The organism is Sandaracinomonas limnophila (assembly GCF_004005965.1).
GTDB lineage: Bacteria > Bacteroidota > Bacteroidia > Cytophagales > Spirosomataceae > Sandaracinomonas > Sandaracinomonas limnophila.
Genome location: NZ_SACY01000003.1, coordinates 461,370 through 576,712 on the forward strand (window position 1 = coordinate 461,370; position 115,343 = coordinate 576,712).

Below are 115,343 nucleotides of genomic sequence, written 5' to 3' on the forward strand. Positions count from 1 at the left end.
TCGCTCTTGTATCTGTGATCTTCGCATTAGTTTGCATTGCAGACATGTTAAACTTTAAGTTCAACTTACCATTTAAAGCTTTAGCATCTAAGTTTAAACGACCAGACATACGATCTTTACCAGAACCTAACAACGTACCAGTTTGATCTAAATAACCAACTGATGCACGGTATGCTAAATTCTCTGATCCACCAGAAACAGCTAAGTTATGGTTTTGAGAAACTGCAGTACGAGTGATAGCGCTTAACCAATCTGTATTCGCACCTAAGTCATCAAATTTTTGATTGTACTTAGCAGCAGCTGCGCGGAATTCAGCACCATTCAACAATTCTGGACGCTGAGAAATTTGCTCAGAACCAACATAAGCTGAATAATCTACTGAAGGAATTCCAGACTTACCACGTTTTGTATTAATGATAATAACACCGTTAGCACCACGAGAACCGTAAATAGCAGCAGATGAAGCATCTCTTAAAACATCCATAGATAAGATATCTTCTGGAGCAACGTTTTGGATTGGAGCACCAATTACACCGTCAATAACATACAATGGCTCAGAACCTGCGTTCAATGAACCTGTACCTCTTAAACGTACAGTTGGAGCAGCATTAGGGTCTCCAGATGCTTGCGTAATTACTAAACCAGCTACTTTACCTTGAGCAGCAGCCAATGGGTTAGTTACAACACCCGCATTGAATTCTCTTGAACCTAAGCTTGTTACCGTTCCAGAAATTTCTTTTCTCTTTTGAGTACCGTAACCTACAACAACTACTTCCTCTAAAGATTTAGTGTCTGGAGCTAAAGATACATTGATAACAGAAGCACCTACAGTAACTTCTTGTTTAACGTAACCTACAAATGTGAAAACTAAAGTACTTCCTTTAGCAGCGCTTAATTTGTAGTTTCCGCTTACATCTGTTTGAGTACCTTTAGTAGTACCTTTCACAGCGATAGAAACACCAGGTAGTCCTGAGCCATCAGCTGCATCAGTAACTTTACCTGAAACCACATCTTGGGCAAATGCACCCAAAGAAAACAATAGAGCAACAGCTAAACTGAAAACTTTCGTCATACTCAGCTTGCCTGCACCTGATCGCACTAGGCGACCCACTCTTTTGTAAGAATGAATCATAAGTAAAAATTTAAGGGTTAATAATGAATAATGATTCCAACGGTTTTTCCAAACCTGCGCAAAAAAAGAAAGAAATAAGCATATAAAAAAATACCTCACGCGTGTTACCTCTAAATTAAATTTAAAAAAATTGAACAATATTAAGATTTAACAAACAACTAGCACAGTATAGTATTGATTATTGGAATTATTAAAAAATTCATTTTTGAATAAATTAAACAACTTTTCAAACCACAAAACAATTAAAAGGCCATTTAAAGCTCTCACAGTCGTTGTATTTTTTCAATAAAAAAAAAATTTGAAAAAAAATGAAAAAAAATCAAGTTTTTATCCACAAAACAAAATTTTAGTAATTATTAGAATAATCCAATTTTTATTTCAACTAGCACTGTGCTATTCTGTATCAGATAACTGTGCTAAACTGTCTGACAACTTAAAAATAAATTGAACTTCTCTAAGTTAAGGTAATGGATCTTCCCCAAATCCACCCCAAGGATGACACCGCGAAATGCGCTTTAAAGTCAATTTCAAGGCCTTGAAAAATGGGTATTTTTGAAAGGCTTGAACGCCATACTCCGAACAGGTTGGATTAAACCTACAGGAATTGGGTAAAAAGGGGGATAAAAACAATTGATAGAGGCGAATTAGCCCCAATGCAAGGAATTTCATCTGCGTTTTGCTATTGTTTTTACTTTTTGTAATGATTATATTTGTTACAAAGTAAACTATTTTAATGCCATTTTTAATATGAGGTTGAAAAAATCGCTTCTTCTTTTACCTTTCGCAATTCTTATTACAATCGTTTCTTGCTCCCATCAATCAGGACATTTCTGGGAAGGCAGCTCTGAGGCAGAAAAAAGAAACGATTCTATAGCCTCGCTTTTTGATCCACAATTGGCTCAACAAAAAGCAATAAAACTAGATACTTTTTTCCAAAAATTACATAAAAATTATGGTTTCAACGGCGCTGTGCTGGTTTCCCAATACGGAAAAATAATTTATAAGAAAGCATTTGGATACTCCAATTACTTTACCAAAACTGCCTTGCAAGCACAAACCCACTTTCAATTAGCCTCTGTTTCTAAACAGTTTACTGCCGTTGCTGTCATGCAATTAAAAGAAAAAGGTCTTTTAAATTACGATGACCCAGTTAAAAAATATATCCCTAATTTCCCATACGATTCAGTTATTACTGTTCGTTCCCTATTAACACATCGCTCAGGTTTACCTAATTATGCCTATGCATTAGATAAATATTACAACAAAAAATTACCTCTGAACAATCAAATGGTAGTTGATTTGTTTGCCAAATTTAAACCTGGAATTGATTATCGCCCCAATGCAAAATTTGCCTACAACAATACCAATTACCTATACCTTGCAGCTATTGTAGAAAAACTAACGGGTCAAAATTTTCGACAATACGTTAAAGAAAACATTTTTGAACCTGCTGAAATGGCCCATTCTTTTATATATGATCCTGCACATCCTGAACAATTAAAAACAGCAGCCATTGGGTATCTTCCAAGGAGAGGTGCACCTGCCGTTGCCGGATTCGATCACTTGGATGGTGTTACTGGAGATAAAGGCATCTATTCTACCGTTGAAGATATGCATCATTGGGATATGGCATTGAACCAGGAAAAGTTAGTAAAAAGATCTACATTAGAAGAAGCTTTTACACCTCAACATCGTGAACCAAAAGTTTTACCAAAAAACTATGGCTTCGGGTGGAGACTAACCCAATTGGAAAATGGAGAATGGCTAACCTATCACACAGGATGGTGGCATGGATTTAAAAATTATTATTTACATAATCCGAAGGATAATTCGGCTATAATAATTTTGGGAAATATGGCTGGACATAGCTTGGCAAAAGTTAACATTGTACAATCTATTTTATACCCAGAAAAGGCTTCTATTTTTATGAAAGGCGAACCTCTGCCTCAAGAATTTACTCAAGGAGGAAATTAAATCAACAAAAATGAAAAACATTCAATACATTTTGGGAATGATTTTGATGCTTGGAATAAGCATCTCATCTGTTGCACAATCGGAAGACAATGCAATAAAAACTACCTTAAATAACTATCTAGAAGGAATTACTACGGGAGATACAGCTAAATTAAATAAAGCATTTCATTCAACTGCCGTTTTAAAAACTTTCAATACCAATACGGGTAAAATTCAGGATTTCCCAGTAAAAACGTTTATTGCAAAAACTCCAAATGGCGGTGTAGAAGCAACGGGTAAAATAAATTCCTATTCCTATGCAGGGATTTCTGCTTCAGCAAGTATTGAATTAGCCTTTTCGGATTTTAAATACATAGACCAATTGAGTTTATTGAAAATCAATGACCAATGGAAAATTGTGGCACGCGTTTTTTCTCGTGTTGATTTAGCCACAGAAACAAAGGGAAGCGCAATCGCCTCCCCTGCTATAAAATCTACTCCAAAACCAGCTGCTAAAAAACCTAGCACAGCCAATGTGAAACCTAAAAAAGATGATGGTTGGTAGCCTACCAGTTGATAGGCCCTTTTCCTAAATATTTTTCTACGATGGGTTCGTAATATGGTCGCAATTCCTCATAATTCGGAACTACAGGTGATTTCGTGTATAAATCATATTGATTAAAATCTTTGATCAACTCCAAGTATTTTTCATCACCAGCATTCATAAACTGACGATAAGACCCTCCTGTGTGCCAAGGATAGAATGAATGGTAACGAATCATCACCATTCCTTCTTCAGGAATCGTATTTTGTTTATGATTTTTCAATACCTGATATAAATACTCGTCATGTCCCCAGGCCAATTCCAAATTATCTAAACCACAACCTGCTTCATAAACTCCTAATTCGGTATTGTAACGAGGATCCTGCATATCTGGATTCAAGGCATTAAATTCTGGATACACACATGAATCTGGCAATTTGGCCCCTACTACAAAGATATCACCAACTAGGCCCCACTGTTCTGCTTGGCTTGTACCGTCTTCATCAGATCCGAACAAATACATTGCTTTTCCCAAATCATGAATCAATCCACATAATTGCATCCAATCTGGACGACCCTCGCGGCGCATACCTTCTGAAGTTTGCAATAAATGAATGATATTTGGCAAATTTAAATCTGGATCACTCACATCCACCAAAGAATTCAACTTTTCCATCATATCCCACAAATCCATCGGTCGTTCGAAAGTCAAATACTTCTTTTTCATTCGTTGAACATACTCATACGTCTGTCGAGAACGCATTTTGCGGTAATGCTCCTTTACAGCAGCAGTAATATCACCTTGCTCGTAATTACGAAATTCAGATTTTTCTTTGGCTAAAGTTTCCATTTCAATAGATTAAATTTTCAAACAAATTTAAATTTAATTTATTAAAAAAGAATGTTTTTGTACTTATTTACTTATTCATAAAAAATAAAGAAACAGAAGCTAAAAACATTAAAATCCCTAAAATGAGAAATACGCTCACAGAAGATGTTTGTTTATTGTCCATCACCAAATTTGACTGAGCCGGATTTTCTTCAAAATATCTCACCATCACTCCCGAACCAATTTCGAGTTCATCTGGTTTCCCCTTTTCTGATTCAATTGTATAATTTATTCCATTTACCTCATAAGAAACTATGGGAAAATACGTTGGAAACCTACCTTGATTATCATCTCTTGAATATCTTTTATTACAATCTATAATGGTTCCTGTGGTAATTTTTGAATGAGTGATAAAATATTTTTGCTGGTAAAATAAGATAATTCCAATGGCCAATAGGATTAATGACACCCCAATGAAAAAGGAACTAAAAACCAACACGGTATCGTAAGTATTACCGGAGGACCTCCCCGATAATAAAAAAATAGTATATAAATTCATGATGCTTGATTAACAATTGAATTTACTTATTTTTTTCGATAAAAAGGAAAGATTTAACCACTTTTAGGGTTTCTATAATTTTATTATTTTTCATATATTGCTTGGAAATCTATAGAACGAATGAAAACTACTACCAAAATCCAATTAATGTTTATGATGTTTCTTATGTTCTTTACCTGGGGCTCCTGGTATGGACAAATGAGTAAATATTTATTGGAAACTTTACATGCAACTGGTGATCAGGTTGGGATGGCCTATACAACTTTTTCAATTGCCTCTATAGCAGCTCCTTTTTTTATTGGATTAATTGCAGATCGATTCTTTGCCGCTCAAAAAGTGATGGGAGTATTGAATATTTTAGGAGCTATCATTTTATATTTTTTAGCCCAAAATACAAGCGCTGAGAATTTCTTTTGGTATATATTGGCTTATACACTGACCTTTGCCCCCAATCTTTCACTTTCCAATTCCATTGCCATGAATCAAATGGCGAATCCTGAAAAGGAATTTCCTAGCATAAGAGTTACAGGTACTATTGCATGGATTGTTGTTACGAATATTATAGGATTTTATGGCATTGGTGGAGAGGTGAGCATCTTTAAAATCTCCATGTTTACCTCCTTATTTTTAGGTGTTTTTGCCTTCTTTTTGCCAAACACACCACCCAAAGCAGATTCAAATGCAAGCGTAAGTCAAATATTGGGACTTGAAGCTTTAAGTTTATTTAAAAGTAGATCATTCGTCATTTTCTTCATATCCTCTATTTTAATTTGCATACCTCTTTCCTTTTATTATGCATTGGCGAACCCATCATTAACGGAGTCGCACATGAGCAATGTAGAAAACAAAATGTCACTTGGGCAAGTGTCTGAGGTAGTTTTTATGTTATTAATTCCACTTGCCTTTAGCAAACTAGGAGTTAAGAAAATGTTAATTGTTGGCCTAATCGCTTGGATTGTACGCTTTTTATGCTTTGGCTACGGAGATGGTATTAGTTCTGAATGGATTTTATTTTTAGGTATAATCCTTCATGGAGTCTGCTATGATTTCTTTTTTGTAACAGGACAAATCTATACCGACAAACAGGCTGGTGAAAAAATCAAAAATTCTGCCCAAGGACTTATAACTTTTGCAACTTACGGCATTGGTATGGGAATTGGTTCTAAAATTTCTGGTGTAATATTAGACAAGTACACCGTAAACGGCGTTCACGATTGGCAAGCAGTATGGATGGTACCGGCGGCTATTGCCGGAGTGGTATTAGTACTTTTTATAAGTTTTTTTAGTGAGCCAGTGAGCAAGTGAGCAAGTGAGCCAGATAAACATTAACAATTAACAATTAACAATTAACAATTGACAATTAAAAAAAACACAGTTTGGATCACCGGCGCGTCATCAGGAATTGGAGAAGCATTGGCCTATGCCTATGCCAGAGAAAATGCCAATTTGATTTTGTCGGCCCGTAGAGAGGAAGAATTGAACCGTGTGGCAGAACTTTGCAGAACTTCTCAAAACAAGGTATTGGTCTTACCCTTCGATATGGTAGATTTGGAATATCATTCCACTGCCCTAGAAATTATCGGAAAAGAATTTGATCAAATAGATTTGGTTTATTTGAATGCTGGAGTAAGTCAGCGCTCAAGTATTTTAGACACCGATTTTTCTGTTTATCGAAAACTTTTTGAGATTAACTTCTTCTCCATCGTTCATTTGGTTCAAAAATTAATCCCCGTTTTTCAGAAACAAGGTTTTGGTACTTTTGTGCCCATAGCCTCCGTGGCTGGACGAATTTCAACTCCTAGAAGAGGTGCTTATGCGGCAAGCAAACACGCAATAATTGGATTTTTCGATGCATTAAGAGCAGAAATGTACCCCTTGGGCATCAGAGTTTGCACAATTTTGCCAGGTTATATCAAAACAAATATTTCCATCGCCGCAATGGATGCCACTGGTGGTAAATATGGTAAAATGGATCCAAATCAAGCCAAAGGCTTGGATGTAAATTGGACGGCTGAAGAAATAAAAAAAGCTGTTTCGGCGGGTTTAAATGAAAAAATAATTGCTGGTAAGAAAGAAAAGTTGGGTCTATTTATCCATCGATTTTTCCCAAAATTACTTCCCTTTGTTTTAAGAAAAGTACATAATTCATAGGAAAAAAAATATTGTTGACGTACCTTTGCAGCGAGTCAATGAACGCTTGCATTGATTTATAAAGAAGAAGGGAGAGACTAGGCTCGGCGAACTTCTGGCAACCAAATGACGAAGCTATCATTAAGGTGCTACATCCTACCCCAACAAAATGTTGAGGGAAATATAAACCTTTCTTGTATGCAGGTTAATTTTCAAACATTTCATTATACACATTCATTTCCTCTAGAATTAGGTGGAAGTCTTCCTGAATTACAAATTGCCTATCAAACAATTGGTAAATTGAATGAGAAAAAAGACAATGTCGTTTGGATTTGTCATGCATTTACGGGTAGTCAAGATGTAGCAGATTGGTGGCAGGGCTTGGTTGGAACAGGAAAATTATTCAATCCGGAAAATCATTTCATCGTTTGCGCAAATATTTTGGGCTCTCATTATGGCACAACAGGTCCATTATCGAATAATCCAAAAACAAACAAACCCTATTTTCACGATTTTCCAGAGGTAACTATTCGAGATGTGGTTAGTTCGCTGGATTTATTAAGAAAGCATTTAGGGATTCAAAAAATTAAAATTTGCATTGGCGGTTCTTTGGGTGGACAACAGGCAGTTGAATGGAGCATTTCTCATCCAAATATTTTTGAACAATTGATATTAGTAGCCACAGATGCTGTTTTTTCTCCATGGGGTATTGCTTTTAATGAGTCCCAACGAATGGCTATTGAAATCGATCCTACTTGGAAGGAATCCAATCCAAAAGCAGGATTAGAAGGAATGAAGGTAGCAAGAGCTACCGCATTAATATCTTATAGAAATTACGAAACCTATCATATCACACAAAATAGAGGGGAAAATGCCCTAGGCAATCAATTAAGAGCCATTTCCTATCAAAGATATCAAGGTGAAAAATTAGCACAACGATTCAATGCCTATTCCTACTATAGATTATCTCAAATGATGGATAGTCAAGACGTAGGCAGAAACCGAGGTGGGGTGATTGCAGCATTAAAACAAATTAAGGCAAAAACTCTAGTTATTGGCATCAAATCGGATGCACTTTTCCCTATCAATGAACAAGAATTTTTAGCGAAACATATTCCAGGAGCATCATTTCAGATCATAGATTCACTATATGGACATGATGGATTTTTGATTGAAAACAGTTTGATGACCAAGGCGATAAGATTATGGCAAAAATTGATTCGATTGGAGATTAATCCGATGGAAGCATTCTTCAAAAAACTAGAAATGGTATAAAATGGCACGACTAATCCTATCCTATGGTGGTTTATTGCTATTGGTTTTTGCAATTAAAAACCTTAGACCTGAATGGATACATGGAGAAATTCTGATCATTTGGGCATTTTTTACCTTTTTAGGCTATCTCTCACATTTACTTCATGGCTTTGGCATGGAAAAGGACAGAGAAAAACTTGTCCCCTTTCACATGGCGACACAAGGAATTCGATTTTTATGTAGTTTAATTTTTGTAGGATTTTATGCCTATTTAAAAATTGAAAATATCTACTTATTTATAATCGACTTTTTTGTACTCTATTTATTTAGTACTTATTTTGAAATAAGTGGATTGCTTCGTAAATTGCGACGATTTTAATTGTCAAGGAAGACTTTTTTCAAAATTGACAATTTAACCATCAGCTAATCAACGTGTTAGCAAAATCAAATTAAATAAGTAAAAAAAAGTACGAATGAGCAATTTGGCTAAGGTTTTCAACCCAAAAATGTATTTTTCAAATATTCTGCTTGGAGTATTAATTTCTTTCTTGAGCTTTCATGGATATGCGCAAGAAGATCATGCTTCTGCCACAGCTACTACAGAAGGCCATGAGGTTGTTGCCGACTCTACCCAACATGGAGAGGCAAAAGCAGAGGCTGGCGCAGAGGAAAAATTTGATGCAGGTAAATTGATTTTACATCATATTGCGGATGAGCACGATTGGCATTTGTTTACATTAGGCCATTTTCACGCCACCATTCCACTTCCAGTAATTGTTTACACGGAATCTAAAGGATTGAATGTTTTCATGTCTTCAAACTTCCAGAATGAGCATCACGAGGAAGTGCCTTACAACGGCTTCGTATTAGAACATGGAAAAATTCATGCTGAAAACGGTGAAAAAGTTTGGGACATTTCCATCACTAAAAACGTTGCCTCCATGTTAATTTCAGCAATTTTATTGTTGACAATTTTCATTGGTATTGGAAGAAGATATGCTGAAAACCCACACCGTGCACCTAAAGGAATTCAGTCTTTATTTGAGCCAATTATTTTATTCGTAAGGGATGAGATTGCTATTAATAACATTGGCAAAAAACATTATAAGCGTTTTATGCCGTATTTGTTGACCATATTTTTCTTTATCTGGTTCAATAATATGTTAGGTTTGATTCCAGGTGGGGCAAACGTAACAGGTAACATTGCTATCACTATGGTTTTAGCTGTGATTGCATTTTTTGTTACAAACTTTAATGGAAAATCAACCTATTGGACGCACATTTTTGCAATGCCAGGTGTACCAAAATGGATGTTAGTTATTTTGACTCCCGTTGAAATTATTGGTATTTTCATGAAGCCATTCTCATTGATGGTTCGTTTGTTTGCCAATTTAACTTCTGGACACATTATTTTATTGAGCTTAGTTTCTTTAATTTTTATATTTAAGAGCGCATTTTTAGGATTTGCCGTAGTGCCATTCTCCTTATTTATGAACGTAATTGAGCTTATTGTTGCCTTCATTCAAGCATTTATTTTCACCATGTTAGTGTCAACATACATTGGTGCAGCTATTGAGGAGCATCATCATTAATTTGTATTTATTTTTTATTCATAACTTAATTTAATTATTATGTCTTTATTATCAGTTTTATTGGAAGTTTCTATTGGAACAGGTTTGGCAGGTATCGGTGCTGGTTTAGCAGCTATCGCAGCAGGTTTAGGTATCGGTAACATCGGTGCTTCTGCTATGGAAGGTATCGCTCGTCAACCAGAAGCTGCTGGAAAAATCCAAGGTGCGATGTTGATCGTAGCTGCTTTCGTTGAAGCGGTTGCTCTTTTCGCAGCAGTAATTTGTTTGTTGGTAACTTTAAAGTAATCCAACAACAGACTTCCCAAAGGCTAGCTTTGGATTAAAGTCAAAAAAAATAAAATTGTGATTATGAAACAATAGGTAACATAATCACAATTTTTACAAGTAAGAATAAAATAAAAAAATAATATTATGGGTTTAATTACTCCTGAATTTGGTCTGATTTTTTGGCAACTTATTATCTTCGGACTTTTGTTTTTCCTTTTGAGCAAATTTGCTTGGAAACCAATTGTAAACTCTTTAAATGAGCGTGAAGCATCTATTGATGAAGCAATCAAATTAGCAGAAACTACTCGAAAAGAGATGGCTGATTTAAAAGCTGGAAACGATCAATTAATAGCAGAGGCTCGCCAAGAAAGAGATGCATTAATCAAACAAGCAAAAGAAGCAGCTGATGCAATGATTGCACAAGCAAAAAACGATGCACAAAACGCAGCTAATGCTGAAATTGAAAAAGCACGTACTGCTTTTGAACAAGAGAAAAATGCAGCTGTAGCATCTATTCGCAAAGAAGCGGCAGTTCTTTCTTTAGATTTGGCTGAAAAAGTATTGAAAAGCCAATTAAAAGATAAAGACGCTCAAGAAAAATTAGTTTCTGAGTGGATGAAAGAAGTTTCTTTATAATTTGAATTAGTAAATTTTTGACAAATGTCTGAATTAATAGTAGCAAACAGATACGCAAAATCTTTATTAGACTTAGCTGTAGAAAAAAAGGCAGTTAAAGACGTTTATAAAGACATGTTAGATTTTGTAGAATCTTGTGATGCAAGCCAAGAATTAGTTTTAGCAATGAAGAGTCCAATTATCAAACATACAGATAAATTGGCCATCTTGACTAAACTTTTCAAAAAAGCATTTAATCCAATTTCATTTAGCATTTTTGAAATTATCACGAAAAAAAATCGTGAATCTTTTCTTCCTGCTATTGCAAAGCAATTTGTTAACCTTTATTCAGAACACAAAGGAATTCAAAAGGCTGAAGTTATTTCTTCTACAGCATTAACGGCTGACCAAAAGAAAAACTTTACTGAAATTGTAAAAAAACATACCGGTAAGGAGGTTGAATTAATTGAAAAAGTTGATTCAAGCCTAATTGGTGGTTATATTCTTCGCGTTGGGGATAAGCAAATTGATGACTCCATCAGAAGAAAACTGAACGACTTAAAAGTTTCATTAGCATCCTAACAAAAAGCCTTGCAATGCAAGGCTTTTTTATTCTATGAAAAACACAAATCTAATCGTTGGTTTTATTCAAGCAGCCTTATCAGTTGCTTTAGGGGCATTTGGTGCACACAGTTTTCACGATTTCCTATTAGCAGCAAACCGAATAGATACTTTTGAAACTGCTGCTAAATATCAAATGTATGGAGCATTTGCTCTTATTTTGGTAGGCATTTGGCAAAATCAAATGAGCAATAAAATTATCAGAAGAGGAAGTAGATTATTGATTGCAGGAAGTATAATTTTCCCAGCATCATTGTATTTAATTTGTTTAACTGGCCAAACCTTTTGGGGAGCAATTGCTCCAATTGGTGGTTTATCCTATATTTTAGGCTTTTCTTTCATGGCCTACGCAGCTTGGTTAGCATCAAAAAATTAGTGTTTACGTACTAATTCCAAACTATGCCAAACAATTTGTCCCATTGTCTCGCATTGTAAAAATCGATTGTCTTTGTAATGATTTGACAACTCCTTTCGCAACTGTTTTACATTTTCAAAAGGTGCAATTTCATCTTTTGCCATCACTTCCATTAGGTCATATACCCGCTGACTTTCAGATTTCAATCGACTTGCTATCATTGACCGCTCTTCAATTTGGTATTGATGCATAGACTCTGAAGTCATGTATTTCATTCCCAAATCAATTAAGGGATTATTCTGTTTGAAATATTGAGGTAAATAAACGGATTTTTTGCCCTCATAACATTGCTGATCAAAATCGATAGGTCGAATTCTGTAATAGATTTCTTCAAAATCTGGCGTTGTAATAATTACATAATTGGCGCTGTGCATATCGCCCAATAACTGGACCAAACAACGCTCATTAAACTTCACAAACTCTTTTGCCAATCGGATGGGGGCCTCTATACTTTCTAGATCCTCTTGGTTTAAAAATACATCACCGGGTACCCCCGCAATGTGTTCTTCAACAAGTGTATTCCCGTAAGTCACATAATTGATACGATTGGGTGACAAAATATGTTCCAATTCCAAGCCATATACCCTGCTTGCGTCTGCTTGTTTAATATAAAAATAATCGAAATTGTCGTTTACCTCATTAACTATTCGAACACGAAATGGGAAGGTGTTGCCATAAGTACAAAAATCGACGCGATCAATGACAAGGTGTTTGATTACATCTTCGTTTCCATCCGTCTTCAAATCTGCATAAATTCTTTTCAAGGCCTCATAAACCTCTTGCTGATCATTTGGAGAATAATAGACTGTTTGCCAAAGTGTATCCTTTCCGTTTTTGTCGTACAAATTAATAGCATTTTCATACCGATGTAAATCCTCATAAGAAATAGTCATCGGGTATTCACGGTTATATTTAATTAAATATTTCCGCAATTGATTATTGATCCGATAGAGCTCTTTTTTCTTTGAGATTAAAGCCATTATTCAACAAAATCGAGGTTTTTATGAAACGTATCCTTCAATTGAGAAAGTGCAAAAAGCGCAAATGTAAAACAAATAACACCCACAATGGCTGCACTATTTAAAAGTCCAACAGACGGAATTAAAAATTTAAAAAATAAACTTATGGGTATCAATGCCCCACGAACAAAATTAGGAACAGTTGTGGTAACGGTTGACCGCAAATTTGTTCCAAATTGCTCAGAAGCGGAGGTAACAAAAACTGCCCAATATCCTCCAAAAAATCCCAAAGCAGTAATAATCACTTTTGCCGTAACAGTATCAATGTCTTTTAATAAAAACAAATAACTAACCATTATTAGGATAGAAACAAAAATGAAATAATTCATCACTTTGATTCTACTTTTCAATAATTGACTGAAATAACCCGAGGCAAAATCGCCAATGGATAATCCCAAATAACAATACATCACAGCATCACCTCCAGTTATTTTGCCATCAATCCCAATCAATTGAGTGATTTCGGGTGAAGAAAAAGCTAAAATTCCAATGATGTACCAAATGGGAACACCCATTAAAATACAATACAAATACCTTAAAAAGATTTCCTTGTTACTGAATAATTGAAAGAAATTGCCCTTTGATATTCCTTTATCCATTTCATTATACAAATTGGATTCAAAAGTACCTAAACGTAATAAAAGCAGGGCTAATCCCATTCCACCACCGATAAAATAGCAGGTTCTCCACCATTCGGGATCCATACTTAAATTCGCAACAATAGGAGCAAAAATAGCACCAGCAGCTCCTACTCCAGCAATAAACAATGTTCCAATTCCACGTTTTGAGGTAGGCAAACTTTCATTAACCAGGGTAACTCCTGCACCTAATTCTCCTGCGAGACCAATTCCTGCAATAAATCTTAAAATACTGTATTGATTGATATCTGTAACAAAACCATTGAGAACATTTGCTAGGGAATACATCAAGATTGATCCAAACAAAACAGATTTTCTTCCTTTTTTATCACCAAATATTCCCCACAAAATACCTCCTAGCAACATGCCCCCCATTTGAATGTTCATTAAATTCAAACCGGCATTTAGGGTTTGGTTTTCGTCAAATCCTAAACTTTTTAAACTGGGATTTCTAACAACTGTAAATAAAATTAAGTCATACACATCTACGAAATAGCCGAGGGAGGCTACAGCAATGAGCAATTTTGCTTTGGAAGAAATTTTATCTGTATTCATAGGTTTAATTTATCTTGACAACATATCGGAACGATGTGCATCTAATTTCAGAAAGATAAACAATAAAATAGTAAAAGACCAAAGCGATGAGCCTCCGTAACTAAAAAAGGGAAGTGGAATACCCATTATGGGCATTAATCCGATGGTCATACCTATATTGACTAAAAAATGAAAAAAGATAATTCCCACCACTCCATATCCATAAGCCCTGGCAAATCTGGATCGTTGTTGATCCGCTAAATACATTAAGCGCCACAGAAACAGCACAAAAAGTCCAATGACTACCAATACTCCGAAAAAGCCTTGCTCCTCACCAATGGTACAAAAAATAAAATCTGTACTTTGTTCAGGTACAAAATCAAATTTAGTTTGAGTTCCTTGCAGATACCCCTTTCCAAAAAATCCACCTGACCCAATGGCGATTTTAGATTGAGTTAATTGATATCCCAGTCCACGAGGATCAAATTCAGGATCCAATAAGACCTTTATTCTATTCCTTTGATGCTCCTTTAACACATTATTTACTAAAAAATCTACTGTTGAAGTAATGGCCATGATACATGCAATCCCCATCGCCAATTTCAAATAGGTTTGATACATCCTTTGCAAATAAATTGGCAAGGAAAGAGCAATAATAATAGCTACAACTAGTAAAACAATGAATATATTCAATGGTTTAACCATCAGAGCCAAAACCAAAATGGTGATCACTGAAAGCAATAATCCTGGATACCTACCGGGTAATCCTTCACGGTACAACAAAATCAAAAAGGAAGCAAATACCAAGGCAGAACCTGTTTCATTGGAAGCAATTATCAATAACATGGGAAGGGCAATAATCCCTGCTGAGGTATATTGAAATTTGAATTTGGTTAAATTAACCTGTGGATCATTGAGGTACTTCGCTAATAAAAGTGCAGTGGCTGTTTTTGCAAACTCAGCAGGTTGAATCGTAATTCCACCAATTTTAAACCAAGAATGTGAGCCATTGATGGTCACTCCTAAAAAGGGTACGGCTATCAACAAGAGGATAAATGCGCCATAAATGAGTGGGGCAAAACTCTCGAAAAATCGAAAATCAATAGCTAAAATAAAAATAATCAACACCATACTTGTCCCCAACCAAATCAATTGTTTTCCAGCATTGGTTTCGTAAAATAATGGATCAAAAATCCAAAGAGGAGCTTCCGGATTATAGACTGCTGAATAAATATTCATCCAGCCCATTACAACAAACAGGAAATACAAAGAAACCGCCAACCAGTCGAGTTTACCGTTTTTCATTTTTTGCTGTATCTTTTTTAACTTTATAATTGGCAGAAATTACATTTGACATATAACTCATGTTCAAAAATTTGGTCTCAATTGCCTTACGATCTACTTTTCCTTTTAAATATTTCTCAACTACCAAGGAGGCAATTGGCGCTGCTGCAAATCCACCAAATCCGGCATTTTCAACAAATACAGCAATAGCAATTTTGGGATTATCCATAGGGGCAAATGCAATAAAAATGGAATGGTCTTTCCCTTTTTGATTTTGCGATGTACCTGTTTTTCCGCACATCACAATGTCAGGAATTCGACCCTCTGATCCAACAGTTCCATGTAAAACTGCATCACGCATTCCAGCTATAACTACACCAAAATATTTTGAATCAACCCCTACAGGAATAGATGTTTTATAATAAGGGTCAATTGTATGTTTCTCACCAACTCCTTTTACCAAATGCGGAGGAATGTACCATCCACGATTGGCAATAATTGCAGCCAAATTTGCCATTTTCAAAGGACTTACTACCAACTCCCCTTCTCCAATACTTAAGGAATAAATGTTAGAAAACTTCCATGTATTTTCTCCTTTATAAATCCGGTTGTAATAATCAACATTAGGCAAATTGCCTTTCTTTTCATTACCTAAATCGACACCCAACTTTCTACCAAAACCAAAATTTGCCGCCAATTCTTCCCATCTTTTCAAACCTTGCGCTGAACGCTCAAAGGTATTTCCACTAGTCCCATCATATAAAATTTTTCGAAATGCGTGATAAAAATAAGGATTACAAGACCACTGAATAGCATTGTGCAAATCATTGTGAGAGGTATTGTGGCTGTGACATTTGACAGGGGCACCTGCATGCGTAAATACGGACCCAGCATTGATGATTCCCAATTGTTGACCAACCAATGCCTGCACCAATTTAAAAGTGGAACCAGGTCTATAATATGCTGAAGGAGGCCGATTGATCAACGGTTTCATTGGATCCATGGCCAATTTGCCATAATATTTAGAAAAATTTCTACCAGCTAGCAAACTTGGATCATAAGATGGCGCTGAAACCATTGCTAAAACCTCCCCAGTTGAAGGTTCAATGGCTACCACTGAACCTACTTTGTGCTGCATCAAACTATCAGCATATTCTTGCAATTTGATATCAATTGTAGTGTATAAATTTTGTCCGGCAATGGGATTAACGTCCAATTCACCATTTTTAAAAACCCCTTTTTCCACCCCATTACTATTAACCATCCGATATTTAATTCCGCGTTGTCCACGCAAAGCCTCTTCGTAAAAAGATTCTAAACCACTAACTCCAACCAAATCCCCCTGGCGATAATAGTCATCCTTTTGCTCCAAAAGTCGATTGGGAGAAATTTCAGCTACATATCCGAGAGCATTTGAGAAGGCTTTTGATTGATAGGTTCTATAAGAATTTGTTACGAAAGAAAATCCTTCAAAATCAATCATTGCATCTTGGGCACGAGCAAAATCTTCTTTTGATAAATTGCGCAGAAAAAGAAAGGGCTTTAATTTACTATATGCCTTAGCTCTTTTCATTTGCTTTAAGAAATAGGTTTTATCTATCCCAAATAAACTGCAAAACTTTAAAGTATCACGAACAAATGCCTTTTTGGGCGTCACATATAAATCATAGATTGGTGTATTGTAAACTACCAACTTATGCTTCCGGTCATAAATTTCTCCTCGGAAAGGGATTTGAATTATTTTTCGAATAGCGTTATTATCTGCCGCCTTCATGTAGGAGTCGTCAAATACCTGCAAAAACAATAACTTCCCAAGGAAAGCTAAGGCTATGCAAAGAAAAAAGAAAAAAATGATTCGGTTTCTACCGCTAAACATCAAGAATTAATGAAAATTATAGCAATTTAAACATATTTTAGCGGAATTTGGGGAATTATTTTGGCAAACTTTTAATCAATGCTATCATAGCAACACAAATGAATCCCAAAGAAAATCCTAAGGTAAACCAAGGTTTACTCGTTAGAAAATAAGCATCTAAATATCTACCCAACCAAACTCCCACCAAAATGGTCATCAACATTTGAAAGGCAGCACCAACATATTTTTGATAGGGATTCATTGTCAGAAAATTTACACGAAATATGCTAAAATTATCTGAATTTCGTTATAAAATCTTGTAAATTTGAAAAATTATCGAAAACCGCATGAGGAGGTTCCTAACCTATATTTTTTTATTGGCCACTTTAGCTTCCTGTTCACAGTTTAGTAAAAAACCCGCTTCTGTTGCATTTCATAATATCAATGCCAAATACAATGCTTTATGGCAAGCTGAACGTGTTGAGAAAGAATTAATCAAAAAAATTCAAGAGGACCAGAAAGAAAATTACCGTAACCTATTACCCATTTTCTATTTTCCACCCACTCAATTAGCCGCGAATTATAAATCAGATGTAGATAAAATTATTAAAAAAGCCTCATTGGTGATAGACCGGCATCAAAATTCGCATTTTATAGACGATGCCTATTTAATGATTGGAAAGGGTCGGGTTTACCAAGCAGATTGGAAAAATGCGATTGAAACCTTCAAATATGTAAATTCAATTGACCCAGATGAAACGCGACAAATAACATCCTTATTAGATTTGTTTAAGGTTTATATACAAACGAATGAATTTCAGGAAGCCGATCGAGTAAATGAATTTCTTTTAAGTTTTGATTTAAATAAAGCCCAAAAAAAAGATTTTTACCTGTTAAAAGCCTGGTATTCTCAAAAAAAACAAGAGCCTTTGCAAATGATTGCCCTTCTGGAGGAAGCCTTACCTTTAATCAATAATACCTCAGAAAAGGCAAGAATACTGTACATTTTGGGTCAAGTAAATTTTCTTCAAAATAGAGAAGCGCAAGCAATTACCTATTTCCAACGTGTTAGTGAAAATAAATCAAATTACGACTTAGCTTTTCAAGCCAAACTAGCTATCTACCAAATTAAAGACAATGAAGCTGAAATCTTAAAAATGCTCAAAGAGGGCAAAAATGAGGAGTATAAGCCATTTTTATATGTTGCCTTAGGTCAAATTTATTACCAAAAAAATGATTTTAACCAAGCCAAATACTACTGGGAATTAGGTGCTAAAAATGCCGACCAAAAAGGAGAACTTTTTCTTCAATTAGGACATTTATTCGCCAAACAATTTAGAAAACCCAAAGAAGCAACCATTTTTTATGATTCGGCAATGGTTTATTTGAATAACTCACATCCAGAATACCAAGAAATAAAAACAAGTTCCGACAAATGGAAAAAATTTGGTGGCCTGCTTGATGAAGTCCATTTAAACGATTCCTTATTAACACTTTCTACCAAAAGTGATGCAGAATTGATGCAAATTTACACCAAAGCGATTGCTTCAAAAATCCAAAAAAATGATTCAAGCCGAGTAAATAGCATTAAAAAAATTGAAATCCCTCAAATAAATTTTGTTCGAAGACAAAGCACTCCAGAGCAGCAATCATTTTACTTCTACAATGACCTAGTAAGACTTAGAGGAGAACAAGAATTTATTGGAAAATACGGTTCAAGAATTTTGGAAGATTTCTGGAATCGAAAAACTAAAAATAATATTATAAATACTTCTGAAACCAGTTCTACCATAGGCCCCAATACTGCCTTACCAAATAATGCTTTAGCCATTACAAATAAAAATCAAAGTAAGGAGTCGGTAAAAGATTCTTCTACAATTTGGTTAGAAAGTATACCTCGGACTCCAAAAGAAATAGCCTTAACTCAAAAGAAAATTGAAAAGTCAATCTTTGAATCGGGCAAATTTGCCAAATTTGATTTAGAAGATAATACCTTGGCAAAAGAACAACTGCAGGTATTACTTAAAAGATTCCCACAAACAGAATTTGAAGCTGAGGCACTTTATTTATTGTATTTAAGTGAAGTCAATGAGCCAAAGGAAAGGGAAGTTTTCAAAAAAGCTTTGATTGAAAAATACCCTGAATCGCATTTCAAAACCTTACTCATTAAGAATGAAACCGGAACTTTAAGCGACAACAAAGAATTGGAAGCCCAGAAATTATATGAGAAAGCATTTAATTTATTCAAAGAAGGGCAGTTTGAAGAGTCATTTAGAATATGTATAAATTTAGATAATCAATATCCAGGAAGCCATTTAGAGGACAAAATCGTATTTTTAAAGGCCTTAAACAAAGGAGCTTTAAAAGATTTTTCAGCTTATGAAAATTTCTTAAATTTGATTGTCCAAAGTTTCCCAAAAAGTAAGTTAAAAGCAGAGGCTGAAGCCCGATTAAAAACAATCAAAAACAGATAAAATGATCACTTTTGAAGCCGGGAAGTATCAAAAATTGATAAAGTTTTTTTACAAATCATTTATCGCCCTTTTTTTGGGTGCTGTTTTGTTTATAACGGCCGTAAATTATAATTTTTTCTGGCTCTTTGGTGGAATGCCAAGCTTGCAAGAACTGGAAAATCCAAAAAGTCAGGAAGCTTCCCTAATCATCTCAGAAGACGGACAAGAAATTGGTAAATATTTTAGAGAAAATAGAAATCCAGTAGAATTTGAAGAATTATCTCCTGCCATCATTAATACCTTAATGGCCACAGAGGATGCTCGATTCACAACCCACTCAGGCATTGATTTTAGGTCTATGTTACGAGTTGTTTTCACATTAGGAAGTTCTGGAGGAGGTAGTACCATTTCTCAACAATTAGCCAAAAATCTTTTCAATACGCGAACTTTAGAATATGGGGAAGAAGATCCTATTTACATGGGGCTTCTCATGAAGGTGGGTGGATTAAAAACAGCAATTGCTAAAATAAAGGAATGGATTTTGGCCATCAAATTGGAGCGCAGGTACACCAAACAAGAGATTATGGCCATGTACCTAAACGAAGTAAGCTTTGGAAACAATGCATACGGCATTCAGGTAGCATGCAAAACTTATTTTCAAAAAGATGTAAAAACAGTTAGTCTTTCAGAGGCAGCAACCCTAATTGGTTTATTACAAAATCCATCGTTATATGATCCTCGACTTCGTCCGGAAAAAACTTTAGCGCGTCGAAATACCGTTATTGGTCAGCTAGCAAAGTACGATTATATAACTGAAGATGATGCAAGCAAAATGCAGGAATCACCTTTGAACCTCCATTTTAAAGTAGAAAATCAAAATACAGGCACTGCACCTTATTTCAGAGAAGCTATCCGGAAAGAGGTATTAGCTGCTTTAAAAGAAATCAATGAATCTAGACCTGAGGAGGAACAACTAAACCTTTATACATCAGGACTGAGAATTCATACGACCATCGATTCTCGCATGCAAAAATATGCCCAAGATGCAGTTTGGGAACACATGCAGGCAGAGCAAAAGCTCTTTTATGACCATTGGAGAGGTAGAAATCCTTGGGTAAATGAAGAAATGAAGGAGATGAAGGGATTTCTTCGAGATGCCATGAAACGCACCCCTCGTTACCGCGAATTGATGGAAACCTATTCGAATGATGAATTCAAAGTTTGGGAGGAATTGAACCGCAAAATTAAAATGTCGGTATTTTCCTATAATGGAGATATAGATACCTTGATGAGTCCCATGGATTCCTTAAACTACTACAAACGTATCCTGAATTGTGGAATGATGGCGATGGATCCAACAAATGGACACATCAAAGCCTATATCGGTGGAATCAATTACAAATACTTCAAATTTGACCATATCACTCAAAGTAAGCGCCAACCTGGTTCAACCTTTAAACCCTTTGTTTACGGTGCGGCTATTGAAAACGAAGTAGCTACTCCTTGTGATAAAATCATAGACGAACCCGTAACCTTTGGTGAGGAAGACGGCTTAACTGGTGGCACTTGGACACCACAAAATTCCGATGGGAAATATTCTTATGAGAATCTCCCTTTGAGACGTGCAATGGCACTTTCTATCAATACTGTTTCCGCTAAATTAATGAAAGCCCTAGGGCCCAGCAAAATTGCAGACTTTGCTCATAAATGTGGGATTGAGAGCCCTTTATATGAAGGCCCAGCCCTTTGCCTTGGTGCCTCTGAAGTAAGTGTGTATGAACAAGTTTCAGCCTACAGTACTTTAGCTAATTTGGGAGAACGAAATGAACCGATTATGATTTTAAAAATTACAGATAAAGTAGGTAATGTTTTAAAAGAATATTCATCATCGGCCAAAGCCGCAATAAAACCCGAAACTGCCTATTTAATGACCTATATGTTACGTGGTGCAGTGGATGAACCTCTTGGTACTGCGGAAGGTCTTAAACGAACTTCAATTGTTGCAGGGAATGAAATAGGTGCCAAAACAGGTACTACTTCCAACTTTTCAGATGGTTGGTTTATGGGAGTAACCCAAAAATTGGTTGCAGGAGTATGGGTAGGTGGAGATGATCGAAGCATCCACTTCAGATCCTTGGCCTTAGGTCAAGGAGCAAAAATGGCTATGCCGGCCTACGCAAAATTTATGGAAAAGGTTTATGCAGATCCAAGCTTATCCATTGAGGGTTATCGAAAGATGCCATTCCTAAAGCCTGAAAATCTTCAATTCGATTTCTCCTGCGGAACAGCACCCCCCGATTCAACAGCAAGCAATTAAAGTAATTTAAACACTTTTAGAGGACCTCTATTTTGTCCAGCAATAAATTGATTTTGAATTCTAATCAAAGACTTAGCATCTGCTGGAACTTCGAAGCCTGAATCGCGGTAGAACTTAAATCCACCCTTTCCATTCCCAAGTAAAACACCACCATTTGAAGCATCATAACGGCCAATAAATACTTCATTGCCATAATTGTTACCCACAAAAATGATGTCTAAATTCTTATCCTTGTTCACATCTGCTATTTGAATTGCATTGATACATGAGAATTGTGCTTCTACCGGAAGTTCGTGTATTTTAAATTTACCCCCACCTACATTTTCAATCCAAACTGATGAGTTTAAATTGAAAGATGACTTAGTTGATTTTTTCTTTTCCTCCTCAGTAAAAAAGGTTTCTTGCGTCGACTTTCCATATTCTTTAAAATACACCCAACGTTTTTTAGTGGTAATCAACATCTTATTTACATCATCTTTCCCATGAAGTGGATAAGAATCAAATGCACCTTTTTCATTTACAAAATGAACAAATGGAAATACATCATAGATTCCGTTACCATCTAGATCACCATGAACTACATCCACTGGATGATCTGATGAGGCTTGCAAAAGGGTATTTTCTCCCATATTCCCTGCAACAAAATCTACATCACCATCCTTATCCAAATCTGCAGCTTGAACTGAAGTCCAAAGCCCTAATATTTTTTCAATTCCCGTTTCTTTTTGTTGAGCAAATTTTCCCTTTGAGTTTTTATAAACTTGCACGGGAGTATATTCTCCAGCAATTATCAAATCTTCCCACTTATCTCCATCTACATCTGCAACAACAGCATCACAAATTAAACCTAGATTTAATAATTCAGGAGCTTTTGAAGAAGTTACATCCTTAAACTGAATTTGTCCCGATTTAGAAACATTTTCAAAAAGTCGAGAATTTGTGGCCTTAGGATATTGGAAAGGAATATTTCGACCACCTACAAACAGATCCAAATCCCCATCATGGTCAAAATCAATAGACTTAACAACTGAATTACTTTCAAAGAAATTTGGTAAGGCTGTTGGTATCAATATAAAATTCCCCTTCCCATCATTCTGATATATCACATCTTGTAAGGCTGGATCATTCGCTTTATTTTCATTGCCACCACGACAAATATATAAGTCCAAATCATTGTCTTTATCAAAATCAACTAACAAAACCCCCAAATCTTCCCCCATTTTTTTCATCATAGTAAATTCTTTTTCCAAGGGTCTAGCTTTGTAAGTACCATCTGCTTGTTGGATGTAAAATGCACCAGATGTAAATTTAGCACCTCCCATAAAAAAGTCGATTCGACCATCACCATTCACATCACCTTGTGTAAGACATGGCCCCAATTCAGATAATTTATGAGGCATTAAATTCTGGAAATTGAAATCTACAAAATCAAATTCTTGATGCTGCGCATGGTCCAAAATAACGGAAGAAGCATCTGCAAAATAAGGCTTTTCAGGATGTAAAATTGACTCATATGCTAAACTTGCATCAGCTTGTTTTATTTCTACTACCTTATCTATTCCCGGATTAGTAATGACTTGCATTTTATCATTTGGCCATAAAATCCGTAATTCTTTTATTTTCCTGCTTTTGCCCAAACCGATATGACAAATTGGATCAACACTCGACAAATAACCTCTATAAGGCGAATATTCGTAATAAAAGTATTCACCATTATCATATTTACCTTCAATTTTACACATTAGGGCAGCTTCAGCTGGTGTTCCTTTAGCAGATTTTACTTTTAACCGTAAATAATGACTTTCATTGGGGCTATTTTCGATACTGTTATTTTTATACACAAAAGCTTGGTCATTGATGTTATTTACCACATAATCTAAATCGCCATCATTGTCTAAATCGCCATAAGCAGCACCGTTTGAAAAAGAAGGAATATCAAATCCCCATTCTTTCGAAACATCCTCAAACTTTAAATTCCCCTTATTTTTAAAGGCATAATTTACCACCTTAATCACTGGAATTTGATCTAACAACATATCTTGGGTTGCCAATAAACCTGACTCAGCATGATACATCATAAAATCACGATCTGTTACATCTTTGGGGAATCCATTGGTTATTAGTAAATCCCGATAACCATCATTGTCAAAATCGGTCACAGACGGACACCAACTCCACTCGGTTTCTGCCATCCCTGCTAACAATCCAACTTCACTAAATTGCTTCACATGGTCTTTATCATACACACCAGGATTCAATTGCATGGTATTACGCATGAATTGGTAAGTATAATTCATGTTATTCGAGTTTACATAATTTTGATAATTATTTGCTGGTAAAAACTGCTTTTTACGCTCATTGTTTTTAGGCAACATATCTAAAATCACAAAATCTGCTAAGCCATCGTTGTTAATGTCATTGACTTCATTTCCCATCGCAGCTTGGCTCGTATGCTTGAAATATTTTTTTGCTTGATCGGTAAAGGTCCCATCTTGATTATTGATGTACAATAAATCATCGGATACATAATCATTCGTCACATAAATATCTGGCCAATTATCACGATTGATATCACAAATTGCTATCCCTAAGCCAAAGCCTTCAATTGTAATGCCTGCTTCTTTAGAAACATTCTTAAAAACAGGATGTTTCAAGGTTTCAGAATATTCATTTTTGTAAAGTCTATCTGTATTTGGATAAGAACCATCGGTTACTTTTGGTCGATAAATGGCAGGAGAATCATCAATTTTATCTGTCAATACATATAAATCCAAATCGCCATCTTTGTCATAGTCAAAGAAAACAGCATGTTGAGAAAAACCATTGTCATTTACCCCATATTCTTTGGCCATTTCTTTAAAAGTTGGGACACCATTGGTTATACCTTGATTAACGAACAACAAATTTTCACGGTCCGTATCTGCAGTTTTCATGGTAACAGACACATAGATATCCAACAAACCATCGGCATTAATATCCACCACACTTACTCCAGAACACCAACGTTTTTTAGTATCTAATCCAGCCTTGGGAGTTACATCCTCAAACTTTAGTTCACCTTTATTTATATACAATTTGGATTCAACAATATTTCCAGCAAAAAATAAATCCTGTAAACCATCTTGATTAAAATCCCCCATACCAACACCTCCACCATTGTACAAGTACTCTTGCGTAAGTATATTCAAGGTATCATTATCCTTTACATCATTTGAAAAGCTTATTCCTGTGTGCGAAGCATCTAATAATTCAAAGGTTTTTTTATCCCCACAAGAGGACAAATAAAACATTGCAAGAATTGCAAAAAACCAGGTGTACTTTTTCATAAATAGTATGTATATAATTCTGCTGAAAAACGCATTAAATATACAAATAAAAGGCTAAATACGCAATTTAAAGAATGCATACAAACAAAAAAAGGGCGGCATAAAGCCACCCTTTTTTTTGTATTAAGAAAACTTTCTTAGTACCCAGGATTCTGAGTAAGGATAGTTTCTTTTTTGTTCACTAAGTCAATCTCAGATTGAGGAAGAGGCAATAACGCATGCTTAGCTTGGTAAGCGCCTTTCTTAGGTAACGTGTTTGGTAAGTGACCAGCAGAAGACTCATAATCTAAGTAATTATTGATTTCTGTTACGTCAGTACCCCAACGAACTAAGTCGAAGAAACGGTGGCCTTCCATAGCTAATTCTAACTTACGCTCAAAACGTACAGCAGATCTTGCAGCAGCTTTATCTGTCCAAGCAGCATCGTATGTAGCAATTTTGTAGTTAGCAGCATTAGCACCTGAAGAACTCTTCACGAAACCTGCAGAATTTGCAGCACGTGTACGAATTTTGTTCACATATTCTTGAGCTTTAGCCAAAGAACCAACTTCGATTTCGCACTCAGCTGCCATTAATAATAAGTCAGCATAACGAATAACTGTGTAGTTCAATGCAGTATAACCAGGAGTCCAAGAAGAGTTATCTTGTAACGAGCCTTTGTCAGACTTGTAGTAAGAATATTTCTTTGGAGAATATGGTCCACCATTTGGTTGGTTACGGATCCAAGCAGCTCCTGGGTGATCTTGCCAATCTAAGAACATGATACCACGACGACCAACTGTCCAGTCTAAACGTGGATCTAACTCTCCTGCATCTGGTGTAAATGACGCCTCAGAAGTAATACCCATGTCAGTTTTAACTTGGTTAGCTCCTGTGTTGTAAGAACCATCTAATAATGGTAAACCATTTGCAGTACGGTATGAGTTAACTAATTCGAAAGATGGTTGGAAGAAACCACAACAGTTACCAGGACCATTAGGACCTGTATTGTATGGCCAGTTCAAGTCACCATCAGAGTTTGCATTGTTTACAGAACCTGTGTTAGATGCAGCTTGTACAGCAAAAATAGACTCAGAGTTGTTATCATTTGATGCTTTGTATAAGTCACCAAATTTATCCAATAAAGCATATTTCTTACCGTTAGCCGTTACACCTGAAGCGATACAAGCATCGAACAAAGTCTTAGCTCCTGCATAATCTTTTTGGTATAACTTGATCTTTCCTAAGTATGCAGCAGCAGCCCACTTGTTAGCACGACCAGCAGCACCTTGAGTTTCAGGCAAGTTTGTGTATGCAAAGTTCATATCCGCTACGATCAAAGGCCAAAGATCTTTATCGTTTTTAACGACAGTCAAATCTTGAGTCTCATCAACGTAAGGAGTTTTGTTGTAGTTACGCGCTAAAGAGAAATAAGCGTGTGCACGTAAGAATTTAGCTTCAGCTTCAATTCTTGTTTTATCAGCAGCTGTTACATCAGATGCAGCAACTTTTAATAAACGTAACACGTTATTCGCACGAGCGATGATTTCATACAAACCTCTGTAGTTATCGTTGATAACACCTTGAGTTGATTGGTATGTATACGTTTGGATAGGGTTAATATCCGAGAAGTCACCTGGGTCAGTTCCTTTGTTAGCGTCACCACCACGTACAGAACCCCAAACCCAGTTCCATGGATGCACCATACGTGTACCCGAACCAGAAAGCATAGAATATGCTGCAATTAATGAACCCTCAATACCTTTCTTAGAAGATAATTGAGCTTCAGAGATTGAACCTGCAGGAGAAACTTCTAAGAAGGTATCCTTACAAGCGAAGCCAAGTAGAGCTACGGCTAAAAAACCTGCAGCAACTTTGCCTCTTTTTACTAAATATGATTTATTCTTCATTTCTTATTTCTGATTTTAAATTAAAAACCAATGTTCAAACCTACAGTGTAACTCTTAGTGATTGGGTAGTTACCTACGTCAATACCAAATTGAGTATCCGCGTTACCACCTACACCTGGATCTAATCCTTGGTATTTAGTAATTGTGAATAAGTTGTTAGCTGAAGCAAATAATCTCAACTTGTTCATTTTCAATTTAGATAATACACTTTGAGGCATTGTGTAACCTAAAGTTACAGTTTGCAATCTGATGTAATCACCATTTTCTACGTAGAACGAGTTAGCTTGAGTATTTGTAGAGAAGTTTGAAGCAGTTTCGAAAATTGGAATAGTAGCGTTTGGATTGCTAGTAGACCAAGAATCTTTCACACGCTCACTGATTGCAGCACCTTGGAATGAAGGGAAGAAGTCAGTAAACCACTTAGATGCATTGAAAATTTTGTTTCCAAAAAATCCGTTCGCTTGTGAAACTAAGTCAAAGTTCTTATAAGATAAACGTAATGTTAAACCTGCAGTGAATGTAGGAACTGGAGAACCTAAATAAGTTCTATCAGATGAGTTGATTTGTCCATCACCGTTGATATCAACATAACGGAAACGACCAACACCAGCACCATCTTGCTTAGGAGCAGAAGCTACCTCAGCAGCAGATTGGAATAAACCAGCTACCTTGTAACCATAGAATGAAGAGATAGAGTATCCCAATTGGTTACGGATAGGAGTTAATCCACGATATCCTGGGTTGATTGTTGAGATGTAAGTTAAACCATCAGCAATACCAGTAATTTCGTTTTTCAAGAAACCTGCAGTAACACCTAAATCATAGTTCAAATCAGAAGTGATTTTACCTTTAGTGTTTACAGCGATATCTAAACCTTTGTTAACCATTGAACCAATGTTAACTGAAGGAGCAGCAGCATCAAAACCGTTTGTAGCAGGGATAGGTAAAGCTAATAATAAGTCTTTAGTATCTTTTTGCCAGAAATCAACGATTACATCTAAACGACCGTTTAAGAATGTACCATCAAAACCAACGTTTTGAGTAACAGCAGTTTCCCACTTAGCATCTGGGTTACCTACACGAGTTCTGTAATAACCTTCAGCAACTGAAGAGTTAGATCCGTTGATATCATATACTGAACGACCAATGTTCGTAGAGAATAATGAATACTGGTTGTTTGGATCTACTGGGTTAGAGTTACCCATTGTACCATAACCACCACGGATTTTCAAGTCATTGATCCAAGTCAATTCTTTCATGAAGTCTTCAGAAGAAATTCTCCAAGCTGCAGAGAATGCAGGGAAGATACCATAACGGCTGTTAGCACCGAAACGAGAAGAACCGTCACGACGAACAACTGCAGTTAAGATATACTTGTTATCGAACATATAGTTCAAACGACCAAAGATCGAAGTAAAATTAACACCTGAGAACTGAGAAGAGTTTACTGTCTTACCAGAACCAGCAACTGTACTCATGGTGATATAGTTAGGATCGATTGAGAATGGGTTGAAACCACCTGCTGACATGTTACGACCAGTACCTGTGTTCAATGCCTCTTGACCTACTAAAACATCTACGTTATGCTTTCCAAATTTTTTCTTGTAGTTCAACGTGTTTGTTAAAGTCCAAGCAAAAGAATAACCAGCACCTTCGTTGTAACCAAACGCTGAGTTGTTCTCAGAGTTTTCGTACTGTAAACGAGAGTATGACCAGTTGTATTGGTTGTTATATTGAGCACCAACTGAAGAACGAGCTGTTAAACCTTCAATGATATCCCACTCAGCATATACGTTACCAACACCAGATGCGTTAAAGCTTCTGTTGTTTAATAAACCTGTTTGGTTAGCAACTGGGTTACGAGGGTTGTTGAAACCTTTCGCTGCAGTACCAGCCCATCCACCGTTTTCATCATAAACTGGGATGATAGATGGCATACGGAACGCTTGTAAGATATCGTTCTCATCTTGTGCAATACCTTGTCCACCAGCACCACCTGTCTGACCTAATGTCTGACGGTAAGTAACCTGCATGTTCTCTCCGATACGTAAGTTTTTCAACACGTTGAATTCAGAGTTAGCACGGAAGCTATAACGCTTAAAGCTGTTAGACATCAAGATACCTTGTTGATCTTGGATACCTAAACCTACATAGAAACGGCTACCTTCACCACCACCAGAGAAACCTAATGAATGACGGTGTACTGGAGCAGAACGAGTAATCGCTTTGTACCAATCAGTACCTGTTTTGTTTGCACGAACAACTTGATAGATAGAACCAGCAGTAGGATCTACGTTGTATTTTGATTTCCAATCAGCTGGAGCAGATGATTGACCAGCAGCACCACCTACGTTGATATATTCTGGCAATACTGGAGTAGCACCTGAACCAAATTGTGGGTGATTTGGAGTAATTCCTGAATTTTGGTATCCTTTCCAAGTCCAGTTAGCGAAATCAGTTGGATTCATCATCGCTTGACCAGTTCCTGGATCAGTTACACCATACATTGCATCATAAGAAACATTTAATTTCTTAGCTTGCTTAGTACCTCTTTTAGTAGTATATACGATTACACCGTTAGCAGCACGAGCTCCATAGATAGAAGCAGCAGCCGCATCCTTTAAAACTGTTACGTTTTCGATATCATCTGGATTGATAAAATCAGTAGAAGGAACTGGCAATCCGTCAACTATATATAAAGGATCGTTAGAACCCGCTGGACCGAATGAACCAAATCCACGGATACGAACCTGAGAAGTAGTTCCCGGCTGACCGTTGGTAATTACAGTTACACCGGCAACACGACCTTGTAATTGTTGTTCAACGTTACCTGAAGGACGAATTGTTAATTCAGTTGCTTTAACGATAGATACCGCACCAGTAGTCTCACGTCTGTTGTCAATGGTATAACCAGTTACAACAACCTCGCTCAACTGAGATACGTCTTCGTCTAATACTACTGAAACGCTAGATTGAGATCCAACGCTTACGTCTTTAGCTTTGTAGCCTACTGCAGTAACTTGTAATACGCTACTTCCAGACTTAACATTTACAGAGAAAGATCCATTTACATCGGTAGTTGTACCTGTAGATGTACCCTTAACTAAAATACTAACCCCTGGAATTCCTTGACCATCAGGTCCAGAAACCTTACCCGAAACCTTACGGTCCTGAGCAAAAGAAGAGAAACTTCCTAGCATTACCATCACTAGTAGAAGAAAGCCCCCAATTTTTTGGTAAAATTTGTTTTTCATAATTAGTTAAAATAATTGTTAAAAATGTTTACAGTTTTAAATGGTTTTGGATTTTTTTGAATTTACCTCCTTTCATTTGTTTGGTTAAAAATAGTACTCTTTAAAAATTACAATTAAATAGGTTTATAGGTTAAACAGTTTCAAACAGTTCGTAGCTGTTCTAATCTGTTCTAATCTATCAAATATCACTTATCCAACTATCTTTTGCAAATTATCTTGAAACAAAAACTGATTTTTTTAAAGATTTTTTAACATTTATTTAAAAAATACAACATATAAGGAGTTTTTGTATCAAAATAATACAATAATATTACTCTAAAATCTCAAATTTTTAGGATTTCGTCTCAAACTTGCCCTCCAAACATGCTTTTGCAAACGTTTAAAATCCATGTTTTTTACAATTGTACATTTCTTTGAAAAGTAATATTTTTACAAGAAATGGCGTACCTTTAAAAAATGAATGCAAAACACCCCAAGGAACTATTACCTACCTTACCCACTGAACCTGGGGTGTACCGCTATTTCGATGAAGATGGTCAACTACTATATATTGGTAAAGCTAAAAACCTAAAAAACCGCATTAGCTCCTATTTTACAAACAAACACACTGACAATAAAACACGTAGACTCGTTCAATTAATCAAACGGGTTGAATTTACCATTGTACATTCTGAATTTGATGCCTTATTACTTGAAAACACTTTAATCAAACAATATCAACCACGATTCAACATCCTTTTACGTGACGATAAAACTTATCCTTTTATTTGTATCACAAAGGAGCGGTTTCCAAGAATCATTACTACTCGAAAAATTGATCATTCCCAAGGTCAATTTTTTGGTCCCTTTGCCAATCCAAAGGCCATGCATACTTTAGTAGAAATGACTCGGCAACTCTACCCTATCAGAACATGTACCTTTTCTTTAAAAGAAGATCAAATTTTGGCAGGTAAATTTAAAGTATGTTTAGAATATCATATTGGAAATTGCAAAGGTCCTTGTGAAAACCTACAAGAGGAAGATGAGTACAATTCGCACATCGAACAAATCAAACATATATTAAAAGGTAATTTTCAGGAAGCAAAAAATTATTTTTTTGAGGAAATGATGAAGGCATCTGAAAAACTGGCATTTGAAAAAGCACAAGAGATTAAAGAGAAATGGGAATTGCTAGAAAACTTCCAAGCGAAATCAACTGTTGTCAATCCCGCCATTCAAGATGCAGATGTATTTACCATTATCTCAGATGAGAGTCACTACTTTTTTAATTTTATGCATGTAAATAATGGAACCATCACCCAATCGCAAACCTGGGAGTCAAAAAAGAAATTAGAAGAGGATGAATCGGAGGTTTTGACGATGGTGGCCAACGACAAACGAGAGCAATTCCAAAGTTCTGCAAAAGAAATTATTTCAAACATTCCATTAAGCATAGAATTTAAAGGTATAAAAAATACGATTCCGCAATTGGGCGACAAAAAGAAGCTTTTGGAAATGTCGCTCAAAAATGTTTTGTATTTTAGAAAAGAAAAAGCCGACCGTAAAGCCTCAGAAGAAAGTGGCGGGGATCGTAAAAAGAGAATTTTACTTACCCTCAAAAATGATTTACAATTAAAATCATTACCTATTCATATCGAATGTTTCGATAATTCCAACTTGCAAGGCACCAATCCTGTTTCGGCAATGGTATGTTTTAAAAATGCAGTGCCTTCTAAAAAAGATTACAGAACATTTACTCCAAAAACAGTTGAAGGCCCCAACGACTTCGCTACAATGAAGGAAGTTATTGGTAGAAGATACAAGCGATTACTAGATGAGGAAGAAGATTTACCACAACTTATTATTGTAGATGGGGGAAAAGGACAATTGAGTTCTGCCTGTGAGGCATTAAAAGAGTTAAACCTATATGGACAAATCCCAATCATTGGAATTGCCAAACGCTTGGAAGAAATTTATTTCCCAGAGGACAGCTTACCTATATATATAGATAAAAAATCAGAATCTTTAAAACTCATTCAACAACTTCGCGATGAAGCGCACCGATTCGGTATCACAGCCCATAGAAACAAAAGAAGCAAAAACTTTCTAATAAGCGAATTAGAAGAAATGGAGGGAATAGGTAAAATCACCGCTCAGAAACTTTTAAAACATTTCAAAAGCATGAAAGGAATTAAAGACGCGAGTTTGGAAGAATTGCAGGAGGTACTAGGTAAAGTTAAGGCAACAAACTTATTCTCTAAGCTTCGCTGAGCGAAAAGTTTGTATTATAATTGCAAGTGCAATTGCCATTTCACAAACTCCAACTACCAAAACGAAAAGTCCGTAAATAATACCTTGTTGTTCGGTATCACCTCTATTAAATGCTGCGAAATTCAAGTTGGCAGCACCCAACATTAATTCAATACCCATTAAAATAAATAAGGTATTTTTTTTGATTAAAATAATTGCAAAACCAATCGTAAAAAGAAAGGCAGAAATCAACCAAAAAGCTTCTAGGGGTATCTCATTCATCTTTTTTGGCAATAAAAGTGGAACCGACCAAGGCAATCAATAAAAATACTCCTACCCATTCAAACACAAAACTATATTGAGTGGTTAATAAAAACCCAACTTGTTTTAATTTGCTTTGATCATCTGGAATTAATTCAAATCCGATTTTTGATAGATTAATCAATTGAAACCAGCCAAAACAAATTGCGACACAAATTAATAAAGGAAATAATTTTGAATTTTCTTCAACCTTTAGAAGGTTTTTTCCTAAAATATCCCGTTTTGAGGTCAACATAATTCCGAACAAAATCAAAATCATAGCACCTCCTACATAAATCATTAAATGAGAAACAGCCAACACATCGGCTTTTGCCATTACGAAGAGACCTGCAAGTCCAAACATGACCAAAAACATCATGAGCACTGCATGCAGTAAATTTTTCGTAATCAGCATTCCCAAGGCTGATCCACAGGTTAAAATTGCCAAGAAAATAAAAACTATATTATTCATCTTTTGGCTTATCTGTTGAAGGTTTTTTAAAACTTGGTTTGAATACTGGTTTGAAAGGCTTTTTAATTTCACTCGTCCCTCCAGTTTCACTGGAGGCTACTTGAATTTCAAGTCCTTCGGACTTACCTAAAGTTATCACATGCTCACTCAGCTCACTCTGCTCACTCTGCTCACTCTGCTCACTCTTTACTGACTCACTTTTCTTAAAACTCGGTTTAAACCCTATTTTAGGTTTTTGTTCACTTGTTGGAATGACCTCCCCCGGCTTCGCAGGCTCAGCCACCCCCTCCTTCACGAAGGAGGGGGAAGGGGGTGGTACAGACAATTTCGCTTCCTCCTTCTCCTTCACAAACTGCTCATACAATCTCCTTTTTTCTTCTGCCTCCTCTGGACTCAGGTTTGAATAGTGAAACAAATGATCTTTCACGTCAAAAGTAGAGAAATCGTATTCAGAGGTCATAGTCAAACATTCTGTTGGACAAACCGTAGTACAAAGTCCGCAGAAGCAACATTTTGACATATCGATATCAAACTTAGCTGCATACAATCTAATAGGAGAACCATCTGAAGCATAACCTACCAAGCCAGTTGCCTTGATCGGGTCAATTTCAATACAATCTACGGGACAAATTTTCACACATTTATCACATACAATGCAATCTTCCATCACATTGTCTAATTGATACCTGCTTCTTTCCGGTATTTCGACTTGTTCTGCTGGATATTGAAGGGTGAATACACCCTCATTACTTTGAAAATAATTATCTGAACGAATATCTTGAACTTTGCGTTGGTTTTTAGCAGCCCACAAATGTTTCCAAGTTAGGGACATACCCTTTTTAGTGGATGAAATTCCTTGCCAAATTTGTTCAATATAATTTCGGAACTGATTCATCAAAAATAAATGGCTGGAAAAGTTGTCGGATCCGTTTCACGCATTATTTCATATACCTTATCTACCACATTTTCCACATTAGGCTTAGAGAAATAATCGCCATCCGAGCTGTAAGCTGGGCGATGAGGTGCTGCGGCCAAACAAGCAGCTGGGCTATCTAACCAATCAAATGCTCCCTGCTTATCCAATACTTCTTGCATCATATAAGCACTTGCCCCTCCCGGCATATCTTCATCTACAAATAATACTCTATGCGTTTTTTGGATGGAAGTTAAAATATTTTTGGGACTATCAAATGGCAATAAGGTTTGAACATCAATTACTTCAGTTGATATCCCCATTCCATGCAATTGTTCCGCAGCCTCCATCACAATTCTACACATAGAACCATAAGTCACAACAGTTAAATCAGTTCCTTCACGTAATACTTCAGGTATACCAAGAGGAACTTTAATATCGTTCAAATTTTCAGGCAAAGGTTCTTTTAATCGATAGCCATTCAAACATTCAATTACCAAGCCTGGGTCATCCCCTTCTAATAAGGTGCGGTACATACCTGCAGCTTGGGTCATATTTCTAGGTACACAAAAGTGCACTCCTCTTAAACAATGGATTAAAGTAGCCATAGGACTTCCCGAATGCCAAATACCTTCCAATCGATGTCCACGTGTACGAACGATCATAGGCGCTTTTTGTCCACCAGCGGTCCTGTAATGCATACATGCCCAATCGTCAGATAGAATTTGTAAAGGATAAAATATGTAGTCTAAGTATTGAATCTCAACAATAGGCTTCAAACCGCGCATAGATGCACCAATTCCTTGGCCGACAATCGTCATTTCACGAATTCCAGTATCAGTTACTTGGAGCTCGCCATACTTTTCTTGCAAACCAGCTAAAGTTTGGTTAACATCTCCAATTTGACCAACATCCTCTCCTATGATAAATACTCTTGGATCCTCTAAAAACTTACTAAAACTTTTATTTAAAATCTCACGACCATCTACCATCGAGACCTCTTTAGGATACTCTGGCGCTACACTTTTCACAAAAAGTGGCGAATTAGACGACTGTGAAATTTGATGCGAGCTGAAACGATTTCTGTTTTTTTCCTCTAGTTCATTTAACCACTTTCTCAACAATTTAACCGCTGGACCTTGGTAAAAACGAAAGGCTCTCAATGTCTTTCTTCCTGCTTTTACCAAATCCGAAAAAATTGGATATTGAAGTTGGGAAAGTTCCTCAATGATAGGTTGAATTAATTGAGGTTCATTTGTTGACTCCAAGAGTGTTTTTGCTATGCGTAAAAACCCTTTTTTATCCACATCTATAGATGCCATATAGGCAGCAAAAGCATCTTTCTGATACTTTCGAGCCATTAAAACAGCATCTTTATCAATTTGATTAAGTTCATCTGAACTTGCAAATCCTTGTGAAATAATCCAAAGTTTAAATCGTTCATTGCAATCAAAATCATGTTCAAAAGCTAATCTTTCTTCAGATTTATAACGCTCATGAGAACCGGAGGCCGAATGACCTTGTAATTGGGTACATTCTTCAACGTGAACCAAACATGGCACATATTCTTCTCTTGCTAATTTTGAAGCCTTTTGGTAAGCTGCAATCAATCCTGGGTAATCCCAGGCCTTTACTGTTATAATTTCTAAGCCTTCCCCATCGTCATTTCGCTGATAACCTGCTAAGGCTTTAGAAATAGATTTTTTTGTTGTTTGGTATTCAATTGGTACTGAAATTCCATATCCATCATCATATACAGAAAATACAACTGGAATTTGTAATACTCCTGCTGCATTGATGGCTTCGAGAAACATTCCTTCAGAAGTAGAGGCATCACCAATTGTAGTGAAGCAAACCTCTTTCCCATCTTTAGAAAACCCTTCCTTAAAATTCTCTAATTTCGGATTTTCTTTGAACAATTTACTAGCATAGGCAATCCCAAGTGAGCGCGGAATTTGCCCTGCTGTAGAAGAAATACCTGCAATTGAATTATATCGATTTGTTTGGTCCGTCCAATTCCCCTCAGCATCTAACAAACGAGTGGCATGGTGATTTATCATTTGACGACCACCTGAATGAGGGTCAAATTGAATATCAGGATGACCATAAAGCTGTGCAAAATATTGTGGCCAAGTCATGTCACCTAAGGCTGCTGCAACAGTTTGGTCGCGGTAATACCCAGAGAAATAATCTCCTAAACGCATGGAACGTGCTAAAGCAATTTGGCACAACTCCTTACCATCTCCGTAAATACCAAACTTTGCCCTACCAGAAAAAACCTCTTTACGAATCAATAAAGAACATTGTCGACTGATAGCCGCCAAACGGTAATCGTTTAGGACACTGATTGAATCGAAAGAAATATCTGTTTCAGAAAACACTAAATTGTCAAAAGATTGTAAATGCGGGGTATAATATCTGTAAAAATACTTAGATTTGTTTTTATTATCAATCACAAATATTTAAAATTCATTAATTATGAAAAAATTAATTGCTTTAATCGCCTTAGTATTAGGATTTGCATTTAACTCAAATGCGCAAGGAGTAATCAAATTCAAAGCTTCAAATCATGATTTTGGAAAAATTGCACAAGGAGTACCTGCTACCTATACATTTGAATTCACAAATACTGGAAAATCACCAGTAGTAATTTCAAATGTACAACCTTCTTGTGGTTGTACAACACCAGATTGGACTCGTGAGCCAATTATGCCTGGTAAAACTGGAAAAGTAACTGCTTCTTACAATGCAGCCGCAATTGGCGCATTCAATAAAACCATCACTGTTGTAAACAATGGTGAGGTTGGAAATATTGTTCTTTCTATACAAGGAACGGTAGAAAAGAAATAAGTAAAAAAGGCCCCTTCCGGGGCCTTTTTTAATCTCGATTCTCAAGCTCTTTTCTATTCCCTAAGGAGTTTATCCATTTAGCAATCTTCAATACATCACCCGCAGGAACATGACTCATTGGAGCCATTTCAGTTGCGTAATCAGGCCAATTAGCAGGATTAGGCTTATAGACCAATTTCAAAATCTGCTGGTCTGTATATTTCCTCTTTGCTATTTCTTCAAAAGCAGGACCTACTATTCGCTTATCTTTTGCATGACAAGCCACACAAGTATGCTTTTTCAGTAATTCTTGGGCTACAGATTCTGAAATCAAACCAGTTGTTTTTTTATCTTGTTTTGGCTTTTCCAGAACTACATCATTTTTTTTTGCTTTTTCTTCTTCCATCGCAATCGATTTCCATGTATTTACTGCAATATCATTACTTGGAAACTCATTGACCGTATAATAAGCCGTTTCATGCAATAAATTATCACCCGATGCACTTTGAAGGCCAGGGAATTTCAATTCATGGATAAAATACCTTCTCATTCCATCTAATTCCATACTGATTTGCTTTTTATCATCTGAAATTCGAATAGATTTTATTGGTAAATTTTTCAACTCAATAATTGGACTTCCATACTGATGTTGGTATTTGTAAATGTAACTTCTAAGGGCATAAGATTTCAACTTATTAACAGAAGCCTCATTCAAAGGTTGTGTAAAACTTAAGACAAATCCACCTTTTTGAACTTTAATATCCTTAATTTCAAAGGGATTTTTTCCATTCCAAACCAATCGTTGCAAACCATATTCATCTTTTCCCGTTGACCCCCAACCTCTGGAAGTCATACCCACAAACATGCTTCCATCTAAACCAAATCTTTCACGTAAAATACCTGATTGAAATCCTTCACGGTAATTGATACAAAATCCTTGGTAAACACCATTCACTTTCTCTAATCCCATTCGCATTACTTTAGATTGTCCTTGGTCAGCTACAAAATATTGGCCAGGGAAAGGACTAAACTTGCCACCAGTTGTATCTTGCAAGATATCTGAAGTTGAGATACCCATGATAGCATGTGGAAACCAAACAGCTGGCAATTTTAGATTCTTCACTTTTTCAGCAGCCATGTACATGGGATTTCCATTGTCAGGAATTTCTTCTAATGTTAATTTAAATGGACTATTAGGCTCTTTTGCCCATTTCAATCCACCTGGATTCCCCGCAAAATCTCCTTTTGACAATTGTGTAACGCGACCAGAACCTACCCAATCTCCTTGATTTTCCCCATAAAACAAATCCCCATCAGCGTTAAAACTATAACCAGCAGGAGAACGAAGTCCGCCAGCAAAGGGCTCTAATTTTCCATCTTTTGTGATTTTTACGAACCATCCTCTCCACTTCGAAAACTTCCCTTCTCCAAAACCAACCCAGGCTAAATTCAATGAAACCCACATGTCGCCATTTTTATCAAATACAGGTCCATAGGTATATTCATGATAATTCCCCGACAATTCAAATTGGTAAACAGGCTCGTATAAATCTGCAACCCCATCTCTATTCACATCACTTACCTTTGTCAATTCACCTCGTTGGGAACAATAAAATACGCCATCTTGATAGGCCAAACCCAATATCTCGTGCATACCAGAGGCAAATTTATGATAGCTCACCTGGTGATTTTCCAATTGATATGGATTCTCTAAAATCCATATTTCTCCTCTACGAGTACTAACCGCCAATTTACCATCTGGCAAGGTGGCTATACCTCCTATTTCTAGGTAAATTTCTTTTGGTATTGGCAAGGTTTTGATTTCATAGAAATCAGATTCTTGTGGAACATTTTTCTTCTGAGCAAGCAGTGAAAAGCTCAATAAACAGGCTAAAATATATAAACTCTTTTTCATAATTATTTCTACCAGATAATTTGATAATTAAACTCCTCCCCTAACAAAGGCAACCTTAATTGAAATTGGTGATTACCTAATTTCAATATTTCAGCTGTCCCTTTTTCCCATTTCACATTGTATTCATTGCTATTAGCAGATTGCATGTTGGAATTCAATTCTGCAAAATCAGTTGCATTGGAAACAATCAATTGCACATTGGATTTAGTTGGGCTTGCCCCTACAATTTTAATTTTTCTCAACAAACCTGTTCCCTCTGCATTGGGTAAAATATAATCTTCGATTTGCAAACCGGTAGATTTCCAATCATACTTAAATATTGGACGACCATGCTGGATGCGATAACCTTTATACACCAAATCCTTTGCCTCTAATGAGTCCAACTGATTTTGATGGTCAACTACTAAAGGAAATTTACCATCCATATCCAAAACAACACCCATCGGTTCAGAGGTCTGAGGCTCGCCTCTATTTTCCCACATTTGTGTAACATTCAAAAACTTCCCTTTCCACACCTGCAAAAGTGCTCCTTGTTTTAAATTGTAAGAATAATGGATTCCTGAAGGGTCACCCACAGAAATTACATGTGTCTTTTTTATCCCTTTATGAAATGTAAAAGAACGTTGAAATACGGGTTCAGATTCCGCCTTTAATTCAATCATTCCCACTGCCTCCGGATCAGGCAATGAGGTTCTCTCGTGAACATCCACCCAATGTGCCCCAACTCTTTTGATACTTAAACCAAGCGATTTAGGCCCCCATGGAAAATCTTTTGCATAAACTAATTGTAAATGATGGGTTCCTTTCTCCAATTTTATGGATTCGTAAATGCTTTGTGTGTACCAAGAAGCCCCTTTATTTAATAATTGACCATCTACAAACAATTGACCAGATCCTGTCCAATTTGTTTTAAATTGATATGTATCCGTGGCAGGCACTTCAATATCTTCATCAAATTTGGTTAAAAAATCACTTCGTAAATCAATTGCTTTCTGAGTTATTTTATCCAAATCACCCGACTGAACAACTTTTGCATTTCCCACTTGATAGTCTGGAAATTTACCTTCATAAACTTGAAACCGAACCTTTCCTAATTGAACACTTGGTAAGTCGTATGTCTCATACCAAATATTTTTGAAGGCAATTTGTCCATGATCACCTTGAATCATCAAAGGACCAAAAGCGGCTTCCTTGTCAAAAAGTGACCCACGGGTCAATCCAGAAACGATTACATTTTCCTGAACAACAACTCCGTTTAAAATTACTTTTTTGAAAATTGCAGATTGAGTTTTCACTCCATTGGCATTGAACCGTGGTGCTTGAAATTCCACTTCTAAATGTTGCCATAAACCGGGAGCTTTACTAGCATTTACCCTTGGAGCTGAGCCCTCATATCCCTCATTTCCTTTGCCTCTTTTTTCATCCCAGCGCTCATAAATACCCCCGCAATCATTGTATTTTACCGATTTTTTGCCATAGGAATCGAACAATTGCAATTCGTAACGGCCCTGCAAATAAAGCCCAGAATTTGCTCCCTTGGGTAACATGAAGTCAATTTTAAAATGAATATCTCCATGATTCAACTTAAATTTTAAGTCATCTTCTCGGTGATACTTTCCTTGGCGCAGAGTATTGACCAAAATTCCATTCCCCATACTTATTTGCAATAGGGAATCTGAAATATTTCCTTTTGCTCGTCCTTCGATGGTCCAATTTTTGGTTGGTGAATCAAAAGCAGAAAGGTCATTCAGAGCAATCTGATTTTGGGCAAGACTTGAAAAGGAAACAAATAAAAGTAAAAAGTACAATCGTTTCATTTCGGAATAAAATAGGTTTAAAGTGTAAAGCTATTAAAAAAATAATAGTATTTTCATCGGCACAATCAGGATAATGGTATATATTTTTAAATTAATTGAAATTAAATTAATTGTTTTGTAAACTATCCAATAAGTTTCGTGATGATAAAAAATAATTCTCGAATAAATTCCTGGCTAATACACCTAGTTTTCTGGGCGGTTTACTTGGCTCTTCCATTTATGGTGCGCCCGAATCCAACAGTTAAAGATGTTCATGAAATTGAAAAATTTCAACGATGGACTTTTTATTTTTCATTAATCTGCGTTTCTCATATTCCTGTTTTTTATTTACATACAGAGTTATTGATTAAAAATATCCTAAAAAAAAGAGGTCTCATTTTGTATTTAATTGGAATCACATTTTTGATAGTTTTCAGTTTATATTTCAATGATTTGTTACGTTTCATCATTTTTGACCATCATGGTGAAAACCGCTTAAGAGGAAATATTTTTAGAAGAGCACCCTTTTTATCTGGTTTATTTCAAATTCTCTTCATTTTTGCTATCGGTTATATCTATCAAAATGTTGTAGATAATTTAAAAGAAAAAGAGCTCCAAAAGGAGTCTGAAAATGAAACGTTAAAATCGGAATTATCCTTTTTACGCTCTCAGATTTCTCCACATTTCATGTTCAATGTATTAAATTCTGTAGTTTCACTTTCGCGCAGAAAACCAGAAATGGTGGAGCCTGTAGTGATCAAATTGTCTGAATTGATGAGATATATGTTATATGAGACAAATGATTCCAGTGTACCCTTGGAAAAAGAAGCCTTGTATCTTGAAAGTTATATAGATCTACAAAAAATCCGTTTCGGAAATGATATTTCGATCAATTTTGAACAAAATATAACAAACAAAAGCAATCAAATTGAACCTATGCTATTGATTCCTTTCGTAGAAAATGCTTTTAAACATGGGGTTGGCTTAATAGAGAATCCTACGATTGACATTCACTTGAAAAGTGATGACTCAGGAATATTTTTTACGGTTAGCAATAAGGTTAATTCTGCTTCCAAATTGGAGAAAAAAGATGACAGTTCCGGTATTGGCTTAAGTAATGTCAAAAGAAGACTTGAATTATTGCACCCCAATCACCACCTTAAAATCAATGAAACCAATGAGGTGTTTACTGTTGAACTTCACATAATTTCGTAAAAATGGAAGAGTTAGAAAATTTAGAAACAAGCAATGGAAATACATTTTTAAAATGTTTAGCCATTGATGATGAATCTTTAGCTCTCGATTTATTGGAAGACAATATTTCGAAAATACCCTTTTTAAAACTTGAAAAGCGTTGCAAAAATGCAATGGAGGCCTTGCAAGTGTTGCAAAATGAAAAAATTGATTTAATCTTTTTAGACATCCAAATGCCCGGATTAACAGGGATACAATTTTTGGAAAGTCTAACTCATAAACCGATGGTTATTTTTGTGTCGGCCTACCAACAATATGCTATCGAAGGTTTCAATTTAGACGTCATTGACTATGTCTTAAAACCTATCAATTTTGAGCGTTTTTTCAAGGCTTGCAATAAGGCATTCGATTATTTCAAAAGCATACATTCTTACAAGGAGAACGAAAACAAAACCAATAAAGATTATTTTTTCATACATGCCGACTATTCCCTAATGAAGGTGATGTTTGATGATATTTTATACGTGGAAGGCCTAAAAGATTACATCAAAATCCATTTGACGAGTCAAAAACACCCCATTGTGTGCCGAATGACCATGAAATCCATCGAGGAAAAACTTCCTTCAGATCAATTTTTCAGGGTTCATAAATCATACATCGTTTCCATCAAAAAAATGGAGTCGATCAGAAATCAAAAAATAAAGATTGGCGAAAACCACATCCCGCTTAGTGAAAACTTTGCTGATCAATTTATGCAGGCGATTGGTTATTCAAAAAATTAATTATTTGAACTTATAAGAAACTCCTAACCAGGCACGTAACAGTCCAGTTGTTACTTGAGAATCTGTATAAGGGGTAATTTCAAAGTTCAATCCTAATTTCGGCAATTTATCAAATGGGTACGCACGAACACCAAATGATCCATAAAAGCCCTTCAAATTAGATGATTGCTTTAAATATACATCATTTAAAAGCCCTAAACTTACACCACCACCTAAATAATAGATTACATTGTCTTTTTTCTTAACAGGAATTTGAGGACCCACCTCAGTGGTAATTAGGGAGGTAGCTGAATTCATTTGAACCCTTGCCTCAAAAAAAACAGGTGCTGAAGTTTTAGTTGAAAAGGCCAATTGCGAATTGAATGGATAATAACTTACCGTTTGCGCTTTAGAAATTAAAGAAACGAAAAAGATTAAAGTGGTAAAAAGTAATTTGTTGTTCATGTATGCTAAAATTGTGGGCGCAAGTTAGCAATTTCATTTTAAAATTTAGGGAACACTAAAAAATATGTAAATTTGAAAGCAAATATTCCCCGATGTCGGTTTTAAAAAAATTAGCAGGCGAAACGCTATCTTATGGATTCAGTACAATCATTGGAAGATCTCTCAATTTTCTTTTGGTATTAGTCCATACAAAAGCCTTTAGCCCTTCTGAATTAGGCATTAACGTAAAACTCTATTCTTACATAGCCATTGCTACCATTTTATATACTTATGGTATGGAAACTGCCTATTTTAGGTATGCAAAAGAAAATCCGCAGAAATATTATCGAATCATATTAACGGCAATAATTACTACAACCACTATTTTTACAGGCTTACTTTTCATAGGCGCAGGCCCAATTATGTCAGCACTCGGGTACCCTCATCAAGAAACTTTTCTTTGGTGGATTGCCCTTATTTTGGCCATCGATTCCATTACTGCCATTCCCTTCGCAAGATTACGTTTAGAACAAAAAACCAAAAAGTTTGTAGGGGCAAAATTATTTTCAATATTTGTCAACATTGGACTTAATTTACTGTTTTTATTAGTTTTTAAGCCTATACATGATGGACACTGGGGAGCTCAATTGCAAGCTGACTTCCAACATTTATACGAACCATCAATAGGTGCAGGATATATATTTTTGGCAAATCTTGTGGCCAATTTCACGTTCTTCATTTGGTTAAAAAAAGAATTTCAGGATTTCCGGTTCGAATGGGATTGGACAGAATTAAAGCGTCTAATTATTTATGCTTTTCCAATCATGTTCATGAGTTTGGCAGCTATGTCAAATTTAATGTTTGATCGTTTATTATTAGAAGAATTACTTCCAGCCGGATTTTATCCTGGTAGAACTTCACAAGATGCATTAGGAATTTATGGAAATTGTTACAAACTTTCCATATTTATGAGCTTGGCAATTCAAGCTTTCAAATATTCAGCAGAGCCATTCTTTTTAGGACGAGTTTCAAAGGAAAATACCAAAGAAAACCTTGCCTTAGTCACTCACTGGTTCATCATTGTATGTATCTTTTTATGGATGGGAGTTTCCTGTAACCTGTTCTGGCTGAAAAGCATTTTTTTGAAGAGAGAAATTTATTGGGAAGGAATTGGAATTATACCTGTTTTATTACTAGCTAATTTATTCTTAGGTGTTTATTACAATATTTCTGTTTGGTTTAAATTGAAAGATAAAACCTATTTGGGGACTTTAATTACTTTGATAGGATTTGCTGTTACCATTTCCGGCAACATTTTATTTATCCCCAAATATGGATATATGGCAAGTGCATATTCTTTTTTAGCTTCGGCAATTTTGATGACTATTTTATGCTTAATTGGCGGACAAAAATACGATCCCGCACCCTACAAGATTACAAGTGCCATCCTATACATCTTAGCAGGTTTACTTGCCATTGAATTACCTAATTATTTACCACAGTTTATTCCACAATTAGTTAGTCAAAATTTAGGAATTATTTTCTTCTTAATTTTCTTAATTTTAAAAGAATTTTCCATCCAAGATGGGAAATTTTCCCTAAAAAAATGAGATCAAAAATCAAAACCCAATTTCTGGAATTGCAATTGAAAATCACTCAAATGGGTAGATTATTGCAAGAAACGATGGGTAAGCTCGCTGATCAAAACAAGCAAAATCAAAAGCTTTTGGTTGATTTGGAAACAAAGGAAAATCAGATAAAAGACCTTAGTGAGAAAATAAAAGATTTAGAAAAAAATAATAAAATATCAGAAAAAATTGCTAAAATTGTAGTTAATACTGAAAATACGGTAGTCCCAACTACTGACTTGAAGAAAAAATTAGAACAATATATTTCAATTATAGAACATAGTATTGAAGCCCTAAAAAACAAATGAGCCAAAAACTTCCTTGTAATATTATTTTAGGAATACAGGCTTTAGCCCTAAAGGTTCAACCAGAGGAGGAATTTTGTGTAAGAAAGGCTGCGAAATTAGTAAACGAACTAGTTAAATATTATGAAAAAAAGACCAACCAAACAGATCCAGGAACGGTAATGGCGATGGTTGCCTTAGATTTGGCCATGTGTGGTATCAAATTCGACAACGAATTAGACGAACACTTACACCAAACTCAAACGAAAAATTCGGAATTGTTGGAACTCATCAATTCCTTTTCTAATTAATTTTCAGGTACATTGGGGCTAATGTTTTAAACACATTTGCTATATGATTCTTACCATTTTAGTTCCCATTTTAGCCTTGGTTGCAGGGGTATTCGGAGGGAAATTATTAAATTCAAAAAACACAAAAGATTTCGAAGCGGAAGCTCAAAAAAAGGCTGACGACATTCTAAAAAACGCAGAATTCTCTGCTGAAAATCTAAAAAAAGACAAAATGTTGGAAGCGAAAGAAAATTTCATTCGCTTAAAAGCTGAGTTTGAAGAGGAGACACAATCGAAAAAAGCTATTCTTATTGAAAATGAGCAAAAATTAAGAGAGAAAGAACGTACTCTTCAACAACAGGCAGAACAACAACGCACTACTGAGCAAGAAATTCATTCAGCTCGCCAAAGCATTCAATCCAAGGAAGAAAACCTTCGTAAAAAGAATGAAGAAGCTGACAAAAAACGTGCGGAAGCTGAAGAAATGCTTGCCAATCAAATTAGCCAATTAGAAAGAATTTCAAACCTTTCAGCAGCTGAAGCTCGTGAACAATTGATGGATGCATTAAAAGCTGAGGCAGAAAGTAAAGCAAGTTCTTTAGTAAAACAAGCCATTGAAGAAGCTAAATTGACAGCTACAAAAGAAGCTAAAAAAGTAGTTATCGAAACCATTCAACGTACCGCTGCTGAAAATGCCATTGAAAACTGCGTTTCCGTTTTCAACATTGAATCAGATGATGTGAAAGGAAAAATCATTGGTCGTGAAGGTAGAAACATCCGTGCACTAGAAGCAGCGACTGGTGTAGAATTCATTGTTGATGATACCCCTGAAGCTATTATCATTTCAGGCTTTGATCCAGTGAGAAGAGAAATTGCTCGTTTATCTTTACACCGTTTGGTGCAAGATGGTCGTATTCACCCAGCTCGTATTGAGGAGGTTGTGAACAAAACCCGCAAAAACATCGAAGACGAAATTGTTGAAATTGGGGAGAAAACTGTGATTGATTTAGGAATACACGGCCTGCATCCTGAACTAATCAAAATGGTTGGTAGAATGCGTTTCCGTTCATCTTATGGTCAAAACTTGTTACAGCACTCTCGCGAAGTAGCAAAGCTTTGTTCTACCATGGCAGCTGAATTAGGATTAAACGTTAAACTTGCAAAAAGAGCAGGATTATTACACGATATCGGAAAAGTTTGGCCAGATGAGCCAGAATTGCCACACGCAATTTTGGGCATGGAATTGGCTCAAAAATACAAGGAACATCCTGAGGTTTGTAATGCCATTGGAGCTCACCACGATGAAGTTGAAATGACAAGTATGATTTCACCAATCATTCAAGTATGTGACGCCATTTCTGGTTCAAGACCAGGTGCACGTCGTGAAATGATGGAGTCTTACATGAAGCGACTTAAAGAATTAGAGGAATTAGCTACTTCTTTCGACGGAGTTCAAAAATGTTACGCGATCCAAGCCGGAAGGGAGCTTCGTATTTTAGTTGATTCAGAAAATGTTTCTGACGAAAAAGCAAGTAATCTATCTTTTGATATTTCACAAAAAATTGAGAAAGAAATGCAATACCCAGGACAAATCAAAGTAACGGTAATCCGTGAAATGCGCGCAGTGAATTTTGCAAAATAGTTATAGAATTTACTAACTTAAAGGCTGTTTCAAAGAAGCAGCCTTTTTTTATGAAAATCATTCAACCCACCTCCCCATCTGATTGGGAAAAATATTTAGCGCTTCGTTATGAAGTATTAAGAGAGCCTTGGAATCAACCTTTGGGCTCAGAAATATTAGCAGATGATTCTACATCACTTAACGCAATGATAATTGATGCTCAAGGAGATGCCTTAGGTGTGGCACGATTACATGAAACAAGTCCTGGTGTTGGTCAAGTTCGTTGCGTAGCCATAAAAACAATGCAGCAGGGAAAAGGCCTAGGAAAGATATTGATGAACTATTTGGAGAATGAAGCCATTAAACTTGGGCTCAGAGAAATCATTTTAGAGGCCCGAGAAAATGCAGTACCCTTTTATGAAAGCCTCGGATACAAAATCACCAAAAAGTCATATTTGCTTTTTGATGAAATTCAGCATTATACAATGGAAAAAGAGTTATGAGTTATGAGTTATGTGTTATGTGTTATGAGTTGTCGATTTTGCAAACTTCATAATTCATAACCCATAACTCATAACTTTAAATTTGTGCACTCGGAATTTGATTGAATGACACCTTTGCTTTTTTAGCGTCTTTAAAGGCTTCCTTTGGCTTGATATTTAAAATTTGGAATAATTCCTTGTCCGATTTGGCATCTGGATTAGGAGTTGTCAATAATACATCTCCAGAGAAGATAGAATTGGCTCCTGCCATAAAACAGAATGCTTGACCTTCATAGTTTAACTCCAATCGACCAGCAGACAAACGAACTGCCGATTGTGGCATCATGATTCTTGCGGTTGCAATCATGCGTACCAAATCCCAAACAGATGCTGTTGGTTGATCCGCAAATGGAGTTCCTTCCACTGGAACTAAATTATTAATTGGAACAGATTCTGGATGTTCAGGTAAATTTGCAAGAGTCAACAACATACCAATACGGTCATTGGCCGATTCTCCCATTCCTATAATACCACCAGAACAAACTGATAATTTTGCCTTTCTGACATTTTCTAAGGTTTGCAAACGGTCGTCAAATGTTCTTGTAGAAATAACATCATCATAATATTCTTCAGAAGTGTCGATGTTATGATTGTATGCATATAAGCCTGCATCTTTTAGTTTTTCAGCCTGCTCTTCGCTCAACATTCCAAGTGTACAACAAACCTCCATTCCAAGAGTATTAACACCCTTAACCATTTCCAATACGCGATCGAAATCCTTATTATCTCTAACCTCTCTCCATGCTGCCCCCATGCAAAAACGAGAACTACCATTTTCTTTGGCACGCACAGCTGCAGAAATCACCTCTTCATAAGGTAACAATTTTTGAACTTTTACGTTTGTATGGTAACGAGCAGCTTGAGAACAATAGGAACAATCTTCTGGACAACCGCCTGTCTTAATAGACAACAAGGTACTTACTTGAACTTCATTTGGATCAAAATTCTGACGGTGCACCGTAGCAGCCTGATAAACTAAATCCAAAAATGGTTGATTAAAAATTTGTTCAACCTCTTCCCTTGTCCAATCGTGTCTAATCATTTGTTTAAATTTTCACAAAGATAATGTCGGAACCCGACATTTATCAATTTTATTTCAATTCTATTAAATAAGGCATCAAAGCTTGTAAGCCTTCTCTGTTTTTAATTCGATTGATTTCTAACATAGCATCTGCCCAAGGAATATTCTTTTGAATCAAACGTTCTGTAATTTTTGATTCCGAAATTGATGATTCCAATAATTTCTCCAAAAACATTTTTTTCTTTGGATATATGGACACTTTATATGCACCTTTTTTCAGTTTAACCTTATCAGCTGCCAATTGAATAGCTGTTTTCAATCCACCCAACTCATCTACCAAGCCGATCTGTTTGGCTTGGGCTCCTGTCCAAACTCGACCTTCGGCTATAGATTTTAATTTTTCTACAGGCATTTTTCTACCTTGCGCAGCTTTTGAGGTAAATGATTCGTACCCTTCATTAACAATTTGCTGAATTACATTTTTTTCAAAATCGGATAAAGCACCGGTCGTTTGCATAAAACTTGAATGGGCATTTGTTTTCACTTGGTCTTTGGTAATTCCCAATTTCTCTTTCATCAAATTATCCAAATTAAACCATTGACCAAAAATTCCAATAGAGCCAGTGATTGTTGCAGGATGGGCCACAATAGCGTCTGTCCCCATTGCCATGTAATAACCACCTGAAGCTGCATAAGTAGACATGGAAGCAATTACTGGCTTAACTTTTTTGGCCAATTGAATTTCTCTCCACATGTTATCAGAAGCCAATGCAGATCCTCCAGGACTATTGATTCGCAATACAATTGCTTTAACCGATTTGTTGTCACGCAATTTTCTCAACTCTTTATTGAAATTTTCTGATCCGATGGCATCATCATCTGCTTTGGTTCCAACTATTTCTCCTTCAGCCACCAATACTGCAATTTTATCGGAGCTTTCAACTTCTTTAATAGGGCTATCTGCTTTTAGGATGGAATTTAAACCAATGAATTCTAAATCTTCCTTTTCCTTCACTTTTACCAATTTCATCAATTCGTCTGTCACTTGATCTTCATAAGCCAAATTAAGTAAGCCTTTTTGCTCAGCTAATTTTGGGCGAAATGACCATAAACTATCTGCAATGGTATTTAAGGTCGGAACTGATAAGTTGCGAGAGCGGGCAATTTTATCAAATACAAAAGAGTTGATCGAGTTCAAATAAGACAAAGTTTGTTCCTTATTTTCTGGACTCATATCCTCACGGATAAAAGGTTCAACTGCTGATTTGTATTTACCCACTTTAAAAACAAGCGGTTCTACTCCTAGTTTATCAAAAGCTTTTTTGAAAAAAATCGGATTCGATGAAATTCCGCTAAACTCTACTAAACCATTAGGATTCAAGTAAACCTTATCAGAAACTGAGGCTAAATAATACCCTTTTTGAGAATAAGAATCCGCAAAAGAAATTACAAATTTTCCTGATTTCTTGAAGTCTTCAATGGCATCGCGAATTTCTGAAATCTGAGCATAACTAGCCATAGGCATCGTAGATTCCAAATATATCCCTTTTATTTTCGTATCTATTTTGGCACGTTCAATTGCATCTAATAATTGAATCAAGCCAATTTTTTCTGCGTTTTCCACAAAAGGCCCCAATAAGTCTGCGAATGGATTTTCTTCAGAATTTGCATTTTCAACAATTGGATGTGATAAATCTAAGCGTAAAATAGAATTTTCTTTTATTTCTACTTTAGCATCAGATTCGGACATAACTGTACCTATTCCTGCAATAATGAGAATACTCAATAAGCTAAACAGGAATAGGCCAAGTATATTAGATAAGGTATTTTTTACAAATTGCCACATAATTTTATTGTTTAGTGTTTTATTTTATTCTCAAATTTGAATAAAAAAGTTAAACTAGGCATAAAGAATATGTTCAACGGAAAATACATTCAAACAACGGCTTAACCGAAGTTTTTTCTATAATCTTCCCTTGATTGAATAATTACTTCGTGTGCAACTTCTCTGCCATACACATCATCAATATCAACTGCCAAGGAACTTGTTTCACCTGGCAACATTTTGTAGGTCCAGAAGTAATGGCGCAAACGTTGAACGATATCTTTTGGAGCATCAGAAATATCTCTCCATTTGCCATAAATTGGATCATCCTTTAAAACAGCAATGATTTTATCATCAGCTTCCCCTTTATCAATCATACGAATTCCTCCAATAGGAATGGCCTCACAAATAATGTCACCATGCGTAATAGCCCTTTCAGATAAGACCAAAATATCCAATGGGTCACCATCTCCCTTTTCAATATCTTTACCAGAATATTTACGTGCTAATTCGGCAATTCCATCTGCACAATACGTTTGAGGTAAAAATCCATAAAGAGCAGGAACTATATTTGAGAACTTTTGTGGACGATCAATCTTCAAAAATCCAGTTTGTTTGTCAATTTCGTATTTTACGGTATCAGTTGGTACAATCTCAATAAAAGCGGTTACAACTTCTGGCATATTTTCCCCGATATTGATTCCATGCCAAGGATGTGCCTTAAAAAAATTTCTATTCATAATGTGTTTATTAAATCTACTCAGACATTTAGCTTACAAAAATACAAAAATTCGTTAAATTTGTGGTTTGATTGACATTTATTATGATTTACCCTATCATTCCTTACGGCGATCCGGTTTTAAGAAAGGTTGCAGAAGATATTGAATTTGGAAGTTTAGACCTCCACAAATTGGCTGACGATATGTTTGAAACCATGTATGCCGCCAATGGAGTTGGATTAGCTGCCCCACAAATTGGAATGGCTATTCGTGTTTTTGTTGTGGATGGTAGACCCATGAACGACGAAGATGACGAGGACGAGGATAATGATCCTTCATTAGTGGACTTCAAAAAAGTTTTTGTAAATCCGACTATTATTGAAGAAACTGGTGAGGAATGGGGATTTGAGGAAGGATGCCTATCTATTCCTGGTGTAAGAGGGGAAGTATTCAGACCAGAATTTGTTAAAATTCATTACTGGAATGAACTAGGAGAAGAAAAAGAAGAAGTTTTTGAGGGTTTAGCCGCAAGAATTATCCAACACGAATACGATCATATTGAAGGAATTTTATTTACAGATCACCTGAATATGGTTAAAAAAAGAATGATTAAAAACAAATTGACAGATATTACAAAAGGGAAAGTTTCTGTGGATTATAAAATGAAATTCTCCCGATAAGATTATGAAAATATCACTTAATTGGCTTAACGATTTTATAAATACATCTGAATTACCTTCAAAAGGTTCAGCAGAGGAATTGGATGTTTTATTGACTAATACAGGTTTAGAGGTTGAAGGTATAGAATCGCAAGAAACAATTCCTGGAGGTTTGAAGGGTTTTGTGGTTGGCGAGGTTATTACCTGCGAAAAATTTCAAGTAAAAGACAAAACGCTTTCGGCAACAACTGTAAATGTTGGACAAGAAGAATTGCTTCAAATTGTTTGTGGGGCGGCTAATGTGGCAGCAGGGCAAAAAGTTATAGTTGCAACTCCTGGCACACAATTATATGATAAAGAAGGTAAGCCTTTATTTACAATTGAAAAAAGAAAGGTTTATGGACAGCCCTCAGAGGGAATGATTTGTGCAGAAGATGAAATTGGCATTGGAGAGTCACATGATGGTATCTTAGTTTTAGATACCCAATTACCCAATGGAACTCCAGCTGCAGAATATTTTCAATTAAATTCGGACCAAGTAATTGAAATAGGTCTGACTCCCAATAGAGCAGATGCTGCATCCCATTGGGGAGTAGCAAGAGACATCAAAGCTGTTTCTGGACTAGAAATCAAATTGCCAGATGTAGCTGAAATCACATCTGGTGAAAACATCCACCCTATTCAAGTAATTGTAGAGGATGAGGGTTGTACCCGTTTTTGTGGATTAACCATCGATGGTGTGGAGGTCAAAGATTCACCAGAATGGTTAAAAGAGCGATTAATTGCCATTGGGTTACGTCCGATAAATAACATTGTTGATATCACGAATTTCATTTGTCATGGCCTGGGACAACCCATGCATGCATATGATTGGAGTGAAATTAAAGGGGGCAAATTATTAGTAAAAACCTTGCCGAAGGGAACTGAATTTGTGACCCTTGATGAAGTTAAAAGAAAACTTCATGGAGAAGAATTAATGATTTGTGATGCGGAAACTGCCATTGGAATTGCAGGAGTGATGGGTGGTGCAGATTCTGGTATTAAGTCGAAAACCACTCGAGTATTCTTAGAAGTGGCACATTTTAGACCGGAAAGGATCCGTAAAGCTTCCCAATTACATAGTTTAAAATCAGATGCTTCTTTCCGATTTGAAAGAGGCACTGATGTTGAGGCAAAAATGTTTGCTTTAAAATATGCAGCGAAATTGATTTTAGAAATTGCTGGGGGAAAAATCACTTCAGAGATCACAGATTTTTATCCAGAAAAAGCTGTACGAGTTCAAATATCAAGCAGCTTCCAACGTATTAACGATTACATTGGAATCGAAATCCCTTCGAAAGAAATTGTTCGAATTTTAGAAGCATTAGATTTTGAATTTGTCAAAAATGATGAAGCGAATTTTGAGGTTTTGGCACCACTTTATCGTGTTGATGTAACCAGAGAGGCCGATTTGGTAGAGGAAATCCTTCGCATACATGGATTAGACAATGTTCCTCTTTCTGAACATTTAAGTGCTAATTTTTTATCGGAATTTCCAACCATAGATAAGGAGAAGAATCAACTAAAAATTAGTCAATCACTATTGGCGAAAGGATTTAATGAAATTATCACCAATTCATTGACCAAAGAAGAATTTCATCAATGGATTGCGAAAGATTTAGAATTTGAAACGGTTCAGATATTAAACAGACTTTCAGAAGATTTGGGTGTTATGCGTCAACATGTTGTTTTCCAAGGATTAGAAACTTTGGCACATAATATTAATCGCCGCCAAAAGGATTTAAAGTTGTTTGAATTTGGAAAAACCTACCATAAAAAAGGGGAAAAATATTTAGAAAAAAGACATTTAAGCTTGTTGGTTTCTGGATTATGGATGGGTGAAACTTGGGAGGTTAATCCCGGTAAATCTCAATTTTATCATTTGTTTCAATTAGTTCAATCCTTGATGTGGCAAATGGGATCACCGGCCTTTGACACAGAGACAATTGAAAATTCTGATATTTATGCTTTTGGCTTAAAGGTTTTAGTTAACAAAAAGGCTGTAATAAGTCTGGGATTAATTCAACCAGATTTGGCTGCTAAATTTGATGTAAAGCAAGAAGCATTTTTAGCAGATTTTGATTGGGATTTTTGGGTGAAGCAAAGTAAAGACAAATTTGTTTATCAAGAAATTTCAAAATTCCCGGAAGTAAGGAGAGATTTATCTTTAGTGATTGATAAGACTGTAACTTTCCAGTCCATCAAAAAAACTGCCTCTCAATTCGAAAAGAATTTATTGAAGTCGGTTTCTATTTTTGATGTGTACGAGGGCAAGAATTTAGGAGAAGGCAAAAAGTCCTATTCTGTTTCATTTACCCTACAAGATGAACAACAAACCTTGACCGACAAGGTAATTGATTCCACAATGGAGCGATTAATGAAAGGTTTTGAAAAGGATTTAGGTGCTGTAATTCGCAAATAATATATATTAATACGTAATTCACATAATAAAATTAGAATTGTTTCATTTTAAGATGAAAATTAATTTTGAAAAAATTATAAAAATGAAAAAAAACCTACATTCATTAACTTTTATCCTTGCACTATGTTTAGTTTTAGTCATTAATTTTAAGTTATTTTCTCAAAATGCGGTAATTAGAATTCCTAAAAAAGAGACTAAAAACTCTAACATTTCTCAAACGAATAAAATTTCAGAGGCTACCTCAATCAGCCCAACAAAAAGTCTTACACTGCCTAATTTAAAGGTTGGTGCATCAATTTATTTACCGGGAAGTATTTTGTCTGCCTTTGGTAGTTCTATTGGATATGGTGTAAATTTAGATGGTGATTTTGCTGAAGTTTATGACAATTTAACCGTTTATGGTGACGCTTCCTTTATCCATGGATCAAATACTCTATCGAATAGTTCTAATTTTTCAGGCTCCAACTATTCAACATCTACAACAAGAAATTCGAACCTAATTCCAATTATGTTAGGTGCAAGATATCATTTAACAGATAAAATTCCCTTGTATTTTGGATTTGGTTTAGGGTATGGATTATACAATGTTACTACCAAGTATTCATCTTCTTCAAATATAGGATATTCAAGTTCGGAATCTTCTAGTTTATCAGGTTTTGGCTATAACTTTCATATAGGGTTTAATTTGACAAAAATATCCTTTCAAATCAAACAACAGAACATTTCAATTGGAGAAAATGGAATTACATTACCAATCAATAATTTAGCAATTTCAGCTCATTACAGAATTAATTAATAAAAAAAGCCCCGAGGGGCTTTTTTGTTATCTTTTAAACATATTTCCAAGATTTGGCATTTTCATTTTGCCGTCTTGTACTTTGTTCATCATTCGCATCATTTTACGCATATCTTCAAATTGTTTCAACAAATTATTTACTTGTTGAATTGAAGTTCCTGAACCTGTTGCAATTCTATTTTTACGAGATGAATTTAGGATATCTGGATTTTCTTTTTCCTTTTTCGTCATAGATTGAATGATTGCCTCAATTGGCTTAAAGGAATCATTGGAAATATCTACATCTTTAACGGCTTGACCCATTCCAGGCACCATACCCATTAAGTCTTTGATATTACCCATCTTTTTAATTTGCTGCAATTGGGTATAAAAATCTTCAAATGTAAAATTATTTTGACGAATCTTTTTGTTCAAACGAGCTGCCTCTTCCTCATCAAAGGCTTGTTGAGCTCTTTCAACCAAGGAAAGTACGTCACCCATTCCGAGGATACGATTTGCCATACGATCAGGATAAAACTGATCCAAGGCCTCCATTTTCTCTCCCGTGGAAATGAATTTTATTGGTTTTTCTACTACCTGGCGTATAGATAAAGCCGCACCACCGCGAGAATCACCATCTAATTTGGTTAAAACAACTCCATCAAAATTTAATCTATCATTGAAGGTTTTTGCTGTATTTACCGCATCTTGTCCGGTCATCGAATCGACCACAAACAAGGTTTCGGTAGGTCGAATAGCCTTTTTAACCTCTTCAATCTCGGCCATCATTGCCTCATCAACTGCCAAACGACCAGCAGTATCGACAATTACAACCTTTTTACCCATTTTTTTAGCGTATTCTAAAGCATTAGATGCAATAGAAACGGCATTTTTATTCTCAGGCTCTGCATAAACCTCCACACCTACTTGCTCACCTAAAACCTTTAATTGGTCAATAGCAGCAGGGCGGTAAATATCACAAGCCACCAATAAAACCTGACGGCCTGATTTCTTGATATGTTGGGCTAATTTCCCAGAAAATGTTGTTTTACCAGAACCTTGCAAACCAGCAATTAATACAATTGCCGGATCTCCTTTTAAATTAATTTCCTGCTTTTCGCCACCCATCAATTTGGTCAATTCTTCGTGAACAATTTTCACTAACAATTGTCCCGGTTCAACAGCAATCAAGATTTTTTGACCCAATGCTTGGTCCTTGATATTATCTGTAATTTCTTTGGCAACCTTATAGTTAACGTCGGCATCCATTAGAGCGCGACGAATTTCTTTAATTGTTGAGGCAACATTAACATCAGTGATACTACCCTTTCCCTTCAGGGTACGCATTGCGGAGGTTAACTTGGTACTTAAACTTTCAAACATAATTTATAAATCTTAAAAGGAAGGCAAATTTAGCCAATTTTGAGCAAATTTTACTCAAATAAAATCGTCTTATTTTGATGAATGAACACTCTGTCTTCCAAAACTAATTTCAGAGCCTTTGAAAGGACAATTTTTTCTACTTCTTTTCCTGCTTTCGACATATCCTTTGCTGTAAGCGTATGGTTTACAGGTACAATTTCTTGACAAATGATTGGGCCTTCATCTAAATCATCCGTCACAAAATGGGCCGTTGCCCCAATGATCTTTACACCACGCTCAAATGCCTGTTTATAAGGATTAGCTCCAATGAATGCCGGCAAAAATGAGTGATGAATATTCACCATTTTACCTAAATATTTTGAGGCAAATGCTGGACTTAAAATACGCATATATTTTGCCAATACAACCAAATCTGGCGAAAAGGCATCAATTTTTTCAGACACCAATTTTTCATGTGCCTCACGTTCCATTCCATCTGCTGAAATAAAATAAAATGGAATATTAAATTGCTCACACAATGGTTGAAGAACTTGGTGATTGCCCACAACTGCCTGAATCTGGAAGGGCATGTCTTGAAATTGATTTTTGATCAACAAATCACCTAAACAATGATGTTCTTTGGTAACTAAGACTACAACTTTCTTTTGGATTGGAGGGATGATTTCAATTTTTGCATCTAAAGGCAAAAATTTTTGCAAACTCGATTGAATAAAAGGGATGTCACAATCACCTGTAAACGATATTCGCATGAAAAAGCGTTCTGATTCTTCGACAACAAATTCATTTGTCTGCGTCACGTTTACCTTTTGTTCAAATAAAACCCCCGTGATTTGATGCACCAAACCCTTTTGGTCTGAACAGGTAATTTTAATAATTGTCTCCATCCAAAAATAATCTAAAAAATTCATCAAATTTAGCCCAAAATAATGTAGTAAACAAAGTTTTAGTACTACCTTTGTAGGATTAAGTAGATTGTAAAAATCTAATTTTTTGTACAAACAAAAGTAAATATTCAAAATGGAAAAAATTAAAGTTGCCAATCCAGTAGTTGAGCTTGATGGCGATGAAATGACTCGAATTATTTGGAAGTTTATCAAGGACAAATTGATTTTGCCGTATGTAGATGTGGATATCAAATACTACGATTTAGGTGTTGAGTATCGCGATGAAACGAACGATCAAGTTACAGTTGAAGCTGCTGAGGCTATCAAGAAATATGGCGTAGGTATCAAATGCGCTACTATTACTCCTGATGAGGCACGTGTGGCTGAATTTGGATTGAAGCAAATGTGGAAATCTCCAAATGGAACAATTCGTAACATTTTGGATGGCACAGTTTTCAGAGAGCCAATCGTTTGTGCCAACGTTCCTCGTTTAGTACCAAACTGGACAGCACCAATCGTTATTGGTCGTCACGCATTTGGAGATCAATACCGTGCAACTGATTTTGTAACAAAAGGAAAAGGAAAATTGACTGTAACTTTCACTCCAGAAGAAGGTGGTGATGTTCAATCATTTGAAGTTTACAATTTCAAAAGTGATGGAGTTGCCTTAACAATGTACAACACAGATGAGTCGATCCGTGGATTTGCTCATTCATGTTTTAATATGGCATTAGGAAAAGGATGGCCATTGTATTTGTCAACTAAGAACACCATTTTAAAGAAATACGATGGTCGTTTCAAAGATATTTTTGAAGAAATTTATGTAGCAGATTACAAGGCTAAATTTGAAGCTGCAGGAATCGTATATGAGCACCGATTAATTGATGACATGGTTGCATCTGCTTTAAAATGGAATGGAAATTTCGTTTGGGCATGTAAAAACTATGATGGTGACGTACAATCTGATACAGTAGCACAAGGCTTTGGCTCATTAGGATTAATGACCTCTGTATTGGTTACTCCAGATGGAAAAGTTATGGAAGCTGAGGCTGCTCACGGTACGGTTACTCGTCACTACAGAGATCATCAAGCTGGAAAACCAACTTCTACTAACCCAATTGCCTCAATTTTTGCTTGGACAAGAGGTTTGGAATTCCGCGGAAAATTAGATGGCAACCAACCATTGATTCACTTCTGCCAGACTTTAGAAAAAGTTTGTGTTGAAACAGTTGAATCAGGTAAAATGACTAAGGATTTAGCGGTTTGTATCCACGGAAATAAAGTAAACCATGGAGAGCACTATTTGTATACTGAAGAGTTCTTAGCTGCTTTAGACGAGAATTTACAGAAAGCATTAGCTTAATATAATTGTTAATTGTTAATTGTTAATTGTTAATTGTTAATGGTTAATTGTAGAGAATTAATTTACAATTAACCATTAACAATTAACAATTTTTTATTGAACCACTATTTGCTTAGAATAAGTCTTATGATCTGCTGTTGAAACAGAGATTATATATTTCCCTGAAGCCAAATTAGTAAGGGCCAAGTTATAAGTTTGGTCACTTGTTATTTTCCCTTCCTTCACAATTCTACCTGAATAATCCACCAACTGATAATTTGCATTAGTCAAATCAGAAATGGATTCAATTTTCACTAAATCATCCGAAAAAACTGGATTAGGAAAAGCTGATAGGCCAGCGTCGTTTGGAAGCGTATAATTAAATATTGCGGGAGCTGAATTACAAGTCAAGGTAGAATTGTACGTTTTGCTTGCATACAATTTATAGGTCCCTGTTTGGTTCACTCGAAGATACGTATCTGATTTTTGCAAATCTCCGGATGAATTCTGCCAGTGGTAATCGATATCAAACAATTTCAATCCACCATAGAGGACATAAGGTGAATTTAAAGTAATTTGGGGTGTAGCTGGGTTCTCAAAAACAGTTACTTTTAATAAATTTGAAGGAGCTGATTGACAGGCAAATTGATTTTTAGAAACCGCGGAATACTCACCCGTTTTTGTAACAAAAATAGAACTACCAACAGCTCCATTATTCCAATAAACTAAACTAGAGCCCGAATTTTTCAATTCGACCTGATTACCATTACAAAAATTCAGATTCCCATTGGCGGTAATTGAAACTTGAGCAGGAATTGGAAAATTATTACTATTAATTATGGGCGATTGGAATTCGATAAAATTATTTTTCTTGTATTTAATTGTAAATGTTTTACCAGACAAATTATCATAAAGAGAATTTTGAGCTGCTAAAATTTCGTTATTTGAATTTAAAATATCAAACGAATCAGCACCTAAGCGATATACATTTACATTTGAATTTGAACAAAATTTATCCAATATTGGAAATGATAAAGGTGAAACTGGCAGACCAGCACCCGAAAATAAAACCTGTAATTTTGCATACCAACCATTGGCCAAATCATTAAAAGCATTTGGAGAAAAGTGTGTACATCCCAAATATGGAACTGCCAAACGCGGTACCTCAATCAAATCAGAATTAACACCCGGTAAAAACAAATTGCTATTATAATTAAACAATTCATTATAAGCGGCAACTATTTTAGAATTATCTGCTAATGGTCCACATGATGAACCCCCATCATAATTTCTAATATATGTACTTTGAGCTAATAAAAAAGGAATAGAAAGTCCAGAAACAGATGAAACTGCACTTGATACTTCTTTAAAATAACTGACAAAATCGTTGGTAGACATTTGTTGCACATTATCTGTTTCTCCAATTTGCCAAAGCACAGCACGAACACCATTTACTCCGCTATATTTTTTTAGGACTTGCTGAAGGTTATCAAAGGGGAAACCTGCAGGATAATACGAATCAATCCATGGGTTTTTTGATGCGATTCCCCTGGAAGATTCTGCCCAGTTTCGAATGGAGGTTCCACTCCAGGCCACATTAAAAAAACAAACAGGAACTTTTAAATTAGCAACAATAGTTTCTCCTAATTTGGGCCAAAAAAAGTTGTTAAATCCTAAGGGTCCAATGATTGAGCTAGATTTGATTACTTCGAATTTATCCAATGGGAAATTTTTTCCGTTCGGTCCAATATAGGAAAAATTATCAGTTGCGGTGGGAGTAGCACTATTGCTAAAATTAGCAGAAATTACCATTTCATTGGTAGTTCCAGAATTAAATGCTTCCCTTTCAACACCTTGTGCATTTGATTGTCCAGCGATGATAAACACTTCTCCAACTCCAAACCGGTTAAGTGTAGCAGAATCAGAGGGAATTCCGTTGGAGAATGTACGAACTTTAAATTTATACCAGCCTCCTTTAAGTGTTAATTTCCCTTGGTAAAATCCACCGATTGCAAGAGAATCTAATACTATCCATTTGCCTTCTTGTTCTTTACTATCGACTACTTGAATTAATTTATATTCTACCTTGGAAGAATTGGCAGGTAATTTTCCTAAGAATGAAACTTCTGCAAAATTCGTTTTGTCACGTTGCAAAACCTGATTATTATAGGGATAATCAACCGTGATTTGTGGAAAGGCCTTGGTCCAAATAAACAATAATAGAAAAACTATTTTACGCATGTATTTACTTGAAAATTACTTTATTAAAATTCTTATATTTTCAAAAATAGGCAAAAAAAAGTCGCAAGTGAAAACCTGCGACTTTTTTTATTTAATTTTAATTACTCAGCTACTACAGAGAAAGTAATTTTGTGCTTTACATCTTTGTGAAGATCCAAAGTAGCGGCGTAATCGCCAACCATTTTCACCTCAGAGTCAAAAGAAATTTTCTTACGATCTACATCGAACCCTTTTTCTTTCAATAAATCTGAAATCTGTAGGCTTGTTACACGGCCAAAGATTTTACCACTTTCTCCTGTTTTAGCAGGAATTGTTAATGCTAATTCTCCAATTGAAGCAGCTAAATCCAAAGCATCCTGACGGATTTTTTCTACTTTGTGAGCAGCTTGCTTAATATTTTCTGCCAAAACCTTTAGGTTCGAAGAAGTTGCCATCATAGCAAATCCTTGGGGAATCAAGTAATTACGACCATATCCTGCTTTCACAGTTACTACATCGTTCTTATATCCCAATCCGGCAATATCAGTTTTTAATATGATTTCCATTTGAATAAATCTCTAATGTTAATAATTGTTTCCGGTTTATTTCAAGCCATCAGCTACGTATGGCATTAAAGCCAAATGACGAGCTCTTTTAACTGCTTGTGATACTTTTCCTTGAAATTTCAAAGAAGTTCCTGTAATACGACGAGGTAAAATTTTACCTTGCTCATTTACTAACTTTAATAAGTAATCCGGATTCTTATAATCGATATACTTAATGCCTGACTTCTTGAAGCGGCAGTATTTTTTACGATTGTTGTTCTTATCTACTGGTTCGTTTACAAGTGTCATGATTATTCTTCTGTTTTTTCTACTTTTTTACCAACTAAACCTTTTCTTTTCTTCTCATTGTAAGCAACTGCATGCTTATCTAAAGCGATTGTTAAGAAACGAATAACACGCTCATCACGCTTATACTCTAATTCTAGCTTTGCAATCAATTGAGGATCTGCAGCAAATTCAAAAATTTGGTAGTAACCTGTATGCTTATTTTGAATTGGATACGCTAATTTACGTAATCCCCAAGCATCCTCATGAACTAACTGTGCGCTATTGTCTGTCAATAGCTTCTTGAATTTTTCAACGGCATCCTTTGTCTGCTGCTCAGACAAAACGGGAGTTAGGATGAACACCGTTTCATAGTTCTTTAATTCCATAAAAAAATGTTAAATATTAAATTAATTAAAATTGGACTGCAAAGGTAGTAAAAATAGGTTCAATATCAAACGATTATGCAAAAATTTATCGCACATCAAATGTACCTAGTCCAATTAGAAATCCCTCAGAATAGATTTCTATTTCATGTCGACCTTCCTTATATGCACCATTTCTTGCATAAATAAATTCAACCGATTGGTGATTATTTTCGTAAAATATACGTTGCTTAGCTGTAAAGGGCAATTCGCGACCTTTAAAAACGAAGGTACCAGAACCAGACGCATAATCTGAAATAACTAGACCCGTAGGCTCAATAATACGTAAATAAATAGTTTTAAGCTCTTTGGCCGTCAGTGAATTTTCCTGCAAATGGAAAATTACCCGAATTTTTTCGATTTTTTTTGCCTTTTGATTATTTAAACCTGCCTCTCGCCCTCTGGTGGAAATAGCATAAATATTTACCCCTTCAGCATGCATGGCAGCTGCAACACTAACCTTCTCACTTAATTCTTGGTTTTTTGCTTCTAAAAATCTAGATCTTTCAGAAAGGGCCTTTTCTTTCACTCCAAACAAACTGCTAGAATCTTTCATCGCCTTTTGAATATTTGTAAGGCCTTCTTGAATCAATTTCACCTCTCTACTCAAAGAGTCATTTCTAGCAATTAAAACTACGTTTTCCTTTTTTAATTTTTTGATTTCTTGGTCCTTCAAACCTAACAACTTCACATAATAGGCCAACTTCTTCTTGATTTCTTCAATATCGACCTCAGCATCACCCTCATGTAATTTTTTGCGATCATTTTCAATTTGCAATCGCGCATCCTCCAATTCATTCACCTTTCCACCCAACTTCTTTATTTCCACCATCCGAATTCGCAATTGCTGAGAAATTGAATCTAATTGATCCTCGGCGCTACTCACAAATTTCTTTTCAGCTGAAGTCAAAAATCCCAATTGAATATCCATTCGCTCTGCTAGGTATAAAGCAAAAAAAACAATTGCCAAAAGGGCAATTATCCAAGAAAATTTAGAATGACTTGACTGATTTGATTCCATAAATGCTATATCTAAAATTCATTAGATGCATGAATCAAAAATAATAAATTTATTTGAATATGGTTACTTTTGTAAAAAAAAATCCAAATGAATTCTCAGATTTCAGAACATATTCAATTTATTTTAAATCAATTAGCTCCGTTCAAATGCAAATTAATTGCTGTAACTAAGACAAGAAGTATAGCTGAATTACAAGCAACTTATACTGCTGGCATCCTCGACTTTGGCGAAAACAGGGTGCAAGAAATGGTAGATAAACAACCTCAATTACCAGCGGATATTCGCTGGCATCAAATTGGACATCTTCAAACTAACAAAGTAAAGTACATTGCCCCTTTTGTTCATTTAATTCATTCGGTTGATTCCTTCAAATTATTGAAAGAAATTAACAAAGAAGCTCTTAAAAACAATCGGACCATTCCATGTTTATTGCAAATGTACATTGCACAAGAAGAAACGAAGTTCGGCTTAGACAAACAGGAGCTTGAAGAATTATTGAACAATCCTGAACTGTCTAGCTTGAAAAATATTCAAATCGTGGGTTTGATGGGAATGGCGAGTTTCACAGAAAACACAGCTCAAATTAAAACAGAATTTCAGAGCTTAAAAAATATATTTGAAGAGGTGAAAACTCAAAAAAAGGGCGAAAAAGCAGGGAATGTAGATTGGCAAGAAATTTCCATGGGGATGTCTGGCGACTACTTATTGGCCGCCCAGGAAGGTTCAACCATGGTTCGAGTGGGGTCAAAAATATATGGGGCTCGATAAAATAGAGCCCAAAAATTTATCGAGTAATTGATAATATTTCAAACTCCATTTTACCTGCTGGAGCTTGAATTTCAGCCATTTCACCCTCTTTTTTACCCAATAAACCTTTACCAAATGGGGAAGAAACTGAAATTTTTCCAGTTTTTAAATCGGCCTCTTCTTCCGACACTATTGTGTAAGAAAAAGTTGCACCATTTTTGATGTTTTTAATTTTCACAATAGAATAAATGGAAACTTTAGACGTGTCAATTGTTGACTCATCAAGAATTCGAGCATTGGCAACAACCTCTTCTAATTTTGAAATCTTTAATTCAAGTAAACCTTGAGCATCTTTCGCAGCATCGTATTCCGCATTTTCACTCAAATCACCTTTATCTCTCGCCTCTGCAATTTGCTTAGCCATATCAGATCTTCCTTGAATTTTAAGGTGATGTAATTCTGCTTTCAATTTTTCGAGTGCCTCTGCTGTGTAATACTGTAACTTTGCCATTTGTTTATAAATATATTAGCTTCAATTAAAATAAAATAGAACGGCCACCGACCGTTCTACCTAATTTATTTGTAGTTTTGTTTCGGTTTCTTGTTTAATCGAAATGAGATTTTACCAACAAGTTGTTGTAATTCATAACACAAAGGTAAAGAAAATTCCCATTAGATTACCAAAACATTTCCTTTGTATCAAGTAAAAATTACGCATGAGAATTATATTCTTTGGAACTCCAGATTTTGCAGTTGCTAGCCTAGAAGCGCTAATTCAAGCAGGAAAAGAGGTAGTTGCTGTTGTTACTGCACCTGATAAACCTGCCGGCAGGGGTCAACAACTACAAGCAAGTGCTGTTAAAATTTGTGCGGAAAAACATCAATTACCTGTACTGCAACCCAGCAATTTGAAAGCTGAAGATTTTCTACAAACCTTAAAAAATTATCAAGCAGACCTTCAAATAATTGTTGCATTTCGAATGCTTCCTGAAGTAGTTTGGAACATGCCACACTTGGGAACCTTTAATTTGCATGGATCCTTATTACCGAATTACAGAGGGGCCGCTCCTATTCACTGGGCAATTATCAATGGAGAAAAAGAAACAGGTGTAACTACCTTTTTCTTAAAACATGAAATTGACACGGGGGATCTTCTTTTTCAAGAAAAAACCCAGATTTCACCTACAGATACTACAGGTGAAGTTTACGAGCGACTGATGCACATTGGTGCACAATTAGTGGTTAAAACTGTGAATGCAATTGAGCAAAATAATTTCCAGCAAATGCCACAAATTGACAATGGAAATTTGAAAGCTGCGCCAAAATTAAACAAAGAAACAGGTAAAATAGATTGGTCTAAACCAGGATTGGAAATTTATAATTTAATCCGTGGACTCAATCCATTCCCAAGTGCCTATACCGAATTGGATGGTAAAAATTGTAAAATTCATTCCGCAAAATTCATTTCAGAAAGTATTAAAAATCAACCAATAGGTTCATATGAGAGTGATGGAAAGACTTTTTTAAACTTTTTAGTTTCAGATGGAAAAATATCAATCCTTGAACTTCAATTAGAAGGCAAGAAAAAAATGAAAATAGATGAATTCTTAAGAGGATATATTTTTAATCCGGCAATAAAAGGGTAAATTTGCGGGTAAATAAACTAAGTATATTAAAATGTCATCATTATTAGCACAAAGGATTCAAGCATTAGAGGAATCTTCTACTCTCGGAATGACCAAAAAAGCACGTGAATTAGCTGCTCAAGGTCACCAAGTAATCAGTCTTTCTGTTGGAGAGCCTGATTTCAAAACCCCTGCTCATATTTGTGAAGCTGCAAAGAAAGCCATTGATGATGGTTTTCACGGATACTCTCCAGTTGCGGGTTATCCGGATTTGCGTTTGGCTATTGCTAATAAGTTAAAAAGAGACAATAACTTAGAGTGGGCATCAGAAAACATTGTAGTTTCTACAGGAGCTAAACATTCCTTAGCAAACGCAATCGCTGCCTTAATTGATCCAGGGGATGAAGTAATTATATTTTCTCCTTATTGGGTTTCTTACTCAGAAATGGTGAAATTGGCAGAAGGCACTTCAGTCATTGTTGAAGGCGCTTTTGAAAATAATTTCAAAGTAACTCCTGAACAATTTGAAGCTGCAATAACTCCAAAAACCAAAATGGTAATGTTTGCATCTCCTAATAATCCAACGGGTTCCGTTTATACAGAATCTGAATTAAGAGATATCGCCAAAGTGGTTGCTAAACATGAAAAAATATTCGTTTTAGCTGACGAAATTTATGAGTATATTAATTTCACTCCAGGAGGACATTTTTCAATTGGTTCCATTCCAGAAATCAAAGACCGTGTCATCACGGTAAATGGTGTTGCAAAGGGTCACGCTATGACTGGTTGGAGAATTGGTTTTGTAGCCTGTGCCAAATGGATTGCTGATGGTATTGAGAAATTACAGGGGCAAGTTACTTCTGGAACAAACTCTATAGCTCAAAAAGCTGCTGTGGCTGCTTTCAATGGTTCTTTAGACCATGCTTACGAAATGAAAGAGGCGTATGATCGTCGTCGTAAATTAGTAGTTGCTAAATTAAGAGAAATCCCAGGTTTTAAAGTAAACATGCCAGATGGTGCATTTTATGCTTTCCCTGACATTTCTTCTTATTTTGGAAAAACTGATGGAAAAACCACAATCAAGGATTCTGACGATTTTTGCAACTGGCTATTACAAGAGGCTCATGTGGCAACAGTAGCTGGTTCAGGATTCGGTGCACCTAATTGTATGCGTATTTCTACCGCCGCTGCTGATGCCCAATTGGAAGAAGCTTGTAATAGAATTGCAAATGCTGTTGCGAAGTTGAAATAGAGACTAGAGAGAAGAGAAACGAGAAACGAGAAACTAGATTCTTGTAACTTTAAATGATTTTAAATAAATAGTGAGGGTTAGTCCTTCACTATTTTTTTTATCCCTTACTAAAAGCCTTATATTTGAATATGGAAATATTAGCAGTTATAATTTTTATTTTAGGCTACCTCGCAATTGCCTTAGAACATCCATTAAAATTAAATAAAACAGCCACTGCACTAGTAACAGGTGTTTTGGTTTGGGTAGTAATTGCTTTGTTAAAAGGGCAATCGGCAGTTGATGGTTTATCCCACCATTTAGCCTCCTCAGCAGAAATTTTATTTTTTCTTTTAGGGGCAATGACCATCGTAGAATTAGTTGATGCTCACCAAGGCTTCCGAGTAATTAGCAAATTAATTAAAACAGAAAATCCAGTTAAATTACTTTGGATAAGTGCAATTGCAACCTTTTTTCTATCAGCACTTTTAGACAATCTTACTACCTCAATTGTTATGATTACTCTGCTGAGAAAACTAATTTCGGAAAAGGAAACAAGGATGTATTATGCAGGTTTAGTCATCATTGCTGCAAATGCCGGCGGAGCTTGGTCTCCCATTGGAGATGTTACTACTACAATGTTATGGATAGGTGGGCAAATTTCTGCTATTGGCATAATGAAAGCTCTTATCCTTCCCTCAATTGTGTCACTAGTATTACCGCTACTTTTTTTAAGTTCTAAGGTCAAAAAAATGAAATTAGGAATATCTGCTACTGAGCAAACCTTAAGTTTAAGTGAAGAAAAAGATGGAAATATAATGCTTTGGGCAGGTTCTTTGAGCCTAATTGCAGTTCCTATTTTTAAAACAATTACACACTTACCTCCTTACATGGGCATTTTATTGGCATTGGGAATTGTTTGGATCATTTCTGAAATCCTTCATGCTGAAAAAGATGAGGAAGAAAAAAAACCTTTATCAGTTGCACATGCGCTTTCAAAAATTGACACCTCAAGCATTTTGTTTTTCTTGGGAATTTTATTGGCCATCGGAGCCTTAGAAAGTCAAGGATATTTAGAACAATTAGCTGTTTTCTTACAAAATACTGTGGGAAACCAAAATATTATTGTTATCCTGATTGGAATTGCATCTTCTATTGTTGACAATGTTCCTTTGGTTGCAGCTACCATGGGAATGTACTCAATAACAGATTTTCCAATAGACCATCAACTCTGGGAATTTATCGCGTTTTGTGCAGGCACTGGAGGTAGTTTGTTAATCATAGGCTCTGCAGCTGGAGTTGCAGTTATGGGAATGGAAAACATCTCCTTTGGATGGTATCTTAAAAAAATAACTCTAATTGGATTTTTAGGATATCTTGCAGGTGCTCTAACCTATTTAGCCTTAATTTAGATCCCAGGTTAATTGTACAGCATATAACTGGTTTCCAACAATTGGGTTCAATTGAAAAGCATGTTTGTTGTGAAATTTTGATTTATATTTATCCCAAATCATTGTGCCCAATTCTGCAGAAGCTATGCCGATGCCGGCACCTACCAAAACATCTGAAACCCAATGTGCATTGTTGGCAACTCTAAGGGCACCAGTAGTTGTTGCCAATCCATATCCAAGCACTGCCAACCAGGGTTGAGAATCTTTCACCTCCTTTGCAAGCAGGTGTGCACCAAAAAAGGCAGTAGTGGTATGCCCAGAAGGAAATGAATGTTCTCCGCCATCTGGTCGCTTGATCTCCAAAGTTCTTTTTAGACCTTGTGTTATTCCCACATATAAAACAGTTCCAATGGCAAATCGGGCTAATTTATCCTGCCTATTTTTTTTATCACTTGAAGCCAAACTCAATCCTACATTTATCAAGATAGGTGTATATTGCAAAAAATCATCTGCATTTGTGTGGAAGTTTTGTAAATTATTGTCATGAAAACTTACTTGATTTTGTTTAAATTGGTCTGAACTTGCAACAATTCCTAAACCGACCAAAGTACTTGGAATCACCCACCAATTTTTGTTTTTCAAACTGGATTGGGCAGAATTTTGAAATTGAATCCCCAACAAAATCAATAAAATAAGTACTTTTTTCATCTTTTTATTCATTCAATAATTTTTGAATCGTTTTTTCGAATTCATGTATCCAATCCTGATAATATTGGCCCGTTCCTGGACCAGAGAAACCTGTATGTATTTCACGAACTATCCCTTTTTTATCGATAATAAAAGTAGTAGGATAGCCATTTAATTTATCAATTTCGGGCAGGACCTTCGCGATGGTTTCTTCATTAGGAAGACCGGCAAATAAAATTGGGTAATTGATCCCAACTTTTTTCCTAAAGTTATCAATTTTTGGCCCAGAAACTGCCATATCCGCTGAATATTCAAATGCTAAACCAATCATTTCTAATCCTTTGGATTTATTTTTATTATAAAAAGGAGATAAGTACCTTGACTCATCTAGGCAATTAGGACACCAAGAGCCCATTAGTTCAAGGACTACCACTTTATTTTTAAATTTTTCGTCCGACAATTTTACGATTTCTCCTGTAGTACTTGGCAAGGCGAAATTTAAGGTATTGAAACCTGATTTCAATTGTGTTAAGGTTTTTAAATCAGGCAAAGAAGCCTTGGGGTCTAAGAAACCTTTAATTTCCCGTTTGCCGGCAAGTCCGGAATAGAACATCCCCGAGAAGGTGTTTTTTTGAATTTTAGCCTTCATGAGCATCACAGCAGATCCATCGAAATAACTCATCAGCAAACTGTCTCCAATGATATTTCCTTGTAAAAATCTGTAATCTCCTGAGGTACGCAAAAATGTGCCTGTAACCTTATTACCCGATTGCTCAAAAACACCAACACCCAGACTTGGTTTGTTGGGGTCGTCGTAAAAATTAGTTTTCCATTTGCCTTGAGCGGAAATTGTTGAAACGTTATTTGCAAAAAACCTTTCTTCAGACCCAAATTTTGCTTCAACAGCTAATTTTCCCAAAACGTTTCCATTTCGTTTTTTTATCCAAAAGCCATTTAAAAGTTCTGAGGATTTTATTGAGAAGACTAATTCTGAATCATATAAATCAAAAGGAATCACTAAGGAATCATTTCTGAAAAATGCATCCCCTAAAGAAAACTTTTCAGCTCCATTCTGAATTTGTAGCGGAATTTTTCCGTTTACTTCGTTTTTTAAAATAAAATTAAAAGGTAATTGACCTCCAATACTGCGAATTTCACCTCTCCAAGGACCTGCTTTCAGAATTGCTTTTTGTCCAAAATTTGCAAAACTTATGCAACAAATAAGCCAAATTAAATTAATTTTCTTCACTGAATTTTCATTTAAAAGTGTAAAGATAATTTAAAAGAAAAGTCATTTAAAAAAATGTGACAAAAATGAAAAAAAATAAAGTAAAGCATCGGCAAATTTTGTAAATTTGATAGTAAATCATCCATTTTTTTTCTGTGAGTAATTACCATATTTCCATCATGCTGGACGAATGCCTAGAAGGGCTAAATATTCAACCGAATGGAGTCTATGTGGATGTCACGTTTGGAGGAGGTGGACATTCAAAAGCCATCTTATCTAAATTAGGTCCTGAAGGAAGATTAATAGCATTTGACCAAGACCCTGATGCTTGGCAAGAAGCAGAAAAAATAGATGATGAGCGTTTTTTATTAATCACTGCAAATTTCCGGTATTTAGAAAAATACCTGAGGGTGCATGGGATTAAAGAAGTTAATGGCATTTTGGCCGATTTCGGAGTCTCTTCCCATCAATTGGACGCAGCAGAAAGAGGTTTTTCTACTAGATTTTCAGGGCCATTAGACATGCGGATGGGTCCATCAGCATCTATGGATGCAGCAGAGGTTTTAAATAATTACACTGCAAAGGATTTACAAAAAATCTTTGGCATGTATGGAGAGATAAAAAATGCTAAAACTCTGGCTGAAGCGGTTGTTTTTCAAAGAAATGTTAAACCCTTAAAAACAACGGAAGATTTTAAACAAATCTTAAATAAATTAGCCCCTCGACATAGAGAATTTAAATATTTCGCACAAGCATTTCAAGCTGTACGAATAGAGGTTAATAAAGAGCTACAGGTTATTGAAGAATTCTTAGAGCAATGCCCTAGAGTATTAGCAAAAGATGGCAGACTGGTTATTTTATCCTTTCATTCTTTGGAAGATCGTTTGGTTAAAAACTTTATCAAAGCGGGCAATGTTGAAGGTAAGGAGGATAAAAATATATTTGGAGTTGTAAATAAGCCTTTGGAGTCGGTCACTCGAAAACCAATTGTTGCCTCTGACGAAGAAAACAAAGTGAATTCGCGCGCTAGAAGTGCTAAATTAAGAATTGCATATAAGAATTGATATGGCAAAAAATTTAAACAATTCAACAGGAGCAAAGGGGAATTCAAGACCTTCCTCTGGAGATATTTGGGACCTAATGTTCAATATTGACCATTTGACAAATGGTCAATTACCCAAACGTCTATTGGCAAAATTAGCATTCCTTACAGGTTTGATTACTATCTACATATATTATTCAACCCTTGCCGATGGAAATATACACCAAATTGCCAAAGTGACAGCAGAAGTGGAAGAGGTGCGAGCAGACTACACCACTCAAAAGGCTGAATACATGAAATCCAGCAAACAAAGTTTTTTGGCAGAAGAGGTAAAAAAATATGGCATGAACACCTCCTTAATTCCGCCTACAAAATTAGTAATTAACAAAGAAATCAAAGAACAATAAAATGGCCAATTTAGGATCAAAAGGGATAAAGGCTGAAATAAATAATCGATTTAGAGTATTTATTCTCTTAATAACTTTGTTTTTTTTCTTGCTAATGTTCTTCCTATTTAAAATTATTTTTATTCAAGGAGAAGAATATAGAAAAGAGGCTGCAAATACCTACATAAAGGAAAGAAGTATTGTGGCCACCCGTGGAAACATTTACTCATCTGATGGAAGCTTATTGGTTACCTCTTTACCCAAATACAAATTAGGCATTGACCCAACGGTTTACAATAGAGAACCAGGAAGTACTATTTATAACAAAAATATTGATGCATTAGCTGCAGCTTTGTCAGATTTCTACAAAGATAAAAGTCCGGAAGAATATAAAAACAAAATTGATCTGGCTAGAAAAAACAAGAAAAAGTATCTATTGATTAATAATCGATTATTGGATTTTCAAGAAAGAAAAAGAATTTTAAAATTTCCACTTTTTAGGGAAAGAAAAGGTGATGCGACGAAAACTGGGGTCGTTTTTGACAAGGTTAATGTGCGATACGCTCCTTTTGGACAAATGGCGTACCGAACCATTGGCTATTTAAAAGACAAAAAAGCTGTAGGTTTAGAAGCTGCATTCGATAAAGAATTACGTGGAATTGCAGGAGTAGGTTTATTTGAAAAGATGGACAAAAACACTTGGAGACCCATTGAAAACAATGAAGAAACGGTCCCTACTCCAGGCTATGATTTACATACTACAATAGATATCAACATTCAGGATATCGTTGAAACAGCATTGAAAAATGGTTTGACCAACTTTAAAGGCAACTATGCCGTTGGAATTGTCATGGAAACAGCCACAGGTGAAATTAAGGCCTTGTCGAATATGTCAAAAAGCACTTTATCAGCAAGTGGTTACATGGAAACACAAAATCATGCCATCGATACCAGAAACGACCCTGGTTCAGTTTTTAAATTACCCTCCATGATGGCAATGATGGAAGAAGATGGTTTGGAATTGAATGAAATGATTAATGTTGGAGGGGACAGATGTATGTTTTTTGGCAGGTGGATGTCTGACTCCCATGCCATGGGAACAGCTTCCGTGGAAAAAATCATTGAGAGTTCTTCGAATATCGGAACCATGAAATTGATGCAAAGGACTTTTGGAGGCAAAGGTGCTAAATATTATGATTACCTAAAAAAATTCCATTTAATTGATCCGATTGGATTTCAAATAAAATCTGCGAATGAAAAACCTGTATTTATTCACCCAAGTAAATGGCATGGAGGTTATATGCTTTGGGCAGCAGTAGGATATTCAACAAGTTATACTCCTCTATCCATCATTAGTTTCTACAATGCAATTGCAAATAAAGGATATTGGGTACAACCTTTAATTGTTAAATATGCTAAAAGAGGTGGAGAAATCATGATTGACTACACTAAAAGTCAACAAAGAGATTCTAGCCCACTCTGTTCAAGTAAAACTTTAGGTAAACTCCAAACCATGCTTGAGGGTGTGGTTACTCAAGGTACTGCCACCAATATAAAAGGCTCTGTGTATGGAATTGCTGGAAAATCTGGTACTGCTCAAAAAGTAGCTGCAGGTGGGGGTTATACGAATAAATATTATGTAACTTTTGTAGGTTATTTCCCAGCAAAAAATCCAAAATATACAGTTTTAGTAACCATGGATAGCCCAGAAGGTGGCACTAAAGAAACCAATTCTCGACAAGTAACGGCTCCTGTTTTCAAGGAAATTTCTGACAATATTTATGCACAAGACATGAAATTGCAGAAAAAATTAAGCGGCATTTTACCTGATTCTGTAAATAATAACAAACTAAGTCATACACTACATCCTGTTGATCAGGATATTTTATATTCAAGTTTAGGCTTACCTAAATTTGACTCGGATGGCAAGTGGGTAAAGTTTTCATTGGATAAAAAAATGGCAATCAATCAGGCTATTTCGAATCCTGCTAAAACAGTACCAGCAGTTATTGGAATGAATTTAAGAGATGCCATTTTTGCCTTAGAAAATAGAGGACTAAAAGTAAGAGCACATGGAAAAGGTGTTGTAATTTCTCAAACACTTGTGGCTGGTAGCCCTTACCAAAAAGGTGCACAAATTGATCTTCAACTGAACTAATATGAACTTTTTTTCATTATTTTCAAACAATTATCCGATTCAAACTTTAGGTGAAAATCAAGAAATTTCAACATTATGTTTTGATTCAAGACAAGCAAAGGAAGGCAGTGTTTTTTTTGCAATTCCGGGCACGCAGGTTGATGGGCACCAATTTATTCCACAAGTAATTGAATCAGGTTGTAAGGCCTTTGTCGTTGAAAGAATGCCTGATAACATCCCCGCCAATATTTCTATAATCCAGGTTAAAGATGCCAATGAGGCATTGGCTGAGGCAGCCAAATCCTTTTATGGAAATCCTTCCCAAAAAGTTAATTTGGTGGGAATAACTGGCACAAATGGGAAAACAACCACAGTAACTTTATTATATGATTTATTCACACAGCTGGGAAACCGTTGCGGCCTAATTTCAACCGTTCAAAATAAAATAAATGGGCAAATAATTCCTTCAACTCACACCACCCCTGATGCATTGCAATTAAATAAATTGTTAGCAGAGATGGTCCAAGCTGGCTGTACGCATATTTTCATGGAGGTAAGTTCTCATGCGGTGGTTCAGAAGAGAATACATGGACTAACCTTTAAAGTGGGGATTTTTTCCAATATTACTCGAGATCATTTAGACTTTCATCAAACATTTGACGAATACATTAAGGCAAAAAAAGGATTTTTTGACGCATTGGGCAAAGATTCATTTGCCTTAACGAATGTGGATGACAAGCGAGGAGAGGTAATGCTACAAAATACGAAGGCACAAAAAAAGACCTTCGGGATTTTAAATATTGCCGACTTCAAAGGGAAAGTTTTGGCAAATGAGATCACTGGACTTCAGTTGGATTTCGACAAAAAAACTTTTCATGCCCAATTGATTGGCAATTTTAATGCCTATAATTTATTATGCATTTATGCAACGGCGATTTTATTAGGTGAAAAACAAGAGGAAGTAATCTTACAATTATCTACCCTTCGAACTGCCCCAGGCCGATTTGAACAATTTGTTGGTAGGGATGGTAAAATGGCCATTGTAGATTATGCACACACACCAGATGCTTTAGAAAATGTTCTTAAAACCATTCAGGCAATTCGGAATAAAACGCAGAAAATAATAACAGTTGTAGGTTGTGGTGGTAATCGAGATAGCGGAAAAAGACCCATTATGGCAGAAATATCTGCTCAATTGAGTGATTATGTTGTTTTAACATCTGATAATCCTCGATTAGAGAATCCGGAGGTTATTTTGTCTCAAATGGAAGCTGGCATCCCTAAAGAAAAGAAATTGGCTTATAAAATCATTTCGGACAGACATTTAGCAATTGAAAAGGCAATAAGTGAAATTGCACAAGCCAATGACATTGTTTTAGTGGCGGGGAAAGGTCATGAGACTTACCAAGATATTCAAGGAGTAAAGCATCATTTTGATGACAAAGAAGAGGTAAACAAATGGCTTTAGGCTTAAATAAGGAATTTTAGGATTTTTTTTGCATTTTTGTTCTTTCAATTCAAAAACCCAAGGCTATGCTTTATTACCTATTTGAATATTTAGACAAACAATTAAATGTTCCGGGAGCGGGGGTTTTTCAATACATTACCTTTAGAGCATTTGCAGCAATTATCACATCATTGGGAATTGCGGCTATTTGGGGAAAAGCTGTCATATATCGCCTACAAAGATTACAGATTGGTGAAGAAATTCGTGATTTGGGCTTAGAAGGTCAAATGGCAAAAAAAGGAACGCCAACCATGGGGGGCTTTATTATTTTGCTTTCTTTGATAATCCCAACTATTTTATTTGCCAAAATAACCAATGTTTATATCGTTTTATTGCTTATTTCTGCAATTTGGCTCGGCGCAGTAGGATTTGCTGACGATTATATCAAGGTTTTCAAAAAGAACAAAGATGGACTTTCCGGAAAATTCAAAATAGTTGGACAAATTGGATTGGGTATCATTGTTGGCGGAACAATGTATTTTAATGATTATGTAAAAGTGCGCTTCTTCAATGCTGATCAAACTTTTCATGACTCGAAATCTTTGTTAACAACAGTCCCATTTTTAAAAGATAATCAATTCGATTATAACATGTTGCTTCCTGATTTCATTCCGGATCAATATGTTTGGATTGTATATATTTTAGTAGTAATATTTATAATTACGGCCGTTTCAAATGGTGCAAATATTACCGATGGCCTAGATGGATTAGCCGCTGGGACCTCAGTAATTATCGGTATTGCCTTGGCCATTTTGGCTTATGTTTCAGGAAACAAGGTTATTTCACAATACTTAAATGTAATGTTTATCCCCTACTCTGGCGAACTGGCCATATTTTGTGCGGCATTTGTAGGAGCTTGTATTGGATTTTTATGGTATAATACGTATCCGGCACAGGTTTTTATGGGAGATACAGGAAGTTTGATGTTGGGCGGAGTAATTGCCACCTTAGCAATTGTAATTAGAAAAGAAATGTTAATTCCTGTATTGTGTGGCATCTTTTTAGTAGAAAATTTATCCGTAATAATTCAGGTTGCTTATTTTAAATACACCAAGAAGAAATACGGAGAAGGTCGAAGAATATTTTTAATGTCCCCTCTCCATCACCATTTTCAAAAGAAAAATTACCACGAGGCAAAAATCGTAACTCGCTTTTTCATCGTTGGCATCATATTAGCAGTATTATCTTTAGTAACCCTTAAATTGCGTTAAGCAACCCTTATTTTGAGTACAATTCGTTTATTTCCAAGATCTAATTCATTTCAAGAAAATATACCCTTACCGGCTTCTAAATCAGAAAGTAATCGTGCATTAATTATCAATGCGTTAGCAGGCGGAGAGTTATCAGCTGTGAGTAATTTGGCAGAAGCCAGAGATACACAAACCATGATACGATTGCTAGCAGAAAATGGTTCAGAGGCGAATGTGTTAGATGCTGGAACAACCATGCGATTCTTAACTGCCTATTATGCAATTACTGGTCAGCAAAAATTAATGAATGGTACCCCAAGAATGTGTGAAAGGCCTATAGGGATTTTGGTGGAAGCATTGAAAGAATTAGGAGCACAAATAGATTATGTAAATAAAGAGGGGTATCCACCCTTGCAACTAAAGGGATTTACCTATTCTGGAAAGAATATTATTCGAATAAGAGGAGATGTAAGTTCTCAATTTATTTCAGCCATCTTGATGGTGGCTCCGCTATTACCAGAAGGTTTAACTTTACAAATAACTGGAAGTTTAGGTTCCAAGCCTTATATTGAGATGACTCTTGCCCAAATGAACCATTTTGGAATTTCCGCAGAAACTCGATGGGAAAAAGGTGAAATTTATATTCCAGCTCAAGCCTACCAAGCTACTTCTTTTGCAGTTGAATCTGATTGGTCAGGGGCTAGTTATTGGTATTCCTTGGTGGCATTATCGCCTGACCCAAGTAGTAGTCTGGAATTATTAGGTTTGAAAGAAAATTCACTCCAAGGAGATGCAGCCATAAAGGATATTATGTTGCCTTTAGGGGTTAAAAGTACCTTCACTGGCAAAGGTTATTTATTGACGAAGGTTGAACCGAAGAATGAATTAGCTTGGGATTTTACAGATTGTCCAGATCTTGCCCAAACTATATGTGTGGTGGCTGCTATTAAAAAAATTCCTTTGACTTTAACAGGTTTAGAGTCCTTGAAAGTAAAAGAAACTGATCGAGTTTTAGCCCTTCAAAACGAACTTTTGAAATTGAATGCAACTTTGGTAGAAGTAGAAAAAAACCACAAATACCAAGTAAACAGTACATTTGAAATTAGTCAACAAACCCCTGTAATTGACACCTACGACGACCACCGGATGGCTATGGCATTTGCGCCTGTTGGGGTTGTTCAAGAAATCATCATTAATGAGCCTGAGGTTGTCAATAAATCGTACCCAAGCTTTTGGAAACACATTCAGCTCATCTTAAAAACCGAATAAAACGATGAAAAAATCCCTTTTACTTTTGTCATTTTGCCTAATTGGCCTTTTCACATTTGCGCAAAAAACAATTATCCATTGTGGCAAATTGATAGATACTAAAAACTTAAAGGTTTTAGAAAAAATGACCATCGTGGTAGAAGGAAAAAAAATCGTAGGACTTGAAAACGGTTATAGAAAAGGAAATTCTTCTGATCAAATTATTGATTTAAAATCAAAAACTGTCATGCCGGGATTGATTGATATGCATGTCCACTTAGAAAGTGAATCAAATCCCAATGCATATTTAGATAGGTTTACTAAAAATCCGGGTGATGTGGCATATCAGGCTTTGGTGTTTGCCAAGAGAAACTTAATGGCTGGATTTACTACAGTGCGCGACTTGGGTGGTTCTCATGTGGTTATTTCCTTACGAAATGCCATAAATAGAGGATTGATAGATGGACCGAGAGTGTTTACAGCTGGAGTGGCATTAGGTTCTACGGGTGGCCATGCAGATGATTCAAATGGATTAAATGAAACCTTCAAAAAGGATTTAGGACCAGAAGACGGCGTAGTAAATGGAACAAGGGATGCGGCAAAAGCAGTTCGTCAGCGTTACAAAGAAGGGTCAGATTTAATTAAAATTACCTCAACTGGTGGTGTATTAAGTTATGCTAAAGATGGAATGGGTGCTCAATTCACAGAAGAAGAAATCAAGGCTATTGTTTCAACTGCCAAAGATTATGGATTCAAAGTTGCTGCACATGCTCATGGGGTTGAAGGAATGCAAAGAGCTATTCGAGGTGGAGTAAGTTCCATTGAACACGGGACATTCATGGATGAGCAAACCATGGACTTAATGAAAAAATACGGTACCTATTATGTACCTACAGTTATAGCAGGTCGTTCAACTGCTGATTCAGCTCAAAAACCTGGCTATTACCCAGAGATGGTCCGTAAAAAAGCCTTAGAAATTGGGCCTAAAATTCAGTCGACCTTTGGTAAAGCTTACAAAGCTGGTGTAAAAATTGCCTTTGGAACAGATGCTGGTGTTTTTGGTCATGGAAAAAATGCCTTAGAGTTTCAGTTGATGCAAGAGGCAGGAATGCCAGCATTAGAAACTATTCAAGCTGCTACTGTAAATGCTGCAGAACTTTTGGGCCAAAGCGAGGTTTTAGGCACAATTGAAACAGGAAAATTTGCAGATATTATTGCAGTTGATGAAAACCCGCAGGACAATATCAAAACAATGACTCAAGTCAAATTTGTAATGAAAGAAGGAAAAGTTTATAAAAACTAAGCCAATTCCTTTACACGTCTTTTCAACCATTCATAGGCCCCAAAAAATACAATGCCAAAAAACAATTGGCTAAAAAGGGTATTAGGGAAAAACGGTATAGCATTTACAAAACAAGAAATAAGTCCTTGGAAATTCTTGGTATAAACTACTTCTGAACTAAATGCCCAGACCCACAAGTTAGAAATTATAAAAAAGCCAATTGCCGTGAAGGAATTCAGGGAAAGGACATTTACAAAATTTGCTTTTTTTGAAGAAAACCATGCACCTATAACAGTTATTCCGTAGAAAATCAAGAATTGAGAAGAACTAAATCCCCATGAAAATTCTTTGTAATAATTTTGGTATAATAAATTATTCAACAAAAGATTGGAAATCCAAAGGGCCAAAAGACTATAAATTACAGACCATTTTTTATCCTTAAAATAATAACCTGCAAACAAAGCCATCGCTCCCATTGGGGAAAAATTTGCCCATTGCGGTCCTGCCATAATTGCAAAACGACTTAAAACTGCAATTAGTAAAAATGCCAGAAGTATAAGGGTTCTCATTGTCATAGAATTTCAATTTAAATTTCTGATTTTATTCGCTAAGACCTGAAATAATTTCCAAAGGTAAAACAAAAGACGTAATTTTGCCCATTCATTGGTAAGATATTATATGGCATTACCCAAAATCGGAATATTAGGAGGTGGACAATTAGGTCGAATGTTGCTACAAGCAGCCATCGATTTAGATTTTGAAATCGATTGTTTAGATCCAGATCCGACGGCTTCCTGTCATACACTGGCCAATAAATTCGTTGTTGGTTCTTTTAAAGATTTCGAAACCGTTTATCAGTTTGGCAAAGATAAAGATTTGGTTACCATCGAAATTGAGCATGTAAATATTGATGCACTTGAACAATTAGAAAAGGAAGGAGTAAACGTATTTCCCCAACCTCATTTACTCCGAATGATTCAAGACAAAAGGCTACAAAAGACCTTTTTCAAAGAAAATGGATTTCCAACGGCAGATTTTAGATTAACTGAAAATCAAGCTGAATTAATGAATCATACTGATTTTTTCCCAGCCTTTCACAAATTAGGCAAAGGGGGGTATGATGGTAAAGGAGTGCAACTAATTGCTCATACAGATGATATATCTAAAGGATTTGATGCACCAGGACTTTTAGAAAAGGCCATAGACTTTGAAAAAGAATTGGCAGTTATTGTTGCTCGAAATCCTAAAGGAGAAATAAAATCATTTCCAACCGTTGAAATGGTTTTTCATCCGATTCAAAACTTGGTAGAGTTTTTGGTTTCACCGGCCGAAATCAGCAGCAAAATTGAAGAAAAAGCGCAAAAAATTGCGATTGATTTAATTGCTAAAATGGAATTGGTGGGTGTTTTGGCGGTTGAGATGTTTCTAACGAAAGAAGGCGAGGTTTTAATAAATGAAATAGCACCAAGACCGCACAATTCGGGACATCAGACCATCCGAGGAAATGCAACCTCACAATATGAACAACATTTGAGAGCCATTGCCAATTTACCGTTGGGAGATACCAGCGCCGAATTGTTTTCAGGTATGGTTAACATTTTAGGTTCTGAGGGATTTGAAGGACCTGCAAAATATATAGGATTGGAAGAATGTTTAGCCATTGAGGGTGTTTATCCCTTTTTATATGGCAAAAAAATAACAAAACCTTTCCGTAAAATGGGACATGTAACTATTTTAGGACACAGCAGAGAAGACATTGTGAATAAAGCGAATGTGGTAAAAGAGAAATTGAAAGTGGAAAGTGGAAAGTGGAAAGTTGAAAATTAAATAAAAAAACATACAACAACACCCCAGAGGGGTGCCACATCTATAGCCCAGGGTTACAAACCCTGGGAATAGAAAAAAAACAAAACAATGATAGGAATAATAATGGGCAGTAGCTCAGATTTGCCAGTAATGCAAGACGCCATAGAGGTTTGCAAAGAATTTGGGGTAAGCTACGAAGTAGATATTGTTTCGGCACATCGTACACCTGTAAAAATGTTAAAATACGCGCAGGATGCCAAATCAAGAGGTATTCAAGTAATCATTGCAGGGGCTGGTGGAGCTGCACATTTACCGGGAATGGTGGCATCTGCAACAATATTACCTGTCATAGGAGTGCCAGTAAAAAGCTCAAATTCCATAGACGGCTGGGATTCTGTCCTATCCATTTTACAAATGCCCAATGGTGTTCCAGTGGCAACTGTTGCATTAAATGCATCCAAAAATGCTGGACTTTTAGCGATACAAATGTTAGCCATTGGCAATGAAGATTTGGCAAAAAAATACGAAAGCTACAAGGAATCATTGATTGAAAAAGTAGCAGAAATGAGTGAAAAAACTAAAAAAAGCATCTAATCAATGAAAAATCCATTTTCATTTATCAAAGATTCTGAAAATCAAAAATTACCATTCATAACCCTTTTGGTATTGATTGGGACAATCATTGCTTTACTTTTTATAGGTTATGAAAATTTCCTAGGTCCCAACAAACAGGCATTAGCAAAAGCAGAAAAAAATGTAGATGCAGACGAAACCCTTTTGGAAGATGCCACTACATTAAACACGACAACTGTTGAAAATACTACTGATGAAGATGCAGAAAATCAGGCAAAAAAAGATTCAACGGACTTAGCAGCACAGAAAAAAGAAGCAGAGCAGGAAGAAGTTCCAGAAGAGACAACTAATTTACCAGAAGGAAAAGATTATTCGTACACAGTTCAAAAAGGAGAAACCTTCCTAGGTATTGCCAACCGATTTGGCATCAGTTCTGACCAATTAAAAGCATTGAATCCAGACCTAAAACCAGAGGGAATTAAAATTGGTGTTACAAAAGTAAAAGTCAAGGTGAAAGCTATACACATAGTAGGCAAAGGAGATATTTTACGTGTAGTTGCTGAAAAATACAAGGTTTCCAAACAATCACTGATGTCGGTTAACCATAAAACAGAAGACATTACGGTTAGAGGGGAGGAATTAATTATCCCCCTTAAATAATGAGGTTTCGATTAATTCTATTTTTCCTCTTTTTAGTTTTTTATAGTAAGGCACAAGAAATCCCGAATCAAACTTGGCAAAATATACTCATTTGGGGACATTCAAAATCAAACCTTCCTTCCATTAATCCAAAAGAAATCCATTTAGGCTATATCGATAGCTTAGAAAATTGGCATTGGAATCATTTAGATAGTTCAACAACTATTAAAATAAATACTGACAATTATGCTATTTTTGTTAATAGGTTGATTAATTTATGCATTCCCATTCATCAATATTGGGATTTTTATTTAGACAGTACCCACACCCATTTTAAAGTCCTAAGTGATTCACTTTTGAAAATCTTTCCTAAAAAGCCCTACAAAATAAAGTACACATCTGAATATAGAACTCTACAAACCCAAGCAGCGCTGTTGAAAAAAGGAAAATCTAAACTCCCCCTCTCCTTACACAACTTTGGCTTTGCCCTAGATTTGGGGATTTACAGAGGGAAAAGATATTTAAGAAAAGGAGCCATTTATTCTCAATTGGGGCAACAAGCCAAATCAATTGGCCTATTTTGGGGTGGCGATTTCATTGGCTTTCCTGATGCTGGGCACATTCAATATTTTGAAAACACTTCGGATTTTTTAATAAAATTCCCTTTGACTGCCTTTGAGTATTTACCTTATCTAAATCATTTCAAAGAGACCTATCAATCGGGGGTAGAAAAAGGAACAGAAGCAAAATTACAAGACACCTATCAGTTGATTCAAACCCTTGAAAAAATTAACCCAGAACTAAAGAAAATCAGTGGTTTTGCAATTCCGATTCCACAAAATGAAAAACTGCTAGAATGGTTACAGGCAAAAAAGGAAACAAATCCTGTATTTCTTTACCATTCCAAAGAAAAATGGTTTTTGATTCGAAAAGGTGATTTAAACTATTTTTGGGAGATTCGATAATTTATCCTTGACTAAGTCTACGGTAAACCCCATCCTTGATTTCCATGAGCTCCAAATGCGTTCCTTTTTCAACAATTTCTCCCTGTTGCACTACCAAAATTTGATCTGCATTTTGAATAGTAGTTAAACGATGAGCAATCACCAAAACTGTTCTGTCTTGAATTAAATTAGTTAAGGCAGCCTGAACTAATTGCTCTGATTCATTATCTAGGGCACTAGTGGCTTCGTCCAAAATCAGAACTGAAGGATTATGTAAAATGGCACGAGCAATGGAAATTCGCTGTCTTTGACCACCCGACAATTTTCCCCCTCTATCTCCGATGACAGACTGGTATCCTTCTGGATTGGCCATAATGAAGTCATGCGCATTGGCAATTCGTGCAGCCTCCACTACTTGCTCAAGGCTTGCATTTAATCCAAAGGCAATATTATTAAAAATAGTATCATTAAATAATACAGATTCTTGTGTAACGATTCCCATAAAACCCCTCAATTGATCCAAAGGAAGATTTTTAATCGATTTGCCATCCAATAAAATTTCACCTGAACTAGGGTCATAGAAACGAGGCAAAAGATCAGCAATAGTAGATTTCCCGCCACCAGAAGGCCCTACTAAAGCGATGGTTTTACCTTTAGGAATTTCAAAAGAAACGTTATTCAATACCTTCCGTCCTGAAATATATTCAAAAGAAACATTTTTAAACTCAAAACCCTTTTGGATCTCTTTAACCTCCAGAACTGGTTCTTGAACCTTAATTTCAATTTCAGTATCCAAGATATGTAAAATTCGCTCCGCCGAAGCAACACCACGCTGAACCCCTGAAAATGCATCGGCAATAACTTTTGCAGGTCGCATCACTTGAGAGAATGTTGCAATAAAAGCAATAAAGGTCGATGCTTGAAGTCCCCCATCACCTTTGATCACCAAGGAACCTCCAAATAGCAATATACCTGTAATGACCGTTACACCAAGGGCCTCCGAAACCGGAGAAGTCAACTCTTGTCGATTTCTCATGGAGATAAAAGATGCCTTATATTTATCATTTCCACTCAAAAACTTTTCATCCATTTTGGGCTCTGCTCGAAAACCTTTTATGACGCGCATTGAACCAAATATTTCATCCAAAAGGCTAATTAATTCTCCCAAATATTTCTGCACATTTCCTGAACTTTTACGCAAATTTCTGGCAATTAAAGCGATAAAAGCCCCAGACAAGGGCAGAATTAGCATTGAGAATAAGGTCAATTGCCAAGACATGCTTGCCAGAAATATGAAAAACATGATTAACGAAAAAATCTCCTTAAACATGGCAGTAAAAGCACGACCTATTGAATTTTCCACCTCCTGCACATCGGTAGTGAGACGAGCCATCAAATCACCCTTTCTTTGCTCGCTAAAATAACCTAAATCCAAACGAACTGCTTTTTCAAATACTGCTTGTCGCAATGAGGCAATCGTATCAGCACCAACTGCAACCAAGGTCCTTTGAGAAAAATACTTGAAGAAATTTGCCAAAAAAACAGAAACCATAATTGCCATACAAGCATATTTCAAAGCTCCCATACGGCCATATTCCTCCAAACTTGAATAGAAATAATGATTGAACAGAAACGTGAAATAACTAGGACTAAAGTCGAAGGCAGGTAATGTTAAATATTTTTGATAATTGAGATTTGATGTTTGATTGAATAAAACATTCAACAAGGGGATCAACAAAGTGAAATTCAAGATTCCAAATAAACTACCTAAAAGAGAAAATCCAAAATAAGGCAAAATATATTTGCGGATAGATTGGGTGTACGTAATAAGTCGTAGGTATGTTTTCAAAAAATTATCAATTTACTTTTATAAATATATACTAAATTGCAGGGGGTAAGGGGTGATATCTCCCCTAAAAATAAAATTGAAAAAAATCAAATCAAAATATTGATAAAAATTAGTTCTTTCTAAAAAATTTCATTTCAAAATCTCATAATTTTTATATTCCCCCAATCTCCAACCCGTTTTATCTTCAATGAATTGTAGGACTTTTCTTCTAAAATTCATTTTTTCACTCACTTTTTTGGTATCAACAAACAAAGGCCAATTTTGCTCTTCAATTCGCTTCTGCATAACTTTTGGATGTTTCCCTTCAAACCGCAAAAGTCGATCCGCATTACTAAAATCAAATTCAAAAGATTCCGGCATATTTTCCTTCATCCACTGCTCATCTTTATAAAATTGATTGAAATTCCGAACCTTATTATGAATGCCCGAAGGAGGTTTTACCCATCCGTAGTGGTAAATAAATGCGGGAATAAGTTTAACATTTAACTTCCTATTATTTAATCTAAACCCTTGGGCGTCCCGATAAGAATGGACGCCAATGTGCGGTCGGACAATTCTTATTTCCCTTCGATACCACCTTCTAGAATGAGCTAAATAATCATAAGAGCCATAAAAATGTTTATAATGAAAAAGTAAACCTTCTACCTTAGAATCTGACAAATATTTTGCCATTTCCGACTGAATTACGGGCAAATCTTCCTCATGTACACATTCATCTCCCTGGATATAAAAGGCCCAATCCACATCTTTTGAAACTTGCATCAAAGCCTTATCGGTTTCCAATGCAAATGCCTCACCCCCAGCCCGTTTGGAATCATCCCAAACTGTTTGAATAATTTTTATTTTTGGAGAATTGATAGATTGTATAAGTCCCAAGGTATCATCTTCAGAATTTCCTACGGCCACTACAAATTCTTCACAAATGGGTAAAATAGATTGAATTGCCTCAACAATTGAATAATCATTCTTGATGGCATTTCTGATAAAAGTGAATCCTGCTACCTTCATTAATATTTCACCTTAATTCCGTGATAGTTCTCCTGCACTTCATAATCTTTTCTAAGTGGATGGCCTTTCCAATCTTCTGGCATCAAAATTCTTCTTAGATCAGGGTGTCCTTTGAAATGTATTCCCATCAGATCAAATGCTTCTCTTTCGTGCCAATCTGCTGTTTTATAAATAGCAGTTAAACTATCTATTTCTGGATTACCTTCACGAGAAAGAATTACTTTCAAATGCAATGTTTCATTGAAAGGAATAGAATATAAGGTATAAATTATATCAAATGTGTTTTTTTCTAGACCATTATCAACGGCAGTTATGCACGACAATTGATCAAAATAAGTTTCGGGCGATTTCCACAAAAAATCAACAATTTTGACTAAATCATCCGGATTACATTCCAATTGTCTATGATCCAACAAGACCGTTTCACAGCCCAAATGGTTTTGAATCAGGTTTTGGAAAAAGGAAAGTTCTTTCATGATTGATCGGCTAAGGCAGCTAATATTTTTTTAGGTGCTTGAATGGTCTCTTGCTGAATTTTTTCTTGTAATTTCAAAATCCCTCCAATCAATGCCTCTGGCCTTGGCGGACAACCGGGCACATATACATCCACAGGAATAATTCGATCCACACCTTTTACCACATGGTATCCATGTTCCCAATAAGGTCCACCACAATTAGAACAAGATCCCATTGAAATCACATACCTCGGTTCGGCCATTTGTTCGTACAAACGACGAATTCTATCTGCCATTTTAAAGGTAACCGTTCCTGCCACAATCATAACATCTGATTGTCGAGGTGAAGGCCTTGGAAAAACTCCCAATCGGTCTAAATCATAGCCTGAAGCAAAGGTTTGCATCATTTCAATGGCACAACATGCCAATCCAAATCCCATGGGCCATAAAGAGCTAGCCCGTGCCCAATTTAGCAAATCCTCCACCGTTGTTACAACGGGACCCTCAGAAGCAAATGATTGATCTAAAAAGCCCTTCATTAGCGTATTAAAGTTAATTCCCCAATTAATTCAGGATAATCCGGTTCAGGAATTATCGAATAAATATAAGTACCTGTTGGTAAATACATCGAACCAGATGAATTTATCCCTATAAATTTTTTGTTCACATATCCATCAGTAGATTCAAATACAATTTTTCCCCACCGATCAAATACTTTTACAATTGGTAAGGTTCTTGTGTATTTTTCCAAATTAATGATATCCCAAAAGGCATTTATATCATCTGCATTTCCCGTTATCGCATTTCTCGGATGCACCGCTGGTAACAATTTTATACTTATCTCCACCTGATCCACACTTGTTGCCCCACAACTTCCTTTCAAAATATGCTCTTCTATGGAATTTAATGATCCTAAAGACAAAACTAATTTATTTTGTGCCAGTGATGTAGCATCTAAATGATTCAACAATTCATACCCTATCGTCCACTTAATATTCGATTTAGCAGCTTCACTTTCAAATGAAATAGGTAAAGGAATACTTATTGGAGCAGGATTTTTGGTACCAAGGTTATCATCCACATTATCCTTTCCAATATAAACTAGCTTTGTTGGCAAGTTTTTAATTCCACATTGTGAAAAACCTTGTATTGCATTGAAAAATACTCCAATCAGGATTAAGAATAACCAAGAAACTTTTAATTTTTTACCTAAAATCATTTTTACTGCTCGCAGATTTTCATCCAATTGGTAAATATACCTAAATTCACAAAATTTTTCGATTTCAAATGTCTCATTTTTTTGAACAAGAGCTTTCCAAATTAAAAGGAGTTACTCCTCAACGATTGCCCTTGCTCCAAAATGAGCTTCGATTATTCACCTTTGCCGACTTAATCCAGTATTACCCTTTCCGTTACGAGGACAGAACCCATTTTCACAAAATTCGAGAAATACACGAAGGAATGGAACATGCACAGTTCATCGGTCGCATTCGGTCCTATGAAAAAATTGGAGTTGGGCACAAACAACGACTAGTTGCGGAGGTTTCTGATGAATCGGGCCGAATAGAATTGGTTTGGTTTAAGGGCATACAATGGATAGAAAAAACCATAAAACCCGGACTGGAGTTTATATTCTATGGAAAACCAACATTTTTCAATGGGAATTTGCAAATGACTCATCCGGAAATGGAATTATTTAAAAGTCAGGAACAAACCGAAAAATCTTTTCAACCCATTTATTCCCTAACCGAAAAACTTCGAAAAAAATACATTGATAGCAAGGTTATTGCAGGATTACAAAAAAACCTTCTTGCCATCTCCTTCCCCTACATCAGAGAAACACTTTCCGAGGAAATAATTCAACGATTTAAGTTAATAAGTAAACAGGAGGCCTTGTACCAAATACATCTGCCTGCTTCAGAAGCATGGCTGCACCAAGCCAAACGTCGACTAAAATTTGAAGAACTTTTTTACAATCAATTACGCTTAGTAAAGCATAATTTGATCCGAAAAAACTCCTACCCTGGCCAAATATTTTCTTCTGCAGCTCTCTTAAAAAACTTTTACCACGAACATTTACCGTTTGAATTAACAGATGCACAGAAAAAAGTTATTCGGGAGATTTTTAACGACATGAAATCGGGCCAACAAATGAATCGACTGCTACAAGGTGATGTGGGCTCCGGAAAAACAATAGTGGCCTTTATTTGTATGCTCTTGGCAATCGACAACAAAGCGCAAGCCTGTATTATTGCCCCAACAGAAATTTTGGCCGACCAACACTTCAAAGGACTTTCAGTCTTTGCGGAGGCAATGGGAATTACGATTGCCAAATTAACCGGATCCACAAAGAAAAAAGATCGCATTGAACTTTTTGAAAACTTGGCAAATGGAAAACTTCAAATTTTGGTTGGAACACATGCCATTTTAGAGGATCCTGTTGTTTTCAAAAACCTTGGACTTTGTATCATAGACGAGCAACACCGCTTTGGTGTAGCCCAAAGAGCAAAACTTTGGGAGAAAAACCAAAATATACATCCTCATATTTTAGTCATGACTGCTACTCCAATTCCTAGAACTTTGGCGATGACTTTATATGGGGATTTAGATATTTCTGTTATCGACCAATTACCAGCAGGAAGAAAACCCATTCAAACCATTCATCGATTTGATGCGCACCGCCTACAAGTTTTTGGGTTTATGCAAAGAGAAATCGAAAAAGGTCGACAAATATATGTGGTGTATCCATTGATAGAAGAATCCGAAAAAATGGACCTAAAAGATTTGATGGATGGCTACGAAAGTATTTCAAGAGCTTTCCCAAATCAACATTTAAGTATTTTGCATGGAAAAATGAAACCTGCAGATAAAGACTTTGAAATGGCTCGCTTTTTGAAACAAGAAACCCAAATCATGGTTGCAACTACGGTAATTGAAGTAGGAGTAAATGTACCTAACGCCTCAGTGATGGTCATAGAAAATGCAGAGCGATTTGGACTTTCTCAATTGCATCAATTAAGAGGTCGTGTGGGAAGAGGTGCTGATCAAAGTTATTGCATTCTCATGACTAAATACGAATTAGGTGTTGATACCAAGAAAAGGATTGAAACCATGGTGAAAACTAATAATGGATTCGAAATTGCTGAAGTAGATTTAGAATTAAGAGGACCCGGAGACATGAGCGGTACCCGACAATCTGGTGCCGTAGACATGATGATTGCCGATTTAGCAAAAGATTCGGAAATTCTTAAATTTGCTAGAGAAACGGCTATTGAAATTCTAACTGCTGACCCAGAATTAAAAGAAGAAAAAAACCAGGTTATACGTCAACAAATAGCTCTCCAAAGAAAAGACCAAACCAATTGGGCGCAAATTTCTTAATTTAAACTTGGGTCATCAGGGTAAGTCGCCAAAACCCGGTAATCTCCCCCTAAATCTTGCAAAACTTGCCTCCACAAATCGGCAAAAGGTGTATCAAAAACATATTTAGGTTGAACCTTTGCCAAATGCCAAGAATTAGAATCTATTTCTCGTTCCAACTGGCCACCATCCCATCCTGAATAGCCAATAAAGAATTTTATTTCATCGAAATTTATTTTCTCATTTACAATGGCATCAATTGCCTCGTTAAAATCACCCGCCCAATACAAATCATCCACTATTCTTACCCCGCCTGAAATTAAATCAGGTCTTTTATGCAAAAATTGCAAAATACTTGGATCGACAGGACCACCCGAAAATAATGGGATATCCTCTAAACTTTGACCCTCCAAAAAGGGCTCTAAAATCGTATCATGCTTTTGATTTAGGATTAAGCCAAAGGTATGGGAAGCCGAATGCTCACAAATCAAAACCACTTTTCTGTGAAAAGAAAGATCTCCCAAATATGGTTCTGCAACCAAAAGTGTTCCAGCTTGTAGAGGTACATTTCTCTTAAACGCCATATTTTTTTGTAAGTTTGAAACGAATTTAATGAATATGTCACATCTAGCCTATATCTCTTTGGGGGGAAATATTGGAAATACTTTAGAAATTTTCCAAAATGCACTTCTAGCAATTGAAAAAAAATTGGGCAAAATCATTCAAAAATCATCCATTTACCAAACCGCTGCCTGGGGAAAAGAAGACCAAAATGACTTTCTTAATCAAGTCATTTTAATAGAAACTTCATTTGATGCAAAAAAATTATTAGATAGTTTGTTAACTATCGAATTATTATTTGAAAGAAAACGAATTGAGCGTTGGGGGCCACGTACCTTAGATCTAGATTTACTAAGTTTTGATAATCAAATTGAAAATTCGGAATCACTAGTCCTACCCCATCCAAGGATTCAAGAGAGAAAATTTATATTAGTTCCCCTTGCTGAACTTAATCCAAATTGGGTACATCCAATGCTACGCAAGTCTGTAAGTGAATTGTTAGACAATTGCGCTGACCAGCTAAAAGTTAAAAGGATTAGTTGAAAAGTAATTTTTCAATCACTTCTGGAAAGTGTTTATGTTCCAGAACTTGTCCTTTAGAGGCAACATCGTCAGCAGTATCACTTGGTAAAACAGGATATGAGCCTTGGAAAATAATATTTCCTTCATCATAATGTTCATTCACAAAATGAATAGTGATACCAGACTCCTTTTCTTTTTGGGCAACAACTGCGTCATGTACATGATGTCCGTACATCCCTTTTCCACCAAATTTGGGCAACAACGCCGGATGTAGATTAATCATTTTATTTGGAAATGCCTGTACAAATGAGGCAGGAATTAGCCATAAAAATCCTGCTAAAACAATTAGATCAGGCGAATCTGCCTGCAATTCATGTAAAATTTGTCCAGATTTATATTCTTCTCGATTAAAAACTCGACAAGGAATTCCTAGGCGCTCTGCACGAGCAATGACACCTGCCTGCGGGTTATTGCAATAAATTCTTTCAATCAGTAAGCATTTATCTTTGAAATACTCAGCAATTTTTTCTGCGTTTGATCCAGAACCCGAAGCGAAAATGACAATCTTTTTCAAATTTGTTAATTTTTCAACAAATTTAAGTCGAAATATTGAACCTTTCTGATTTTCCCATAGTTTTGTTTGTTCAAACGATTTTGAAATGAAAATAGGTATCATTTGTTACCCAACCTATGGAGGCAGTGGAGTGGTTGCTACAGAATTAGGCAAGGCCTTGGCAGCTGTTGGACATGAGGTGCATTTTATTACCTATACCCAACCCCCTCGATTGGATTTTTTCTCTGAAAACATCTTTTATCATGAGGTGAGCGTTGCTTCTTATCCTCTATTTGAATATTTACCCTACGAATCTGCCCTTGCCAGCAAAATGGTGGATGTGACTTTAAATGAAAAATTAGATTTAATTCACGTTCACTATGCCATTCCACACGCATCGGCGGCCTATTTGGCCAAACAGATCTTAAAATACAAAGGTGTACATATCCCAGTCATAACGACTCTACACGGAACCGACATTACCTTGGTAGGCAAAGATCCATCTTTTGAACCCGTAGTTACTTTTTCAATCAATGAGTCGGATGGTGTAACTGCAGTTTCTGAAAGTTTGAAACAAGATACATATTCCGAATTTGAGATTTTAAGCAATATAGAAGTCATTCCTAATTTCATCGATTTAAATCGTTTCAAGCGACAAGAAAAGACACATTTCAAAAAGGCCATTTGTCCCAACGGAGAAATGCTTTTAATGCATACTTCAAATTTTAGAGCTGTTAAACGTATCCAAGACATCGTTCAGGTTTTTGAGAAAGTAAATAAAGTCATACCTTCAAAATTATTGTTGGTGGGTGATGGCCCCGAAAGAACAGGAATAGAGCATTTGTGTAGAGAATTAGGAGTTTCCCAAGATGTACGATTTCTTGGAAAATTAGATATCATTGAAGAAGCCCTCTCATTAGCCGATTTATTTTATTTGACTTCTGAAAAAGAGAGTTTCGGTCTAGCCGCTTTAGAGGCTATGGCCTGTGAAGTGCCTGTAATTTCATCTAATGCGGGTGGAATCCCCGAAGTAAATTTACACGGCATAACGGGTTATGTTAGTGAAATTGGCGACATCAATGATATGGCGGCCAATAGTATCAAAATTTTAGAAGACCCTGCCCTTCATTCCCAAATGAAACAAAATGCGCTGTTGCGTGCCAAGGAGTTTGATTTAAAAGTTATTCTTCCAAAGTATGAGGCTTATTATCAGAAAGTCTTGGGACAAAGTTGGAGGTTTCCGGAGAAAGTAATTTAGTGAGCAGAGTGAGCAAAGTTTAATTAAAAGACTTGCTCACTGGCTCACTCTGCTCACTGGCTCACTAATTCACTCGCTCACTTATATAGTCGGAGTATTCAACTCTGCCAAAGAAGCATCAATTTGCTCTTGAGTCACCTCGAAATCAACTAATTTACCTGCAAGATATTGTTCATAAGAACCAAGGTCGAAGTTTCCGTGTCCACAAAGATTAAATAAAATCGTTTTGGAAACCCCTTCTTTTTCAGCTTGTTTTACTTGTCGAATCACTTCAGCAATTGCATGAGTAGCTTCTGGAGCAGGAATAATTCCTTCCGTTTTTGAGAACAAAATACCAGCTTCAAAACATTCGTTTTGATTGATTGCATCTGCTTCGATTAAGCCATCTTTCAACAATTGACTAATAATTGCTCCAGCTCCATGGTAACGAAGTCCACCGGCATGAATTGGTGAAGGGATGAAATTATGTCCCAAAGTGTACATTGGGATCAATGGCGTCATACCTACGGTATCTCCAAAGTCGTAGCGGAACACCCCTCTAGTCAATTTTGGACAGGAAGTTGGTTCAACGGCAACGGCACGGGTTTGTGGTCCACCGGTTAAATTATTTTGCAAGAATGGGAAGGTAATTCCTGCAAAGTTAGAGCCCCCTCCAAACGGCGCAACAATAATATCAGGATAATCACCTGCTTTTTCCATTTGTTTCATAGCTTCTAAACCTATAATAGTTTGGTGCATCAAAACGTGATTTAATACAGAGCCTAGTGCATATTTTGTATCTTCATTCATAGCAGCCACCTCAACTGCTTCCGAGATGGCAATACCCAAACTTCCTGGTGAATTCGGATCTTGGGCAAGTATTTGTCGACCCGCATTTGTCAAATTAGTTGGAGAAGGATGTACCTTTGAGCCCCAAGTATTCATCATGATTTTACGGTAAGGTTTCCCATCGTAACTTACTTTTACCATGTAAACCTCACAGTCGATATTGAATAAAGAACAAGCAAAGCTAAGAGCAGAGCCCCATTGGCCGGCACCGGTTTCTGTAGATATTTTCTTTACCCCTTCCTTCGCATTGTAATATGCCTGTGGGATGGCGGTGTTGGGTTTGTGAGAACCAGCAGGACTCGTTCCCTCGTATTTGTAATAGATTTTACATTTCGTATTTAAGGCTTTTTCTAGTCCTAGGGCACGATACATCGGGGTTGGTCGCCAGATTGAATATAAATTTCTTACTTCATCAGGTATTTCTACCCAGCGCTCCTGTGTCACCTCTTGCTTGATTAATTCCATAGGAAATAAAGGAGCTAAATCCTCTGGTCCTACAGGCTGCTGTGTACCTGGATGTAAAGGAGGAAGTGGTTTATTGGGCATATCTGCCACGATATTATACCAATGTGTAGGGATTTCGGATTCGTCTAAAAGTATTTTTCTTGATGCCATGGGGTTTAAATAGGTATTTAGGTTTTTAAATGAATTTGAAAAGTACAAATTATTTTTGAAAAAGTCCACACCGGAGCCTTCGAGTTTCCTCGCTTCGCTCAGCCTCAGTCTCCATGTTGGCAATTATAATATTATTGGTTTTTAAAAAAATTTAATTTGAATAATTTAATTCATTAGAATTCAATTTACCCAGAAAGGAGACTGAGGTGCCACATTGAGTTTGCCGAAATGCTCTCGAAGCCACCTTCAACTTACTGATAATTTTATATCCAAAACATCCAAAATTTCCTTGAAACCATTAACTTAGATTATCTAACCACAAATCATGAAAGGATTTATGTACATTTTAAAATGTAGTGATGACACGTACTACTGCAGCCGCACAATCGACCTTAAAAGAAGAATAAAACAACACGAGGTTGGAGAAGGCGCAAACCACACCAAAAACAGATTGCCCGTCAAATTAATATATTACGAAATCCACCCACATATAGCTCTGGCCTTTTCCCGAGAAAAACAAGTACAAAGGTGGCGGAGAGAGAAAAAAGAAGCATTAATTAAGGGAGAGCAGCATTTACTACCCAAATTGGCAATTGCTTATTGGGCTTTGTAACCGAGACTTCGAGTCCCCTCACTTCGTTCGGTATTTCGAATTCACCGGAGCCTTCGAGTCTCTTCGCTTCGCTCAGCATTTCGACAGGCTCAATGTGACACCTCAGACTACTATTGAAAATGATATTAAAATTAGCAGGAATTCTGTTTTTATTTAAAAATTTGCAAGAAAAATCAACTCTTCCAGGAAGGAGACTGAGGCTGAGCGAAGCGAAGAGACTCGAAGGCTCCGTTTTGTAAACAAAAAAGGCAGGAAAATTTCCTGCCTTTTTTCTAGTAGCGGGGGCCAGACTCGAACTGACGACCTTTGGGTTATGAGCCCAACGAGCTACCAACTGCTCCACCCCGCGATATAAATTGGACTGCAAAGATGGGGGATTATTTCGAAAAAATCAAGTATCTTTGTAAAATATTATCATATTATTAAATATTTACTCTTCATTAATGTCTAATCCTTACAAATCTGGCTTCATCAGCATCATCGGAAAACCGAATGTCGGTAAAAGTACGCTCATGAACGCACTGGTAGGAGAACGCTTGTCGATTGTTAGCTCAAAAGCACAAACAACCCGACACCGTATTTTAGGCATGCTGAACGGTGAACACGAAGGTACTCCTTACCAAATCGTTTATTCAGACACCCCTGGAGTCCTTTTACCCAAATACGAATTGCACAAATCAATGATGCAATTTGTAAAAAGCTCCTTGGAAGACGCAGACGTTGTATTGTACGTGACCGACGTGTTTGAAGAATACGAAGACCTTGAGTTTTTAACTAATTGGAAGGACCATACAGACACCCCAATCATCGTTTTACTCAATAAAATAGATTTAGTTAGTGCTGAAAAGCTTCAAGAAAAAGTGACTTATTGGGAACAAATTTTCCCAGGGAAACCCATTTTGCCGATTTCAGCCCAGGAAAAAGTTCATTTGGACCAAATATTTAAGTACCTTATTGAACTTTTACCAGTACATCCACCGTTCTTTGATCCGGAGGAGTTGACAGACAAACCGGAGCGTTTCTTTGCAGCCGAAATTATTCGTGAAAAGATTTTCATGAATTACAAAAAGGAAATTCCGTATGCCTGCGAGGTAAAAATTTCTTCTTTTAAAGAGCAGCCGGATATCATTCGCATTTCTGCAGAAATTTATGTAGAACGTGTTTCTCAACGTGCCATCATCATAGGACACAAAGGAGAAAGCATTAAAAAAGTTGGAATTCAGGCCCGTGAAGACATGGAAAAGTTTTTCAACAAAAAAGTATTTTTAGAGCAATTTGTCAAAGTTGAACCGGATTGGAGAGCTAAATCGGACAAATTGCGTTCATTCGGGTATATACTCGATTAATTTATTGACATGTCAAATATTATTGCAATCGTAGGAAGACCCAATGTGGGCAAATCCACTTTGTTCAATCGTTTAATTGAACAAAAAAAAGCCATCATGGATAACCTTTCAGGGGTTACACGCGACCGCCACTATGGCTATGGTCAGTGGTGTGGAAAATATTTTACCGTAATTGATACGGGAGGGTATGTTCATGGTTCCGACGATGTTTTTGAAGGTGCCATCCGTGAACAGGTTGAGTTGGCTATGGAAGAGGCTAATGTCCTGCTTTTTGTGGTAGATTGTGTAACTGGATTAACAGATCTTGATAAGGAATTCGCAAGAGTTTTACGCAAATCTAAAAAACCCGTTTTATTAGTTGCTAACAAAGCTGATACGAACGAAAAAGCAATGAATGCTTCCGAATTCTATGAATTGGGTTTGGGTGACCCGTATCCGATTGCTGCAGAAAGTGGATCTGGTACAGGGGATATGTTGGACGACATGGTGGCAACATTCAAAGACGAAGGAATTGAAAATCCGGAAGCTGGTGTTCCTCGTGTTGCCATTTTAGGAAGGCCCAATGCCGGAAAATCTTCATTCTTAAATGCACTATTAGGAAAAGAACGCTCAATTGTAACGGATTTGGCTGGTACTACTCGTGATGCGATCCAAAATAGATATACACTCTACGGAAAAGATTTTATCATCACAGATACGGCAGGAATTCGTAGAAAAGCAAGAATAGACGACAACATCGAATATTATTCGGTACTTCGATCTATCAAAGCTTTAGAGGAATCCGATGTGGTTATCATCTTAATTGATGCAACTACAATCGACCCTTTAACTGGATTGGAAGCTCAAGACATGAATATCATATCCATGGCAGATAAAGCTAAAAAGGGAATAGTATTGATGGTCAACAAGTGGGATTTAGTAGCTAAAGACACCCATACTGCTGTAAAACTTGAAAAAGCAATTCGCGATCGTTTGGCACCAATCAATTACATGCCTATTATTTTCGCATCCGTTTTGGAGAAAAAACGTATTTTCCAAGTGGTTGAAAAAATGCTGGAAGTGTATGAAAATAGATCCCAAAAAATTTCAACTTCCAAGCTAAACGATGTGATGTTAAACGTTATTGAAGCTTATCCACCTCCAGCTTGGAAAGGAAAATTCATTAAGATTAAATATTGTACACAAGTTTCAACTCCCTATCCAACGTTTATATTCTTCTGTAACCTTCCACAGTACATCAAGGAGAGTTATGAAAGATATTTAGAAAACCAAATGCGTAAGCATTTTCAGTTGGATGGAACGCCAATTTCAGTATTCTTTAGAAAGAAATAAACTTAGTTAGAGTTATGAGGTATGAGTTATGAATTATGAGTTCAATTATAAAATTTATGAAACATCAAAATTGTAATTGCGAAGAATGTGTTTGGAATAGAATTGTTTTGAATTCTGAAAAAATAACAATACATACCAAAAGAGGCCTTGCATTAAAATATAAAGCAAACAAGAATACCGTAGAATGGATTCCTATGGTACACACATTAAATGTACCTTACAATCAAAACAAATCTGAAATATTCAAATGCTTTGAAGCTCGAAAAGATAACAATTCACCTTCAAATTATCCAGGAACTGCCCAATCTTATAAATGGGCTTTATTGAATAATAAGGAAATTTGGGTATAAAATATTCTCACTTTTAACAAGCCAAATTATTTAATTCTTTGTTTAACCATTTACCCTTTTGAACTCCATAATCAGTAAAATTAACATTAGGTATTATTGCAACAGGGTTAGAATTTCCATGTATTGCCTTCCTATAATTTGTTGATAATAGGTCAATATCATTTTCATCTATAAATTGAGCTAAAACATTTTTATTCTGCCAATATTTATACACAAATTTATTATCCAAAATTTTATCAGACATCCTCAAATCATAATATGGCAATAGATCAGTATGTTTTATCCATCCAAAGAGTGCTGATAAAACTTTAATTTCAACACAATTTTTTTTCCAATTTTCTTCGCGAATTTGCGGATAAAGCTTACTCCTATTGCCTGAATATAATTTCCAAGCAGGTAGAGATCTTTCCCAATCTAATTTTATTTTGGGGACCAAGTTTAATAATTCAATTCTAGCCGGACCCAATATATCATTAAATGAAAGACTATTTAAATTTGAAGTTTGAAAAGTGCCTTTTTCAACTTTTGAACCAGCACAAGTAATTAAATATGCCATCTTAATTAATATTTAAAGAAAATTTTAATTGTTTTTCAACCTAAAAATTGTTGACTTATCAACTTTTTGTCGCCTATCCTTATATCTAAGTGTTGTATTATCAATGGAAGATTTCAAGGCATTTGGATTATGATTCAAATTTAAAATAGGTTTCAAAGATTTAAGTAAAATTATTTCATCATTATAAATTTGATTAATATTTAATGAATATTCAACGTAAAAAACTTTTAAATAATCTTTCATAAATTCATTTACCAAAAATTCTGTATTCCCTTCAATTAAATCATTCGACAATAATGATCCTAAGCCCTTCCTAAAAGTAGAAATTGTCCCTGAAATAATTGCTGCTGAACTATGTTTTTGCCCAATATGCCAACTTAATCTTTCTGTCAAATTACTCCTGCCATTTTTACCAGTTCCTGCAGTACCTAAATAGACTAAATCATATGATAAATCATCAATTAAAATCGAAAAACTATTTTCTAAAGGTATGACTTCAATATATGAACTTAAAGCCTTATATCCTTCAGGTTTCATAAACCAAAAGTATATTCCTTTAGATAATTTTAGAGGTATATTTGCAGTTTCAGGTATAAATGAATTTTCAGATTTTAATTCTGCTTTCAAAAATTCAATTACATTGTTTGGATTCAAATCAACTTTCATATTTCACCTTTTTATTTTTAATTTTTCTGACCACTCAACAATTATTAAAAGGTTCGGGTTATATACTTTTATAAAATCTAAACCTCCAAACAATCTTACTATATAAACTTACACTACCTTTATTTCGTTTCATATCGACATCTCCCAAAATATAAAACCTAAGTTTCTTAACCTCTTTATTTAATAATTCTAAAACTACAATTCTGGCAAATTCTTGTAAATTAAAAGTAATGTATAAATTATGAGTACCCTCTTGAACATGAACTATCTCGTCTGAAAAGGGTAAAGAATATCTTTCCGTTTTTGTTGAAGATTGAATTCCTAATTTATTGAAAAGGTCAATAAAATATTGTTCACATTGGGTTTCATAAATTTGAATTACTTTTAAATAATCAGCTGTATCATACGGTTTTTTAACGTGATGGTCATCAAAAAAATAATCGTAATAATTATTTAACTCTGAAGTATTAGGAATAAAACGTTGAATTTGCATTAAAAAATTTCTTTAAATTTATTATCTATTAAAATACAAAATTCCTTTGACGACTTTTATCTATTTCAAAATCTCCTTCAAACAAACAGGCCATCCCAAAATGATCAAAGCCTTCCATTAATTTGTTTTCGATAAAAGGATCTAATTTTAATAAAAATTGATGTTTGTTAATCATATAATTATCACAACCTAATGCTTCTATTTTTTCTGTATTACTATATTTAAAATTAACACCGTACTCCCAATACTCATATAATTCTAGATCGGGAACATCAAACTGAAAGGCAATACGCATTTTTTCACTATTATCTTGAATTAAGAAACAATTTAATTCTTTAGTAAGTAAAGATGTGGAATCATTAACCTCATCCGTCATAATATTTCCATAAAACTTCAAAATAGCCTTTCCTTCAATTCTTCTTTTTTCGGAATAATCTAAATTAATCTCTTGCAAAACCTCATAAATTAGGTTTTGCGGGTAGGGGATTGAATATTTATTATCAGATCCAAGTAATAAAAAACTAGTCAATTCAAAATATTTAAAATCATCAATTACTGATTGGTCTCCTGTATTTAAACGAGCAAGCCATTCACTAAACTCATTCCAATCCTTACTAATTAAACCCCTATAAACTTCTTGCAATTGTTCATCAAACATGAAGAAGCCATTAGTCTTTTTTAATTGCTCTTGCACAATTTTTGGCAAATTATCACCTCCTTCAAAATATGGATTAATTTCATCTATTTTATCAGTTCGATTTAAATAAAAAATTGCACAAGCTACTTCTTCCCAAGTCAACCAATTATTTAGCTTACAAAACTCAATTATTTCATCTTTCATATTGCAAAGAGGATTTTAGTAAAATGTCCAATAACAATCCTATGACCAAAAATACACATTCAATGGTGATCAAAATTGCAAACAAAATATTAGTAGTTTCAAAATTGAAAGAGCTAAAAACAATTATGTAAAATAAGCAGAATGCAAAATTTAAAATAAGCACAATTTTTGCCAAAGCATTTAAAACTTCAATAGGTTTATCTCTTTGAAATAATTTGACCCATCCCCTGCCTGCATAGTAGAATAAAAGGACAATAATAAAACTGTAAATAAAGGATTTGATTTCTTTTTTCATATTACAAAACTACTAGCTTTGTATATCAAATTATGATAGACTATGAATTCAATTGAAATATTGAAGAGATTAAAAGATTTTGATGAAATGATTAGCAATCCTTCAATTCGTTTTTCTCACAAATATGTACTAAATCACCGCTCTGAATATGCTGATATTGGTATTGCTACATTCAATAGAGATATTAAGAAATTAAAAGATCTGGTAAACCAAAGGTATGGAGAATTAGCAGAATTATATGACGACAATTTATTAAAAAATGACAGAAAATCTGCATCCTATTATTATGCACTCCCCAATATTAGAGCCTTCGATGACCTAAACACAAGTGACAGTCAAAAATTGATTGAATTACTCAATACTGTCATACAATTATTTCCAGAAAATGAAGCATTAATTCAAAAAATTACAGCCAAAATAAATGTCAACTACCCAAATAAAGAAAACAAAAAAATTCATTGGGACCCATTACAATTAATATTTGAAGGAAAGCGGTCAGGTTCCCATTATTTAAAAGAATTATTAGATTATATTTTGCAGAAAAAACCTATAAAAATAAGCTATGGATTAAAAGAATATAGAATTTTGCCAGTTCTTATAAAAGAATACCATAATGGCTGGTATGCATCTTGGTATGTTTTAGCAAAGGAACTAGAAACAAATTCACATTTAACAACCTCTGTTTCAACCAAAGGTCTTAGATGTTTTGCAGTCGAAAAAATAGTAAAAATTTCACAAATAAAAGAGCAAATTAATTTAGACATAAAACCAGATTTCAACCCAGGTCTATATTTCAAAAACATTCTTGGAATTTGGAGGAAAAATATAGAAAATTTACCTCATGACCCTCCTACTATTGAGGTGAAATTTAAGGTCAAAAAAGATTCATGGATAAAAAATTATTTAACTTCACACCCCATACATTTTTCACAAGTATTAGTTAACCAAGAAGATGGTTCACAAATAGGACATATCTGCATAGAGGACACTGAAGACCTAACTAACCTATTCATAAAATATGCAGATCAATTTACAGTCTTAGAGCCTTTAAACCTTAGAGAAAAAATAAAAAACTCAATTAGAAAATCACTTGAAGAATATAAATAATTACAAAATATCATAATTTGATATTTTAAATCAAAAAATTTGTAATACAAAATCAAATGACTTTTTAATGAATTAAGCAAATAAATCGAATCATGACCAATTTAGAAGATTTAGGAAAATTAAATTCGCACCCCCATTGGTATTTAGATGAAATTCTGGAAGACCGAATTATTTACCGATCAAACTATATAAATGACACTCTAGCTAGTATTGAAATTATAAAAAGACCTGATAGAGAAAGATTATATGCACTATTTAAAGGCTTAGATTTCCCACAAGGTGTAGAAGTAATTTTTGAAAATGAAATTCCGAAAGAAACCTATTTAGAAATGGTCGTTTATCTTTCTATGAATTATTACACCTATTTGGCCTAAGAATTCCGTACAACTTTCCCTCATAACTCATAACTCATAACCTCCTTCCCAATCCCCACTAACCCATTCCCATACCTTACAATATTGTGAAGGGCGACATCCGAAACCTTTGTCCATTTTTTGGTTTTATGTGAATATTTACTCAATCCTGCCGGACCGGCTGCATACCAATCTTTCCCTACAGCAAGAACCTTTTCAATGTAAAATCCTGGGGACGCATTCATTGGCTGAAATTTCCCTCTTTCACCAAGCAAAACAGGGACCTCATTAACTTGCAATTTGGTGTAATCTCCTCCTGCTACCATGCAATTCTTGTCCCCACAATTAATGGAGAAAAATCCGCGATTAGCACCAACAGAATCAACCTCTGAAATAATCTCCCATTCATTCGCCTGCAAATTTTTCGACTGCCAAATCCTTGCTTTTTCAGAGCCCCCCGTAACTAACAAAATCTTCCCATCTCGAATGATCATTGATGACCCACTCGCAGCAAAAAATGCTTCCTTAGGCAACATTTTCGGCGATTTATCTATTTTAACCTGCTGGAATTCTAGATTCAAATTAAATTCAAAAAGAGTTAATTGTTGTTGAATAGGATCTGACAACAAAAATCCCTTATTTGATTTTTCATCATATACTATGGCATCAAAGAAATAGCCAGGCTCCTTTATTTCAAAAACCTTCAACCAAGTTTTACCCAAATCATTACTGTAATAAATTACTGCAGCCCCTTGTTCGGAAGGACCTGCGCTCATGGCTAAAACCTGCTGATTGGGCAAAATAGCCAAATCGCGAAAATCTAATTTTTCAGCTCCCGGCACATGAATAACTTGAGGATTATCTAAATCTTTTTCAAAATGTAAAATAATCCCTTTAGTGCCTCCTGCCCACAAATGACCTCCAGATACCTTTAAGGCTCGGAAACTGCTTTGGATATTTAGAGGGATTTTTTTGATTTGCGATGTTAAGGGATAAGGTATGAAGGATAAGGTATAAAGTATGAGGGATAAGGTAAAAGATTTGAAGTAGGATGTAAAATGTAAGATGTATGAGAAGTTTTTCATTTTTTTAAATTAAAAGAAAAATCCACCTACTTGAACTACCAATGCTGTTCCATAGGGAGATGTGGCCGAACTAGTATAATTTAAATCATACATAACATTCAAATTCAATCCGAATTTTGCACCTAAACCTACACCAACTAAAACAGGATTTGAATAGGTGTTTACATAATTGCCGTCAGATAAATTGTGGAAATTTTCTGCTTTAGCAATCAGGTAACCTTGTCCAATTAATTGGGTTAAAAAAGGCAAATGATGGCGAATGAATACATTTTCTCCCATAAGATTGGAGGTGTATTTAACACCATAAAAATCTTTAAACGAATAATATTGGTAACTCGCCCCAAAGCCTACAATTGTATTATTTGCTAACTGATACCCCACCATTGGCGCTAAACCAATACTAGTCGGATTCCCAAAACTTAGTCCAGAAATGCCTCCTCCAAAATGTACTCTTTGCCGAAAACTCAACTCGGAAACATCTTTTTCCCTATCTAAATCTTCTTGAGCCCCTTCCTCCTTGATTACAACTGTGTCCTGTGCGCTCAATGGATTAGAAAAACCGGCGAAAAGCAAAACAAAAAGTACTAAATATTTTTTCATAAGGCGTAATAAAATTAATTAACGATTTTTTTTGTGGTTTATGATTTTGAACAAAATTAATGGATTATTTTTGTTTTATGATTGATCCCAAAACGCATATCATCATCAAGGGTGCTCGTGTACACAATTTAAAAAACCTTGATGTTGCCATCCCAAGAAATAAATTGGTTGTGATTACCGGCCTTTCTGGCTCCGGAAAATCTTCTTTGGCATTTGATACGCTTTTTGCAGAAGGACAAAGAATGTATGTCGAAAGCTTAAATTCTTATGCGCGACAATTTTTGGGACGTATGGAAAAGCCCGCCGTCGATTACATCAAAGGGGTTTCTCCTGCCATTGCCATTGAACAAAAAGTTTCTACCAAAAATCCACGTTCAACGGTAGGCACCACAACTGAAATTTATGATTACCTGAAATTACTTTTTGCTCGAGTTGGCAAAACCTTTTCACCCATTTCTGGCAAAGAAGTTAAAAAAGATTCTGTTTCAGATGTAGTAGATTTTGTTAATAAATTTGACGGCAAAAGGGTTTTAGTTTTAGCTCCTTTGGTTTTAGATGAAACACGAAAATTTGCCGAAGAATGTTCTTTACTAATCCAAAAAGGATATTCCAGATTAAAATTTCAGGACGAAGTTATCACCTTAGAAGACTTAGTAGAACAACCTGAAAAAATAAAAACGCTTGAAAAAAAGCCGAAGGAAGTTTATATTCTAATTGATCGTTTGGTGTCAAAACCTGAAGACGAGGAAACCCAATTTAGATTGGGTGACTCCATTCAAACCGCATTTTTTGAGGGTCATGGAACTTGCCAAATCGAAATTGTTGATACCGAAAAAAGAAATTTTTCTGACAAATTTGAATTGGATGGCCTCATTTTTGAAGAGCCCAGTTTAAATCTATTTTCTTTCAACAATCCTTACGGTGCCTGTAAAAATTGCGAAGGCTATGGCAAAGTTTTAGGCCTTGACCCTAATTTAGTGATTCCTGACCACGATTTATCAGTTTATGAAGGCGCCATTGCCCCTTGGCGTTCGGAACGAATGAGCGAATGGCTGAGCCCTTTATTGAGAAACGGGATTCATTTCGACTTCCCAATTCACCGCCCATACAAAGAGCTTTCAGAAAAGGAAAAGGCAATTCTTTGGAAAGGGAACAAATATTTTGCTGGACTCAACCAATTTTTCGAACACCTCGAAAAAGAGACCTATAAAATCCAATACCGTGTTTTGCTTTCACGCTACCGAGGAAAAACAGATTGTCCTGAATGTAAAGGAAGTCGTTTACGTGGCGACGCAGCCAATGTAAAAATTCACGACAAATCCATCACAGACTTGGTCTTAATGCCCATTTCTGAAGTAAAAACATTTTTTGAAAAGCTTTCATTAAATTCCCACGACCAGGCTTTGGCCAAACGAATTTTGATTGAAATCAATAACCGATTGGACTACATGGACCGCGTAGGTTTGGGATACTTAACCTTAAATCGATTGAGTTCTACCCTTTCTGGTGGAGAGTTTCAACGTATCAAATTAGCTACTTCACTTGGCAGTGCATTGGTGGGATCTATGTATATTTTGGATGAACCTAGTATCGGCTTGCACCCTAGAGATACCCAGCGACTTATTTCTGTGCTTCAATTACTCAAAAACATGGGCAATACCGTTATTGTGGTTGAACATGAAGAGGAAGTCATGCAAGCTGCTGATCAATTAATTGACATTGGCCCGGATGCAGGTAGAAATGGAGGTACCCTGATGTTTCAAGGAACTCTAAAAGATGCTTTAGAAGAAAAAGATGTATGCTCGCATACCATCAATTTTTTAACGGGTAGAGACAAAATAGAGATTCCAAGCATCCGAAGAAAAGCTTTGGCACATATTGAAATTGTAGGCGCTAGTGAAAACAACCTAAAAAACTTAGACGTAAAAATCCCATTAGGTATTTTATCGGTGGTAACAGGCGTTTCCGGATCCGGAAAATCAACCTTAATCAGGAAAATATTATACCCAGCACTTTTAAGAAATTTAAACTTAGGGGCTGAAGAAACGGGCAGATTTAAAGAAATACGGGGTAGTTTGAATAAAATTTCTCAAGTGGAAATGGTAGACCAGCAACCGATTGGTAAATCGTCTCGCTCCAACCCAATCACGTACATAAAAGCCTATGATGCAATTCGTGCGTTATTTGCCGACCAAGCCATTGCCAAAAACAGAGGCTATAAACCGGCACATTTTTCCTTCAATGTGGAAGGGGGAAGATGCGAAACTTGCCAAGGTGAAGGTGAAATAACGATAGAAATGCAATTTATGGCAGACATTCGCTTAACCTGCGAATCTTGTCAGGGACATCGTTTCAAACAAGAAATCCTAGACGTTAAATTTCAAGATAAGCACATTGCCGACATTCTAGAAATGACCGTTGAAGAAAGCATCGAATTCTTTAAATTAGGTCAAACTAAAATTGCAGAAAAAATTGACCCTTTGAATCAAGTAGGTTTAGGGTATGTAAAATTAGGACAATCTTCCAATTCCCTTTCTGGCGGTGAAGCACAACGTGTAAAACTAGCGAGTTTCTTGGGCAAGGGAAATGCAAACAAAGGAAAAACACTATTTATCTTTGATGAGCCAACAACGGGTTTACACTTTCACGACATCAAAAAGCTACTAAAAGCCCTCAATGATTTGGTAGAGCAGGGCGATTCGGTGGTCATCATTGAGCACAACATGGAAGTGATTAAATGTGCAGACCACATCATAGATTTAGGTCCTGAAGGAGGAAACAAAGGAGGGAATATTTGTTTTGAAGGTACGCCAGAAGAAATGGTTACGTTAAAAAACAACCCCACTGCCGAGTATTTAAAAGAAAAAATCAAAGGATAATTGTACTTTTGTCTATGCAAGAAACTGCCGGTCTTCCATTAAACGATATTTTAATTCAAATCACGCAAGGTTTTTCGTACATCCTTCCTGAGATTATTTGTTTAATTTGGATTATAGTTGGCATATTCGCTGAATTATTTTTGCACTCCAAAACCCAAAAATTTTCCTCTTCTTGGCGATACTTTATTGCTCAAATTGGACTAGGATTGGCGCTTTTATTAGCCTTCCAACGGATGTATTTAGGGCTTCAAGGTTTTGTTAGTTTTCAATTATTTGCCGTAAACCCAACTAGCAACATCCTCAATGTTGTGGTTTTGGTAATGGGTTTATTGCTCTTAATTTTAAACCAAACCCAACAAAAATCCTTTTCTAATGAAGAAAAAATAGGATTTTTGAGTGTTTTGAGCGGAGCACTATTAACCAGTGTTTCCTATCATTGGTTGAGTATTTACCTTAGTTTAGAACTAATGTCGCTAGGAACTTATCTTTTAGTTGGCATCCGGAAAGATGAAAATGGGGTTAGAGCCAGCCTGCCTTATGTATTATTTGGTATGGCAACATCTGCGATCTTCTTATACGGAGTTTCCCTCGTTTATGGTATGAGTGGCACATTTGCCTTGGAAGGAGATGCGATGGTGCGTGCATTAAGTTCTCAAAATCCTTGGTTAGTTGGAACCGCATTGGCTTTGGTTGGTTCCGGCATTTTATTCAAAATGACCTGGGCACCCTTTCATCCGTGGAATCCAGATGCATTGGAAACCCTGCCCGGCTCATGGATGTCGTGGATGAGCATTGCCCCAAAAATTGCAGTAGCAGGCTTAGGACTTCGCATCATACATCTTTTTCCTCCTCAAACGCTGAATGTAGTAGCTATTTTAGCCATTGTAACATTGCTTGTAGGTAATTTTGGCGCCTTAACCCAAACCAACACCAAACGACTTTTAGCCTATTCATCCATAGCACACAGCGGATTTATGGCCATGATTTGGCTATTTAACTATACCGAAGGAAGTCAGGCCTTAATCATGTATTCCATTTTATACAGCTTAAGCACATTATTGGTATTCTACCTTTGCGACAATGGTTCAAACACTATTGTCAAAAACGATTTAGATCAATTTGCTGGTTTAGGAAAAACAAAACCATGGTATGGAATATCTTTATTGTTAGGATTTTTAGCCTTAACAGGACTTCCACCTCTTGGGACTTTTTGGGCAAAATTAAATTACTTTGGCTTACTCTGGAGTACCTATCAATTCACTCAATTAAAATCGATATTGGCTTTGTTAATTGTTTCCCTATTTACAACAGCTGTTTCTTTGGTATTTTACCTAAAAATACCCTTTCAATTGTATTTCAAAGAAGCATCAAGTAGCACAAATCCAATAATTTCTATTCATAAAAATGCGTGGATTGTCGGACTCATCGGACTTGTACTTTTCTTTGCATTCTTTTTTCCAGATTTCTTTAGAGCTTAAACTTAATTCCTTAATTTTGTGTTAGGACTTTACATTTATCTTCTTCATTATGTCAGATTCGATTAAACACGAATGTGGTATTGCACTCATCAGACTGCGAAAACCTTTCCAATATTATTTGGACAAATACAAAACCCCAACTTACGGACTTGGCAAATTGTATTTGATGATGGAAAAACAAGTCAATAGAGGACAAGATGGAGCAGGTGTTGCAAACATCAAAATAAATGTAAATCCAGGAAGTAGATATATCTCAAGATACCGCTCAGTAGAGCCTCAAGCAGTAGCCGATATTTTCGGAAAAATCAACAAAAAGTTCAGAAAAGCCCTAAAAACGGCTAAAGAAACCAAACGCGAAACAGGAATAGATTACACACATGATGCAGATTGGTGGCAAGAAAATGTGGCATTCACCGGTGAGGTTTTATTAGGTCATTTGCGCTACGGAACACATGGTCAAAACGAAATTGAAAACTGTCACCCAATGCTTCGCCAAAACAATTGGAGAAGTAGAAATTTGGTAATGGCAGGAAACTTCAACATGACGAATGTTGATGAACTTTTTGATAAATTAGTTTCCTTGGGTCAGCATCCAAAAGAAAAAGTGGATACCGTTACCGTGATGGAAAAAATTGGTCACTTTTTAGATGAGGAAAACCAAAGACATTTTGCACAAAACAAAGATTTGTATAGCAACGTTGAGATGTCAGAAGTACTTGCAGAAAAGATCGACTTAAAGCGTGTATTAGAGCGTTCTTGCAAAGATTTTGATGGTGGATATGCGATGGTTGGAATGACAGGTTATGGAGCTTCCTTTGTGGCAAGAGACCCTGCAGGTATTCGTCCTGCCTATTATTATGCTGATGAAGAAGTAGTGGTGGTGGCGTCAGAAAAACAGGCTATTAAAACCAGTTTCAATTGTGCTTATGACCAAATTAAAGAAATTACTCCTGGTCATGCATTAATCATTGACAAAAGTGGGGATTTCTCGGAAGAGCCATTTATAGATCGGTTGGAACAAAAATCTTGTTCATTCGAAAGAATTTATTTCTCAAGAGGTTCGGACCCAGATATTTACAATGAAAGAAAAGAATTAGGCCGTTTGGTGATTCCTCAAATTTTGGAGGAAGTAAACAACGACTTAAAACATACGGTGTTTTCATACATCCCCAACACAGCAGAGACTGCCTTTTTAGGCATGCTAGACGGCTTGGAAAACGAGTTGGCCAAACAACGCAAAAAGGCCATCATGGAAGGCGTTTTATTCGAAAAAGATTTGGATGAATTGTTAACCTTCCGTCCGAGAGTTGAAAAATTGATTGCGAAAGATGTAAAGGTTAGAACCTTCATTACCAATGATGCACAGCGCGACGACATGGTTTCGCACGTGTACGACACTACCTATGAGGTCATTCAAAAGAATGTAGACTCAGTTGTCTTAATTGATGATTCTATTGTTCGTGGAACTACTTTAGAAAAGAGTATTTTACAATTATTAGATAAACTTTCTCCAAAGAAAATCGTCATTGTTTCTTCTGCACCACAGATTCGTTATCCCGATTGTTACGGCATAGACATGTCGAAAATGAAGGAATTTGTAGCATTCCGTGCAGCATTAGAATTGTTACAAGAACGTGGCATGGAAAATATTTTGGACGAAGTAAATCTCCGTTGTTTGAATGCTATCGAAAACGGAACAGCTGATCAGGAAAACTTTGTAAAAGCCATTTATGCGCCATTTACAGATGATGAAATATCCAATAAAATCGCTGAGATTGTGAAGCCTAAGAATTTGAAAGCTGCGTTGGCCATTGTATATCAAACGGTAGATAATTTGCATAAGGCTTGTCCGAATCATTTAGGCGATTGGTATTTCACGGGCGACTTCCCTACTCCTGGTGGAAACAAGGTTGTAAACAAATCTTTTGTCAACTTCATGAAAGGAGTTGAGGTTAGAGCGTATTAGTAAACAACCAAAACCGCCCCATTTTCTGTCATTAGTCCCTTCTGTGGAAAATCCAGCGACTCATATTCTATGACCCATGCGTAAGTATCTTGTGGAACAAGTTTGCCTTGATAGGTGCCATCCCAGCCGTTTGAAGGCAATTCCATTTCAAAAGTTGATTTCACAAATTCAACAGGGTCATAATCTTTCTGGTAAAGTAGAATTCCCCAACGATTAAACACCTTAAAGGATTTAATGATCGTTCTATTTCTGTTATAGGTTCGAAACGTATTGGGAATATAGGTTGGCTTATCCAAAAAATCTTTTGTGGGCCAATTCCATTGAGGATAAAAAGTAGCAGGTTTAACTCCATTTAAATTGGGCCTAAAAACTGTGGGAGCAATAACCTTGGCATTACATTTATCATCCACAACAAATTCTCTCACCAATCTACAGCTATCATTGTCGGTAATTACAACATTGTATCTACCATCTCTATCAATATCTATAAAGTTTTTTATAAAGTTTGTGGGGTGGTCGCTCGGAATGGGATTAACTATATTTCCAGGCTGGGTTATTGTCCAAGCAAAACTTAGGTTTTGGGCATTTGGGAAAATGTCGAGTTTCTTTAAAGGGAATGGGTCATCCATGCAGATATTCCAATTATTCTGCGGTGGCAAATCGTTTTCTGTATAAAATTTCACCAGGGTACTTGATTTATCTGAACAACCCGTTGCTGGGTCTTTTATTTCCAAGGTATAATTTCCTGCACCGGAAGGAAATGGAATAGTAAGACTTGGAGTCGTTGTATTATTACTCCAATTATAAGAAATTGGAAAATCTCCTGGAACAAGTAAATCATTTGGTGGAACTGTAGGAACTGAGGTAGCTGCACTTAAAACAGGGATTGGGGTAATAGTATAATTTGGGAAATTACACGATGGACTATTTCCAAAATTTGCAGATCGTATGATATCAATTTGATTTTTTAATTTAAATGGGCGAAGGATTTGAATAAAAAAAACTTGGGCGTCAAGCACATAATCAGTAACACAATTATTAGTAACCTTTGCCACTAATACATAATAACCCGATTTAGTAGGGTCTAAATTAAAATCATAATTTGAAGTACTATTTATATCTATTATTGAAGAGCCTAGAGTAGTCATTGATATAGCTGCAGCATTATTTACTTCTTTTTGACCATTATTATTTAAAACATCCTTTAACATTTTAACATAATTTTTTCCGAAATAATACAACTCCCACTTGACAGATGTATTTTTATTTTTTTCACACAAGTCCTTATCCATTTTAAAGGAATAAGACAATCCTTTGCACTCCATACTTAAACTCGGCGGCCCGCCATCCTGATTATTTGATGTTACATTATTCGGCAGTCCTAAACCTAAACCAACTGGCAAAATGAGTGGATCAAAATAATTTAAACCAGCAGTTGTAGCGGATCCAGCATTATAAATCCGTGTATTTGGTTTATCAATTGAAAAAAAATGTTTTTCTCCGTTCCTTGAAGCATATAATTTTGTACCCCTTGCAGGATCTAATTGAATAGCACCAATTTTTCCTGGTGTGGACATAACATGTTTATTTGAAGCTATTACATTTGTAGTGTCAAGTAAAAATTGTAGAACATCTGAGCCACCCATTGGTTTATTGACTGAAACATAAAGTAATCTTGCATCAGGTGAAAAACAAACACCATTAACCTCCCCTCCTGAAATCGGAATATCTATTATTGTAGAATTATTTCCAACATCCATAACTTTGACTTTACCGGGTGGAAGAGCAATTGCTATCTTTGAATTGTCCTTTGACACATTCATATTCCCCAATTCCGCACCAACTATTGGGGAATTAATAGTTGTGATTGATTCTTTTGAAATCCCAGTTTCGTCTATTGAAAAATTTATTAATTTTTCACTGTTTTCACTAAGCGCATATAATTCGTAGCCTTTTGAGGTTGCAATGACACTTATTTTTTGCGATACTGCATAATTTAAAAGTAAATTGTCGTATTGAGGTTGATTCAGTAGGCCACCATGACCATTGTTTAGGGATAAATCAATCGTATGGAAAAACAACTTATTCTCTCCCCCAACTATTGAGGTTGTAATTAAATAATAAATTGAATTACATCCTTTACAATTCTTTTTAGGAATAATAGAAACCCCATTTGACATATTTATATCTCCATCAATTACCTCTCCAATTTTATTATTTTGATTATCATAAATTACTTTCCCGTTAGAATTTAATCCTCCAATTAAATAATTAGCCCCCTTGTTATTAATGGAATAATAGGCAACATTAGAGGGAGCAATATATGGTCCAGTGGCTGAATAAGGAGGCCGTCCATCCGTTGGAAAAATAACTTTTACATTATTACCTAAATCCCATTGAGGACAATTCACACAATTTAAAGGACTACTTCCACCAATGCCTGTAGGAACTAATGGTTTATTCGGATAACTACCACAAATCTTCACTTTACTTTTTGCTTCAATATAACAATTAGATAAATCACCATTTTCAAAAATCTTTACAGAATAGCATCCTTCTTTTTCTACTGTGATTTGAGAAAGACTTTCCCCATTTGGGAACCATCGAAAACTATGATTTGTATTATTATAAGCAGAAGGAACTGCCAAGGTAACTGTATTGGGACTTGTACCAGAACATAATTCCTTTAGGGTGTCGGCTTGATTATCATTTAAATAGATTTCACTGGAAATACCCCCAATATAAACAAGAGTATTTAATACAGTTATTGCCCCACTACTATTAATCACCACACTAGCATTAAAAGTACCTTTTGAGGTGAATTCATGTTTTAAAGATGAAATATTTGTTTGAGGAGCATAGGCCTGTGAATTGATGGTCCAAGTAAAGGTAGTACCTGTTGAAAATGGAGTAATTGATTTTACCTCTAAAACAGTATTTGTTTTTGAATTACAAGCATCCAAACAATTGTTTCTATAAACTATTGACTGCCCACTAACACTCCCTACCACCAGCAAAAATCCCAATAAAAAAAAGGTAAATTTTGTCATTCTTAGGCAATTCAAAATTGAAAAATTATATTCCAAATTACTACAAATTATTGATTTTAAGAAAATAAGGCGTAAATTGCTGGGCTTTGGCCTACAAATGAAGAGAATTTTAACCATATTATTTTCGACAATCCTGCTTGCATCCGCAACTCAAGTTGCTCATGCACAAGACCCCCAATTGTCGCAATTCTATGCCTCTCCTTTGCTCATTTCTCCAGCCTTTGCGGGTATCAACAATACCAGTAAAATCCATTTCATCCATAGAAATCAATGGCCAAATTTAAGTGCAAATTACCAATATTCCGCCATTAGTGCAGAATTGGCATTGCCAGAGAATAATGCAGGCCTAGGACTCGTATTGAGCAATGATGTGCAATTTTCCAACCTAAGAACTACCACTTTGGCAGGGCAATATGCATACCATCTGACTGTTTCAGAAGACCAATTCGTATCATTTGGTTTACAAGCAGCCTATGTAAATAAAGGATTAGACCTAAGTAATCTGATTTGGTCGAACCAAATGTTAGATGTTCTTACCGGCAACAGAGGAGCAACAATTGCACCAGATCCTATAATTTCAAATTTAATTCCCAATAAACACTACATAGATTTAGGTGTAGGTACCATGATCAATAGAGGAAATTCTTGGTTGGGACTTTCTGTAGATCACCTAAACAAACCCGACAAATCTTTGTTCCAAAACACCGGCATACCCAATTTTTTACCTATGAAATATTCTTTACAATTAGGTACAAAAATTATGTTAGAAGATCCTTATTATTCAACAGGAACTGTTGAAAACATGAAAAATGAGAAAAGTTTTTCACCTGTACTTCATTTCAAAAAACAAGGAGATTACGAGCAAATGGATTTGGGTGCGTATTTTACCTACTCTCCACTTACCCTTGGAGTTTGGTACCGAGGACTACCCTATAAAAAAGATATTCAAAACAAATTTGGCAGTAGTGAATCTATTGTATTACTCTTGGGTTACCACAAAGACAACTTTTCTGTCGGATATTCTTACGACACCACAATTTCATCGCTTGGTCCATCCAGCGGTGGTGCCCATGAATTATCCCTAAGCTACACCTTTGATTTCTTTGGAGACGCTAAAAAAGCCTTACGAAATAAATTATTTCAGAGGGGGTATGTGTGTCCGAGGCTTTAATAAAGTGAACAGAGTGAGCTAGTGAGCAGAGTGAGCCGGTGAACAAGTGAGCTAGTGAGGAAGTTAGCCAATGAGTGGGTGTACAAGAAAGTCAGTATGTGAATGGGTAAGTAAAATTGAAGCAATATTAAAGTGCAAAATTCCTTATTTGAGTTACTAGCTCACTAGGTAACTAGCTCACTAGCTCACTAGCTCACTCTGCTCACTGGCTAACTGGCTAACTGGCTCACTGGCTCACTTTGCAAACAAAAACCCAAAATACCTTGCCCCTTTCTTCGTATGCACCTCATGATGCACATAATGGGCTTTTGTGATTTTATTCAAGTAGGCATTTTTGCTTTTAAATTTAATTTTAATGCGACGGTGAACAATTACATCGTGAAATAGAAAATAACAAATTCCATAAAGTGTCACACCAATTCCCATCCAAAAAAGGAAGCTTAAATTGGGATTCAGATCTCCCACCACGATTAAAATCGTAGCAAATAATCCAAATCCGACTGAGAACAAATCATTTTTTTCAAATACATTTTTATGATGTACATGATGCGACTCATGCCATCTCCACATAAATCCATGCATGATATACTTATGAATCACCCAAGCTGCGCCTTCCATGGAGATGAATGTGAGTAAAGTAATTAGTACGGGGAAAAACATGATAAGTTGAAAGTTGAAAGTGGAAAGTTGAAAGTTGAAAACAAAAATAATCATAAACTATTAAACTGCCATAACCCATAACCCATAACCCATAACCCATAACTCATAATTCAAAAACTTTCCACTTTCCACTTTCCACTTTCCACTTTTTAGTATCTTTGTAGTTATGATTGATAAGAATTACGCCCCGCAAGAAATAGAAAACAAATGGTATGCATTTTGGATGGAGAACAAACTTTTTGCTTCCAAACCTAATCCAAATAAAGAACCTTACAGTATCGTAATTCCACCACCCAATGTAACAGGTGTGTTGCACATGGGACACATGTTGAACAATACCATTCAAGACGTTCTAATTAGAAAGGCGCGTATGGAAGGCAAGGAAGCATGTTGGGTACCCGGAACCGACCATGCATCTATTGCAACTGAAGCAAAAGTGGTGGCTATGCTAAAAGAAAAAGGAATCGAGAAAAAAGATATTTCTCGTGAAGAATTCCTTTCACATGCATTCGAATGGAAAGAAAAATACGGAGGAATAATTCTTGAACAATTGAAAAAATTAGGTGCTTC

The 115,343-nt window shown here is 35.9% G+C and carries 104 protein-coding genes, 1 tRNA gene and 1 riboswitch (2 of these 106 cut by a window edge); of the genes, 55 read left to right on the top strand and 50 right to left on the bottom strand.

Annotated elements, in window-relative coordinates:
• Window positions 1-1,132 carry the 5' portion of a SusC/RagA family TonB-linked outer membrane protein gene (locus tag EOJ36_RS08170; RefSeq protein WP_127804199.1) on the bottom strand. Its footprint begins 1,865 nt before the window's first position, so the window shows 1,132 of its 2,997 coding nt (coding positions 1-1,132); the start codon lies at window positions 1,130-1,132; its stop codon lies off the left edge, out of view.
• A gap of 459 nt (window positions 1,133-1,591) precedes the next feature.
• Window positions 1,592-1,801 (bottom strand): membrane protein insertion efficiency factor YidD, encoded by a 210-nt coding sequence (gene yidD, locus EOJ36_RS08175; protein WP_127804201.1) that lies wholly within the window; start codon window positions 1,799-1,801, stop codon window positions 1,592-1,594.
• A gap of 84 nt (window positions 1,802-1,885) precedes the next feature.
• On the opposite strand from yidD, the gene EOJ36_RS08180 reads away from it, so the two are divergent.
• Together EOJ36_RS08180 and EOJ36_RS08185 are read left to right on the top strand one after the other, a co-directional pair.
• Window positions 1,886-3,106 carry a serine hydrolase domain-containing protein gene (locus EOJ36_RS08180; protein ID WP_164847873.1) on the top strand — a complete coding sequence of 407 codons (1,221 nt, stop codon included), beginning with the start codon at window positions 1,886-1,888 and terminating at the stop codon, window positions 3,104-3,106.
• A gap of 10 nt (window positions 3,107-3,116) precedes the next feature.
• Window positions 3,117-3,650, top strand: a complete 534-nt coding sequence (locus EOJ36_RS08185) for a nuclear transport factor 2 family protein (protein ID WP_127804205.1) — start codon at window positions 3,117-3,119, stop codon at window positions 3,648-3,650.
• A 1-nt stretch (window position 3,651) separates the two neighbouring features.
• Here the strand turns inward: EOJ36_RS08185 and EOJ36_RS08190 are convergent, their stop codons facing one another.
• Both EOJ36_RS08190 and EOJ36_RS08195 read right to left on the bottom strand, forming a co-directional pair.
• Window positions 3,652-4,479 carry an inositol oxygenase family protein gene (locus EOJ36_RS08190; RefSeq protein WP_127804207.1) on the bottom strand — a complete coding sequence of 276 codons (828 nt, stop codon included), beginning with the start codon at window positions 4,477-4,479 and terminating at the stop codon, window positions 3,652-3,654.
• A gap of 67 nt (window positions 4,480-4,546) precedes the next feature.
• Complete coding sequence (locus EOJ36_RS08195) at window positions 4,547-5,017, bottom strand: DUF3592 domain-containing protein (protein ID WP_127804209.1); 471 nt, start codon at window positions 5,015-5,017, stop codon at window positions 4,547-4,549.
• Between the two features lie 120 nt (window positions 5,018-5,137).
• Here EOJ36_RS08195 and EOJ36_RS08200 point away from each other — a divergent pair, with 120 nt between their 5' ends.
• The 9 genes from EOJ36_RS08200 (at window position 5,138) to EOJ36_RS08240 (ending at window position 11,872) form a co-directional block, all read left to right on the top strand.
• A complete protein-coding gene (locus EOJ36_RS08200) occupies window positions 5,138-6,322 on the top strand; it encodes an MFS transporter (RefSeq protein ID WP_127804211.1) in 1,185 nt (394 codons plus the stop codon).
• Between the two features lie 48 nt (window positions 6,323-6,370).
• A complete protein-coding gene (locus EOJ36_RS08205) occupies window positions 6,371-7,168 on the top strand; it encodes an SDR family NAD(P)-dependent oxidoreductase (RefSeq protein ID WP_127804213.1) in 798 nt (265 codons plus the stop codon).
• A 53-nt stretch (window positions 7,169-7,221) separates the two neighbouring features.
• A riboswitch (SAM riboswitch) is annotated at window positions 7,222-7,337 on the top strand.
• Window positions 7,338-7,345: 8 nt separating this feature from the next.
• Entirely contained in the window at window positions 7,346-8,422 is a 1,077-nt protein-coding gene (locus tag EOJ36_RS08210; protein ID WP_127804215.1) for a homoserine O-acetyltransferase family protein, read from the top strand.
• A gap of 1 nt (window position 8,423) precedes the next feature.
• Entirely contained in the window at window positions 8,424-8,780 is a 357-nt protein-coding gene (locus EOJ36_RS08215; protein WP_127804217.1) for a hypothetical protein, read from the top strand.
• 94 nt (window positions 8,781-8,874) lie between these two features.
• Window positions 8,875-9,993: a F0F1 ATP synthase subunit A gene (gene atpB / locus EOJ36_RS08220; RefSeq protein WP_238944442.1), complete on the top strand. Its 1,119-nt coding sequence runs from the start codon at window positions 8,875-8,877 to the stop codon at window positions 9,991-9,993.
• Window positions 9,994-10,032: 39 nt separating this feature from the next.
• Complete coding sequence (gene atpE, locus EOJ36_RS08225; protein ID WP_127804218.1) at window positions 10,033-10,278, top strand: ATP synthase F0 subunit C; 246 nt, start codon at window positions 10,033-10,035, stop codon at window positions 10,276-10,278.
• Window positions 10,279-10,404: 126 nt separating this feature from the next.
• Window positions 10,405-10,896 (top strand): F0F1 ATP synthase subunit B, encoded by a 492-nt coding sequence (gene atpF / locus EOJ36_RS08230; protein WP_127804219.1) that lies wholly within the window; start codon window positions 10,405-10,407, stop codon window positions 10,894-10,896.
• Window positions 10,897-10,920: 24 nt separating this feature from the next.
• On the top strand, window positions 10,921-11,457 hold the full coding sequence (atpH, locus tag EOJ36_RS08235) for an ATP synthase F1 subunit delta (RefSeq protein ID WP_127804220.1): 537 nt from the start codon (window positions 10,921-10,923) through the stop codon (window positions 11,455-11,457).
• A 34-nt stretch (window positions 11,458-11,491) separates the two neighbouring features.
• Window positions 11,492-11,872, top strand: a complete 381-nt coding sequence (locus tag EOJ36_RS08240) for a DUF423 domain-containing protein (RefSeq protein WP_127804221.1) — start codon at window positions 11,492-11,494, stop codon at window positions 11,870-11,872.
• Here the strand turns inward: EOJ36_RS08240 and EOJ36_RS08245 are convergent.
• From EOJ36_RS08245 to EOJ36_RS08265, 5 genes are read right to left on the bottom strand one after another with little or no spacing between them, the layout of a single operon-like run.
• Window positions 11,869-12,891, bottom strand: a complete 1,023-nt coding sequence (locus tag EOJ36_RS08245; protein WP_127804223.1) for a hypothetical protein — start codon at window positions 12,889-12,891, stop codon at window positions 11,869-11,871. The genes EOJ36_RS08240 and EOJ36_RS08245 overlap by 4 nt on opposite strands.
• Window positions 12,891-14,123: an MFS transporter gene (locus EOJ36_RS08250; RefSeq protein WP_127804225.1), complete on the bottom strand. Its 1,233-nt coding sequence runs from the start codon at window positions 14,121-14,123 to the stop codon at window positions 12,891-12,893. The genes EOJ36_RS08245 and EOJ36_RS08250 overlap by 1 nt, the downstream gene beginning before the upstream one ends.
• A gap of 9 nt (window positions 14,124-14,132) precedes the next feature.
• Window positions 14,133-15,407 (bottom strand): rod shape-determining protein RodA, encoded by a 1,275-nt coding sequence (rodA, locus tag EOJ36_RS08255; RefSeq protein ID WP_127804227.1) that lies wholly within the window; start codon window positions 15,405-15,407, stop codon window positions 14,133-14,135.
• Window positions 15,394-17,262: a peptidoglycan D,D-transpeptidase FtsI family protein gene (locus tag EOJ36_RS08260; RefSeq protein ID WP_127804229.1), complete on the bottom strand. Its 1,869-nt coding sequence runs from the start codon at window positions 17,260-17,262 to the stop codon at window positions 15,394-15,396. Before EOJ36_RS08260 ends, rodA begins: the two co-directional genes overlap by 14 nt.
• Before the next feature lie 55 nt (window positions 17,263-17,317).
• Window positions 17,318-17,503, bottom strand: coding sequence for an AtpZ/AtpI family protein (locus EOJ36_RS08265; protein ID WP_127804231.1), 186 nt, complete (start codon window positions 17,501-17,503; stop codon window positions 17,318-17,320).
• Window positions 17,504-17,588: 85 nt separating this feature from the next.
• Between EOJ36_RS08265 and porW the strand changes: the two genes are divergently transcribed.
• Window positions 17,589-19,715: a type IX secretion system periplasmic lipoprotein PorW/SprE gene (porW, locus tag EOJ36_RS08270; protein ID WP_127804233.1), complete on the top strand. Its 2,127-nt coding sequence runs from the start codon at window positions 17,589-17,591 to the stop codon at window positions 19,713-19,715.
• A gap of 1 nt (window position 19,716) precedes the next feature.
• The gene (locus EOJ36_RS08275; RefSeq protein ID WP_127804235.1) at window positions 19,717-22,011 is read left to right on the top strand and encodes a penicillin-binding protein 1A; all 2,295 of its coding nucleotides are present in this window, start codon (window positions 19,717-19,719) and stop codon (window positions 22,009-22,011) included.
• Here the strand turns inward: EOJ36_RS08275 and EOJ36_RS08280 are convergent.
• The 3 genes from EOJ36_RS08280 to EOJ36_RS08290 form a co-directional block, all read right to left on the bottom strand.
• Window positions 22,008-25,337 carry a VCBS repeat-containing protein gene (locus EOJ36_RS08280; RefSeq protein WP_127804237.1) on the bottom strand — a complete coding sequence of 1,110 codons (3,330 nt, stop codon included), beginning with the start codon at window positions 25,335-25,337 and terminating at the stop codon, window positions 22,008-22,010. The genes EOJ36_RS08275 and EOJ36_RS08280 overlap by 4 nt on opposite strands.
• Before the next feature lie 137 nt (window positions 25,338-25,474).
• Window positions 25,475-27,226 carry a RagB/SusD family nutrient uptake outer membrane protein gene (locus EOJ36_RS08285; RefSeq protein ID WP_127804239.1) on the bottom strand — a complete coding sequence of 584 codons (1,752 nt, stop codon included), beginning with the start codon at window positions 27,224-27,226 and terminating at the stop codon, window positions 25,475-25,477.
• 20 nt (window positions 27,227-27,246) lie between these two features.
• On the bottom strand, window positions 27,247-30,480 hold the full coding sequence (locus tag EOJ36_RS08290) for a SusC/RagA family TonB-linked outer membrane protein (protein WP_127804241.1): 3,234 nt from the start codon (window positions 30,478-30,480) through the stop codon (window positions 27,247-27,249).
• 456 nt (window positions 30,481-30,936) lie between these two features.
• On the opposite strand from EOJ36_RS08290, the gene uvrC reads away from it, so the two are divergent.
• Complete coding sequence (gene uvrC, locus EOJ36_RS08295) at window positions 30,937-32,730, top strand: excinuclease ABC subunit UvrC (RefSeq protein WP_127804243.1); 1,794 nt, start codon at window positions 30,937-30,939, stop codon at window positions 32,728-32,730.
• Here uvrC and nuoK read toward each other — a convergent pair.
• The 4 genes from nuoK to EOJ36_RS08315 are packed head-to-tail and all read right to left on the bottom strand — an operon-like array spanning window position 32,710 to window position 36,850.
• On the bottom strand, window positions 32,710-32,991 hold the full coding sequence (gene nuoK, locus EOJ36_RS08300; protein ID WP_127804245.1) for an NADH-quinone oxidoreductase subunit NuoK: 282 nt from the start codon (window positions 32,989-32,991) through the stop codon (window positions 32,710-32,712). The genes uvrC and nuoK overlap by 21 nt on opposite strands.
• A complete protein-coding gene (locus tag EOJ36_RS08305; RefSeq protein ID WP_127804247.1) occupies window positions 32,984-33,481 on the bottom strand; it encodes an NADH-quinone oxidoreductase subunit J family protein in 498 nt (165 codons plus the stop codon). Before EOJ36_RS08305 ends, nuoK begins: the two co-directional genes overlap by 8 nt.
• Window positions 33,474-34,376, bottom strand: a complete 903-nt coding sequence (locus tag EOJ36_RS08310; protein WP_127804249.1) for a 4Fe-4S binding protein — start codon at window positions 34,374-34,376, stop codon at window positions 33,474-33,476. The genes EOJ36_RS08305 and EOJ36_RS08310 overlap by 8 nt, the downstream gene beginning before the upstream one ends.
• A complete protein-coding gene (locus tag EOJ36_RS08315; RefSeq protein ID WP_317125907.1) occupies window positions 34,376-36,850 on the bottom strand; it encodes an alpha-ketoacid dehydrogenase subunit alpha/beta in 2,475 nt (824 codons plus the stop codon). The genes EOJ36_RS08310 and EOJ36_RS08315 overlap by 1 nt, the downstream gene beginning before the upstream one ends.
• 22 nt (window positions 36,851-36,872) lie before the next feature.
• Here EOJ36_RS08315 and EOJ36_RS08320 point away from each other — a divergent pair, with 22 nt between their 5' ends.
• On the top strand, window positions 36,873-37,244 hold the full coding sequence (locus EOJ36_RS08320; protein ID WP_127804251.1) for a DUF1573 domain-containing protein: 372 nt from the start codon (window positions 36,873-36,875) through the stop codon (window positions 37,242-37,244).
• Window positions 37,245-37,272: 28 nt separating this feature from the next.
• On the opposite strand, the gene EOJ36_RS08325 is transcribed toward EOJ36_RS08320, so the two are convergent.
• Both EOJ36_RS08325 and EOJ36_RS08330 read right to left on the bottom strand, forming a co-directional pair.
• Window positions 37,273-39,138, bottom strand: a complete 1,866-nt coding sequence (locus EOJ36_RS08325) for a hypothetical protein (protein WP_127804253.1) — start codon at window positions 39,136-39,138, stop codon at window positions 37,273-37,275.
• An 8-nt stretch (window positions 39,139-39,146) separates the two neighbouring features.
• Window positions 39,147-40,955, bottom strand: a complete 1,809-nt coding sequence (locus EOJ36_RS08330; RefSeq protein ID WP_127804255.1) for a family 16 glycoside hydrolase — start codon at window positions 40,953-40,955, stop codon at window positions 39,147-39,149.
• Window positions 40,956-41,096: 141 nt separating this feature from the next.
• On the opposite strand from EOJ36_RS08330, the gene EOJ36_RS08335 reads away from it, so the two are divergent.
• On the top strand, window positions 41,097-42,149 hold the full coding sequence (locus EOJ36_RS08335) for a sensor histidine kinase (RefSeq protein WP_127804257.1): 1,053 nt from the start codon (window positions 41,097-41,099) through the stop codon (window positions 42,147-42,149).
• Between the two features lie 2 nt (window positions 42,150-42,151).
• Window positions 42,152-42,910 carry a LytR/AlgR family response regulator transcription factor gene (locus EOJ36_RS08340; protein WP_127804259.1) on the top strand — a complete coding sequence of 253 codons (759 nt, stop codon included), beginning with the start codon at window positions 42,152-42,154 and terminating at the stop codon, window positions 42,908-42,910.
• Here the strand turns inward: EOJ36_RS08340 and EOJ36_RS08345 are convergent, their stop codons facing one another.
• The gene (locus EOJ36_RS08345) at window positions 42,911-43,354 is read right to left on the bottom strand and encodes a hypothetical protein (protein WP_127804261.1); all 444 of its coding nucleotides are present in this window, start codon (window positions 43,352-43,354) and stop codon (window positions 42,911-42,913) included.
• Between the two features lie 92 nt (window positions 43,355-43,446).
• Here EOJ36_RS08345 and EOJ36_RS08350 point away from each other — a divergent pair, with 92 nt between their 5' ends.
• The 5 genes from EOJ36_RS08350 to EOJ36_RS08370 are packed head-to-tail and all read left to right on the top strand — an operon-like array spanning window position 43,447 to window position 47,659.
• The gene (locus tag EOJ36_RS08350; protein ID WP_127804263.1) at window positions 43,447-44,943 is read left to right on the top strand and encodes a lipopolysaccharide biosynthesis protein; all 1,497 of its coding nucleotides are present in this window, start codon (window positions 43,447-43,449) and stop codon (window positions 44,941-44,943) included.
• A complete protein-coding gene (locus EOJ36_RS08355) occupies window positions 44,940-45,269 on the top strand; it encodes a hypothetical protein (RefSeq protein WP_238944443.1) in 330 nt (109 codons plus the stop codon). Before EOJ36_RS08350 ends, EOJ36_RS08355 begins: the two co-directional genes overlap by 4 nt.
• Window positions 45,266-45,556, top strand: a complete 291-nt coding sequence (locus EOJ36_RS08360; protein WP_127804267.1) for a cell division protein ZapA — start codon at window positions 45,266-45,268, stop codon at window positions 45,554-45,556. Before EOJ36_RS08355 ends, EOJ36_RS08360 begins: the two co-directional genes overlap by 4 nt.
• A 43-nt stretch (window positions 45,557-45,599) precedes the next feature.
• Window positions 45,600-47,177: a ribonuclease Y gene (rny, locus tag EOJ36_RS08365; RefSeq protein ID WP_127804269.1), complete on the top strand. Its 1,578-nt coding sequence runs from the start codon at window positions 45,600-45,602 to the stop codon at window positions 47,175-47,177.
• Between the two features lie 50 nt (window positions 47,178-47,227).
• Window positions 47,228-47,659: a GNAT family N-acetyltransferase gene (locus EOJ36_RS08370; RefSeq protein ID WP_127804271.1), complete on the top strand. Its 432-nt coding sequence runs from the start codon at window positions 47,228-47,230 to the stop codon at window positions 47,657-47,659.
• Between the two features lie 76 nt (window positions 47,660-47,735).
• On the opposite strand, the gene bioB is transcribed toward EOJ36_RS08370, so the two are convergent.
• The 3 genes from bioB to EOJ36_RS08385 form a co-directional block, all read right to left on the bottom strand.
• Window positions 47,736-48,740: a biotin synthase BioB gene (bioB, locus tag EOJ36_RS08375; RefSeq protein WP_127804273.1), complete on the bottom strand. Its 1,005-nt coding sequence runs from the start codon at window positions 48,738-48,740 to the stop codon at window positions 47,736-47,738.
• Window positions 48,741-48,789: 49 nt separating this feature from the next.
• On the bottom strand, window positions 48,790-50,565 hold the full coding sequence (gene sppA, locus EOJ36_RS08380) for a signal peptide peptidase SppA (RefSeq protein ID WP_127804275.1): 1,776 nt from the start codon (window positions 50,563-50,565) through the stop codon (window positions 48,790-48,792).
• A 101-nt stretch (window positions 50,566-50,666) separates the two neighbouring features.
• Window positions 50,667-51,284 carry an inorganic pyrophosphatase gene (locus tag EOJ36_RS08385; RefSeq protein ID WP_127804277.1) on the bottom strand — a complete coding sequence of 206 codons (618 nt, stop codon included), beginning with the start codon at window positions 51,282-51,284 and terminating at the stop codon, window positions 50,667-50,669.
• Window positions 51,285-51,367: 83 nt separating this feature from the next.
• On the opposite strand from EOJ36_RS08385, the gene def reads away from it, so the two are divergent.
• From def to EOJ36_RS08400, 3 genes are all read left to right on the top strand, one after another.
• Window positions 51,368-51,943, top strand: coding sequence for a peptide deformylase (gene def / locus EOJ36_RS08390; protein WP_127804279.1), 576 nt, complete (start codon window positions 51,368-51,370; stop codon window positions 51,941-51,943).
• A gap of 4 nt (window positions 51,944-51,947) precedes the next feature.
• Entirely contained in the window at window positions 51,948-54,383 is a 2,436-nt protein-coding gene (pheT, locus tag EOJ36_RS08395; RefSeq protein ID WP_127804281.1) for a phenylalanine--tRNA ligase subunit beta, read from the top strand.
• Window positions 54,384-54,465: 82 nt separating this feature from the next.
• Entirely contained in the window at window positions 54,466-55,179 is a 714-nt protein-coding gene (locus EOJ36_RS08400; protein ID WP_127804283.1) for an outer membrane beta-barrel protein, read from the top strand.
• A gap of 27 nt (window positions 55,180-55,206) precedes the next feature.
• Here the strand turns inward: EOJ36_RS08400 and ffh are convergent, their stop codons facing one another.
• Together ffh and purU are read right to left on the bottom strand one after the other, a co-directional pair.
• Window positions 55,207-56,541, bottom strand: coding sequence for a signal recognition particle protein (gene ffh / locus EOJ36_RS08405; protein ID WP_127804285.1), 1,335 nt, complete (start codon window positions 56,539-56,541; stop codon window positions 55,207-55,209).
• Window positions 56,542-56,591: 50 nt separating this feature from the next.
• Window positions 56,592-57,425, bottom strand: a complete 834-nt coding sequence (purU, locus tag EOJ36_RS08410; RefSeq protein WP_127804287.1) for a formyltetrahydrofolate deformylase — start codon at window positions 57,423-57,425, stop codon at window positions 56,592-56,594.
• 133 nt (window positions 57,426-57,558) lie between these two features.
• On the opposite strand from purU, the gene EOJ36_RS08415 reads away from it, so the two are divergent.
• The gene (locus tag EOJ36_RS08415) at window positions 57,559-58,788 is read left to right on the top strand and encodes an isocitrate dehydrogenase (NADP(+)) (RefSeq protein ID WP_127804289.1); all 1,230 of its coding nucleotides are present in this window, start codon (window positions 57,559-57,561) and stop codon (window positions 58,786-58,788) included.
• A gap of 93 nt (window positions 58,789-58,881) precedes the next feature.
• On the opposite strand, the gene EOJ36_RS08420 is transcribed toward EOJ36_RS08415, so the two are convergent.
• From EOJ36_RS08420 to EOJ36_RS08440, 5 genes are all read right to left on the bottom strand, one after another.
• Entirely contained in the window at window positions 58,882-61,008 is a 2,127-nt protein-coding gene (locus EOJ36_RS08420; protein WP_127804291.1) for a T9SS type A sorting domain-containing protein, read from the bottom strand.
• Between the two features lie 101 nt (window positions 61,009-61,109).
• Window positions 61,110-61,553, bottom strand: coding sequence for a 50S ribosomal protein L9 (gene rplI / locus EOJ36_RS08425; protein WP_127804293.1), 444 nt, complete (start codon window positions 61,551-61,553; stop codon window positions 61,110-61,112).
• A gap of 36 nt (window positions 61,554-61,589) precedes the next feature.
• Window positions 61,590-61,841, bottom strand: a complete 252-nt coding sequence (gene rpsR, locus EOJ36_RS08430) for a 30S ribosomal protein S18 (RefSeq protein WP_127804295.1) — start codon at window positions 61,839-61,841, stop codon at window positions 61,590-61,592.
• A 2-nt stretch (window positions 61,842-61,843) separates the two neighbouring features.
• The gene (rpsF, locus tag EOJ36_RS08435) at window positions 61,844-62,206 is read right to left on the bottom strand and encodes a 30S ribosomal protein S6 (RefSeq protein ID WP_127804297.1); all 363 of its coding nucleotides are present in this window, start codon (window positions 62,204-62,206) and stop codon (window positions 61,844-61,846) included.
• Window positions 62,207-62,291: 85 nt separating this feature from the next.
• Window positions 62,292-63,263: a hypothetical protein gene (locus tag EOJ36_RS08440; protein ID WP_127804299.1), complete on the bottom strand. Its 972-nt coding sequence runs from the start codon at window positions 63,261-63,263 to the stop codon at window positions 62,292-62,294.
• An 87-nt stretch (window positions 63,264-63,350) separates the two neighbouring features.
• Between EOJ36_RS08440 and EOJ36_RS08445 the strand changes: the two genes are divergently transcribed.
• A complete protein-coding gene (locus tag EOJ36_RS08445) occupies window positions 63,351-64,031 on the top strand; it encodes a YggS family pyridoxal phosphate-dependent enzyme (RefSeq protein WP_127804301.1) in 681 nt (226 codons plus the stop codon).
• 16 nt (window positions 64,032-64,047) lie between these two features.
• On the opposite strand, the gene greA is transcribed toward EOJ36_RS08445, so the two are convergent.
• Window positions 64,048-64,521: a transcription elongation factor GreA gene (greA, locus tag EOJ36_RS08450; protein ID WP_127804303.1), complete on the bottom strand. Its 474-nt coding sequence runs from the start codon at window positions 64,519-64,521 to the stop codon at window positions 64,048-64,050.
• 205 nt (window positions 64,522-64,726) lie between these two features.
• Here greA and fmt point away from each other — a divergent pair, with 205 nt between their 5' ends.
• From fmt to nhaD, 3 genes are all read left to right on the top strand, one after another.
• The gene (fmt, locus tag EOJ36_RS08455) at window positions 64,727-65,656 is read left to right on the top strand and encodes a methionyl-tRNA formyltransferase (protein ID WP_127804305.1); all 930 of its coding nucleotides are present in this window, start codon (window positions 64,727-64,729) and stop codon (window positions 65,654-65,656) included.
• Between the two features lie 31 nt (window positions 65,657-65,687).
• A complete protein-coding gene (locus tag EOJ36_RS08460) occupies window positions 65,688-66,887 on the top strand; it encodes a pyridoxal phosphate-dependent aminotransferase (protein ID WP_127804307.1) in 1,200 nt (399 codons plus the stop codon).
• Between the two features lie 128 nt (window positions 66,888-67,015).
• A complete protein-coding gene (nhaD, locus tag EOJ36_RS08465) occupies window positions 67,016-68,275 on the top strand; it encodes a sodium:proton antiporter NhaD (RefSeq protein WP_127804309.1) in 1,260 nt (419 codons plus the stop codon).
• Here nhaD and EOJ36_RS08470 read toward each other — a convergent pair.
• Together EOJ36_RS08470 and EOJ36_RS08475 are read right to left on the bottom strand one after the other, a co-directional pair.
• Window positions 68,267-68,962, bottom strand: coding sequence for a phosphatase PAP2 family protein (locus EOJ36_RS08470; RefSeq protein WP_164847874.1), 696 nt, complete (start codon window positions 68,960-68,962; stop codon window positions 68,267-68,269). The genes nhaD and EOJ36_RS08470 overlap by 9 nt on opposite strands.
• A gap of 4 nt (window positions 68,963-68,966) precedes the next feature.
• A complete protein-coding gene (locus tag EOJ36_RS08475) occupies window positions 68,967-70,190 on the bottom strand; it encodes a peroxiredoxin family protein (RefSeq protein ID WP_127804313.1) in 1,224 nt (407 codons plus the stop codon).
• Between the two features lie 134 nt (window positions 70,191-70,324).
• Between EOJ36_RS08475 and rsmH the strand changes: the two genes are divergently transcribed.
• The 7 genes from rsmH (at window position 70,325) to EOJ36_RS08510 (ending at window position 78,982) form a co-directional block, all read left to right on the top strand.
• Window positions 70,325-71,233, top strand: a complete 909-nt coding sequence (gene rsmH / locus EOJ36_RS08480) for a 16S rRNA (cytosine(1402)-N(4))-methyltransferase RsmH (protein WP_127804315.1) — start codon at window positions 70,325-70,327, stop codon at window positions 71,231-71,233.
• 1 nt (window position 71,234) lies between these two features.
• A complete protein-coding gene (locus EOJ36_RS08485) occupies window positions 71,235-71,618 on the top strand; it encodes an FtsL-like putative cell division protein (protein ID WP_127804317.1) in 384 nt (127 codons plus the stop codon).
• 94 nt (window positions 71,619-71,712) lie between these two features.
• Complete coding sequence (locus EOJ36_RS08490) at window positions 71,713-73,755, top strand: penicillin-binding protein (protein WP_164847875.1); 2,043 nt, start codon at window positions 71,713-71,715, stop codon at window positions 73,753-73,755.
• Window position 73,756: 1 nt separating this feature from the next.
• A complete protein-coding gene (locus EOJ36_RS08495; protein ID WP_127804321.1) occupies window positions 73,757-75,202 on the top strand; it encodes a UDP-N-acetylmuramoyl-L-alanyl-D-glutamate--2,6-diaminopimelate ligase in 1,446 nt (481 codons plus the stop codon).
• A gap of 65 nt (window positions 75,203-75,267) precedes the next feature.
• Entirely contained in the window at window positions 75,268-76,452 is a 1,185-nt protein-coding gene (gene mraY, locus EOJ36_RS08500; RefSeq protein ID WP_127804323.1) for a phospho-N-acetylmuramoyl-pentapeptide-transferase, read from the top strand.
• Between the two features lie 12 nt (window positions 76,453-76,464).
• The gene (locus EOJ36_RS08505; protein ID WP_127804325.1) at window positions 76,465-77,700 is read left to right on the top strand and encodes a 3-phosphoshikimate 1-carboxyvinyltransferase; all 1,236 of its coding nucleotides are present in this window, start codon (window positions 76,465-76,467) and stop codon (window positions 77,698-77,700) included.
• A gap of 4 nt (window positions 77,701-77,704) precedes the next feature.
• A complete protein-coding gene (locus EOJ36_RS08510) occupies window positions 77,705-78,982 on the top strand; it encodes a metal-dependent hydrolase family protein (RefSeq protein ID WP_127804327.1) in 1,278 nt (425 codons plus the stop codon).
• Here EOJ36_RS08510 and EOJ36_RS08515 read toward each other — a convergent pair.
• A complete protein-coding gene (locus EOJ36_RS08515) occupies window positions 78,979-79,530 on the bottom strand; it encodes a DUF6580 family putative transport protein (protein WP_127804329.1) in 552 nt (183 codons plus the stop codon). The two genes, EOJ36_RS08510 and EOJ36_RS08515, sit on opposite strands and share 4 nt — an antisense overlap.
• 109 nt (window positions 79,531-79,639) lie before the next feature.
• On the opposite strand from EOJ36_RS08515, the gene EOJ36_RS08520 reads away from it, so the two are divergent.
• From EOJ36_RS08520 to EOJ36_RS08535, 4 genes are all read left to right on the top strand, one after another.
• Window positions 79,640-80,788, top strand: a complete 1,149-nt coding sequence (locus EOJ36_RS08520) for a 5-(carboxyamino)imidazole ribonucleotide synthase (RefSeq protein WP_127804331.1) — start codon at window positions 79,640-79,642, stop codon at window positions 80,786-80,788.
• Between the two features lie 87 nt (window positions 80,789-80,875).
• Window positions 80,876-81,361 (top strand): 5-(carboxyamino)imidazole ribonucleotide mutase, encoded by a 486-nt coding sequence (gene purE, locus EOJ36_RS08525; protein ID WP_127804333.1) that lies wholly within the window; start codon window positions 80,876-80,878, stop codon window positions 81,359-81,361.
• Window positions 81,362-81,364: 3 nt separating this feature from the next.
• Window positions 81,365-82,000: a LysM peptidoglycan-binding domain-containing protein gene (locus EOJ36_RS08530; RefSeq protein WP_127804335.1), complete on the top strand. Its 636-nt coding sequence runs from the start codon at window positions 81,365-81,367 to the stop codon at window positions 81,998-82,000.
• The gene (locus EOJ36_RS08535) at window positions 82,000-82,944 is read left to right on the top strand and encodes a M15 family metallopeptidase (RefSeq protein WP_127804337.1); all 945 of its coding nucleotides are present in this window, start codon (window positions 82,000-82,002) and stop codon (window positions 82,942-82,944) included. The genes EOJ36_RS08530 and EOJ36_RS08535 overlap by 1 nt, the downstream gene beginning before the upstream one ends.
• 1 nt (window position 82,945) lies before the next feature.
• On the opposite strand, the gene EOJ36_RS08540 is transcribed toward EOJ36_RS08535, so the two are convergent.
• The 5 genes from EOJ36_RS08540 to EOJ36_RS08560 all read right to left on the bottom strand — a co-directional run bounded on the left by EOJ36_RS08540 (window position 82,946) and on the right by EOJ36_RS08560 (window position 87,454).
• The gene (locus EOJ36_RS08540) at window positions 82,946-84,772 is read right to left on the bottom strand and encodes an ABC transporter ATP-binding protein (RefSeq protein WP_127804339.1); all 1,827 of its coding nucleotides are present in this window, start codon (window positions 84,770-84,772) and stop codon (window positions 82,946-82,948) included.
• A gap of 129 nt (window positions 84,773-84,901) precedes the next feature.
• Window positions 84,902-85,780, bottom strand: a complete 879-nt coding sequence (locus EOJ36_RS08545) for a glycosyltransferase family protein (RefSeq protein WP_127804340.1) — start codon at window positions 85,778-85,780, stop codon at window positions 84,902-84,904.
• A complete protein-coding gene (locus EOJ36_RS08550; RefSeq protein ID WP_127804342.1) occupies window positions 85,780-86,256 on the bottom strand; it encodes an NADH-quinone oxidoreductase subunit C in 477 nt (158 codons plus the stop codon). Before EOJ36_RS08550 ends, EOJ36_RS08545 begins: the two co-directional genes overlap by 1 nt.
• Window positions 86,253-86,774, bottom strand: a complete 522-nt coding sequence (locus EOJ36_RS08555) for an NADH-quinone oxidoreductase subunit B (protein ID WP_127804344.1) — start codon at window positions 86,772-86,774, stop codon at window positions 86,253-86,255. Before EOJ36_RS08555 ends, EOJ36_RS08550 begins: the two co-directional genes overlap by 4 nt.
• Window positions 86,774-87,454, bottom strand: coding sequence for a T9SS type B sorting domain-containing protein (locus EOJ36_RS08560; protein ID WP_127804346.1), 681 nt, complete (start codon window positions 87,452-87,454; stop codon window positions 86,774-86,776). Before EOJ36_RS08560 ends, EOJ36_RS08555 begins: the two co-directional genes overlap by 1 nt.
• Window positions 87,455-87,522: 68 nt before the next feature.
• Between EOJ36_RS08560 and recG the strand changes: the two genes are divergently transcribed.
• Window positions 87,523-89,616, top strand: coding sequence for an ATP-dependent DNA helicase RecG (gene recG, locus EOJ36_RS08565; protein WP_127804348.1), 2,094 nt, complete (start codon window positions 87,523-87,525; stop codon window positions 89,614-89,616).
• Here recG and EOJ36_RS08570 read toward each other — a convergent pair.
• Window positions 89,613-90,179 (bottom strand): YqgE/AlgH family protein, encoded by a 567-nt coding sequence (locus EOJ36_RS08570; RefSeq protein WP_127804350.1) that lies wholly within the window; start codon window positions 90,177-90,179, stop codon window positions 89,613-89,615. The genes recG and EOJ36_RS08570 overlap by 4 nt on opposite strands.
• Before the next feature lie 34 nt (window positions 90,180-90,213).
• Between EOJ36_RS08570 and folK the strand changes: the two genes are divergently transcribed.
• Complete coding sequence (folK, locus tag EOJ36_RS08575) at window positions 90,214-90,699, top strand: 2-amino-4-hydroxy-6-hydroxymethyldihydropteridine diphosphokinase (RefSeq protein WP_164847876.1); 486 nt, start codon at window positions 90,214-90,216, stop codon at window positions 90,697-90,699.
• On the opposite strand, the gene purN is transcribed toward folK, so the two are convergent.
• Entirely contained in the window at window positions 90,692-91,252 is a 561-nt protein-coding gene (purN, locus tag EOJ36_RS08580) for a phosphoribosylglycinamide formyltransferase (RefSeq protein WP_127804354.1), read from the bottom strand. The two genes, folK and purN, sit on opposite strands and share 8 nt — an antisense overlap.
• An 85-nt stretch (window positions 91,253-91,337) precedes the next feature.
• Here purN and bshA point away from each other — a divergent pair, with 85 nt between their 5' ends.
• Complete coding sequence (bshA, locus tag EOJ36_RS08585) at window positions 91,338-92,489, top strand: N-acetyl-alpha-D-glucosaminyl L-malate synthase BshA (RefSeq protein ID WP_127804355.1); 1,152 nt, start codon at window positions 91,338-91,340, stop codon at window positions 92,487-92,489.
• Window positions 92,490-92,570: 81 nt separating this feature from the next.
• Here bshA and EOJ36_RS08590 read toward each other — a convergent pair whose 3' ends face one another.
• On the bottom strand, window positions 92,571-93,932 hold the full coding sequence (locus EOJ36_RS08590; RefSeq protein ID WP_127804357.1) for a TrpB-like pyridoxal phosphate-dependent enzyme: 1,362 nt from the start codon (window positions 93,930-93,932) through the stop codon (window positions 92,571-92,573).
• Between the two features lie 325 nt (window positions 93,933-94,257).
• Here EOJ36_RS08590 and EOJ36_RS08595 point away from each other — a divergent pair, with 325 nt between their 5' ends.
• Window positions 94,258-94,545: a GIY-YIG nuclease family protein gene (locus EOJ36_RS08595; RefSeq protein WP_127804359.1), complete on the top strand. Its 288-nt coding sequence runs from the start codon at window positions 94,258-94,260 to the stop codon at window positions 94,543-94,545.
• Window positions 94,546-94,821: 276 nt separating this feature from the next.
• Here EOJ36_RS08595 and EOJ36_RS08600 read toward each other — a convergent pair.
• Window positions 94,822-94,894: transfer RNA gene (locus EOJ36_RS08600), tRNA-Met, on the bottom strand.
• 94 nt (window positions 94,895-94,988) lie between these two features.
• Here EOJ36_RS08600 and era point away from each other — a divergent pair.
• The 3 genes from era to EOJ36_RS08615 are packed head-to-tail and all read left to right on the top strand — an operon-like array spanning window position 94,989 to window position 97,573.
• Window positions 94,989-95,891, top strand: coding sequence for a GTPase Era (gene era / locus EOJ36_RS08605; RefSeq protein WP_127804361.1), 903 nt, complete (start codon window positions 94,989-94,991; stop codon window positions 95,889-95,891).
• A 9-nt stretch (window positions 95,892-95,900) separates the two neighbouring features.
• Complete coding sequence (der, locus tag EOJ36_RS08610) at window positions 95,901-97,223, top strand: ribosome biogenesis GTPase Der (RefSeq protein ID WP_127804363.1); 1,323 nt, start codon at window positions 95,901-95,903, stop codon at window positions 97,221-97,223.
• Window positions 97,224-97,279: 56 nt separating this feature from the next.
• Window positions 97,280-97,573 carry a hypothetical protein gene (locus EOJ36_RS08615; RefSeq protein ID WP_127804365.1) on the top strand — a complete coding sequence of 98 codons (294 nt, stop codon included), beginning with the start codon at window positions 97,280-97,282 and terminating at the stop codon, window positions 97,571-97,573.
• A gap of 13 nt (window positions 97,574-97,586) precedes the next feature.
• Here the strand turns inward: EOJ36_RS08615 and yaaA are convergent, their stop codons facing one another.
• The 4 genes from yaaA to EOJ36_RS08635 are packed head-to-tail and all read right to left on the bottom strand — an operon-like array spanning window position 97,587 to window position 100,129.
• Window positions 97,587-98,129, bottom strand: coding sequence for a peroxide stress protein YaaA (gene yaaA / locus EOJ36_RS08620; RefSeq protein ID WP_127804367.1), 543 nt, complete (start codon window positions 98,127-98,129; stop codon window positions 97,587-97,589).
• A 24-nt stretch (window positions 98,130-98,153) separates the two neighbouring features.
• Window positions 98,154-98,795, bottom strand: a complete 642-nt coding sequence (locus EOJ36_RS08625) for a GIY-YIG nuclease family protein (protein WP_127804369.1) — start codon at window positions 98,793-98,795, stop codon at window positions 98,154-98,156.
• Between the two features lie 58 nt (window positions 98,796-98,853).
• Window positions 98,854-99,288 (bottom strand): hypothetical protein, encoded by a 435-nt coding sequence (locus EOJ36_RS08630; RefSeq protein ID WP_127804371.1) that lies wholly within the window; start codon window positions 99,286-99,288, stop codon window positions 98,854-98,856.
• Between the two features lie 28 nt (window positions 99,289-99,316).
• Window positions 99,317-100,129, bottom strand: a complete 813-nt coding sequence (locus EOJ36_RS08635; protein WP_127804373.1) for a hypothetical protein — start codon at window positions 100,127-100,129, stop codon at window positions 99,317-99,319.
• A gap of 337 nt (window positions 100,130-100,466) precedes the next feature.
• On the opposite strand from EOJ36_RS08635, the gene EOJ36_RS08640 reads away from it, so the two are divergent.
• Both EOJ36_RS08640 and EOJ36_RS08645 read left to right on the top strand, forming a co-directional pair.
• The gene (locus EOJ36_RS08640; protein WP_127804375.1) at window positions 100,467-101,531 is read left to right on the top strand and encodes a helix-turn-helix transcriptional regulator; all 1,065 of its coding nucleotides are present in this window, start codon (window positions 100,467-100,469) and stop codon (window positions 101,529-101,531) included.
• Between the two features lie 92 nt (window positions 101,532-101,623).
• A complete protein-coding gene (locus EOJ36_RS08645; protein WP_127804377.1) occupies window positions 101,624-101,905 on the top strand; it encodes a hypothetical protein in 282 nt (93 codons plus the stop codon).
• A 20-nt stretch (window positions 101,906-101,925) separates the two neighbouring features.
• Here EOJ36_RS08645 and EOJ36_RS08650 read toward each other — a convergent pair whose 3' ends face one another.
• Window positions 101,926-102,969 carry a beta propeller repeat protein gene (locus tag EOJ36_RS08650; RefSeq protein ID WP_127804379.1) on the bottom strand — a complete coding sequence of 348 codons (1,044 nt, stop codon included), beginning with the start codon at window positions 102,967-102,969 and terminating at the stop codon, window positions 101,926-101,928.
• Between the two features lie 9 nt (window positions 102,970-102,978).
• Entirely contained in the window at window positions 102,979-103,569 is a 591-nt protein-coding gene (locus EOJ36_RS08655; protein WP_127804381.1) for a hypothetical protein, read from the bottom strand.
• A gap of 59 nt (window positions 103,570-103,628) precedes the next feature.
• On the opposite strand from EOJ36_RS08655, the gene uvrA reads away from it, so the two are divergent.
• From uvrA to EOJ36_RS08670, 3 genes are read left to right on the top strand one after another with little or no spacing between them, the layout of a single operon-like run.
• Window positions 103,629-106,448, top strand: a complete 2,820-nt coding sequence (gene uvrA, locus EOJ36_RS08660; protein WP_127804383.1) for an excinuclease ABC subunit UvrA — start codon at window positions 103,629-103,631, stop codon at window positions 106,446-106,448.
• Between the two features lie 14 nt (window positions 106,449-106,462).
• Window positions 106,463-107,926 carry an NADH-quinone oxidoreductase subunit N gene (locus tag EOJ36_RS08665; protein WP_127804385.1) on the top strand — a complete coding sequence of 488 codons (1,464 nt, stop codon included), beginning with the start codon at window positions 106,463-106,465 and terminating at the stop codon, window positions 107,924-107,926.
• A 49-nt stretch (window positions 107,927-107,975) separates the two neighbouring features.
• On the top strand, window positions 107,976-109,892 hold the full coding sequence (locus EOJ36_RS08670) for an amidophosphoribosyltransferase (RefSeq protein WP_127804387.1): 1,917 nt from the start codon (window positions 107,976-107,978) through the stop codon (window positions 109,890-109,892).
• Here EOJ36_RS08670 and EOJ36_RS08675 read toward each other — a convergent pair.
• Window positions 109,889-112,942, bottom strand: coding sequence for a gliding motility-associated C-terminal domain-containing protein (locus EOJ36_RS08675; RefSeq protein WP_164847877.1), 3,054 nt, complete (start codon window positions 112,940-112,942; stop codon window positions 109,889-109,891). The genes EOJ36_RS08670 and EOJ36_RS08675 overlap by 4 nt on opposite strands.
• A 97-nt stretch (window positions 112,943-113,039) precedes the next feature.
• Here EOJ36_RS08675 and EOJ36_RS08680 point away from each other — a divergent pair, with 97 nt between their 5' ends.
• Window positions 113,040-114,113: a PorP/SprF family type IX secretion system membrane protein gene (locus EOJ36_RS08680; RefSeq protein ID WP_127804391.1), complete on the top strand. Its 1,074-nt coding sequence runs from the start codon at window positions 113,040-113,042 to the stop codon at window positions 114,111-114,113.
• A 234-nt stretch (window positions 114,114-114,347) separates the two neighbouring features.
• Here EOJ36_RS08680 and EOJ36_RS08685 read toward each other — a convergent pair whose 3' ends face one another.
• Window positions 114,348-114,827, bottom strand: coding sequence for a sterol desaturase family protein (locus EOJ36_RS08685; RefSeq protein ID WP_317125908.1), 480 nt, complete (start codon window positions 114,825-114,827; stop codon window positions 114,348-114,350).
• Between the two features lie 112 nt (window positions 114,828-114,939).
• On the opposite strand from EOJ36_RS08685, the gene EOJ36_RS08690 reads away from it, so the two are divergent.
• Window positions 114,940-115,343 carry the beginning of a valine--tRNA ligase gene (locus EOJ36_RS08690; RefSeq protein WP_127804395.1) on the top strand. 2,221 nt of this gene lie beyond the right edge of the window, so 404 of the gene's 2,625 nt are visible here — the first part of the coding sequence; the start codon lies at window positions 114,940-114,942; its stop codon lies beyond the right edge, outside the window.

Excerpts from the sequence above, each read along its gene's own strand:
- EOJ36_RS08675 (WP_164847877.1), bottom strand. The coding sequence starts at position 112,942 with ATGACAAAATTTACCTTTTTTTTATTGGGATTTTTGCTGGTGGTAGGG.
- EOJ36_RS08360 (WP_127804267.1), top strand. The coding sequence starts at position 45,266 with ATGAGCCAAAAACTTCCTTGTAATATTATTTTAGGAATACAGGCTTTA.
- yaaA (WP_127804367.1), bottom strand. The coding sequence starts at position 98,129 with ATGGCATATTTAATTACTTGTGCTGGTTCAAAAGTTGAAAAAGGCACT.
- EOJ36_RS08625 (WP_127804369.1), bottom strand. The coding sequence starts at position 98,795 with ATGAAAGTTGATTTGAATCCAAACAATGTAATTGAATTTTTGAAAGCA.
- EOJ36_RS08245 (WP_127804223.1), bottom strand. The coding sequence starts at position 12,891 with ATGGCTTTAATCTCAAAGAAAAAAGAGCTCTATCGGATCAATAATCAA.
- EOJ36_RS08185 (WP_127804205.1), top strand. The coding sequence starts at position 3,117 with ATGAAAAACATTCAATACATTTTGGGAATGATTTTGATGCTTGGAATA.
- def (WP_127804279.1), top strand. The coding sequence starts at position 51,368 with ATGATTTACCCTATCATTCCTTACGGCGATCCGGTTTTAAGAAAGGTT.
- greA (WP_127804303.1), bottom strand. The coding sequence starts at position 64,521 with ATGGCAAAGTTACAGTATTACACAGCAGAGGCACTCGAAAAATTGAAA.
- EOJ36_RS08555 (WP_127804344.1), bottom strand. The coding sequence starts at position 86,774 with ATGAAGGGCTTTTTAGATCAATCATTTGCTTCTGAGGGTCCCGTTGTA.
- atpH (WP_127804220.1), top strand. The coding sequence starts at position 10,921 with ATGTCTGAATTAATAGTAGCAAACAGATACGCAAAATCTTTATTAGAC.
- bioB (WP_127804273.1), bottom strand. The coding sequence starts at position 48,740 with ATGATTAGACACGATTGGACAAGGGAAGAGGTTGAACAAATTTTTAAT.
- EOJ36_RS08385 (WP_127804277.1), bottom strand. The coding sequence starts at position 51,284 with ATGAATAGAAATTTTTTTAAGGCACATCCTTGGCATGGAATCAATATC.
- EOJ36_RS08635 (WP_127804373.1), bottom strand. The coding sequence starts at position 100,129 with ATGAAAGATGAAATAATTGAGTTTTGTAAGCTAAATAATTGGTTGACT.
- EOJ36_RS08630 (WP_127804371.1), bottom strand. The coding sequence starts at position 99,288 with ATGCAAATTCAACGTTTTATTCCTAATACTTCAGAGTTAAATAATTAT.
- EOJ36_RS08650 (WP_127804379.1), bottom strand. The coding sequence starts at position 102,969 with ATGAAAAACTTCTCATACATCTTACATTTTACATCCTACTTCAAATCT.
- ffh (WP_127804285.1), bottom strand. The coding sequence starts at position 56,541 with ATGTTTGAAAGTTTAAGTACCAAGTTAACCTCCGCAATGCGTACCCTG.
- EOJ36_RS08240 (WP_127804221.1), top strand. The coding sequence starts at position 11,492 with ATGAAAAACACAAATCTAATCGTTGGTTTTATTCAAGCAGCCTTATCA.
- rplI (WP_127804293.1), bottom strand. The coding sequence starts at position 61,553 with ATGGAAATCATATTAAAAACTGATATTGCCGGATTGGGATATAAGAAC.
- EOJ36_RS08340 (WP_127804259.1), top strand. The coding sequence starts at position 42,152 with ATGGAAGAGTTAGAAAATTTAGAAACAAGCAATGGAAATACATTTTTA.
- EOJ36_RS08190 (WP_127804207.1), bottom strand. The coding sequence starts at position 4,479 with ATGGAAACTTTAGCCAAAGAAAAATCTGAATTTCGTAATTACGAGCAA.
- EOJ36_RS08335 (WP_127804257.1), top strand. The coding sequence starts at position 41,097 with ATGATAAAAAATAATTCTCGAATAAATTCCTGGCTAATACACCTAGTT.
- atpE (WP_127804218.1), top strand. The coding sequence starts at position 10,033 with ATGTCTTTATTATCAGTTTTATTGGAAGTTTCTATTGGAACAGGTTTG.
- pheT (WP_127804281.1), top strand. The coding sequence starts at position 51,948 with ATGAAAATATCACTTAATTGGCTTAACGATTTTATAAATACATCTGAA.
- EOJ36_RS08645 (WP_127804377.1), top strand. The coding sequence starts at position 101,624 with ATGACCAATTTAGAAGATTTAGGAAAATTAAATTCGCACCCCCATTGG.
- EOJ36_RS08415 (WP_127804289.1), top strand. The coding sequence starts at position 57,559 with ATGGAAAAAATTAAAGTTGCCAATCCAGTAGTTGAGCTTGATGGCGAT.
- EOJ36_RS08595 (WP_127804359.1), top strand. The coding sequence starts at position 94,258 with ATGAAAGGATTTATGTACATTTTAAAATGTAGTGATGACACGTACTAC.
- EOJ36_RS08665 (WP_127804385.1), top strand. The coding sequence starts at position 106,463 with ATGCAAGAAACTGCCGGTCTTCCATTAAACGATATTTTAATTCAAATC.
- EOJ36_RS08265 (WP_127804231.1), bottom strand. The coding sequence starts at position 17,503 with ATGAATCCCTATCAAAAATATGTTGGTGCTGCCTTTCAAATGTTGATG.
- purU (WP_127804287.1), bottom strand. The coding sequence starts at position 57,425 with ATGGAGACAATTATTAAAATTACCTGTTCAGACCAAAAGGGTTTGGTG.
- EOJ36_RS08200 (WP_127804211.1), top strand. The coding sequence starts at position 5,138 with ATGAAAACTACTACCAAAATCCAATTAATGTTTATGATGTTTCTTATG.
- EOJ36_RS08320 (WP_127804251.1), top strand. The coding sequence starts at position 36,873 with ATGAAAAAATTAATTGCTTTAATCGCCTTAGTATTAGGATTTGCATTT.
- EOJ36_RS08470 (WP_164847874.1), bottom strand. The coding sequence starts at position 68,962 with ATGAAAAAAGTACTTATTTTATTGATTTTGTTGGGGATTCAATTTCAA.
- EOJ36_RS08355 (WP_238944443.1), top strand. The coding sequence starts at position 44,940 with ATGAGATCAAAAATCAAAACCCAATTTCTGGAATTGCAATTGAAAATC.
- EOJ36_RS08275 (WP_127804235.1), top strand. The coding sequence starts at position 19,717 with ATGATCACTTTTGAAGCCGGGAAGTATCAAAAATTGATAAAGTTTTTT.
- folK (WP_164847876.1), top strand. The coding sequence starts at position 90,214 with ATGTCACATCTAGCCTATATCTCTTTGGGGGGAAATATTGGAAATACT.
- EOJ36_RS08570 (WP_127804350.1), bottom strand. The coding sequence starts at position 90,179 with ATGGCGTTTAAGAGAAATGTACCTCTACAAGCTGGAACACTTTTGGTT.
- era (WP_127804361.1), top strand. The coding sequence starts at position 94,989 with ATGTCTAATCCTTACAAATCTGGCTTCATCAGCATCATCGGAAAACCG.
- rpsF (WP_127804297.1), bottom strand. The coding sequence starts at position 62,206 with ATGGAATTAAAGAACTATGAAACGGTGTTCATCCTAACTCCCGTTTTG.
- EOJ36_RS08345 (WP_127804261.1), bottom strand. The coding sequence starts at position 43,354 with ATGAACAACAAATTACTTTTTACCACTTTAATCTTTTTCGTTTCTTTA.
- EOJ36_RS08515 (WP_127804329.1), bottom strand. The coding sequence starts at position 79,530 with ATGAGAACCCTTATACTTCTGGCATTTTTACTAATTGCAGTTTTAAGT.
- EOJ36_RS08485 (WP_127804317.1), top strand. The coding sequence starts at position 71,235 with ATGGCAAAAAATTTAAACAATTCAACAGGAGCAAAGGGGAATTCAAGA.
- EOJ36_RS08210 (WP_127804215.1), top strand. The coding sequence starts at position 7,346 with ATGCAGGTTAATTTTCAAACATTTCATTATACACATTCATTTCCTCTA.
- purE (WP_127804333.1), top strand. The coding sequence starts at position 80,876 with ATGATAGGAATAATAATGGGCAGTAGCTCAGATTTGCCAGTAATGCAA.
- EOJ36_RS08420 (WP_127804291.1), bottom strand. The coding sequence starts at position 61,008 with ATGCGTAAAATAGTTTTTCTATTATTGTTTATTTGGACCAAGGCCTTT.
- recG (WP_127804348.1), top strand. The coding sequence starts at position 87,523 with ATGTCTCATTTTTTTGAACAAGAGCTTTCCAAATTAAAAGGAGTTACT.
- EOJ36_RS08680 (WP_127804391.1), top strand. The coding sequence starts at position 113,040 with ATGAAGAGAATTTTAACCATATTATTTTCGACAATCCTGCTTGCATCC.
- EOJ36_RS08550 (WP_127804342.1), bottom strand. The coding sequence starts at position 86,256 with ATGAAAGAACTTTCCTTTTTCCAAAACCTGATTCAAAACCATTTGGGC.
- atpB (WP_238944442.1), top strand. The coding sequence starts at position 8,875 with ATGAGCAATTTGGCTAAGGTTTTCAACCCAAAAATGTATTTTTCAAAT.
- EOJ36_RS08655 (WP_127804381.1), bottom strand. The coding sequence starts at position 103,569 with ATGAAAAAATATTTAGTACTTTTTGTTTTGCTTTTCGCCGGTTTTTCT.
- EOJ36_RS08310 (WP_127804249.1), bottom strand. The coding sequence starts at position 34,376 with ATGAATCAGTTCCGAAATTATATTGAACAAATTTGGCAAGGAATTTCA.
- EOJ36_RS08670 (WP_127804387.1), top strand. The coding sequence starts at position 107,976 with ATGTCAGATTCGATTAAACACGAATGTGGTATTGCACTCATCAGACTG.
- EOJ36_RS08290 (WP_127804241.1), bottom strand. The coding sequence starts at position 30,480 with ATGAAAAACAAATTTTACCAAAAAATTGGGGGCTTTCTTCTACTAGTG.
- EOJ36_RS08250 (WP_127804225.1), bottom strand. The coding sequence starts at position 14,123 with ATGAATACAGATAAAATTTCTTCCAAAGCAAAATTGCTCATTGCTGTA.
- bshA (WP_127804355.1), top strand. The coding sequence starts at position 91,338 with ATGAAAATAGGTATCATTTGTTACCCAACCTATGGAGGCAGTGGAGTG.
- EOJ36_RS08440 (WP_127804299.1), bottom strand. The coding sequence starts at position 63,263 with ATGGAATCAAATCAGTCAAGTCATTCTAAATTTTCTTGGATAATTGCC.
- fmt (WP_127804305.1), top strand. The coding sequence starts at position 64,727 with ATGAGAATTATATTCTTTGGAACTCCAGATTTTGCAGTTGCTAGCCTA.
- EOJ36_RS08590 (WP_127804357.1), bottom strand. The coding sequence starts at position 93,932 with ATGGCATCAAGAAAAATACTTTTAGACGAATCCGAAATCCCTACACAT.
- EOJ36_RS08285 (WP_127804239.1), bottom strand. The coding sequence starts at position 27,226 with ATGAAGAATAAATCATATTTAGTAAAAAGAGGCAAAGTTGCTGCAGGT.
- EOJ36_RS08460 (WP_127804307.1), top strand. The coding sequence starts at position 65,688 with ATGTCATCATTATTAGCACAAAGGATTCAAGCATTAGAGGAATCTTCT.
- EOJ36_RS08370 (WP_127804271.1), top strand. The coding sequence starts at position 47,228 with ATGAAAATCATTCAACCCACCTCCCCATCTGATTGGGAAAAATATTTA.
- EOJ36_RS08330 (WP_127804255.1), bottom strand. The coding sequence starts at position 40,955 with ATGAAACGATTGTACTTTTTACTTTTATTTGTTTCCTTTTCAAGTCTT.
- EOJ36_RS08490 (WP_164847875.1), top strand. The coding sequence starts at position 71,713 with ATGTTCTTCCTATTTAAAATTATTTTTATTCAAGGAGAAGAATATAGA.
- EOJ36_RS08350 (WP_127804263.1), top strand. The coding sequence starts at position 43,447 with ATGTCGGTTTTAAAAAAATTAGCAGGCGAAACGCTATCTTATGGATTC.
- EOJ36_RS08535 (WP_127804337.1), top strand. The coding sequence starts at position 82,000 with ATGAGGTTTCGATTAATTCTATTTTTCCTCTTTTTAGTTTTTTATAGT.
- EOJ36_RS08195 (WP_127804209.1), bottom strand. The coding sequence starts at position 5,017 with ATGAATTTATATACTATTTTTTTATTATCGGGGAGGTCCTCCGGTAAT.
- sppA (WP_127804275.1), bottom strand. The coding sequence starts at position 50,565 with ATGTGGCAATTTGTAAAAAATACCTTATCTAATATACTTGGCCTATTC.
- atpF (WP_127804219.1), top strand. The coding sequence starts at position 10,405 with ATGGGTTTAATTACTCCTGAATTTGGTCTGATTTTTTGGCAACTTATT.
- EOJ36_RS08305 (WP_127804247.1), bottom strand. The coding sequence starts at position 33,481 with ATGAATAATATAGTTTTTATTTTCTTGGCAATTTTAACCTGTGGATCA.
- EOJ36_RS08545 (WP_127804340.1), bottom strand. The coding sequence starts at position 85,780 with ATGAAGGTAGCAGGATTCACTTTTATCAGAAATGCCATCAAGAATGAT.
- EOJ36_RS08400 (WP_127804283.1), top strand. The coding sequence starts at position 54,466 with ATGAAAAAAAACCTACATTCATTAACTTTTATCCTTGCACTATGTTTA.
- EOJ36_RS08495 (WP_127804321.1), top strand. The coding sequence starts at position 73,757 with ATGAACTTTTTTTCATTATTTTCAAACAATTATCCGATTCAAACTTTA.
- EOJ36_RS08685 (WP_317125908.1), bottom strand. The coding sequence starts at position 114,827 with ATGATTATTTTTGTTTTCAACTTTCAACTTTCCACTTTCAACTTTCAA.
- EOJ36_RS08530 (WP_127804335.1), top strand. The coding sequence starts at position 81,365 with ATGAAAAATCCATTTTCATTTATCAAAGATTCTGAAAATCAAAAATTA.
- EOJ36_RS08260 (WP_127804229.1), bottom strand. The coding sequence starts at position 17,262 with ATGTTTAGCGGTAGAAACCGAATCATTTTTTTCTTTTTTCTTTGCATA.
- rpsR (WP_127804295.1), bottom strand. The coding sequence starts at position 61,841 with ATGACACTTGTAAACGAACCAGTAGATAAGAACAACAATCGTAAAAAA.
- rny (WP_127804269.1), top strand. The coding sequence starts at position 45,600 with ATGATTCTTACCATTTTAGTTCCCATTTTAGCCTTGGTTGCAGGGGTA.
- EOJ36_RS08445 (WP_127804301.1), top strand. The coding sequence starts at position 63,351 with ATGAATTCTCAGATTTCAGAACATATTCAATTTATTTTAAATCAATTA.
- der (WP_127804363.1), top strand. The coding sequence starts at position 95,901 with ATGTCAAATATTATTGCAATCGTAGGAAGACCCAATGTGGGCAAATCC.
- uvrC (WP_127804243.1), top strand. The coding sequence starts at position 30,937 with ATGAATGCAAAACACCCCAAGGAACTATTACCTACCTTACCCACTGAA.
- EOJ36_RS08215 (WP_127804217.1), top strand. The coding sequence starts at position 8,424 with ATGGCACGACTAATCCTATCCTATGGTGGTTTATTGCTATTGGTTTTT.
- EOJ36_RS08640 (WP_127804375.1), top strand. The coding sequence starts at position 100,467 with ATGAATTCAATTGAAATATTGAAGAGATTAAAAGATTTTGATGAAATG.
- EOJ36_RS08325 (WP_127804253.1), bottom strand. The coding sequence starts at position 39,138 with ATGAAAAAGAGTTTATATATTTTAGCCTGTTTATTGAGCTTTTCACTG.
- EOJ36_RS08280 (WP_127804237.1), bottom strand. The coding sequence starts at position 25,337 with ATGAAAAAGTACACCTGGTTTTTTGCAATTCTTGCAATGTTTTATTTG.
- nhaD (WP_127804309.1), top strand. The coding sequence starts at position 67,016 with ATGGAAATATTAGCAGTTATAATTTTTATTTTAGGCTACCTCGCAATT.
- EOJ36_RS08520 (WP_127804331.1), top strand. The coding sequence starts at position 79,640 with ATGGCATTACCCAAAATCGGAATATTAGGAGGTGGACAATTAGGTCGA.
- EOJ36_RS08510 (WP_127804327.1), top strand. The coding sequence starts at position 77,705 with ATGAAAAAATCCCTTTTACTTTTGTCATTTTGCCTAATTGGCCTTTTC.
- uvrA (WP_127804383.1), top strand. The coding sequence starts at position 103,629 with ATGGATTATTTTTGTTTTATGATTGATCCCAAAACGCATATCATCATC.
- EOJ36_RS08615 (WP_127804365.1), top strand. The coding sequence starts at position 97,280 with ATGAAACATCAAAATTGTAATTGCGAAGAATGTGTTTGGAATAGAATT.
- porW (WP_127804233.1), top strand. The coding sequence starts at position 17,589 with ATGAGGAGGTTCCTAACCTATATTTTTTTATTGGCCACTTTAGCTTCC.
- EOJ36_RS08560 (WP_127804346.1), bottom strand. The coding sequence starts at position 87,454 with ATGATTTTAGGTAAAAAATTAAAAGTTTCTTGGTTATTCTTAATCCTG.
- yidD (WP_127804201.1), bottom strand. The coding sequence starts at position 1,801 with ATGAAATTCCTTGCATTGGGGCTAATTCGCCTCTATCAATTGTTTTTA.
- mraY (WP_127804323.1), top strand. The coding sequence starts at position 75,268 with ATGCTTTATTACCTATTTGAATATTTAGACAAACAATTAAATGTTCCG.
- rodA (WP_127804227.1), bottom strand. The coding sequence starts at position 15,407 with ATGAAAAACGGTAAACTCGACTGGTTGGCGGTTTCTTTGTATTTCCTG.
- nuoK (WP_127804245.1), bottom strand. The coding sequence starts at position 32,991 with ATGAATGAGATACCCCTAGAAGCTTTTTGGTTGATTTCTGCCTTTCTT.